Source organism: Methylobacterium sp. DB0501 (assembly GCF_011043735.1).
Classification (GTDB): domain Bacteria; phylum Pseudomonadota; class Alphaproteobacteria; order Rhizobiales; family Beijerinckiaceae; genus Methylobacterium; species Methylobacterium alsaeris.
On record NZ_JAAKGV010000001.1, the window covers coordinates 55,483 to 168,062 of the forward strand.

General features: G+C 71.6%; 99 protein-coding genes, 1 tRNA gene and 2 pseudogenes (2 of these 102 only partly in view). 40 read left to right on the plus strand and 62 right to left on the minus strand.

Annotated elements, in window-relative coordinates; all coding sequences use genetic code 11:
- Positions 1–2,065, plus strand: the 3' portion of a protein-coding gene (locus G4G93_RS00270; RefSeq protein ID WP_165080100.1) for a S8 family serine peptidase. Its footprint begins 35 nt before the window's first position; the window shows 2,065 of its 2,100 coding nt (coding positions 36–2,100); the start codon falls outside the window, past its left edge; the stop codon is at positions 2,063–2,065.
- 311 nt (positions 2,066–2,376) lie between these two features.
- A complete protein-coding gene (locus G4G93_RS00275; protein ID WP_165080102.1) occupies positions 2,377–3,309 on the plus strand; it encodes an AEC family transporter in 933 nt (310 codons plus the stop codon).
- A gap of 29 nt (positions 3,310–3,338) precedes the next feature.
- Here the strand turns inward: G4G93_RS00275 and rpoH are convergent, their stop codons facing one another.
- Positions 3,339–4,229 carry an RNA polymerase sigma factor RpoH gene (rpoH, locus tag G4G93_RS00280; protein WP_165080104.1) on the minus strand — a complete coding sequence of 297 codons (891 nt, stop codon included), beginning with the start codon at positions 4,227–4,229 and terminating at the stop codon, positions 3,339–3,341.
- A gap of 247 nt (positions 4,230–4,476) precedes the next feature.
- A complete protein-coding gene (locus G4G93_RS00285; protein ID WP_206289407.1) occupies positions 4,477–5,466 on the minus strand; it encodes an RluA family pseudouridine synthase in 990 nt (329 codons plus the stop codon).
- Between the two features lie 102 nt (positions 5,467–5,568).
- On the opposite strand from G4G93_RS00285, the gene G4G93_RS00290 reads away from it, so the two are divergent.
- Positions 5,569–5,644, plus strand: a tRNA-Glu gene (locus G4G93_RS00290).
- 73 nt (positions 5,645–5,717) lie between these two features.
- Here G4G93_RS00290 and G4G93_RS36660 read toward each other — a convergent pair.
- The 3 genes from G4G93_RS36660 to G4G93_RS00305 all read right to left on the minus strand — a co-directional run bounded on the left by G4G93_RS36660 (position 5,718) and on the right by G4G93_RS00305 (position 8,044).
- Positions 5,718–6,116 carry a DUF418 domain-containing protein gene (locus tag G4G93_RS36660; protein ID WP_395413602.1) on the minus strand — a complete coding sequence of 133 codons (399 nt, stop codon included), beginning with the start codon at positions 6,114–6,116 and terminating at the stop codon, positions 5,718–5,720.
- Positions 6,117–6,305: 189 nt separating this feature from the next.
- Complete coding sequence (locus G4G93_RS00300) at positions 6,306–6,977, minus strand: aldolase (RefSeq protein WP_165081274.1); 672 nt, start codon at positions 6,975–6,977, stop codon at positions 6,306–6,308.
- Between the two features lie 5 nt (positions 6,978–6,982).
- Positions 6,983–8,044, minus strand: coding sequence for a LacI family DNA-binding transcriptional regulator (locus tag G4G93_RS00305; protein WP_165080108.1), 1,062 nt, complete (start codon positions 8,042–8,044; stop codon positions 6,983–6,985).
- 195 nt (positions 8,045–8,239) lie between these two features.
- On the opposite strand from G4G93_RS00305, the gene ltnD reads away from it, so the two are divergent.
- The 3 genes from ltnD to otnK all read left to right on the plus strand — a co-directional run bounded on the left by ltnD (position 8,240) and on the right by otnK (position 11,361).
- Complete coding sequence (gene ltnD / locus G4G93_RS00310) at positions 8,240–9,151, plus strand: L-threonate dehydrogenase (RefSeq protein WP_165080110.1); 912 nt, start codon at positions 8,240–8,242, stop codon at positions 9,149–9,151.
- Positions 9,152–9,313: 162 nt separating this feature from the next.
- On the plus strand, positions 9,314–10,096 hold the full coding sequence (gene otnI, locus G4G93_RS00315; RefSeq protein WP_165080112.1) for a 2-oxo-tetronate isomerase: 783 nt from the start codon (positions 9,314–9,316) through the stop codon (positions 10,094–10,096).
- Positions 10,093–11,361, plus strand: coding sequence for a 3-oxo-tetronate kinase (gene otnK, locus G4G93_RS00320; RefSeq protein WP_165080114.1), 1,269 nt, complete (start codon positions 10,093–10,095; stop codon positions 11,359–11,361). The genes otnI and otnK overlap by 4 nt, the downstream gene beginning before the upstream one ends.
- Before the next feature lie 66 nt (positions 11,362–11,427).
- Here otnK and G4G93_RS00325 read toward each other — a convergent pair whose 3' ends face one another.
- Positions 11,428–13,710, minus strand: coding sequence for a ComEC/Rec2 family competence protein (locus tag G4G93_RS00325; RefSeq protein ID WP_165080116.1), 2,283 nt, complete (start codon positions 13,708–13,710; stop codon positions 11,428–11,430).
- A gap of 203 nt (positions 13,711–13,913) precedes the next feature.
- Between G4G93_RS00325 and gltX the strand changes: the two genes are divergently transcribed.
- Together gltX and gltA are read left to right on the plus strand one after the other, a co-directional pair.
- Positions 13,914–15,332: a glutamate--tRNA ligase gene (gltX, locus tag G4G93_RS00330; RefSeq protein WP_165080118.1), complete on the plus strand. Its 1,419-nt coding sequence runs from the start codon at positions 13,914–13,916 to the stop codon at positions 15,330–15,332.
- 286 nt (positions 15,333–15,618) lie between these two features.
- Entirely contained in the window at positions 15,619–16,911 is a 1,293-nt protein-coding gene (gene gltA / locus G4G93_RS00335; protein WP_165080120.1) for a citrate synthase, read from the plus strand.
- A gap of 129 nt (positions 16,912–17,040) precedes the next feature.
- Here gltA and denD read toward each other — a convergent pair whose 3' ends face one another.
- From denD to G4G93_RS00360, 5 genes are all read right to left on the minus strand, one after another.
- The gene (gene denD, locus G4G93_RS00340) at positions 17,041–18,024 is read right to left on the minus strand and encodes a D-erythronate dehydrogenase (RefSeq protein WP_165080122.1); all 984 of its coding nucleotides are present in this window, start codon (positions 18,022–18,024) and stop codon (positions 17,041–17,043) included.
- A 22-nt stretch (positions 18,025–18,046) separates the two neighbouring features.
- Positions 18,047–18,793 carry an SDR family oxidoreductase gene (locus G4G93_RS00345; protein ID WP_165080124.1) on the minus strand — a complete coding sequence of 249 codons (747 nt, stop codon included), beginning with the start codon at positions 18,791–18,793 and terminating at the stop codon, positions 18,047–18,049.
- Between the two features lie 63 nt (positions 18,794–18,856).
- On the minus strand, positions 18,857–20,017 hold the full coding sequence (locus G4G93_RS00350) for a GNAT family N-acetyltransferase (protein WP_165080126.1): 1,161 nt from the start codon (positions 20,015–20,017) through the stop codon (positions 18,857–18,859).
- The gene (locus G4G93_RS00355; RefSeq protein WP_165080128.1) at positions 20,014–20,880 is read right to left on the minus strand and encodes an oxaloacetate decarboxylase; all 867 of its coding nucleotides are present in this window, start codon (positions 20,878–20,880) and stop codon (positions 20,014–20,016) included. The genes G4G93_RS00350 and G4G93_RS00355 overlap by 4 nt, the downstream gene beginning before the upstream one ends.
- A gap of 127 nt (positions 20,881–21,007) precedes the next feature.
- Entirely contained in the window at positions 21,008–22,819 is a 1,812-nt protein-coding gene (locus tag G4G93_RS00360; RefSeq protein WP_165080130.1) for an IlvD/Edd family dehydratase, read from the minus strand.
- 224 nt (positions 22,820–23,043) lie between these two features.
- On the opposite strand from G4G93_RS00360, the gene G4G93_RS00365 reads away from it, so the two are divergent.
- Positions 23,044–23,256: a hypothetical protein gene (locus tag G4G93_RS00365; protein ID WP_165080132.1), complete on the plus strand. Its 213-nt coding sequence runs from the start codon at positions 23,044–23,046 to the stop codon at positions 23,254–23,256.
- A 93-nt stretch (positions 23,257–23,349) separates the two neighbouring features.
- A complete protein-coding gene (locus tag G4G93_RS00370; RefSeq protein WP_165080134.1) occupies positions 23,350–24,525 on the plus strand; it encodes a pyridoxal phosphate-dependent aminotransferase in 1,176 nt (391 codons plus the stop codon).
- A gap of 103 nt (positions 24,526–24,628) precedes the next feature.
- Here G4G93_RS00370 and G4G93_RS00375 read toward each other — a convergent pair whose 3' ends face one another.
- From G4G93_RS00375 to G4G93_RS00385, 3 genes are read right to left on the minus strand one after another with little or no spacing between them, the layout of a single operon-like run.
- Positions 24,629–25,099, minus strand: coding sequence for a DUF3237 domain-containing protein (locus tag G4G93_RS00375; protein ID WP_165080136.1), 471 nt, complete (start codon positions 25,097–25,099; stop codon positions 24,629–24,631).
- Positions 25,100–25,119: 20 nt separating this feature from the next.
- The gene (locus G4G93_RS00380; protein ID WP_165080138.1) at positions 25,120–25,962 is read right to left on the minus strand and encodes a DUF1206 domain-containing protein; all 843 of its coding nucleotides are present in this window, start codon (positions 25,960–25,962) and stop codon (positions 25,120–25,122) included.
- A gap of 16 nt (positions 25,963–25,978) precedes the next feature.
- Positions 25,979–26,560, minus strand: a complete 582-nt coding sequence (locus G4G93_RS00385; protein WP_165080140.1) for a tellurite resistance TerB family protein — start codon at positions 26,558–26,560, stop codon at positions 25,979–25,981.
- A 129-nt stretch (positions 26,561–26,689) separates the two neighbouring features.
- On the opposite strand from G4G93_RS00385, the gene G4G93_RS00390 reads away from it, so the two are divergent.
- Positions 26,690–27,487, plus strand: coding sequence for a DUF3750 domain-containing protein (locus G4G93_RS00390; protein WP_165081276.1), 798 nt, complete (start codon positions 26,690–26,692; stop codon positions 27,485–27,487).
- A gap of 213 nt (positions 27,488–27,700) precedes the next feature.
- Entirely contained in the window at positions 27,701–27,916 is a 216-nt protein-coding gene (locus tag G4G93_RS00395; protein ID WP_165080142.1) for a hypothetical protein, read from the plus strand.
- A gap of 5 nt (positions 27,917–27,921) precedes the next feature.
- Here G4G93_RS00395 and G4G93_RS00400 read toward each other — a convergent pair whose 3' ends face one another.
- Together G4G93_RS00400 and G4G93_RS00405 are read right to left on the minus strand one after the other, a co-directional pair.
- Positions 27,922–28,920: a LacI family DNA-binding transcriptional regulator gene (locus G4G93_RS00400; protein WP_165081278.1), complete on the minus strand. Its 999-nt coding sequence runs from the start codon at positions 28,918–28,920 to the stop codon at positions 27,922–27,924.
- A gap of 50 nt (positions 28,921–28,970) precedes the next feature.
- Positions 28,971–30,011, minus strand: a complete 1,041-nt coding sequence (locus tag G4G93_RS00405) for an L-idonate 5-dehydrogenase (protein ID WP_165080144.1) — start codon at positions 30,009–30,011, stop codon at positions 28,971–28,973.
- Positions 30,012–30,212: 201 nt separating this feature from the next.
- Here G4G93_RS00405 and G4G93_RS00410 point away from each other — a divergent pair, with 201 nt between their 5' ends.
- Positions 30,213–30,980 (plus strand): SDR family oxidoreductase, encoded by a 768-nt coding sequence (locus tag G4G93_RS00410; protein WP_312891586.1) that lies wholly within the window; start codon positions 30,213–30,215, stop codon positions 30,978–30,980.
- A 256-nt stretch (positions 30,981–31,236) separates the two neighbouring features.
- Here the strand turns inward: G4G93_RS00410 and G4G93_RS00415 are convergent, their stop codons facing one another.
- The gene (locus G4G93_RS00415; protein ID WP_165080148.1) at positions 31,237–31,944 is read right to left on the minus strand and encodes a DNA-binding protein; all 708 of its coding nucleotides are present in this window, start codon (positions 31,942–31,944) and stop codon (positions 31,237–31,239) included.
- Between the two features lie 149 nt (positions 31,945–32,093).
- Between G4G93_RS00415 and G4G93_RS00420 the strand changes: the two genes are divergently transcribed.
- Together G4G93_RS00420 and G4G93_RS00425 are read left to right on the plus strand one after the other, a co-directional pair.
- The gene (locus tag G4G93_RS00420; RefSeq protein WP_165080150.1) at positions 32,094–32,762 is read left to right on the plus strand and encodes a response regulator transcription factor; all 669 of its coding nucleotides are present in this window, start codon (positions 32,094–32,096) and stop codon (positions 32,760–32,762) included.
- Entirely contained in the window at positions 32,762–34,081 is a 1,320-nt protein-coding gene (locus G4G93_RS00425) for a sensor histidine kinase (protein ID WP_165080152.1), read from the plus strand. The genes G4G93_RS00420 and G4G93_RS00425 overlap by 1 nt, the downstream gene beginning before the upstream one ends.
- 252 nt (positions 34,082–34,333) lie before the next feature.
- Here the strand turns inward: G4G93_RS00425 and G4G93_RS00430 are convergent, their stop codons facing one another.
- From G4G93_RS00430 to argE, 14 genes are all read right to left on the minus strand, one after another.
- Positions 34,334–35,080, minus strand: a complete 747-nt coding sequence (locus tag G4G93_RS00430; protein ID WP_165080154.1) for a YebC/PmpR family DNA-binding transcriptional regulator — start codon at positions 35,078–35,080, stop codon at positions 34,334–34,336.
- 183 nt (positions 35,081–35,263) lie between these two features.
- Positions 35,264–36,133 carry a phosphonate ABC transporter, permease protein PhnE gene (gene phnE / locus G4G93_RS00435; protein WP_165080156.1) on the minus strand — a complete coding sequence of 290 codons (870 nt, stop codon included), beginning with the start codon at positions 36,131–36,133 and terminating at the stop codon, positions 35,264–35,266.
- Positions 36,130–37,014 (minus strand): phosphonate ABC transporter, permease protein PhnE, encoded by an 885-nt coding sequence (phnE, locus tag G4G93_RS00440; RefSeq protein ID WP_165080183.1) that lies wholly within the window; start codon positions 37,012–37,014, stop codon positions 36,130–36,132. The genes phnE (G4G93_RS00435) and phnE (G4G93_RS00440) overlap by 4 nt, the downstream gene beginning before the upstream one ends.
- Positions 37,015–37,193: 179 nt before the next feature.
- Positions 37,194–38,117, minus strand: coding sequence for a phosphonate ABC transporter substrate-binding protein (gene phnD / locus G4G93_RS00445; RefSeq protein WP_165080184.1), 924 nt, complete (start codon positions 38,115–38,117; stop codon positions 37,194–37,196).
- Positions 38,118–38,146: 29 nt separating this feature from the next.
- The gene (gene phnC / locus G4G93_RS00450; RefSeq protein ID WP_246736462.1) at positions 38,147–38,968 is read right to left on the minus strand and encodes a phosphonate ABC transporter ATP-binding protein; all 822 of its coding nucleotides are present in this window, start codon (positions 38,966–38,968) and stop codon (positions 38,147–38,149) included.
- A 75-nt stretch (positions 38,969–39,043) separates the two neighbouring features.
- Positions 39,044–39,661 (minus strand): chloramphenicol acetyltransferase, encoded by a 618-nt coding sequence (locus tag G4G93_RS00455; RefSeq protein ID WP_165080187.1) that lies wholly within the window; start codon positions 39,659–39,661, stop codon positions 39,044–39,046.
- Between the two features lie 4 nt (positions 39,662–39,665).
- Positions 39,666–40,334 (minus strand): DUF1045 domain-containing protein, encoded by a 669-nt coding sequence (locus G4G93_RS00460; protein WP_165081280.1) that lies wholly within the window; start codon positions 40,332–40,334, stop codon positions 39,666–39,668.
- Between the two features lie 297 nt (positions 40,335–40,631).
- A complete protein-coding gene (locus G4G93_RS00465) occupies positions 40,632–42,143 on the minus strand; it encodes a fumarate hydratase (protein WP_165080190.1) in 1,512 nt (503 codons plus the stop codon).
- A 129-nt stretch (positions 42,144–42,272) separates the two neighbouring features.
- Complete coding sequence (locus tag G4G93_RS00470; RefSeq protein ID WP_165080193.1) at positions 42,273–43,427, minus strand: CaiB/BaiF CoA-transferase family protein; 1,155 nt, start codon at positions 43,425–43,427, stop codon at positions 42,273–42,275.
- Between the two features lie 5 nt (positions 43,428–43,432).
- Positions 43,433–44,869 (minus strand): aldehyde dehydrogenase family protein, encoded by a 1,437-nt coding sequence (locus tag G4G93_RS00475; RefSeq protein ID WP_165080196.1) that lies wholly within the window; start codon positions 44,867–44,869, stop codon positions 43,433–43,435.
- A gap of 154 nt (positions 44,870–45,023) precedes the next feature.
- Complete coding sequence (locus tag G4G93_RS00480; protein ID WP_165080198.1) at positions 45,024–45,917, minus strand: hypothetical protein; 894 nt, start codon at positions 45,915–45,917, stop codon at positions 45,024–45,026.
- Between the two features lie 12 nt (positions 45,918–45,929).
- Positions 45,930–46,799: a hypothetical protein gene (locus G4G93_RS00485; protein ID WP_165080200.1), complete on the minus strand. Its 870-nt coding sequence runs from the start codon at positions 46,797–46,799 to the stop codon at positions 45,930–45,932.
- A gap of 178 nt (positions 46,800–46,977) precedes the next feature.
- Positions 46,978–47,265, minus strand: a complete 288-nt coding sequence (locus G4G93_RS00490) for a hypothetical protein (protein ID WP_165080202.1) — start codon at positions 47,263–47,265, stop codon at positions 46,978–46,980.
- A 95-nt stretch (positions 47,266–47,360) separates the two neighbouring features.
- Entirely contained in the window at positions 47,361–48,503 is a 1,143-nt protein-coding gene (gene argE, locus G4G93_RS00495; RefSeq protein WP_165080205.1) for an acetylornithine deacetylase, read from the minus strand.
- A 317-nt stretch (positions 48,504–48,820) separates the two neighbouring features.
- Between argE and G4G93_RS00500 the strand changes: the two genes are divergently transcribed.
- From G4G93_RS00500 to G4G93_RS00530, 7 genes are all read left to right on the plus strand, one after another.
- The gene (locus G4G93_RS00500) at positions 48,821–50,443 is read left to right on the plus strand and encodes an ABC transporter substrate-binding protein (RefSeq protein ID WP_165080209.1); all 1,623 of its coding nucleotides are present in this window, start codon (positions 48,821–48,823) and stop codon (positions 50,441–50,443) included.
- A 206-nt stretch (positions 50,444–50,649) separates the two neighbouring features.
- The gene (locus tag G4G93_RS00505; protein ID WP_165080211.1) at positions 50,650–51,606 is read left to right on the plus strand and encodes an ABC transporter permease; all 957 of its coding nucleotides are present in this window, start codon (positions 50,650–50,652) and stop codon (positions 51,604–51,606) included.
- A complete protein-coding gene (locus G4G93_RS00510; RefSeq protein WP_165080213.1) occupies positions 51,603–52,457 on the plus strand; it encodes an ABC transporter permease in 855 nt (284 codons plus the stop codon). Before G4G93_RS00505 ends, G4G93_RS00510 begins: the two co-directional genes overlap by 4 nt.
- 2 nt (positions 52,458–52,459) lie before the next feature.
- Positions 52,460–54,121 (plus strand): ABC transporter ATP-binding protein, encoded by a 1,662-nt coding sequence (locus G4G93_RS00515; RefSeq protein WP_165080215.1) that lies wholly within the window; start codon positions 52,460–52,462, stop codon positions 54,119–54,121.
- Between the two features lie 446 nt (positions 54,122–54,567).
- Positions 54,568–55,947, plus strand: a complete 1,380-nt coding sequence (locus G4G93_RS00520; protein ID WP_165080217.1) for an aspartate aminotransferase family protein — start codon at positions 54,568–54,570, stop codon at positions 55,945–55,947.
- Between the two features lie 14 nt (positions 55,948–55,961).
- The gene (locus G4G93_RS00525) at positions 55,962–57,047 is read left to right on the plus strand and encodes a tartrate dehydrogenase (RefSeq protein ID WP_165080219.1); all 1,086 of its coding nucleotides are present in this window, start codon (positions 55,962–55,964) and stop codon (positions 57,045–57,047) included.
- A gap of 108 nt (positions 57,048–57,155) precedes the next feature.
- Positions 57,156–57,431 carry a type II toxin-antitoxin system ParD family antitoxin gene (locus G4G93_RS00530; protein WP_165080222.1) on the plus strand — a complete coding sequence of 92 codons (276 nt, stop codon included), beginning with the start codon at positions 57,156–57,158 and terminating at the stop codon, positions 57,429–57,431.
- Between the two features lie 224 nt (positions 57,432–57,655).
- Here the strand turns inward: G4G93_RS00530 and G4G93_RS00535 are convergent, their stop codons facing one another.
- Positions 57,656–58,072, minus strand: coding sequence for a rhodanese-like domain-containing protein (locus G4G93_RS00535; protein ID WP_165080224.1), 417 nt, complete (start codon positions 58,070–58,072; stop codon positions 57,656–57,658).
- Positions 58,073–58,168: 96 nt separating this feature from the next.
- Between G4G93_RS00535 and ftrA the strand changes: the two genes are divergently transcribed.
- Both ftrA and G4G93_RS00545 read left to right on the plus strand, forming a co-directional pair.
- Entirely contained in the window at positions 58,169–59,185 is a 1,017-nt protein-coding gene (ftrA, locus tag G4G93_RS00540; protein ID WP_165081282.1) for a transcriptional regulator FtrA, read from the plus strand.
- A 692-nt stretch (positions 59,186–59,877) separates the two neighbouring features.
- Positions 59,878–61,908: a methyl-accepting chemotaxis protein gene (locus G4G93_RS00545; RefSeq protein WP_165080227.1), complete on the plus strand. Its 2,031-nt coding sequence runs from the start codon at positions 59,878–59,880 to the stop codon at positions 61,906–61,908.
- A 150-nt stretch (positions 61,909–62,058) separates the two neighbouring features.
- Here G4G93_RS00545 and G4G93_RS00550 read toward each other — a convergent pair whose 3' ends face one another.
- Complete coding sequence (locus G4G93_RS00550) at positions 62,059–64,533, minus strand: PAS domain-containing sensor histidine kinase (protein WP_165080229.1); 2,475 nt, start codon at positions 64,531–64,533, stop codon at positions 62,059–62,061.
- 209 nt (positions 64,534–64,742) lie between these two features.
- On the opposite strand from G4G93_RS00550, the gene G4G93_RS00555 reads away from it, so the two are divergent.
- The gene (locus tag G4G93_RS00555) at positions 64,743–65,225 is read left to right on the plus strand and encodes a MarR family winged helix-turn-helix transcriptional regulator (protein ID WP_312891589.1); all 483 of its coding nucleotides are present in this window, start codon (positions 64,743–64,745) and stop codon (positions 65,223–65,225) included.
- 209 nt (positions 65,226–65,434) lie between these two features.
- Here G4G93_RS00555 and G4G93_RS00560 read toward each other — a convergent pair whose 3' ends face one another.
- Complete coding sequence (locus G4G93_RS00560; RefSeq protein WP_165080234.1) at positions 65,435–66,370, minus strand: LysR family transcriptional regulator; 936 nt, start codon at positions 66,368–66,370, stop codon at positions 65,435–65,437.
- A gap of 109 nt (positions 66,371–66,479) precedes the next feature.
- Between G4G93_RS00560 and G4G93_RS00565 the strand changes: the two are divergent.
- The 3 genes and pseudogenes from G4G93_RS00565 to G4G93_RS00575 form a co-directional block, all read left to right on the plus strand.
- Positions 66,480–67,388, plus strand: a pseudogene (locus G4G93_RS00565) (NAD(P)-dependent oxidoreductase); the annotation flags it as partial.
- Between the two features lie 14 nt (positions 67,389–67,402).
- Entirely contained in the window at positions 67,403–68,932 is a 1,530-nt protein-coding gene (locus G4G93_RS00570; RefSeq protein ID WP_165080238.1) for an aldehyde dehydrogenase family protein, read from the plus strand.
- Positions 68,933–68,989: 57 nt separating this feature from the next.
- Positions 68,990–70,351: a DUF3100 domain-containing protein gene (locus G4G93_RS00575; RefSeq protein ID WP_165080241.1), complete on the plus strand. Its 1,362-nt coding sequence runs from the start codon at positions 68,990–68,992 to the stop codon at positions 70,349–70,351.
- A 161-nt stretch (positions 70,352–70,512) separates the two neighbouring features.
- On the opposite strand, the gene G4G93_RS00580 is transcribed toward G4G93_RS00575, so the two are convergent.
- From G4G93_RS00580 to G4G93_RS00590, 3 genes are all read right to left on the minus strand, one after another.
- A complete protein-coding gene (locus G4G93_RS00580) occupies positions 70,513–71,157 on the minus strand; it encodes a L,D-transpeptidase (protein ID WP_165080244.1) in 645 nt (214 codons plus the stop codon).
- A gap of 155 nt (positions 71,158–71,312) precedes the next feature.
- On the minus strand, positions 71,313–73,820 hold the full coding sequence (locus tag G4G93_RS00585) for a bifunctional diguanylate cyclase/phosphodiesterase (protein WP_206289408.1): 2,508 nt from the start codon (positions 73,818–73,820) through the stop codon (positions 71,313–71,315).
- A gap of 220 nt (positions 73,821–74,040) precedes the next feature.
- On the minus strand, positions 74,041–75,591 hold the full coding sequence (locus G4G93_RS00590) for an acetolactate synthase large subunit (RefSeq protein WP_165080247.1): 1,551 nt from the start codon (positions 75,589–75,591) through the stop codon (positions 74,041–74,043).
- 208 nt (positions 75,592–75,799) lie between these two features.
- Here G4G93_RS00590 and G4G93_RS00595 point away from each other — a divergent pair, with 208 nt between their 5' ends.
- The 5 genes from G4G93_RS00595 to G4G93_RS00615 all read left to right on the plus strand — a co-directional run bounded on the left by G4G93_RS00595 (position 75,800) and on the right by G4G93_RS00615 (position 80,290).
- Positions 75,800–76,033, plus strand: coding sequence for a hypothetical protein (locus G4G93_RS00595; protein WP_165080249.1), 234 nt, complete (start codon positions 75,800–75,802; stop codon positions 76,031–76,033).
- The gene (locus G4G93_RS00600) at positions 76,030–76,233 is read left to right on the plus strand and encodes a hypothetical protein (protein WP_312891590.1); all 204 of its coding nucleotides are present in this window, start codon (positions 76,030–76,032) and stop codon (positions 76,231–76,233) included. Before G4G93_RS00595 ends, G4G93_RS00600 begins: the two co-directional genes overlap by 4 nt.
- A gap of 396 nt (positions 76,234–76,629) precedes the next feature.
- A complete protein-coding gene (locus tag G4G93_RS00605) occupies positions 76,630–77,691 on the plus strand; it encodes a putative zinc-binding metallopeptidase (protein WP_165080255.1) in 1,062 nt (353 codons plus the stop codon).
- A 122-nt stretch (positions 77,692–77,813) separates the two neighbouring features.
- Positions 77,814–78,812 carry a fumarylacetoacetate hydrolase family protein gene (locus G4G93_RS00610; RefSeq protein ID WP_165080258.1) on the plus strand — a complete coding sequence of 333 codons (999 nt, stop codon included), beginning with the start codon at positions 77,814–77,816 and terminating at the stop codon, positions 78,810–78,812.
- Between the two features lie 227 nt (positions 78,813–79,039).
- Positions 79,040–80,290 (plus strand): pilus assembly protein TadG-related protein, encoded by a 1,251-nt coding sequence (locus G4G93_RS00615; RefSeq protein ID WP_165080260.1) that lies wholly within the window; start codon positions 79,040–79,042, stop codon positions 80,288–80,290.
- 13 nt (positions 80,291–80,303) lie between these two features.
- Here G4G93_RS00615 and G4G93_RS00620 read toward each other — a convergent pair whose 3' ends face one another.
- Positions 80,304–81,653: a PLP-dependent aminotransferase family protein gene (locus G4G93_RS00620; RefSeq protein ID WP_165080263.1), complete on the minus strand. Its 1,350-nt coding sequence runs from the start codon at positions 81,651–81,653 to the stop codon at positions 80,304–80,306.
- Positions 81,654–81,758: 105 nt separating this feature from the next.
- Here G4G93_RS00620 and G4G93_RS00625 point away from each other — a divergent pair, with 105 nt between their 5' ends.
- A complete protein-coding gene (locus G4G93_RS00625) occupies positions 81,759–81,956 on the plus strand; it encodes a translation initiation factor IF-2 (protein ID WP_165080265.1) in 198 nt (65 codons plus the stop codon).
- A gap of 76 nt (positions 81,957–82,032) precedes the next feature.
- Positions 82,033–82,476 (plus strand): VOC family protein, encoded by a 444-nt coding sequence (locus G4G93_RS00630; RefSeq protein WP_165080267.1) that lies wholly within the window; start codon positions 82,033–82,035, stop codon positions 82,474–82,476.
- Positions 82,477–82,645: 169 nt separating this feature from the next.
- Here the strand turns inward: G4G93_RS00630 and G4G93_RS00635 are convergent, their stop codons facing one another.
- The 5 genes from G4G93_RS00635 to G4G93_RS00655 form a co-directional block, all read right to left on the minus strand.
- Entirely contained in the window at positions 82,646–83,119 is a 474-nt protein-coding gene (locus G4G93_RS00635) for a VOC family protein (RefSeq protein ID WP_165080270.1), read from the minus strand.
- A gap of 126 nt (positions 83,120–83,245) precedes the next feature.
- Entirely contained in the window at positions 83,246–84,007 is a 762-nt protein-coding gene (locus tag G4G93_RS00640; RefSeq protein WP_165080273.1) for an SDR family NAD(P)-dependent oxidoreductase, read from the minus strand.
- A gap of 67 nt (positions 84,008–84,074) precedes the next feature.
- A complete protein-coding gene (locus tag G4G93_RS00645; protein ID WP_139035029.1) occupies positions 84,075–84,521 on the minus strand; it encodes a Crp/Fnr family transcriptional regulator in 447 nt (148 codons plus the stop codon).
- Complete coding sequence (locus tag G4G93_RS00650; RefSeq protein ID WP_165080276.1) at positions 84,518–87,565, minus strand: ABC transporter ATP-binding protein/permease; 3,048 nt, start codon at positions 87,563–87,565, stop codon at positions 84,518–84,520. The genes G4G93_RS00645 and G4G93_RS00650 overlap by 4 nt, the downstream gene beginning before the upstream one ends.
- A 92-nt stretch (positions 87,566–87,657) precedes the next feature.
- On the minus strand, positions 87,658–87,876 hold the full coding sequence (locus G4G93_RS00655) for a hypothetical protein (protein WP_165080279.1): 219 nt from the start codon (positions 87,874–87,876) through the stop codon (positions 87,658–87,660).
- Positions 87,877–88,267: 391 nt separating this feature from the next.
- Between G4G93_RS00655 and G4G93_RS00660 the strand changes: the two genes are divergently transcribed.
- Complete coding sequence (locus tag G4G93_RS00660) at positions 88,268–88,462, plus strand: general stress protein (RefSeq protein ID WP_048429096.1); 195 nt, start codon at positions 88,268–88,270, stop codon at positions 88,460–88,462.
- A 268-nt stretch (positions 88,463–88,730) separates the two neighbouring features.
- On the opposite strand, the gene G4G93_RS00665 is transcribed toward G4G93_RS00660, so the two are convergent.
- From G4G93_RS00665 to G4G93_RS00675, 3 genes are all read right to left on the minus strand, one after another.
- The gene (locus tag G4G93_RS00665; RefSeq protein WP_165080282.1) at positions 88,731–88,937 is read right to left on the minus strand and encodes a hypothetical protein; all 207 of its coding nucleotides are present in this window, start codon (positions 88,935–88,937) and stop codon (positions 88,731–88,733) included.
- A gap of 136 nt (positions 88,938–89,073) precedes the next feature.
- A complete protein-coding gene (locus tag G4G93_RS00670; RefSeq protein WP_165080285.1) occupies positions 89,074–89,595 on the minus strand; it encodes a hypothetical protein in 522 nt (173 codons plus the stop codon).
- Between the two features lie 810 nt (positions 89,596–90,405).
- Complete coding sequence (locus G4G93_RS00675; RefSeq protein ID WP_139035034.1) at positions 90,406–91,209, minus strand: response regulator; 804 nt, start codon at positions 91,207–91,209, stop codon at positions 90,406–90,408.
- Between the two features lie 191 nt (positions 91,210–91,400).
- Here G4G93_RS00675 and G4G93_RS00680 point away from each other — a divergent pair, with 191 nt between their 5' ends.
- Positions 91,401–91,655 carry a NepR family anti-sigma factor gene (locus G4G93_RS00680; RefSeq protein ID WP_246736463.1) on the plus strand — a complete coding sequence of 85 codons (255 nt, stop codon included), beginning with the start codon at positions 91,401–91,403 and terminating at the stop codon, positions 91,653–91,655.
- A 175-nt stretch (positions 91,656–91,830) separates the two neighbouring features.
- Here the strand turns inward: G4G93_RS00680 and G4G93_RS00685 are convergent, their stop codons facing one another.
- Complete coding sequence (locus tag G4G93_RS00685) at positions 91,831–92,007, minus strand: DUF1328 domain-containing protein (protein WP_165080287.1); 177 nt, start codon at positions 92,005–92,007, stop codon at positions 91,831–91,833.
- 203 nt (positions 92,008–92,210) lie between these two features.
- On the opposite strand from G4G93_RS00685, the gene G4G93_RS00690 reads away from it, so the two are divergent.
- Positions 92,211–92,408 carry a hypothetical protein gene (locus G4G93_RS00690; RefSeq protein WP_165080288.1) on the plus strand — a complete coding sequence of 66 codons (198 nt, stop codon included), beginning with the start codon at positions 92,211–92,213 and terminating at the stop codon, positions 92,406–92,408.
- 150 nt (positions 92,409–92,558) lie between these two features.
- Here the strand turns inward: G4G93_RS00690 and G4G93_RS00695 are convergent, their stop codons facing one another.
- From G4G93_RS00695 to G4G93_RS00760, 15 genes and pseudogenes are all read right to left on the minus strand, one after another.
- A complete protein-coding gene (locus G4G93_RS00695; RefSeq protein ID WP_246736537.1) occupies positions 92,559–92,750 on the minus strand; it encodes a hypothetical protein in 192 nt (63 codons plus the stop codon).
- A gap of 223 nt (positions 92,751–92,973) precedes the next feature.
- Positions 92,974–94,647: a DNA repair protein RecN gene (gene recN, locus G4G93_RS00700; protein WP_165080292.1), complete on the minus strand. Its 1,674-nt coding sequence runs from the start codon at positions 94,645–94,647 to the stop codon at positions 92,974–92,976.
- A gap of 111 nt (positions 94,648–94,758) precedes the next feature.
- Positions 94,759–95,661: an outer membrane protein assembly factor BamD gene (locus tag G4G93_RS00705; RefSeq protein WP_165080294.1), complete on the minus strand. Its 903-nt coding sequence runs from the start codon at positions 95,659–95,661 to the stop codon at positions 94,759–94,761.
- 252 nt (positions 95,662–95,913) lie between these two features.
- Positions 95,914–96,861 carry a UDP-3-O-acyl-N-acetylglucosamine deacetylase gene (gene lpxC, locus G4G93_RS00710; protein ID WP_165080296.1) on the minus strand — a complete coding sequence of 316 codons (948 nt, stop codon included), beginning with the start codon at positions 96,859–96,861 and terminating at the stop codon, positions 95,914–95,916.
- A gap of 385 nt (positions 96,862–97,246) precedes the next feature.
- Positions 97,247–99,103, minus strand: coding sequence for a cell division protein FtsZ (ftsZ, locus tag G4G93_RS00715; RefSeq protein ID WP_165080298.1), 1,857 nt, complete (start codon positions 99,101–99,103; stop codon positions 97,247–97,249).
- Between the two features lie 115 nt (positions 99,104–99,218).
- The gene (ftsA, locus tag G4G93_RS00720) at positions 99,219–100,544 is read right to left on the minus strand and encodes a cell division protein FtsA (RefSeq protein WP_165080301.1); all 1,326 of its coding nucleotides are present in this window, start codon (positions 100,542–100,544) and stop codon (positions 99,219–99,221) included.
- A gap of 85 nt (positions 100,545–100,629) precedes the next feature.
- Entirely contained in the window at positions 100,630–101,634 is a 1,005-nt protein-coding gene (locus G4G93_RS00725; RefSeq protein ID WP_165080303.1) for a cell division protein FtsQ/DivIB, read from the minus strand.
- A gap of 123 nt (positions 101,635–101,757) precedes the next feature.
- Positions 101,758–101,898, minus strand: a pseudogene (locus G4G93_RS36665) (D-alanine--D-alanine ligase); the annotation flags it as partial.
- A gap of 300 nt (positions 101,899–102,198) precedes the next feature.
- Positions 102,199–103,119, minus strand: a complete 921-nt coding sequence (gene murB / locus G4G93_RS00730; protein WP_165080305.1) for a UDP-N-acetylmuramate dehydrogenase — start codon at positions 103,117–103,119, stop codon at positions 102,199–102,201.
- Positions 103,116–103,700 carry an endonuclease domain-containing protein gene (locus tag G4G93_RS00735; RefSeq protein ID WP_165080307.1) on the minus strand — a complete coding sequence of 195 codons (585 nt, stop codon included), beginning with the start codon at positions 103,698–103,700 and terminating at the stop codon, positions 103,116–103,118. The genes murB and G4G93_RS00735 overlap by 4 nt, the downstream gene beginning before the upstream one ends.
- A 15-nt stretch (positions 103,701–103,715) precedes the next feature.
- Complete coding sequence (gene murC / locus G4G93_RS00740; protein WP_165080309.1) at positions 103,716–105,131, minus strand: UDP-N-acetylmuramate--L-alanine ligase; 1,416 nt, start codon at positions 105,129–105,131, stop codon at positions 103,716–103,718.
- A gap of 174 nt (positions 105,132–105,305) precedes the next feature.
- Positions 105,306–106,421, minus strand: coding sequence for a glycosyltransferase (locus G4G93_RS00745; RefSeq protein WP_165080311.1), 1,116 nt, complete (start codon positions 106,419–106,421; stop codon positions 105,306–105,308).
- A 138-nt stretch (positions 106,422–106,559) separates the two neighbouring features.
- Entirely contained in the window at positions 106,560–107,699 is a 1,140-nt protein-coding gene (locus G4G93_RS00750) for an FtsW/RodA/SpoVE family cell cycle protein (RefSeq protein WP_165081288.1), read from the minus strand.
- 127 nt (positions 107,700–107,826) lie between these two features.
- Complete coding sequence (locus G4G93_RS00755; protein WP_165080313.1) at positions 107,827–108,069, minus strand: hypothetical protein; 243 nt, start codon at positions 108,067–108,069, stop codon at positions 107,827–107,829.
- Between the two features lie 239 nt (positions 108,070–108,308).
- Complete coding sequence (locus G4G93_RS00760; protein WP_165081290.1) at positions 108,309–108,929, minus strand: ParB-like protein; 621 nt, start codon at positions 108,927–108,929, stop codon at positions 108,309–108,311.
- Between the two features lie 536 nt (positions 108,930–109,465).
- On the opposite strand from G4G93_RS00760, the gene G4G93_RS00765 reads away from it, so the two are divergent.
- A complete protein-coding gene (locus tag G4G93_RS00765; RefSeq protein ID WP_165080315.1) occupies positions 109,466–110,854 on the plus strand; it encodes an efflux RND transporter periplasmic adaptor subunit in 1,389 nt (462 codons plus the stop codon).
- Positions 110,855–110,881: 27 nt separating this feature from the next.
- Positions 110,882–112,580, plus strand: partial view of an efflux RND transporter permease subunit gene (locus G4G93_RS00770; RefSeq protein ID WP_165080317.1) — the 5' portion only. It continues 1,439 nt past the right edge of the window; 1,699 of the gene's 3,138 nt are visible here — the first part of the coding sequence; it begins with the start codon at positions 110,882–110,884; the stop codon falls past the right edge of the window.

Sequence of the window (112,580 nt, forward strand, 5' to 3'; positions counted from 1 at the left end):
CGGGGATCGCGCCGAGGATCGCGCGGCCGACGCCTCGCAACAGGCAGGGGCCGCCCCCCAACGCAAGCGGGCCGAGGCCGAGGCGAAGCCGGCAGCAAGCCTTGATGACCCTAAAGGCGAGGCCAAGGTCGATCCCAAGCCCGTCGAGCGGGACATCGCAGGTCTCCCCGGCGCAGGAGCGTCCACGCCGGCCGTCTCCGCCGGCAAGGCCCCCGTCGCCGAGTCCCCGACCGCGGAGCCCCAGGCCTCCGAGCCTCAGGCCTCAAAGCCCCTGATCGCGTCGCGGCACGACGAGTACCTGATCATCCAGGCGGCGAGTCCGCTCGGGCTCCCGGCCCTGTCCCCGCTGGTCGCTCTGGCGGCGTCGAATTTCAACGTCTTTGGAAACACCTCGAACGACCTGACGAACCGCCTGTCGGCCCTCGCCAACCTGCAACTGTCCGCGATGGCCGACCAGCTCGGCGACGACGTCCAGATCCTCGACAAGATCATCCCGACCGGCCTCTCCGCGATGGCGAACGCGTATGCGCCGCCGGTGCCGTCCGTGATCGTCGCCCGCATGCCGGACGAGAAGGCCCAGCAATTGCAAGACAGTTACGTGGGGCAACTCGTCGTCGCCAGGAACGCGCCGCTCCTGCCGGCCGACGCCTCGCCGTTCGTGGGGGCGATGTCGGTCGACCCGTCCGTCCTCCGGTCGGCCGGTGCGCGCTTCACGTTCACGATCGAGATCTCCGGCGACCAGGGGCCCCTGGCCAATGCCGAGGTGACCGTCTTCGGGACGTTCCAGACCACGCAGGCCGTGACCGACGACCATGGTCGGGCCTCGTTCGCCTTGAGCAGCGAGACCCAGGGCAGCATCAAGGGCATCCTGGCCCAGCCGGCCTCCGATTACTGGAACTTGCTGATCAGGGATCCTCAGCTCATCCCGGACGGCGTGAACGCCATGCGGGTTCGATCCCTCCTCTCGACCCTTCCCGGGCTCGCCACCTCCGACATGTTCGGCTGGGGGCAGACGCTCATGGGCCTCGACAAGATCGATGCGAGCTTCCGGGGCCAGGGCGTCAAGGTCGCGATCGTCGATTCGGGCGCCGACAACACGCATCCCGACCTGCGCACGATCAGCAGGGGCTACGATTTCCCGCAAAACGATCAGACGGGCTGGACCCGGGACTCGATCGGCCACGGGTCGCATTGCGCCGGGATCATCTGCGGCATCAGCAACAACGGGACCGGCATCCGCGGCTTCGCTCCCGACGCCGAGGTGCATGCCCTCAGGATCCTGCCCGAGGGCCGACCGGACGACCTGATCAAGGCGATCCAGTACTGTATCGACAAGCGCATCGACGTCGCCAATTTCAGCCTCGGCGGCATCGGCGGCGACCCCGACACGGTTCAGAAGCTCAGGACGTTGATCGACCCGTATCTCGCGAAGGCGAAGTCGGTGGGCGTGGCCTGCATCGTCGCGGCCGGCAACAGCGCGAGCCCGGTGATGTATCCGGCAAGCTCACCCCACGTGCTCGCGGTGTCGGCACTCGGAAAGCTCGGCGAGTTCCCGCCGGACAGCTATCACGCGTCGCTGCCGATCGCACGTCAGCCGGACGGATTGTTCTTTCCGCGCTTCAGCTGCTTCGGCCCGGAGGTCGGCCTCGCGGCCCCCGGCGTGGCGGTGGTCTCGTCCGTGCCGGGCGGAGGCTTCGTCGCCTGGGACGGAACGTCGATGGCCGCCCCCCACGTGACCGGGCTCGCCGCCCTGGTCCTCGCGCACAATTCGGATTTCCAAACCACCTTCAGCGTGCGCAACGCCGCCCGGGTCGACCACCTGTTCAAGATCCTCCAGCAGACGGCCCAACCGCTGAATTTGGGTGATCCGCAGCGGACCGGCGCCGGGCTGCCGACCGCGCCGGCCGCCCTGAAGCCGATGGTGACCGTGAACGGGGCGGCGGGCTCGGCCTTCCCGAACACGGTCATGCCGGGCGCCGCACCCACGGGCGGGCTGACGGCGGATCAGATCGCCGCCATCACGCGCGCCGTCAAGGCCGCGCTTCAGAATGCGATGCCGCATTGACCTGGCGGAGCCGGCGGGCGCGCCGGCTCCGGCCCTTGAGAGCGGCCCGTCGATCTCGCCTCATCGGAAATCCGACCGATTCTTCGCAAGGCGGATTTCGCCTTCGCTCGGGCGCCGCGCGGGCTCGTGACACCAAGGCCGGACGTCATGTCCGGGAGGCGGCATCAGTCGGCCCACACATGGCCGCCCTCCGCCGGGCCGGCTGGGACGGGGCGTCCGTGCACGCTACGCTCGCGGCGATTCGGCCGGGGCGAGGGCTTCGGCGGGCCGTCCATCCCACCCGAAGGCAGCTCCGCGTTGACACCCGCTCCATGACCAGCGCCGTCCTGCTGGCCCTCCTCCCCATCGTCCTCCTCACCGCCCTCGGCTTCGCCTTGCGCCGCCGTCGCTTCCTCGCCGAGCCGTTCTGGCCGCAGGCCGAGCGGCTGGGCTATTTCGTGCTGCTGCCGAGCCTGTTCTTCCACAGCCTCGCCACCGCGCATGTCGAGGCGGTACCGGTCGGCGCGCTGGCCCTGACCCTGATCCTCTCGACCCTCGCCGTCGCGAGCCTCGTCGTCGCGATCCGGCCGCTGGTCCGGGTCGACGGGCCGGCCTTCACCTCGGTGTTCCAGGGCAGCGTGCGGTTCAACAACTATGTCGGCGTCACGCTGGCCGCCGGGCTGTTCGGCGCGAAGGGCATCGCGCTCGCGGCGATCTGCAACGCGGCGATCGTGCCCACGGTCAACATCCTGTGCGTGCTGGTCTTCGCCCGTCACGGTGCGGCGCGGCTGACGCCCCGCGGGATCGCCCGGCAGCTCGCCACCAACCCGCTGATCGTGTCGTCGTTGGCCGGGATGGCGGTCCAGCTCCTCGGCTGGGGCCTGCCCCCGGGGCTGGAGCCGGCCCTGCGCACCCTCGGCGCCGCCTCGCTGCCGATCGGCCTGCTCTGCGTCGGCGCGGCCCTGGAATTCGCCGGCGCCCGGGCTTGGCTGCGCCCGGTCGCGTCGGCCTCGCTGATGAAGTTCGGGGCGATGCCGGCGGCGACCCTGCTGGTCGCGTCGCTCCTCGGGCTGCACGGGCCGGCGCTCACCACGGCCCTGCTGTTCCAGGTGCTGCCCACGGCCTCCTCGGCCTACATCCTGGCGCGCCAGCTCGGTGGCGACGCGGCCCTGATGGCCGGCATCACCGCGGTGCAGACCGTGCTCGCCCTGGTGGCGATGCCCCTGGTGCTGATCGGCCTGTCGGCCTTCGTGCCGATGGGATGAGGCCGATCGTCATCATCGGGTACCGGCCCTCAGGCCGGCACCCCCGCCCGCGGCGCCTCGCGGGTGGCGAGGTTGCGCTTGACCGCGTCCTGCACCTTCTCGAAGGCCCGCACCTCGATCTGCCGCACCCGCTCGCGGGAGACGCCGAACTCGCTGGAGAGATCCTCCAGCGTGATCGGGTCGTCGGCCAGCCGACGGGCCTCGAAGATCCGGCGCTCGCGCGGGTTGAGCACGCCGAGCGCGTCCTTGAGGGCGGCGAGGCGGTTCTGCCCCTCCTGCTCGCGGGCGAGCACGGTCTCCTGGGTCGGGCTGTCGTCGACGAGCCAGTCCTGCCACTCGCCCTCGCCCTCCTCGCGCAGCGGGGCGTTGAGCGACGCGTCGCCGCCGAGGCGGCGGTTCATGTCGATCACGTCCTGCTCGGGGACCCCGAGGCGGGTGGCGATCTGCTTGACCTGATCGGGGCGCAGGTCGCCCTCGTCGAGGGCGGAGATGCGGCCCTTGGCCTTGCGCAGGTTGAAGAACAGCTTCTTCTGGTTCGCGGTCGTACCCATCTTCACGAGCGACCACGAGCGCAGGATGTATTCTTGAATCGCCGCCTTGATCCACCACATCGCGTAGGTGGCGAGGCGGAAGCCCTTGTCGGGATCGAAGCGCTTGACGGCCTGCATCAGGCCGACATTGCCCTCGGACACCACCTCGCCGATCGGCAGGCCGTAGCCGCGATAGCCCATGGCGATCTTGGCCACGAGCCGCAGGTGGGAGGTCACGAGCTTATGGGCGGCGTCGCGGTCGCCGTGTTCACGCCAGCTCTTGGCCAGCATGTATTCCTCTGTCGGCTCCAGCATCGGGAACCGGCGGATCTCGTCGAGGTAGCGCGACAGGCCCCCTTCGTTGGCGAGCACGGGAAGTGCAGCAGCCATTCCAACCTCCTGAAAGCTCCCCGGAAGACTGGGCGAGCGCGAACGACCTCCCGTTGGCCGGCCGTTCGATCTGCGATCCTAGCAGAGAGCGGTCCGGCCGGGTAGCGACGGGTGTCGCGACCAACGCGTGAGGCGGCGTTTTGTGCTGCCGTGGCGGTTCGCCGCGTGCGGTGCCGCACTGACGCAGGGTGAGCCCGAGCCGCCCCTTTCGTCAATCGGACGTCGGGGCGGCGGGTTTCATCCCGGGTCAGGGTGTCAGGGCGGCGATCAGCCGGGCCATGTCGGCCGGCGGCGGGCTCTCGAAGCCCAGGGATTCGCCGCTGCGCGGATGGCGAAAGCCGAGAAGTGCCGCGTGCAGGGCCTGGCGGCCGAGCGCGTCGAGCGCCTGGCGCGCCTCCGGCTCGAGTCGATTCGCCTTGGTGCGGAACGCCGCGCCGTAGACCGCATCCCCCAGCAGCGGATGGCCGCGATGCGCCAGATGCACGCGGATCTGGTGCGTGCGCCCGGTCTCGAGCCGGCAGCGCACGAGGCCGACCGGCTCCCGGCGCCCGAGCACGCCCTCGGTGCGGTAATGGGTGATGGCGTGGCGGCCGCGGCCCTCGCGCACCACCGCGATCTTCTCGCGGTTGCGCTCCGAGCGGGCGAGCGCCGCGTCGATCGTGCCGGCGGCCGGGTCCGGCACGCCCCAGACCAGGGCGAGGTAGGCCCGCTCCAGCGGCCCGGTGCGGCCGTGATCGGCGAATTGCGCCGAGAGGTCCTGGTGGGCGAGGTCGGTCTTGGCCACCACCATCAGGCCGGTCGTGTCCTTGTCGAGGCGGTGGACGATGCCCGGCCGCGCGACGCCGCCGATCCCCGACAGGCTCGACCCGCAATGGGCGAGCAGCGCGTTGACCAGCGTGCCGCTGTCGTTGCCGGCGCCCGGATGCACCACCAGCCCGGCCGGCTTGTCGATCACGATCAGGTCGTCGTCCTCGTAGACGACCGCGAGGTCGCGGGCCTCCGGCTCCGGCTCGGCCGGGCGCGGCGCCGGCACCGTCACGGCGACGCGCTGGCCGCCCGCGACCTTGGCGGACGCATCGCCCGCGGGCGCTCCCTCCAGGGTCACCCGGCCCTCGCGGATCAGCGCCTGCAGGCGGCTGCGCGACAGGTCCGGCCACAGCCGCGCCAGCGCCCGGTCGAGCCGCTCGCTCCCCTCCCCCGGCGGGATCGTTCCCTCCCGCAACTCGGCCTCGCTCAAACCATCTCTCCTGACCCGTCGTCCGAAAACGGAGCCGGGATACGATTTCGGGCTTGTGCCCGTCCAGGCCCGTGGCTATACAGCCGCCATCCCGCCGGGCCAGCTCCCATCGTCTAGCGGTCTAGGACGTCGCCCTCTCACGGCGAAAACAGGGGTTCGAGTCCCCTTGGGAGCGCCACCGGCCGGAGATCTTTTCGAAGCGACGATTGTTAGCCCTGGTGTGCTTCGGGTACACGGCGCATCGCTTCGTTTCATCTTCTCCATCTGTATCGATCGGCGCTACGCCCGCGGGTGAGCGTGCGCCACGGCCATTCGAGCGGACCGACGCGGTTATGCCGCAGCCTCCACCGGCTCGCGACGACCTGCGCGCCAGCGGTCGACGGCCTCGACACGAATTGCCGGAAGACCGAAGCCTGGACCCCGGTTGATCGCGAGGACGCCGCGGAGCGCCAGGCCGCGCAGGGCGTCGATGATGCCCATGCGGGAGGCAGGCGCGGCCGGGGCGGCGAGTGTCCGGGAGGAGGATCGCGGTCGCTGACGAGCATGGGGCACCCGTGCGGGCCGATCCCCGCCGTGGTCTCGGTCGTCCGCTCCGACCGCCGTGATTCGACGGCCAACGGCCGCGCGCACTTCTCCCGCACCGACCCCATGGTCAAGACCGCCTCTTCGCTGCGGCAAGTGCCAGACGCGGCGCAGGGCGAGCCGACCGCCTTCGAGCCTCTCCCCTTTCCCGCACGACCGGAGCGTCAGCGGAAGGAGGTCCGGCAAAGGGGACGCCCTACGATCCATGCCCCATCTGCGACGATGGTCGTCTGCCGCCCTCATGCATCGTGCAGGACTCAATGCTCGTGCCCATGCTCCGGCAGCGTCAACCCGAAATGGCTCACCAGGTCCTGCACCTGGGCCGGGGTCAGGTGGCGCGGGTTGAGGTTGCGCAGGAGCAGGTAGAGCTTGGCGGTCTCCTCCAGCTCCTCGGTGGCGAAGACCGCCGCCTCCAGGGTGTCGCCGGCCACCACGGGTCCGTGATTGGCGAGCAGCACCGAGGAATATTGCCCGGCGAGCCCCCGGATCGCATCCGCCACCGCCGGGTCGCCGGGGCGGAAATACGGCACCAGGGCCACCGCGCCGGCGCGCATCAGGCTGTAGGGGGTCAGCGGCGGCAGCACGGCGCGGGGATCGATCTCGGGCAGCATCGAGACCGCGACGGCATGGGTGGAGTGGAGGTGGACGATCGCCCGGGCCGAGGCCCGGCTGTCGTAGAGGGCGCCGTGGAGCGGGATCTCCTTGGTCGGCTTGTCGCCCGAGAGGAGACGGCCGTCGCGGTCGAGGCGGGAGATCCGGGCCGGGTCGAGGAAGCCCAGGGAGGCGTTGGTCGGCGTCACCAGCCAGCCGCCGTCGTCGAGCCGCAGCGAGATGTTGCCCGACGAGCCGGGGGTCAGGCCGCGCTCGAACAGCGAGCGGCCGAAGCGGCAGATCGCCTCCCGCAAGGCGGTTTCGCTTGAACTCGACACATCCGTCACGCGGTCGCTCCCTCGATCAGCTCGAAGCCGAGATCCACCACCGTCCCCGGCGCTCCGGTGCACAGGAGCCGCGCCGCCGTCGCGCCCGCCTCGACCCGCGGGGTGCGGATGGTGGCGAGCGGCTGCGGCATCAGCCGGCCGACGTCGAGGCCGTTATAGCCGAACAGCGCGAGCCGTCCCGGCACCGGGAGACCGTGGGCGAGGCAGTGGAAATAGCCGCCGAGCGCCATGTCGTCGTTCGAGAAATAGGCCGCGTCGAGATCCGGGACACGGGCGAGCAACGCCTCCAGCCCGTGCCGGCCGGCCTCGACCGAGGACGGGCTCGCCACCCGCTCCTCGCCGGCGAGCGCCAGCCCGGCCTGGTTGAGGCCGTCGCGAAAGCCGGCGTAGCGCTTGGCGGCGCGCTTATCCTTGGAAAGGTCGTGGCCGATATAGCCGATGCGGCGGTAGCCGCGGCCGGCGAGGTGGCGGGCGCTCGCCTCGCCGGCGGCGCGGTTGGAATAGCCGACCACGATGTCGAGCCCCGGCCCGTCGGTGTCGAGGAGTTCGGCGACCCGCACGCCGCTCGCCACGAGCCGGCGCCGCGTGCCGGGATTGTGCTCGAGCCCCGTGACGATCAGCCCGGCCGGGCGCCAGCTGAGGAGCGAGCCGACCACCGCCTCCTCGCGGTCCTGGTCGTAATCCGTGACGGCGATGACCGACTGGAAGCCCTCCTGCTCGAGCGCCGCGGTGGCGCCGCGCAGGAGGTCGGGGAAGACGATGTTGGTCAGCGACGGGATGACGATGCCAATCAGCCGCGACCCGGTGGAGGCGAGCGTCCCGGCGATGCGGTTCGGCACGTAGCCGAGGCGCGACACCGCCGCCTCGACCCGGGCCCGGGTCTTCTCCGAGAACGAGCCGTGGCTGCGCAGCACCCGCGAGACCGTGCTCTCGCCGACCCGCGCCTCGCGGGCGACGTCCGCCAGGGTGATCGGGCGCCGGACGGCGCCATCGGAAAACGCCGCATCCCGCAGGGTCTCGTCCTGGGCCGCGAAGGCCTCGTTGCCGCCCTCGTCCATGCGTCCTCCCGGTCCCTCCCGGCACCTTGTCACGGACGCTCGGGACGGCCACGATGTCACGGTTCCCCGGCCGGCTCAACGCACCTGTGGTCCGGATTGGCAGCGCTGCCAAATCTTGCTAGAGCCGGGGACGACGGCGCGGCGTCAGATCGCGTGAGTATCGGGCCGCGCGAGCGGTCTGAAGGAGGAAACGGCATGAGCGACACACCTGCCCGCGTCGCGGTGATCGGCCTCGGCTCGATGGGTTACGGCATGGCGCAGGCCCTGCGCCGGGCCGGCCTCGACGTCGCCGGCAGCGACGTGGCCGCCGACAACGTGGCGCGCTTCTCCGCCGAGGGCGGGCGCGGGGCCGCGAGCCCGGCCGAGGCCGCGGCGGATGCGGCCATCGTGGTCTGCGTCGTCGTCAACGCGGCGCAAACCGAGGCGGTCCTGTTCGGGCCGGACGGCGTCGCCGCGGCGATGCCTTCGGGCGCGGTGTTCGTCTCCTGCGCCACGATGGATCCGGAGATCGCCCGTCGCCTCGCCGGCCGGCTGGAAGCCACCGGCCGGCACTACCTCGACGCGCCGATCAGCGGCGGCGCCCAGCGCGCCGCGCAGGGCGAGCTGACGATCCTGGCCTCGGGCAGCGCGGCCGCGTTCGCGCAGGCGAAGCCCGCCCTCGACGCCATGGCGGCCAAGCTCTACGAGCTCGGCGACGCCGCCGGCCAGGGCGCGGCGTTCAAGATGATCAACCAGCTGCTGGCCGGCGTGCACATCGCCGCGGCGAGCGAGGCGATGACCTTCGCGGCCCGCCAGGGCCTGGACCTGCGCAAGGTCTACGAGGTGATTACGGCCTCGGCCGGCAATTCCTGGATGTTCGAGAACCGGATGCCGCACGTGCTCGACGGCGATTACGCGCCGCGCAGCGCGGTCGACATCTTCGTCAAGGATCTGGGCATCGTCCAGGACATGGCGCGCTCCCAGAAATTCCCGGTGCCGGTGGCGGCCGCGGCGCTTCAGATGTTCCTGATGGCCGCCGGCGCCGGCATGGGCCGCGACGACGACGCCTCGGTGGCGCGGATCTACGCCCAGGTGACGGGCACCGCCCTGCCGGGCGGGGCGGGCTGAGGCCGGTCGGCCTCCATCGATAGGACCGACCCCTCCGCGTCGTTCCGGGGCCGCGCAGCGGAGCCCGGGATGACGACGCGGAGGGGGTCAAGCAACGTGGGCGCCCGGTCGACGGACCGAGTTCAGGGCCAGGCCGCCGGCGCCGAACAAGGGAGGATCCTCATGCCGCGCTTTGCCGCGAACCTGACCCTGATGTTCACCGAAGTCCCGTTCCTCGATCGCTTCGCGCAGGCCGCGGAGGCCGGGTTCGAGGCGGTCGAGTTCCTGTTCCCCTACGAGCACCCGCCGGAGGCGATCGGCGAGCGCCTGACGGCGCACGGCCTGACCCAGGCCCTGTTCAACCTGCCGCCCGGCGACTGGGCGGCGGGCGAGCGCGGCCTCGCGGCCCTGCCCGACCGGTTCGAGGAACTGAAGGGCGGCGTCGAGACGGCGCTGGCTTACGCCCGCGCCACCGGCGTCAAGCGCCTGCACCTGATGGCCGGCATGGCCGACCGGACCGACGCCCAGGCGCAGGACTCCTACCGCCGCGCCGTCGCCTGGACGGCGGAGCGCCTGGGACAGGAAGGGCTCGACCTCGTCCTCGAGCCGATCAACGCCCGCAACATGCCGGGGTACTTCCTCAACGATTTCGGTTACGCCGCCGACCTGATCGGCGCGCTGGCGCTGCCGAACCTGAAATTGCAGTTCGACCTCTACCACTGCCAGATCCTGCACGGCGACGTGACGATGCGGCTGCGCGCCCTGATGCCGATGATCGGCCATGTCCAGACCGCGAGCGTGCCGGAGCGGCACGAGCCCGGCAGCGGCGAGATGAACGACGCCTTCCTGTTCGCCGAGCTCGACCGGCTCGGCTATGACGGCTTCATCGGCTGCGAGTACAACCCGCGGGCCGGCACGCGCGACGGGCTCGGCTGGTTCGCTCCGTACAAGGGAGCACGGACATGACCCTCGCGCTGGGCTGCATCGCCGACGACTATACCGGCGCCTCCGACCTCGCCAACACCCTGACCAAGGCGGGCCTGCGCACGGTCCAGACCATCGGGGTGCCGGCGGACGACTTGACCCTCCCCGAGGTCGACGCCGTGGTGGTCTCGCTCAAGAGCCGGTCGATCCCGGCCGGCGAGGCGGTGGCGCGGTCGCGCGAGGCCGCCGCGTGGCTGAAGGCGAGGGGCGCCGGCCACCTGCTGTTCAAGGTCTGCTCGACCTTCGATTCGACCGATGCCGGCAATATCGGCCCGGTGACGGATGCGCTGCGCGACGATGCCGGCGAGGCGATCGCGCTGGTCACCCCGGCCTTCCCGGAGACCGGGCGCACGGTCTATCTCGGGCACCTCTTCGTCGGCGCGGTGCCGCTCGCCGAGAGCCCGCTGAAGGACCACCCGCTCAACCCGATGCGGGATTCGAACCTCGTGCGGGTGCTGGCGCGCCAGAGCCGGGGAGAGGTCGGGCTCATCGATCTGGCGACGGTGGCCCAAGGTGCGCAAGCCGTGAGCGCGCGGCTCGACGCGCTGGCGAAGGAGGGCAAGGGGGCGGCCATCGCCGACGCGGTGCTCGACCGCGACCTCGCGGTGCTCGGCGCCGCCGCGCTGACCCGCAAGGTCTCGACCGGCGCCTCGGGCCTCGGCCTCGGGCTCGCCCGCGCCCTGGTGGCGGCGGGCCGCGTCGCCCCGGCGGCGGCGGAGGCCGATCTCGGCCCCGCCATCGGCGGCCCGGCGGCCTGCCTCGCCGGCAGCTGCTCGCAGGCGACCCTCGGGCAGATCGCGAAGGCCGAGGCCGCCATGCCGGTGCGCCGCCTCGATCCGGCGCGGCTGCTCGCCGGCGAGGACGAGGCCGGCGCCGCGCTCGCCTGGGCGATGGAGCGGGTCGGCGACGGTCCGGTGCTGATCGCCAGCAGCGCCGGGCCCGAGGACGTCGCGGCCGTCCAGGCCCGCTACGGCCGCGACGCCGCCGGCCACGCCATCGAGGCCGCGATGGCGCGGATCGCCGAGGGGCTGGTGGCCCACGGGGTGCGCCGCCTGGTGGTGGCGGGCGGCGAGACCTCCGGCGCCGTGGTCGACCGCCTCGGCCTGCCGGCCTTCCGCGTCGGCCCCGAGATCGCCGCCGGCGTGCCGGTCCTGCGCACCACCGACCGCGACATGTGGCTGGCGCTCAAGTCGGGTAATTTCGGCGGGCCGGACTTCTTCGCCGATGCGCTCAAGCTGATGCCGTAGGATGGATCGGCCCGGCCGGGCGGCATCGTCCGGCTTGTCGACAGGCCGCCAAGGTGGATCGGGCCATCAAGGCTCGGCCTGAACCTCCGCCTCCTCGGCGTCCGGTGACGGTACAGGGGTCGCCGGCCCGGGCGCCACGTTCGGCCCCGGCGCGACCGGCTTCGGCGGAGCCGCCGCCGTCACGACCAGCGCCGGCCGCCACGGCCGCCCCTCGCCCGGCCGCTTGGCCGTCTCGATCACCGGACCGTCGGCCGTGAAGCGCAGGGTCGTGGAGCCGTGCGCCGCCAGGAACGTCCGGTCGAGGATCGTGGCCGCCGCGCAACCCGGCGGCGCCTCGAGCCGGGTGACCACCACGGTCGCGCGGGCGCAATCCTCCGGGAAGGCGCGCTTGTCGCGCACCAGGGCCACGCTGACGCCCTGCGGCCCGTGGCCGACGCAGCCGAGCTTGTCGCACCGCGCGCCCGCGCTCAGGCCGGGATCGTCGCGGGAGCGGCCGTCGCCGTCGGCCTTCAACCATTGCTCCAGCACGAAGGCGGGGGGCTTGCCCAGCACGACGAGGCGCCCGTCGGCCCCGCGCAGGGCCGCGCCGCCGCCCTCGCGGTCGACGTAGAGGTCGGGCCGCACCGGGCTTGCCGCCAGCGCGAGGCCGACGAGGCCGGGGGCGAGGCCGAGCCAGCGCAACCCCGAGACCGGCAGCACCAGCAGCAGCAACGCCACCGTCATCAGCCCGAGGGCGCCCGCGCCGAAGGCCGGCACCACCAATGTGGCGCGGTCGAAGCCCTCGATCCAGGCCGAGATGTCGATCATGCCGCGCACGGCCAGCCCCATCGTCCACCAGACCGGCCGGTCGAGGGCGAAGGGATGGGCCAGGATGCCGAGCACCGCCGCCGGCATCACCACCAGCGAGACGAGCGGCAGGGTCAGCGCGTTGCCGACGAGGCCGAAGGGCTGCACGGTCTGGAAGTGGTAGGTGGCGAAGGGCGCGGTGGCGACCTGCGCCACGAGCGTGGTGGCGAGCGTGCCGATCACCGTGGCGAGCAGCCAGGCGAGCCCCCGGGCGATCGGCCCACCGCCCTCCGGGTTCCACAGGCGCCCCTCGATCAGCCGCGCGCAGGCGATGAGCCCGGCGACCGCGCCGAACGACATCTGGAAGCTGGGCCCGAGCAGCCCCTCGGGCTCGCGGGCCAGCGAGATCAGGGCGGCGAGGGCGAGGTTGCGCAGGCTGAGCGCCGGCCGGTCGACCAGGATGGCGCCGAGCATCACCAGGGTCATCACCAGCGAGCGCTCGGCGGCGAGGTCCCATCCCGAGAAGGCGCAGTAGCCGGTGACCCCCAGCATGGCGAGGCCGGCGGCGATCTTCTTGATCGGCCAGGCGAGGGCCAGCCCCGGCACCAGGGCGAGGAGCGCCCGGGCGAGCCAGAACACCACGCCGGCGGCGAGCACCATGTGTAATCCGGAGATGGAAACGACGTGGTAAATTCCGGCCGCCCGCAGGGCGTCGTTGGTGTCCTGGTCGATGAGGCCGCGCTTGCCGGTGACGAGGGCCGCCGCCACCGCGCCCGCCTGGGTGATGCCGCCTTGGCCGCCGTTGGATTCGGCGATGCGGCGGGTCAGCGCGTTGCGGGCCTCGTCCAGGCCGGCGGCGAGCCTCAAGCCCAGCGGCGCCGGCTCGGGCGGGGGCTTGACCGCGGCGGAGCCGAGGAGCGAGCCGACGGCACCGATGCCGCGGAAATAGGCGTCCCGGGCGAAATCGTAGCCGCCCGGCCGGGCCGGCTCCGGCGGCGGGAGCAGGCGGGCCTTGGCCTCGATGTAGTCGCCGGGCTTGAGGCCGTCGGCGCGGCGATACGAGACCCGCACCCGGACCGGGCGCTCGGCCGCCGGCAACTCGCCGAGCCGCGCGACCCGCACCACCAGGCGCGCGCCCTCCTCGCGCTCCTCCAGGGCCTCGACGAAGCCGTGGAGCGGCGCGATCACCGTGCGGGTGAGCCTCGGCGCGGCGACGCTCGCCGTGCGGTACGCCGCGGCGGTAAAGCCGAGGAACAGGAAGGCGGCGGCGAGCAGCAGGGCCGGCGCCACCGCCCGGGCCCGCAGCGCGACCGCGGCACCCGCCAGCGCGAGGCCGGTGCCGAGGGGCGCGGGCAGGAACACGGCCCCGTCGGCCAGCGTGAGGAACGCGAGCGCCCCGGCCCCGAACGCCACGGCGAGCCAGGGAAACAACCGGCGCTGCGCGGCCTCCGCGGCAAGGCTGCCGGAGACCCAGCCGCCGAGCGCCGGCAGCAGCAGCACGGGCGCCGGCAGTGCGCGCAGGCCGCGCACCACGACTCCCGTTCCTGCTCCCGGCCCCGCCATCCCCGCGTCCCGATGCCACGATTCCGGTGACGATTCCGCGCGCGTCCCCGCGGTCGCGGCGAACGATCGACCCGGGAGACGGTTTCTTAACGGCTCGTCTCGCGCATGCTACAGGACCCGGCGCCGGTGGGTCGACTCAGCCGACCCTGCCCTAACGGCCCCGGCCACACCGTTTTTTCGCTCTCACCCGGTTCTCGTCGCGCATGTCCTCCGTCGTCACCCGCTTTGCGCCGTCGCCCACGGGCTTCCTCCACATCGGCGGGGGTCGCACGGCGTTGTTCAACTGGCTCTATGCCCGCCGCCACGGCGGGCGGATGCTGCTGCGCATCGAGGACACCGACCGCGAGCGCTCGACGCAAGGGGCCATCGACGCGATCCTCGACGGGCTGGCCTGGCTCGGCCTCGATTGGGACGGCGACGTGGTCTACCAGTTCGCCCGCGCCGCCCGTCACCGCGAGGTGGCGGAGGGGCTGCTCGCCGCCGGCCGGGCCTATTACTGCTACGCCACGCCCGAGGAGCTGACCGAGATGCGCGAGGCCGCCCGGCGCGAGGGCCGGCCGATCCGCTACGACGGCCGCTGGCGCGACCGCGATCCGTCCGAGGCCCCGGCCGGCGTCAAGCCGGTCATCCGGCTCCGTGCCCCCACCGAGGGTGAGACCGTGGTCGAGGACGCGGTGCAGGGCCGCGTCGTGTGGCAGAACAAGGACCTCGACGACCTCGTCCTGCTGCGCTCGGACGGCACGCCGACCTACATGCTGGCGGTGGTGGTGGACGACCACGACATGGGCGTGACCCACATCATCCGCGGCGACGACCACCTGACCAACGGTGCGCGCCAGACCCAGATCTACCAGGCGCTCGGCTGGCACGTGCCGAACATGTCGCACATCCCGCTGATCCACGGGCCGGACGGGGCGAAGCTCTCGAAGCGCCACGGCGCGCTCGGGGTCGATGCCTATCGCGACCTCGGCTACCTGCCGGCGGCGCTCCGCAACTACCTGGTGCGCCTCGGCTGGAGCCACGGCGACCAGGAGATCTTTTCGACCGAGGAGATGATCGCCGCCTTCGATCTCGCCCAGGTCGGCCGCTCGCCGGCCCGGTTCGACTTCGCCAAGCTCGAGAACCTGAACGGCCACTACATCCGCTCGTCGTCGGACGAGGCGCTGGTCCAGGCGATCGAGGCGGTCCTGCCGACGCAAGGAGCGCGCTGGGGCCTCTCGGCGCCGCTCGATCCCGCCTTGCGCGAGCGCTTCATCGCCGCGATGCCGGGCCTGAAGGAGCGCGCCAAGACCCTGATCGAGCTCGTCGGCAGCGCCTACTACCTCTATGCCAGCCCGCTCGCCCTCGACGAGAAGGCGACCGGCCTCCTCGGCAATGGCGGCCGCGAGCGGCTGGCCGGGGCGCTTCCCCATCTCGAGGCCCTCAACGAGTGGTCCGCCGCCTCGACCGAGGGTGCAGTGCGGCAATTCGCCGAGAGCGCCGGGGTCAAGCTCGGGCAGGTGGCCCAGCCCCTGCGGGCGGCTCTCACCGGCCGGACGACCTCGCCGCCGCTCTTCGACGTGATGGCGGTGCTCGGCCGCGAGGAGAGCCTGGAGCGGTTGCGGGTGCAGGCCTTCGCCTGAGGCAAGAAGAAAGCCGCCGCCTGAGGCAGGAAGGAAGCTTCCGCTCGCGGCACAACTCTTCCGTGCGGCCCCCGCGAATTCACCTTCGCGGGGGCCGCCCCGACGACCCCTGAACAGAATCTGAATTCTGTCATCCGGGCGGGGAGCCGTGGTTGATGCCGGTGCGTCGATCCGCTAACCCGGACGGCGAGTGAGCACCCGCAGCAAAGTCGCCGCCCTGCACCGGGGGCCGCGGTTGGAAAGGCGCCGACGCTCAGTCACGTTGATGGAAAGGGTCCGCAACCCCATGAGCCTCCCCCCCAGCACCCTCACGGTGAACGGCCGCGCGATCGAGATGCCCACCAAGGCCGGCACGATCGGTCCGAGCGTCATCGACATCAGCAAGCTCTACGCGCAGACCGGCCAGTTCACCTACGACCCGGGCTTCACCTCGACGGCGTCCTGCGAATCGAAGATCACCTACATCGACGGTGACGAGGGCGTGCTGCTGTATCGCGGCTACCCGATCGAGCAGCTGGCCGAGCACGGCGACTTCCTCGAGACCTGCTACCTGCTGCTGTACGGCGAGCTGCCGACCGCGGCCCAGAAGGCCGATTTCGACTACCGCGTCACGCGCCACACCATGGTGCATGACCAGATGAACCGGTTCTTCCAGGGCTTCCGCCGCGACGCCCACCCGATGGCCGTCATGGTCGCCTCGGTCGGCGCGCTCTCGGCCTTCTACCACGACTCGACCGACATTACGGACGAGAAGCAACGCATGGTCGCCTCCATGCGCATGATCGCCAAGATGCCGACGCTGGCGGCCATGGCGTACAAGTACACGATTGGCCAGCCTTTCATCTATCCGAAGAACGACCTCGATTACACCTCGAACTTTCTGCGGATGTGTTTCGCGGTGCCGTGCGAGGAGTACCAGCCCAACCCGGTCCTGTCGCGGGCGCTCGACCGGATCTTCATCCTGCACGCCGACCACGAGCAGAACGCCTCGACCTCGACGGTGCGTCTGGCCGGCTCCTCGGGCGCCAACCCCTTCGCCTGCATCGCCGCCGGCATCGCCTGCCTGTGGGGCCCCGCCCATGGCGGCGCCAACGAGGCGGCGCTGAAGATGCTGGCCGAGATCGGCACGCCTGAGCGCGTCGGCGAGTACGTCGCCAAGGCGAAGGACAAGAACGATCCCTTCCGCCTGATGGGCTTCGGTCACCGGGTCTACAAGAACTACGACCCGCGCGCCCGCATCATGCAGAAGACCACCCACGAGGTCCTGAGCGAGCTCGGCATCAAGGACGATCCGCTGCTCGACGTTGCGATGGAGCTGGAGCAGATCGCCCTCAAGGACGAGTACTTCATCGAGAAGAAGCTCTATCCGAACATCGACTTCTATTCGGGCATCACCCTGAAGGCGATGGGCTTCCCGACCTCGATGTTCACGGTGCTGTTCGCGCTCGCCCGCACCGTCGGCTGGATCAGCCAGTGGGCCGAGATGATCGAGGATCCGTCCCAGAAGATCGGCCGCCCGCGCCAGCTCTATACCGGCGAGCCGAAGCGCGATTACGTGACGGTGGCCCAGCGCGGCTGAGCTTCCTTCATCGGGAATTGAGAACGGGCGGCACGCGAGTGCCGCCCGCTTCTTTTTGTGCGTGGGAAAGGTTTTAAATGCCGATCGTCGAACCGCTTCCCCTCCCCACAGGGGGGGAGGGGAAGCGGTCTACGCGGGCACCTTGCCGCCCAGCTCGTCCTCGATATGCGCCCGCACGATGGCGTCGAAGTCGGGCTCGGCCTTGAAGCCGAGGTCCAGCGCCCGCCGCGTGTCGAAGGTGCGGGGCCAGCCGGCGACGATGCGCTCGATGGTGGGATCGGGCTCGCGGCGGATGCGGGCCACCGCCGCGTCGCCGGCGGCGCGGCGCAGGGCCTCGATCTGCTCGGCCACGGTGGCGCCGACGCCCGGCATGGTCAGGTTGCGGCGGTCGCCGAGCCGCTTGGTGTCGATCGTCGCGGCGTGGATCAGGAAGCCGACCGCCGAGCGCGGCGAGGCGTGCCAGTGGCGGACCTGGTCGGAGACCGGCAGGATCGCCTCCTGGCCGGCCAGGGGCTCGCGGATGATGCCGGAGAAGAAGCCCGACGCCGCCTTGTTGGGCTTGCCCGGCCGCACGCAGATGGTGGGCAACCGGATGCCGACCCCGTCGAAGATGCCGCGGCGCGAATAGTCGGAGAGCAGCAATTCGCCGATCGCCTTCTGGGTGCCGTAGCTGGTGAGCGGCGCCGTCAGGTACTCGTCGGGGATCGGCTCCGGCATCGGCGCGCCGAACACCGCCACCGAGGAGGTGAAGACGAAGCGGGGCTTGTAGCCCTCGCCGATCGCCCGCACGGCGTCGTAGAGGCGCCGCGTGCCGTCGAGGTTGATGCGGTAGCCCTTGTCGAAATCGGCCTCGGCCTCGCCCGACACGATGGCGGCGAGGTGGAAGATCACGTCCGGCCGCTCGGCGACCAGGCGTTCGGCCTCGCCGGGGTCGGAGAAGTCGGAGGCCGAGGCGGCGACCGGAATCGTCGTCCCGGCGGGTGCCTCGGGCGGCACTACGTCGTGCAGGGTCAGGCGCGAGATGGTCTCGCCACCGAGGGAGCCGTCCTTGACCAGCCGGTCGAGGAGCTTGCGGCCGACCATGCCGGCGGCGCCGAGGATGAGGATATGCATGGGAGTGCCCCTTTCGCCGTCGTCAGAGCGTGAAGCCGCCATCGGCGACGTGGGTCTGGCCGGTGGTGAAGCGGGATTCGTCGGAGGCGAGGTAGACGGCGAGCAAGGCCATCTCCTCCGGGGTGCCGAGCCGGCCCATCGGCTGGCGGTCGATGAAGGCCTGGCGGGCGGCCTCGACCGAGGTCTTGTTCATCTCCGCGAGCGCCGCGATGCGCTCGTCGAGGGACGGCGACTGGATCGTGCCGGGGCAGATCGCGTTCGCCCGCACGCCGCTGCGGATGAAGTCCCGCGCCACCGCCTTGGTCAGGCCGACCACCGCCGCCTTCGAGGCGCCGTAGACGTAGCGGTTCGGCGCGGTGGCGTCGGCGCCGACCGCCGAGGCGATGTTGACGATCGAGCCATTGCCGCGCTCCAGCATGCCGGGCAGGAAGGCCCGGATGGTGCGGTGCATCGAGCGCACGTTGAGGTCGAAGGCCAGCTCCCACTCGGCGTCGGTGCAGTCGAGGATGGTGCCGTGATGGACGAAGCCGGCGGCGTTCACCAGCACGTCCACCGGCCCGGCCTGCCCGGCGAAGTCCGCGATCGCCGCCTCCGAGCGCACGTCGAGGGAGAAGGCCTCGGCGCCGTTCAGCCCGTCGAGCTTGCCCGCGTCGAGATCGGTCGCCAGCACCTCGGCCCCCTCGGCCAGGAATGCCGCCGCGATGGCGCGGCCGATTCCCTGCCCCGCCGCCGTCACGACCGCGCGCTTGCCCGTCAGCCGTCCCGCCATTGTCTGTCCTCCCGTGATGTTGTCCTGCCCGCTCGTTGGCGGGGCTTGTCGTGTCCCGCCGTCTCAGGCGAGGCGCTTGTGCATATGCACCAGGCGCCGGTCCGGCAGATCCTCGACCCGCGCGGTGGCGTAGCCCCGCCGCGCGTACCAGTCGATGTTCCGCGCGAGCTTGTCCCCGGTGTAGAGCCGGAGCTCTGACAGGTCGAGGTCCCGCGACCGCGCCTCGGCCGCCGCCAGCAGCGCGTTGCCGAGGCCGCCGCCCTGGCGCGCCGGATCGACCGACACGCTCCAGACCATCAGGTGATCGGGCTCCGGATCGAGCACCAGGGCGCCGGCGGGTGTCCCGTCATGGTCGGCGAGCCAGACCTCGTAGCGCGCCAGCACCTCGGCGGCCGGCGTGAGGAGCGGCACCGGCTCGACCCCGAGGAGCGGGCGGTTCGGCGCGTAGGCCGCCTCCTGGAGCGCCGCGAGGGCGGCTTCGTCGGCGGCGGTCGCCCGGCGCAAGGCCGCTCCGGGAATCGTCGTCCGGTTGAGCGCGCCGAGGCGCAAGCGCTGGCCGCCGTCGAGGTTGGCCGGAGCGAGCCAGCGGTCGAAGGCTTGTCGGATTTGCGGCCACTCGCCGTCGAGCATCGAGAACCACGTGGTGTCGCGGTTGCGGCCCTTGACGATCATGCCCTGGCGGAACAGCCCCTCGTAGGAGAAGCCGTAACGCTCGGCCGCCCGGCGCGAGGGCGCGTTGAGGGCGTTGCACTTCCACTCGTAGCGGCGATAGCCGAGGTCGAAGACATAGCCGGCGAGCAGCCGCATCGCCTCGGTGGCGCCGGGCGTGCGCTGCAAGGCCGGGGTGTACAGGATGTTGCCGACCTCGATCACCCGGTTGGTCCGGTCGATCCGCATCAGCGAGGCGTGGCCGATCGCCTTGCCGGTCCGCGCGTCGAGGATAGCGTAGAACAGGGGATCGGCGGAGGCTTCACAGGCCGCGAGATAGGCCCGGAAGCTCTCGCGGTCGTCGAACGGCCCGGTCGCCATGTACTGCCACAGGGCTTCCCTGCCGGGGCCGACCGCGCCCTCGGCGAGATCCGCCCCGTGCGCCTCGGCGTCGAGCGGGACGATCGTGACTTGGCGCCCGTCGAGGCGCACCCGCTCCGGACCGGGCGCCGGTCCGGTGAGCGCGACGGGGTGGCCGATCGGCAGGCCGGTGACGGGATCGCGATCGGGGCTCATGCGGGATCCCGTTCCTTCAGGTCTCGGCTCTTGAGATCTTGGCGGAAGAAATTGTTGATCTCGGAGAAGCTGACCGAGCCGTCGAAGCCGCCGAAGCTGCCCTCGTCGTGGATGCGCCGTGCCGCCCGGATGAAGCCGGTCCAGGCCGCCCGCGCCAGCGACGAGCCGACGCTGATCCGGCGCACGCCGAGGCCTTCGAGGTCGGCGACCTTGAGGCCCGGATTGGTGCTCATCAGGATGTTGACCGGCACCGGCGCCAGCGCCTCGACGAGCGTCCGGATCTCCTCCCGGCGCTTCGGCCCGGGGGCGTAGACGACGTCGGCCCCGGCCTCGGCATAGGCCTGGAGCCGGCGGATCGCCTCGGGCAGCGGGTCGGCATGGCCGGTGAGGTAGCATTCGGCCCGGCCGGTCAGCATCACGTCGGCGCCGGACGCGTCGATCGCCGCCCGGGCGGCGCGGATGCGCTCCGCGCCCTCCTGGATGTCGTAGAGCGGCCGGGCGGGATCGCCGGTGGCGTCCTCGATCGACAGGCCGGCGACGCCGGTGGCGACGCAAGACGCGACGTTGCGGGCGACGCCCTCGGGGTCGTGGGCGTAACCCGATTCGAAATCGGCGTTCACCGGCAGGTCGGTGGCAGCGACGATCTCGGCGATGTGGGCGAGCATCGCGTCGAGGGGCACCGCCCAGTCGGTATCGGGAAGGGCGCGGGTGAAGGCGAAGCCGGAACTGGTGGTGGCGAGCGCCGGAAACCCCATCGCCGCGAGGTAGCGACTGGTGCCGATGTCCCACGGGTTCGGCATCACGAAGCAGCCGGATTCATGCAGGCGCCGGAAGGCGGCGCGGCGTGCGGCGAGATCGGTCATCGGGGCTCCCCTCCCTTGTGTCCGGATCCTTCCTCACACGCCGCGAGCGCGGCTGTAAACCGGGCTCCGCGAGGAGCCCGGCCAAGAGTCGCGCCGAGGGGTCACCGCGCGGGGTGACCCAGGGGCATCAGTGGTTGTCGCGCGGCACGCCGTGGACTTGCGCGATGCGCTGGAAGGCTTCCGAGCCCTTGAGGATCATGCCCTCGGAGAGCTGGTCGACCATCGCGCGCTGGATCGCCTGCCACGGGGTCTGACTCGCCGGGTAGGGGTAGCCGCCCCGGGCGGTCAGGTCCTCGCGGCGGCGGCGGATCTCCTCCTCGGGGAGCAGGATGTCGGCGGTGCGCTTGTTGAGGTCGATCCGGACCCGGTCGCCGTTCTGGAGGAGCGCCAGGCCGCCGCCGGCCGCCGCCTCCGGCGAGGCGTTGAGGATCGAGGGGGTTCCCGAGGTGCCGGACTGGCGCCCGTCGCCGATGCAGGGCAGCGACAGCACACCGCGGCGGATCAGCTCGCCCGGGGGCTGCATGTTTACGACCTCGGCCGCGCCCGGATAGCCGATCGGCCCGGCGCCGCGCATGATCAGCACCGTGTGCTCGTCGATCTCGAGCGCCGGATCGTCGATGCGGTGGTGGTAGTCCTCCGGCCCGTCGAACACCACGACCTTACCCTCGAAGGCGTAGGGGTCCTCGGGGTTGGCAAGGTAGCGGTCGTAGAACTCGCGGCTGATCACGCTGGTCTTCATGATCGCCGAATCGAACAGCGAGCCCTTGAGGTTGAGGAACCCGGCGCGCTCGCGCATCGGCTCGCCGTAGGGCTTGATGACGTCGCGGTCCCATGTATGGGCGCCGGTGCAGTTCTCCGCCACGGTCTTGCCGTTGCAGGTGAGCGCGTCCGCGTGAAGCTTGCCGGCCTCGAGCAGCTCCGACATCACCGCCGGCAGGCCGCCGGCGCGATAATATTCCTCGCCGAGATACTGGCCGGCGGGCTGCATGTTGACGAGGAGCGGGATGTCGTAGCCGACGCGCTCCCAGTCGTCGCAGGAGAGCGGCACGCCGATCAGCTTGGCGATGGCGTTGATGTGGATCGGCGCGTTGGTCGAGCCGCCGATGGCGGTGTTGGCGACGATCGCGTTCTCGAACGCCTCGCGGGTCAGGATGTCGGAGGGCTTCAGATCCTCCCACACCATGTCGACGATGCGCTGGCCGGTGGCGTAGGCGGCCTGTCCGCGCTCGCGGTAGGGGGCGGGGATCGCCGCCGAGCCCGGCAGCGCCATGCCGAGCGCTTCGGCCAGCGCGTTCATGGTCGAGGCGGTGCCCATCGTGTTGCAGTGGCCGTCCGAGGGCGCCGAGGAGGCCACGATGTCGAGGAACTGCTGGTAGTCGATGTCGCCGGCGGCGTGGCGCTCGCGGGCCTTCCACACCACGGTGCCCGAGCCGGTGCGTTCGCCGCGGCTCCAGCCGTTCAGCATCGGGCCGACATTGAGCGAGATCGTCGGGATGTTCACGGTGGCCGCCGCCATCAGGCAGGCCGGCATGGTCTTGTCGCAGCCGGTGAGCAGCACGACGCCGTCGAGGGGATAGCCGTACAGCACCTCGACCAGGGACAGGTAGGCGAGGTTGCGGTCGAGCGAGGCGGTCGGCCGCTTGCCGGTTTCCTGGATCGGGTGGCACGGGAACTCGAAGGCCACGCCGCCCGCCGCCGTGATGCCCTCGCGCACGCGCTTGGCGAGCTCGAGGTGGTGGCGGTTGCAGGGCGACAGGTCCGAGCCGGTCTGGGCGATGCCGATCAAGGGCTTGCCGCCGCGCAGCTCGCCGACGGTGAGGCCGAAATTGAGGTAGCGCTCGAGGTAGAGCGCGGTCATGCCCGGGTTGTCCGGGTTGTCGAACCAGAGGCGCGAACGCAGGCGGCTGGCGTCGATGCGGGGGCGCGGCGTCGGGGCCATGGCAGGGTCGTCCTTCCCGAGATCGTTCTTGTCGAGAACCGTTCCGGGGAAGCTATGGACCCGGCCGGTGCAGGAAGGCAACACCGCGCCGCGCATGCCCGGGCCCCCGCGGCCTGCGACCCCGACGGGCCCAAAGTTTATCATGCGGGCGCTGTCGCAACGCGGGGGAGCGGTGCTATGAGGCCGGCTGAACCATACCGCTCGATCGTTCGGGGGAGCCGCCTGTGAGCCAAGAGAAGACGTCCAACCCGCTGGTGCCGATCGCCATCGTGGTGTCGATCCCGGTCATCGTCTGCCTGATCATCATGCTCACCGACGAGGGCATCGAGCGCTCGCTGCTCTGGGCGGCGATCAAGACCGGCATCATCCTGATCGTCATCGGCGGCGCGCTCTCGTTCGGCGTCAGCCGGCTCGCCGAGCGCAACACGCCGCGCTGATCGATCCGTCCCGACGGCACCGGAACGCCGCGGGATCGAAAGGCGGGGCCTCGACGCCCCGCCCCGGACTGTCCGAGGAAACGAGAGACCGCCATGCCCATCGTCCCCGCCTTCTCGCGCATCGGGGAGGAGAACGCCTTCGCGGTGCTCGCCCGCGCCACGGCGCTCGCCCAGGCCGGCCGCGACGTGATCAATCTCGGCATCGGCCAGCCCGACATGCCGACCCCGCCCCACGTGGTCGAGGCGGCGGTGAAGGCCCTCCACGACGGGCACCACGGCTATACCCCGGCGACCGGCATCCTGCCCTTGCGCGAGGCGGTGTCGCGCGACCTCGACCGGCGCCTCGGCGTCCAGGTCTCGCCCGACAGCGTGATGATCGTGCCGGGCGGCAAGGTCACCATGTTTATGGCGATCCTGATGTTCGGCGAGCCGGGGGCCGAGATCCTGTATCCGGATCCGGGTTTCCCGATCTACCGCTCGATGATCGAGTTCACCGGCGCGACGCCGGTGCCGGTGCCGATCCGCGAGGCGAACGGCTTCGCCTTCTCGGCCGAGGAGACGCTGGGCCTCATCACCCCGCGCACCCGCCTGCTGATCCTGAACTCCCCCGCCAACCCGACCGGCGGCGTGACGCCGAAGGCCGAGATCGACAAGCTGGTGGCGGGTCTGGCCGCCCATCCCGACGTGACGATCCTATCGGACGAGATCTACGGCACGATGACCTATGACGGCGAGCGCCACCACACGCTGCTCGCCTATCCGGAGATCCGCGACCGGCTGATCTACCTCGACGGCGCCTCCAAGACCTACGCGATGACCGGCTGGCGCCTCGGCTGGTCGGTCTGGCCGGCACCGCTCTACGACGCGGCCCGCAAGCTCGCGGTGAACTCGTTCTCCTGCGTCAACGCCGCGACGCAATGGGCCGGGATCGCTGCCCTCGACGGGCCGCAGGATTGCGTCGCCGCGATGATGGCCGAGTTCGACCGCCGCCGCCTCCTGGTGGTCGAGGGCCTGAACCGGCTGCCGGGCGTGTCCTGCATCACCCCGAAGGGCGCCTTCTACGCCTTCCCGAACATCGCCGAGACCGGCTGGAAGGCCAAGGCGCTCGCCTCGGCCCTCCTGGAGGAGGCCGGCGTCGCCACGATCGGCGGTCCGGATTTCGGCGTCCACGGCGAGGGCTACCTGCGCCTGTCCTATGCCAACTCGGCGGAGAACATCTCGCGGGCGCTGGAGCGGATCGGGGCGTTCCTGGACGGGAACCGGCGCTGAACGGCGGCCCGTCCGTTTTCACCAGCCCCTCTACAGTCTCCGTTGCCGTCCCGGGGCCGCGAAAGCGGAACCCGGGATGGACACCATGCATCTCGGCGCCGCCTCACCTCACCCCGTACACATCGTAGACCGGGCCCTCCGGCAGTCTCTGCCCCACGCCCACGGCGACGATCCGGTTGAGCCAGGCGAGATCCGCCGCCCCGGTCTCGAAGCGAAGCGCGGTGCGGAAGTAATACGCATCCGGGGGCACCCTCTCGCCGCGGCCGAGGCGGGCCAGCACCTCCGGCGGGCCGGCGCGCAAGCCCGTATACCGGCAGTAGACGAGGGCGCCGCCCGACGCCCGCAACGTCAGGCGCACGTCGAGATGCGTGGTGCCGTCGGGCTCGACCCGCAGCCAGTCCCCGGCCGGGCCGGGCAGCACCTCGGCCGTGAGACGCGGGCCGGAGACGGTGCCGCCGGTGACCGGCACGACCCGCAGGTCGGTGCCGCGGGAGGCGCCGATCGCTTGCGGCGCGCCGACCGTCAGGGCGATGCGGAACAGGAACTCGGTGTCGAGCGGCAGCGGCGCGTCCATGGCGTCTCCTCCGGGGCGGTCTATCCGGCGATATCCTTCACGGCGCGGCGCGCCGCGTCGAGGTCCGGCGGGTCGATGCGGCGGTAGCGGGCCTGGACGAGGCCGAACACCCCGAAGGCCGCGAGGCCCGCGGCGGTGAGGCCGAGCAGGATCCAGCCATAGGGTTCGCCGCGCAGGGCCTGGAGCGCGCCGCCGAGGCCCTTGACCTCGCTCGACCGGCTGGCGAGGGCCGCCGCGATCAGGAAGCCGCCGATCAGCCCGAAGGTCAGCGCCCGGGCGGCGTAGCCGAAGCGGCCGACATGGCGCACCCAGTCGCGGGCATCGTGCGGCACCGACAGGCGCTTGCACACGTCGCCCTTCCAGGACTTCCACGCGAAGGCGAGGCCGGCGCCGATGACGATCAGCCCGACCGCGCCGACGAGCCACTGTCCGAAGGGCTGCTGCAGCAGCCAGGCGGTCCAGTCGCGGGCGCCCTGGTCCTCGGCCCGGCGGGCGGTGCCGCGCCCGAGGGCCGCCAGCATCATCGAGAATCCGAGGCCGCCATAGGTGATGCCGCTGACGAGGTGCCCGGCCCGGGTCGCCAGGCCCTTGGCCGAGCGGCCGTAGCCGTCGGCATCGGTGAGCGCCTCGACCACCCGCCAGAGCGCGAAGGCGCCGAGGCCGAACGCGACGATCCCGAGCAGGACCCAGCCGAAGGGCCGCTCCAGCAGGATCAGGAGCGCGCTGCGGCTGCCCCCGGTCTGGCCGCCGACGCCGATCGCCGCCAGGATCGCGAGGCCGCCGACGAGGCAGTAGGTGACGCCGCGGGCGCCGTAGCCGAGGCGGGCGAGCAGTTCGAGGGCCTGCCGGCCGTCGGAAAGCATGGCGACATGTCCCCGATCAGGCCGCGAGTCCGGTCTCGACCCGGGCGACCGCATCCTCGTCGAGATCGAGGGCCTCGGCCAGCATCCGCAGGAAGGTGCGTTCCTGCATCGTGTCGGGATCGATGGCGAGACGGGCCGCCGCGTAGACGTGAGCACCGGTCTCGGGGTTCTGCACCCGGTCGGCGATCTCGTCGATCGTCGCCGGGTCCTCGAGCTCGCGGGCGAGCCATTGACGACCGGCGAGGTCGAGGCCGGATTCGGCCACCGCCGCGTCGAGGCGCCCGCGCTCGCGGGCATCGATCACCCCGTCGGCCGCCGAGGCCGAGACCATGATGCGCAGGCAGAGCGTCGCGTCGTCGTCGCTGAGCGACCCGGCCACGAACGGCATTCCCACCGGATCGGCCGCCGGTACCCCACCGGCAGGTGCCTTGCCAGCAGGTGCCTCGCCAGCAGGTGCCTCGCCAGTGGATGCCTCACCTTGGGTCGCCCGCAGGGCGAGCCCGGTGATCAGCGCCAGCCCGCCGAGAGCGGCGGAAGCCGCGAGCCCACCGCGGCGGCTGCGCACCAGGGCGTCCAGCACCCGTTTCACCTCGGCCATCACGCCCTCCCATACCGGTCCACAGTACACTTGCCCGCCGATAACGGTCTCGTGCGGCTCCGGTTCGTACAAGAACGGCGGATGGCTCCGCCGGTTGCGCCGCCACGCTCGGAGGACCATCTTGCGGCGATGCTCCTCGCCCTGGCCTGGGTCGCGCGCATGCTCGTGCTCGCGCTCATCCTCCTGTTCCTTCTGCCGCTCGCCACCCACGCCCTGTGGTGGTGGAGCCGCGACGACCTCGCCCCCGACTGGGCCACCGCCGACTGGTCGAGCGCCCGGCTCCTGCCCGCCGCCGCCGCGGCCCCGGACGCCAGCGTACGGATCTACGCCGCCCGCGTCGGGCGCTGGCGGGGCATCTTCGCCCACCACACCTGGATCGTCGTCAAGGAGGCGGGCGCCCCGCGCTACACCCGCTACGACGTGGTCGGCTGGGGCCTGCCGGTGCGCACCGACGCCTACGCGGCCGATGCGCGCTGGTTCGGCAACCCGCCGCAGGTCGTGCTCGCCCTCGACGGCGAGGCGGCGTCCCGCGCCGTGCCGCGGATCCGCGAGGCGGTCGCGACCTATCCGTACCGGACGGCCGGCAGCTACAGCGCCTGGCCGGGGCCGAACTCCAACACCTTCGTGGCCCACGTGCTGCGGGCGGTGCCGGAACTCGCGGTGGCGCTGCCGCCGACGGCCTTGGGCAAGGATTTTTCGGAAACCCTCATCGCCTGGACGCCGAGCCGCACCGGCGTGCAGCTCTCAGGCAGGGGCTATCTCGGCCTCACCCTGGGCTGGGTCGAGGGGATCGAGGTCAACATCCTCGGGACGGTGGCCGGCCTCGACCTGCGCCGTCCGGCCCTGAAGCTGCCCGGCTGGGGCCGCATCGGCATGGACCCGGCGGGGGCGACCGAGACGCTGATCGCGCCGACGGCGCGCAGCTGACACCGGCATCTCGGGCCGCCGGCATGAGCCGGCACGGCCCGGTCGACGACGAGAGAAATCCCCAGGCTTCCCCAAGGGAGGGGAGCCGCGTGTCAGGACACCCTCTGTCGCCCGATCCCCTCATCGCGCGGGTTTGAGAATTCTCTCCGGGTGGGTCGTGAACCAAATCATGGTGCAGTGCGTTAACGCACGTCCCGAGGCTCGCACCGTTCCATGTCCAGATCCCGATTCGTCAAGGCCGACGCTCCCCCCTCCTCCCTCGTCGGCCCCTATGCCGCCGTCCTCACAGGCGTCTCGCGCGGCTTGCAGGATCTGTTCCCGCCGGTCGAGCCGACCTGTGCGACGCACAACGCCACGCGCGAGGACGAGCGGGACGCCGTCGCCCCGGTGCTGCGGGCCCGCATGCCGGCGGAGCCGCGGTTGAGCTGACCGGTTCACCCGGTCGTCGTTTCCCGCAGGAGCAGCCGGATCCCGAGATCGACCACCGTCGGCTCCCCCGTCTCGCCGTCGAGGAGCCGGATCAGCATCTCTCCCGTGCGCCGGCCGATCTCCACGGGATCGACCGCGATGGTCGAGAGCCGCGGCACGCATTGGCGTCCGATCTCGAAATCGCCGAAGCCGAGGAGCTGCACGTCCTGCGGCACCCGGATGCCGCGGCGCCGGCACTCCATCAGCGCGCCGAAGGTCGAGATGTCGGAGACGAGGAACACCGCGTCGGCCCCGCCGCGACCGAGGAGCGCCGTCATCGCCTCGGCCCCGTGCGCGAAGGCGCCCGCCACCCGCCCGTGATGCAGGATCAGGTCGTCGGCGAGCCCCGCCGCCAGCAGACCGTCGCGAAAGCCGCGCAGGCGCTCCTCGCCGCGAAAGTCCCGGGCCTCGCCGGTGCGCTCCGGCCCAAGGCCGGCGATGCGAGTCGCCCCCCGGTCGATCAGCGCCGTCGCGGCGAGCCGGCCGACCTCGTAGTTCGAGAACCCGACCGCCCGGTCGATCGGCGTCTCGGGCCGGTCCCAGATCTCCACCACCGGCACCCCGGCGCGGGCGAGGAGGTCGCGGGCCATTTGCGAGCGGTGCATGCCTGAGACCACGATCGCGTCCGGGCGGCGCGAGAGCATCGCGCGCAGCACCACCTCCTCCTCCGCCACCGAGTAGCCGGTGAAGCCGATGAGCGGCTGGTAGCCGCGCGGGCGCATCGCCGCGGTGAGGCCGGCGGCGGTGTCGGCGAAGTTCGGGTTGATCAGCGTCGGGACGATCAGGGCGACGAAGCCGGTGCGCCGCGACGACAGGCCCCCCGCTCCGCGATCCGGCACGTAGCCGAGTTCATCGATCGCTGCCATCACCCGCGCCCGCGTCTCCTCCGAGACGAGGCCGGGATCGGCGAGCGTGCGCGAGACCGTCATCGGCGAGACGCCGGCAAGGCGCGACACGTCGCGCATCGTCGGCGCCCGCCGGGCCGGGGGGCGCGGGTCGGACACGAGGCCCGTGCCTAGAAGGCGAGGTGGACCTTGATCGCCCGGGCACGGTCGCCGGCGAGCGCGAAGGCCTCGTCGGCCCGGGACATCGGCAGCTCGGCCGAGAGGATCGGCGCGACGTCGATGCGGCCGGCCGCGAGCAGCGCCACCGCCGTGCGGTACTCCTCGTGGAAGCGGAAGGCGCCGACGAAATCGATCTCGCGGGCCATCAGGAGGTTGGCCGGCACCGGCACGTCGCCGGGCGGCATCATGCCGAGCTGCACCACCCGGCCGCCCGGCCGCACCACCCGGAACAGCGAGGCCAAGGCCGCCGGCGCGCCGGTGGCTTCGAGCGCGACGTCGAAGGTGCCCTTGTCGGCCTCGTAGGCGGCTAGCCGGTCCGGCTCGTCGGCGACGTTGATGGTCTCGGCGGCACCGATCTCGCGGGCGATGGCGAGCGGCGCGTCCGACAGGTCGGTGCAGACGATCCGGCGGGCGCCCGCGAGCTTCGCCGCCATCAGGCACAGGAGCCCGATCGGCCCGGCCCCGGCGATGAGGACGTGGCGGCCGAGCAGCTCGCCGGCCCGGCGGATTCCGTGGAGCGCCACCGCCAGCGGCTCGCCGCAGGCGGCGACCCGCATCGGCATCGCGTCGGGGATCGGCACGCACTGGTCGGCGCGGGCGAGGAAGTGCTCGCTGAAGCCGCCCTGGACGTGCGGGAAGATCGCCGCCGACCCGAAGAAGCGCATGTTGCGGCACAGGTTCGCGCGGCCGGCGCGGCAATAGTCGCACGCGAGGCAGGGCCGGCTCGGATCGACCGCGACCCGGTCGCCGGGCTTGACGCTCGTGACGCTGCGGCCGACCCGGGTCACCGTGCCGGCGACCTCGTGGCCGAGCACCATCGGCTCGCGGAGCGAGAAGTCGCCGACCCGGCCCTTGCCGTAATAGGACAGATCCGAGCCGCAGATGCCGCCGGCGCCGAGCGCCACCACGACCTCGTCCGCCTCCGGCTCGCGCAGGGTGATCGCCTCGATCCGCAGGTCCTTGGCGGCGTGAATGCGCGCGGCGAGCGTCATGGGCGTCGTCTCCTTCCCTAGGGCTCCCTGCCCTCGGGCTCCCGTCCTGGGGCTCCCTTGGGGCTCCCTTGGGGCTCCCTTGCCGCGGGGCGCCGGGATGCCGCTTGCCTTGGTACCGGCACCATGCTTCCTTCGCGGCACGAGCGCAACCGCGGGAGCGGCCCTCACGGCCCCCGACGCGCCGAGGGAGAGGAAGCGCCTGTGTCGACCGCCTTGTTCGATCTGTCGGGCCGTCGCGCCCTGGTGACCGGCTCCAGCCAGGGCATCGGCCTGTCGCTGGCGCTCGGCCTCGGCCGTGCCGGGGCGTCGATCGTGCTCAACGGCCGCGATCCGGTCAAGCTCGATGCGGCCGCGGCCGGCTTGAGGGAAGAGGGCCTCACCGTCGAGGCCGCGGCCTTCGACGTGTCGGATGCGGCTGCCGTGAAGGCGGGGGTGGACCGGATCGAGGCCGAGATCGGCGCCGTCGACATCCTGGTCAACAATGCCGGCATCCAGCGCCGCGCACCGCTCGAGGACTATCCCGTCGAGACCTGGCACGAGCTGATGCGGATCAACCTCGACAGCGTGTTCTATGTCGGCCAGGCGGTGGCCCGGCACATGATCGCGCGCAAGCGCGGCAAGATCATCAACATCGCCAGCCTCCAGAGCGAGGCGGCGCGCTACTCGATCGCCCCCTACACCGCCTCGAAGGGCGCGGTGAAGAACCTGACCAAGGGCATGTGCACCGACTGGGCCCGCCACGGCCTCCAGGTGAACGGCATCGGTCCGGGCTACTTCGCGACGCCGCTGAACCAGGCGCTGATCGAGAACCCGGAATTCGACGCCTGGCTGAAGAACCGCACCCCCGCCGGGCGCTGGGGCCGGGTGGAGGAGTTGCAGGGCGCGGCGATCTTCCTCGCCTCGGCGGCATCGGACTTCGTCAACGGGCAGATCCTGTACGTGGATGGGGGTGTGCTGGCGACTTTGTGAGGGGGGGTGCAGCGCCCGCTCGATCGGCAAGAACCATCGGGCACTCACCGCGCCTATGAAGCTCCATCTCATCCCGGGGCTCGCCGCGGGCGAGAGGCCGGGATCCATGATCGCCGGCAATATGGAATTCGGCGGAATGCGTGCCGCTCCATCCTGGAATCTCGGCGTTCACGGATCCCGGAATCCGCCGCGCGGCCCCGGGATGACGCGGAGGGTGTCGGACCCGACCCTGCCGGTCCGACCCCTTCTCCCTTCCTCAGAACACCCGCTTCTCCCGGACCTGCCCGTCGAAGCCGACATGCAGCATCCGCTCCTTGCCGTCCTGCCCCTTGGCGGCGACCTCCAGGTGCCGCGGCCCGCGGCCGGCGACGCGGACATCCGTGTAGCCGGCATCCGTGACCGCCTTGGTGAGGGCCGGGACGTCGACGCTCGGCCCGAGACCGGCCTTGTCCCTGGCCCAGTCGAGGCCGCCGGGGGGCGGGCCGACCGGGCGGAGGGAGTCGGTCCTGCCGTCGGCGCGGGTGAGCGCGCCGGCATGCAGGAAGCCGTTCTCGAACCGCCCCTGTACCGTCACGCTCTCGCCCTTGGCGACGAGGGTGCCGCCCTCCCCGGCCCGCCCGGTCTCGACCAGCGCCCGGCCGGTGCCGTCCTGGAGGATGAACTTGTTGCCGAAGATCTCGGCGACCTCGCCCTTGGCGGCAATGGCGCCGGAGGGCGCGAGGGCGCTCACGGCGACCGGGGCGACGGGGGTCAGCGCGGTCTGGGCCGGCTGGGCGAGGGAGAAGCCGACGGCGCCGAGCGCCAGCGGCACCGCGACGGCGCCCACGAGGAGGCCGCGGCGGGGCCGGGCGCGCGGGGCGGCGGAGGCCGCGGTCCCGGCCGCGCCGGTCTCGACCTTGGTGGCCTCGACCTTGGAGGCCTCGATCTCGGTGGCCTTGCCCTCGATGGTGGTGTGGTCGGTCATCTGCTGGATCCTTCGTCGTTGAGGCCCGTTGCGGGTTGGCGCTCTTCTACGTCAGGCCCGGGAACCGGGTCTGAACCGGGCCGTTCAGGTTCGGTTAAACCGCCGGGACTACGGCGGAATCCGCTCCACTCACCCGACATCGATCACCCATGAAGCTCCTGCTCGTCGAGGACGATGCCGCCCTCGCCGCCGAGATCCTGAGGGTCCTGCGCGCCGAGAACTGCGCCGTCGACCACGCCCGCAACGGCGAGGACGGCGCCCATCTCGGCGACACCGAGACCTACGACGCGGCGGTGCTCGATCTCGGCCTGCCGAAGCGCGACGGCCTTTCGGTGCTGCAGGGCTGGCGCGCCGCCGGACGCACCCTGCCGGTGCTGATCCTGACCGCGCGCGACGCCTGGAGCGACAAGGTGGCGGGCTTCAAGGCCGGGGCCGACGACTACCTGGTGAAGCCGTTCCGGGTCGAGGAGCTGGTGATCCGCCTGCGTGCCCTGGTGCGCCGCGCCGCGGCCCACGGCGCCACGTCGGTCACCTGCGGGCCGGTCAGCTTCGATCCCGGCCTCGGCGCCTTCACCCGCGACGGGCTGCCCTTGAAGCTCACCGGGCTCGAATGGCGGGTCCTGGCCTGCCTGATCCTGCGCCGCGACGGCGTGGTGCCCCGGGGCGAGCTGCTGGAGCGGGTCTACGAGGGCGACGCCGAGGTCGATTCGAACTCGGTCGAGGTCATCATCACCCGGCTGCGCCGCAAGATCGCCCCGGCCCGGATCGAGACCGTCCGCGGCCACGGCTACCGGCTCACCGCCGGGGAGGCGTCGTGATGGGGCTGGGCCAGATCGGCTCCCTGCGCCGGCGCCTGCTCCTCGGGGCGCTGGCTCTGATCGCGGTGGCCCTGGTGGTGGCCGGCCTCGCCATCGGGCTGATCCTCGCCCGCTTCGTGCGCGGGCAGATCGATTCCCGGCTCGACGCCCAGATCGTGTCCCTGGCCTCGGGGCTGGAGCCGGGCCCGTCCTTGCGCCTGTCCCGCGATTTCGACGCGCCGCCCTTCGACCGGCCGGGCTCGGGCTGGACCTGGCAGATCCGGCGGGGCGCGGCCGTCCTCGGCTCCGCCTCGCTCGTCGGCCGGCCCCTCGATGTGGCGGCGGCTCCGGATGGGGACGACCGGCCGCACCCGGCGGAGGGCAGCGGCCCGCGCGGCGAGGCGCTGATCCTGCGCGTCCTCTCGCTCCCGGACGGGACCGTGGTGACGGCGAGCGCACCGCGCGAGGCCCTCTACGGCCCGTTGCGCGAGGCCGGGCTGGCGCTCGCCGCGAGCCTCGGCGTGCTGGGCGTGTGCCTCGCGGCCGGCGCGGTGGCGCAGGTGCGCCTCGGTCTCAAGCCCCTGGACCGGCTGCGCCGGGAGCTGGAAGCGGTGCGGGCGGGCCGGCGCGAGCGGGTGCCCGAGCCGCAGCCCGCCGAGATCCGGCCGCTCGCCGCCGAGATCAACGCCCTCCTCGACCAGAACGCGGCGCAGCTCGCCCAGGCCCGCACCCATGTGGCGAACCTCGCCCACGGCCTGAAGACGCCGCTCGCCACGCTGTCGCTCGCCCTGTCCGAGCCCGGCCGCGATCCGGACGGGCGCCTGGCCCACCTCGTCGGCAGCCTCGACCGCGGGGTGCGCCACCATCTGCGCCGCGCCCGCAGCGCCGCTCTCACCGGGGCGACGCGGATCCGCACCGGGCTGGCCGGGCCGGTCGCCGACCTCGCCGGCACGCTCGAGCGGCTCCACGCCGAGAAGGGGGTGCGGGTGACCCACGAGATCCCCCCCGGCCTCGCGGTGGCTTGCGACCCGCAGGATCTCGACGAGATGCTCGGCAACCTGATCGACAATGCCTGTACGTGGTGCACCGGCATGGTGCGGGTGTCGGCGGAAGGCGCACGGAGCGACGTGGTGGTGACGATCGAGGATGACGGCCCCGGCCTCGGGCCGGAGGCGCTGGCGGCGGTGGCGCAGCGCGGCCGGCGCCTCGACGAGACCGTGCCGGGCCACGGCTTCGGCCTGGCGATCACCACGGAACTGGCGGAGCTCTACGGCGGCGGGCTGGAGCTCGACCGGTCGGGGATGGGGGGGTTGCGGGCGCGGCTGCGGTTGCCGGGGTGAGCGGGTGCCGGCGACGGCCGGAACTCGTTCTCCTCAGCGGGAAGACCACCCGCCGGGTCATCCCGGGGGCCGCGCAACGGAACCCGGGATCCATGAACACCGACGCTTCAGGATGACGCGGAACGAGTTCCGCACGGTTCTTCCCCGTCGACGGCCACGGATCCCGGGTTCTCGGCTGCGCCGAGCCCCAGGATGACGCAGCAAATGTCAAAATCGGGCTTCATTCGTTCGCGTTCGGAAGCGAATGGAACCTCACCCCTGCATCTTCGCCATCATGGCGTCCGACACCGCGAAGTTGACGAACACGTTCTGCACGTCGTCCTGGTCCTCGATCGTCTCGACGAGGCGGATCAGCTTCTCGGCGGTCTCGTCGTCGACGTCGACGGTGTTCTGGGCGCGCCAGATCAGGGCGGTGCGGCGCGGCTCGCCGAAGCGGGCCTCGAGGGTCTTGGAGACCTCGCCCAGCGCCCCCTGCTCGCAGATGACCTCGTGGCCGCCCTCGTCGGACTTCACGTCGTCGGCGCCGGCCTCGATGGCGGCTTCCAGCATCGTGTCGCCGTCGGCCACCTTGGCGTCGAAGGCGACGAGCCCGACATGGTCGAACATGAACGAGACGGCGCCGGTCTCGGCGAGGCTGCCGCCGGACTTGGTGAACGCCGAGCGCACGTCGGAGGCGGTGCGGTTGCGGTTGTCGGTCTGCGCCTCGACGATCAGGGCGGCGCCGCCGGGGCCGTAGCCCTCGTAGCGGACCTCCTCGTAGTTCTCCGCGTCGCCGCCGGCGGCCTTCTTGATGGCGCGCTCGATGTTGTCCTTGGGCATGTTCTCGGCCCGGGCCGCCAGGATGGCGGCGCGCAGGCGCGGGTTCATCGACGGGTCGGGCGTGCCGAGCTTGGCCGCCACGGTGATCTCCCGGGCGAGCTTGGAGAAGACCTTCGAGCGGACCGCGTCGACGCGGCCCTTGCGGTGCATGATGTTCTTGAACTGTGAATGCCCGGCCATGCTGCTCCCCGGCGGCTGGTGAACCTCGCGCGCGGAGAGCGCCCGGCGGGGCTCTCGACGCCGCGAGGCACGCGTGAGACAGCCGGCTTATAGGCGCCCGCCGCGGGGGAAGACAATCGCGCCGCCGCGGAATTCGCACCCCTTCGCGGGCGCGAAAACGCGGTGGAATCAGGCCCCTAGCCGTTAGTGCGCGGCGCCCCCGATGATCGCCCGGCGCAGGCGGCCCGAGACGAGGTCGATCAGCGCCACGGCGGCGAGGATCATCAGCACCAGGAAGGCGACCTGCTGCATCTCCAGCACCCGGATCAGCTCGGTGAGGTACTGGCCGATGCCGCCGGCGCCGACGATGCCGATGATGGTGGCCGAGCGGGTGTTCGATTCGAAGAAGTACAGCACCTGGCTCGCCAGCACCGGCAGCACCGCCGGCACCAGGCCGAAGCGGACCCGGTGCAGCCGGCCGCCGCCGGACGCGATCACGCCCTCCTGCGCCTTGCGGTCGGCGGTCTCGATCGCCTCGGAGAAGAGCTTGCCGAGGGCGCCGAAATCCGAGCAGGCGATGGCGAGCGCCCCGGCGAAGGGCCCGAGGCCGACGACGTTGATCCAGATCAGCGCCCAGATCAGCACGTCGACGGAGCGGATCACGTCGAAGCCGCGGCGCACCCCGAAGCGCAGGAAGGGGTTCGGCACCACGTTGCGGGCGGCCAGGAACGCGGCCGGGAAGGCGAGGCAGGCCGCCGTGAGGGTGCCCAGGAAGGCGATCGCCAGGGTCTCGCCGAGCGCGGTCGCGAACAGGCCGAGCCGCCCGCCGGCCGACGGCGGCAGCATCATGCCGGCGAACTCGCCCAGCCGATACAGGCCGTGCAGGATGCGCAGGAGCGAGAAATCGAGCCGCACCATCGCGAAGGCCGCGAGTCCGACGAAGACCGCGAGGGTGCCGACGACGGCGGCGCGGCGCGGCCACGAGGGCCGGAAGACCTGGGGGTGACGCTGGCGCAACCCGTCGAGGTCGGCGAGCGCGGCCCGACGCAGGGCGGAGGGGGGACGGCGGCTCACGCGTGCGCCTCCCGGCCGAGGAGGTGGTGGCGCAGGCGCTCCGTGCCGAGATCGATCGCCACCACGGTGAGGATGATGAGGAGCAGGATCGCGCTCACGTCCGAATAGTAGAAGTTGCGGATCGCAACCAAGAACTCCTGGCCGATGCCGCCGGCCCCGACGAAGCCCATCACCCCGGCTCCCCGCACGTTGATCTCGAAGCGCAGGAGCGCGTAGGAGGCGAAATTCGAGAGCACCTGCGGCACCACCGCGAAGCGCACGGTCTGGACGAAGTCGGCGCCGGTGCCGGTCAGCCCCTCGACCGGCTTCATGTCGATGTTCTCGACCACCTCGGAGAACAGCTTGCCGAGCGCGCCGGCGGTGTGGATGGCGATGGCGAGCACGCCGACCATCGGCCCGAGCCCGAAGGCGATGACGAAGATCAGCGCGAACACCACCTCCGGCACCGTGCGGCACACTTCCAGGAAGCGCCGGGCGCAGAAGCGGAGGGCCGCCGAGCGCACCAGGTTGGCGGAGGCGAGGAAGCACAGGAGGAAGGCCGCGATGCCGCCGAACAGCGTGCCGAGATAGGCCATCAGCAGCGTCTCGGCGAGGAGACCGAGCCATTTCGGCAGGCCCCAGTACCAGGCCGCCACGTCCGCCGGCAGGTTCGCCAGGGTCAGGACCGGCAGGATCTGGCCGAGATAGGCGGTGAAATTCTGGATGTTGTCGAGGAAGGTCAGCGGCCGCACCTCGGCCATCCAGCCGGCGAGCAGGTAGAGCGCCACGATCGCGACGAACACCGCCAGGGTGCGCCGGCGCGTCGACGCGACGGCGCCGGCGTAGGCCGCGAGCAGCCTCCTCTCGCGGTCGGGCGGGAGTTTCTCGATGCGGACGGTCACGGAAATGGCTCCTCCCCTCCCCCTTGTGGGGAGGGGTTGGGGGTGGGGTGGTGCCGCGTAGAGCTGGGCGGTGCCTTCTGCACCACCCCACCCCTGGCCCCTCCCCACCGCTTGCAGCGATGCCGGGCAAGCCCGGGATCGCCGGGGGGAGGTGAAAGCGTCATGATCTCAAGGCGTTACTAAGACCGCTTGCGCTGCTCGTCGTTGTGGCGGAGCATCTCGATGATCGGCTGGTAGTCCTTCAGCGTCACCGGGTTGAGACCGAGGTCCTTGCCGTCCGACAGCTTGTCGAAGGTGGCCTTGTCCTTGGTCGGCAGGTCGACGAAGGCCTGGCGGATCGTCTGCTTCAGGTCGTCGGGCAGGCTGGAGAGCACCGCGAAGGGGCCCTCGGGCAGGAAGTCGGACTTGAACACGACGCGGAAATCCGACTGCTTCAGCGGCGTGCCGTCGGGCTTCTTCATGCCCTTGGCGGCCATGCGGGTGACGGTGGTGTCGGTGTCGGAATTGTAGAGGTTGGCGGCGGCGTCGGCGGTGCCCTGCACCAGCGCCAGCACGGCGTTCTCGTGGCTGCCGGCGTAGAAGGTCTTGCCGAAGAACTTCTCGACGTCGTGGCCGGCCTTCTGCAGGAAGAAGCGCGGGGCCTGGTTGCCGGAGGTCGAGTTCGGATCGACGAAGGCGAGGCTCTTGCCTTTCAGGTCGTCGATCGACTTGTACGGGCTGTCGGCCCGGACGTAGATCACCGAGTAGTAGCCCGAGGCGCCGGTCTCGTGCTTCTGGTTGACCAGCGGCTCGAGCTTCACGCCGGTCATCACCGCGCGGGCGAAGGAGGCCGGGCCGTAGAAGGCGATCTGGATGTTGCCGGCGCGCTGCCCCTCGATCACCGCCGCGTAGTCGTTGGCGACCCGCAGCTTCACCGGGACGCCGAGCTCCTTGGTGAGGTAGGCAGTGATCGGGGTCCAGCGGTCGACGGTGCCCGAGGCGTTCTCGGTCGGGATGACGCCGAGGGTCAGTTCCGGGTACTTCGCCTTCCAGTCCTGGGCCAGGGCGGGGCCGGCGGCGAGCATCAGGGCGGCGGCGCCCACGAGGGTGCGACGGTTCAGCATCGATCAAGTCCTTCTCGGAACCAAAGAATTCAGGCGCTCAGCGCCTCGGCGTGGCGAACCGGAGCCCGCACCGGCGGCGGCGGGATCTCGGGCTCGCCCCGGTCCATCACCTCGCCGGCCTCGAGCCCGTAGAGGGTGCGGGCGACGTCCTCGGTGAGGTCGAAGCCGCTTCCGTCGAACACCACCCGGCCGGCCGAGAGGCCGATCAGCCGGTCGCAATAGGCGCGGGCGAGGTCGAGGGAGTGCAGGTTGCAGAGCACCGTGATGCCGTAGCGCTTGTTGGCGTCGGCGAGCGCGTCCATCACCAGGCGGGTGTTGCGCGGGTCGAGGGAGGCCACCGGCTCGTCGGCCAGGATGATCTCGGGCTCCTGCACCAGCGCGCGGGCGATGGCGACCCGCTGCTGCTGGCCGCCCGAGAGCTGGTCGGCCCGGTTGGCGGCGAACGCCCCCATGTCGAAATTCTCGAGGGCGGCCAGCGCCAGCGCCCGGTCCTCCTCGCTCCACAGCTTCAGGAGCGAGCGGTGGGTCGGCACCTGGTCGAGCCGGCCCATCAGCACGTTCGTCATCACGTCGAGGCGGCCGACGAGGTTGAACTGCTGGAAGATCATCGCGCAGCGCGCGCGCCAGGCCCGCAACGCCCGGCCGCGCAGGGCCGTCACGTCGGTGCCGTCGTGGAGGATGCGACCGCCCGTCGGGTCGGCGAGGCGGTTGAGCATCCGCAGCAGGGTCGACTTGCCGGCGCCCGAGCGCCCGATCACGCCGACGAAGCTGCCGCGCGCGATGGAGAGGCTGACGCCGTCCACGGCGCGGCGCGCCCCGTACTGTCGCGTGAGATTCTCGACAACCAGCATCCGCTCGCCCGTTTCCACTGTTCGGGCGAACGTAAACGCCGGTTGAACGACAACAGGATGACAGCTCGTCAGTGCTTAGCCGGCGTATTTATTCAGGAAGGCCTCGATCGGCAGGGCGCGGAAGTCCGGGAGCGCCCGTCGCAGGCGTTCGTGGTCCCAGTCCCACCAGGCGAGGGCCAGCAAGCGCTCGACGCTCGCCCCGTCGAAGCGGCGGCGGACCGGCCGGGCCGGATTGCCGACAACGATGGTGTAGGGGTCGACGTCCCGGGTGACGATGGCGCCCGCCCCGACCACCGCACCGGTGCCGATGGTGCGGCCGGGCAGCACCACGACCCCGTGGCCGATCCAGACGTCGTGACCGATCGTGACGGGAGACGCCCGGCGCCGGTCGAAGAAGGCCGGCTCGTCCGCTTCCTCCGGCCAGTACGAGGCCGCGCGGTAGGTGAAGTGGTTCTGCGAGGCCCGCTCCATCGGGTGGTTGCCCGGGTTGATCCGCACCATCGCGGCGATCGAGCAGAACTTGCCGACCGTGGTGTAGATCACCTCGCCGTCGTTGCCGATGTAGGAGTAGTCGTCGAGCACCGTCTCGGTGAGCTGGGTGCGGGGACCGACCTCGGTGTAGCGGCCGAGGCGGCACTCCCTCACCCGGGCGGTCGGGTCGATGACGGGCTCCGGGCCCAGTTGTCCGGCCATGGCGTCAACTTCCGAACGGGATGCGCCGCACCACCCGGAACGGGCCGGTGCCGTCCTGGCGCAGGACCGACAGGGCGTCGAGGGTGAGGGGCACGCCCTCGCCGTAGGCCTCCGCCAGGCGCTCGCGCCAGGGGGCACGGGCCGCCTCCGGCAGGGCGTCGGTCAGGGTCATGTGGAAGCGGAATTCCTCGAAGACGTGCGGGTAGCCCCAGGCCGCCAGCAGGGCGCGGCCGCGGGGGCTCAGGCGCTCCGGCTTGCGGCGGGCGGTCTCGGACTCGGTCAGCCGCGCGCGGAACGGCTCGAAGGCGGCGACGCATTCGGCGGCGAACAGGCCGAGTTCCGGGGGAGCGGCTTGCGGGATCAGCGCCGTGAAGGCGCCGAGGGTCGCGACTTGCAGGGGGCCGACCGGAACCGGCGGGTGATCCGCGGCCAGCGTCCCGGCCGCCGCGAGCAGGTCGGCCTCGGCGATGCCGGGCGCGAGCCGCATCGGTGCCTTCAGGGTGGCGTGGAAGCCGTAGAGGCGGGGCGAGCCGGTCACGCCCGCGAGGTCGGCCATCCCGTCGGGGCGGGGGAGTTCCGCGCCGGTGTGGTTGTCATACCCGAGGACGGCGTTGCCGAAGCGGGCGAGGTCCGAGCCGGGCGTCGGCGTGAAGTAGAGGGCGTAGCGCGTCATGCCGGTCACGCGTGTCTCCTTGTGCCGTCCGATTCAGCACGCGGGCGTGACTGAACGGTGACGGCGGGACGCATGCGCGCGGCGGCGCCGAGCATGACCCTCCATCTCCGCGGGGGAGGATGGCCTACGGAGCAGGCCGGGAGAGGGGCCGCGCGACGCTGATCCAGGGGGCGCCCTTGATCAAAGTCGCGACCTTTCCGGACACGTCGTCCCCTCTCCCGCCCGGCTTCGCCGGGCACCCTCCCCCGCGGAGGGGGGAGGGAGAAGCCAGCGCTCGACTGGAGACCGGCCGCACCTCTACGCCGGCGCCATCTCCCGCACCGGCCGGCGCCAGCGGGCCGGGCCGTCGCGGTGGACCGAGGTGCCGGCGGCATCCACCGCCACGGTGACCGGCATGTCCTCGACGATGAACTCGTGGATCGCCTCCATGCCGAGATCGGCGAAGGCCAGCACCCGCGCCGACTTGATCGCCTTCGAGACGAGGTAGGCCGCGCCGCCCACCGCGATCAGGTAGGCCGCCCCGTGGCGGGCGATGGTCTCGACGGCGGCGGGACCGCGCTCGGCCTTGCCGACCATGACGAGGAGGCCGGTCCGCGACAGGATCGGCTCCAGGAACTTGTCCATCCGGGTCGCGGTGGTGGGACCGGCCGGGCCCACCGCCTCGTCGCCAACCGCGTCGACCGGGCCGACATAGTAGATCGCCCGGTCGCGCAGATCGACCGGCAGGGGCTCGCCGGCTTCCAGCATCCGGGTCAGGCGCAGGTGCGCCGCGTCCCGCCCGGTGAGCAGGCGGCCCGAGAGCAGCAGGGTCTCGCCGGCGCGCCAGGTCGCCACCTCCTCGCGGGTCAGCCGGTCGAGATCGACCCGCCGCCCGGCCGCCGTCGCGACGCTGATGTCCTGCGGCCAGAGATCGAGGGAGGGCGGGGTGAAGACGGCCGGGCCGCTGCCGTCGAGGGTGAAATGGGCGTGCCGGTCGGCGGCGCATTGCGGAATCAGGCCGACGGGCAGCGAGGCGGCGTGGACCGGGAAGGTCTTCAGCTTCACGTCGAGCACGGTGGTGAGCCCGCCGAGGCCCTGCGCGCCGATGCCGAGCGCGTTGACCCGCTCGAAGATCTCCAGCCGCAACTCCTCTTCCTTCGACGACGGCCCGCGGGCGCGGATCTGCGGCAGGTCGATCGGATCGAGGAGGGAGAGCTTGGCCAGCGTCATCGCCTTCTCGGGCGAGCCGCCGACGCCGATGCCGAGCATGCCGGGCGGGCACCAGCCGGCGCCGAGCGTCTCGACGGTGCGCACCACCCAGTCGGCGACGGAGTCGCTCGGGTTGAGGGCGGCGAACTTCGCCTTGTTCTCCGATCCGCCGCCCTTGGCCGCGACGTGGACCTCGACGGCGTCACCGGCCACCATCTCGACGTGGAGCATGGCGGGGGCGTTGTCGCCGGTGTTGCGGCGGCCGAAGAGCGGCTCGGAGACCACGGAGGCGCGCAGCGGGTTGCGCTCCTCGCGCCAGGCGCGGCGCACGCCCTCGTCGACGATCTCCTGGAGCGAGCGGTTCGACACGATGCGGGCGCCGAGCCCGACCTTCATGAAGATTTGCGCCGTGCCGGTATCCTGGCAGATCGGCCGCCGGCCGAAGGCGGCCATGCGGGAATTGACCAGGATCTGCGCCATCGCGTCCCGGGCCGCCGGGCTCTCCTCGCGCCGCCAGGCCTCGGCGAGGTTCTGGATGTAGTCCGCCGGGTGGTAGTACGAGATGAATTGCAGGGCGTCGGCGATGGAGGCGACCAGGTCCTCTTCGCGGATGGTGGCCATGGTGGTCCTCCTGAATTCGCCATGCAATGTGCAGCGTCTACATTGCTTGAACAAGCACTGCGTCATCCCGGGGCCGCGCAGCGGAGCCCGGGATGACCCTGGGAAGCGGAAAGGACTGCGCCCCGGCCCTTACGCCGCGAATTCCCGCCGGATCGCCTCGCTGTGCTCGCCGATCCCCGGCACGCGTCCCAGCACCGGCGCCTGGCCGTTGCGGAGCGCGGGCGGCGCGACGATCGAGGCCGGGCCGGCCTGGGTCTCGACGGTGACCCGCCGCAGGGCCGGATGCGAGACGAGGTCGGCGAGCCCGTTGACGAAGCCGTATGCGGTGCCGGCCGTGCGCAGCCGCGCCGCCGCCTCGTCGCGGCTCAAACCCGCGAAGACTTGCGCCACCACCGCATCGACCTCGGGGCGGTTGGCCACCCGGGCGTTGTTGCTCTCGAAGCCTCCCTGCGACGGCAGGTCGGGACGGCGCAGGAACTCGGCGCAGAACCTGGCCCATTCGCGCTCGTTCTGGATCGAGATCAGCACCAGGGCCCCATCCCGGGTCGGGAAGGCGCCGTAGGGGCAGATCGAGGGGTGCGCCAAGCCCACCCGCTGCGGCGCCCGGCCGGTACCCTCGAAGTAGAGCAAGGGTACGTTCATCCAGTCGGCCATGCCGTCGAACAGGCTGACCTCGAGCTTCGCGCCCTCGCCGGTGATGCCGCGGGCGATCAGCGCCTCCAGCACCGCCGCATGGGCCGCCATGCCGCAGGCGATGTCGCAGACCGAGACGCCGACCCGGCCCGGGCCGGCCGGATGGCCGGTGATCTCGGCCAGCCCGCTCTCGGCCTGGACCAGCAGGTCGTAGGCCTTCATGTCCGAGTAGGAGTGCCCGCTCCCGTAGCCGGTCACGTCCACGGTGATGAGCCGCGGATAGCGGGCGCGCAATTCCTCCGAGCCGAACCCGGCCCGGGCGGCGGCGCCCGGCGCGAGGTTCTGGATGAACACGTCGGCCTTGGCGAGGACGGCGTGGAGGAGCCTTGCGTCGCCCGGGTCCTTGATGTCGGCGACCAGGCTCTCCTTGCCGCGGTTGAGCCAGACGAAGTAGCTCGCCAGCCCGTTCACCGCCGCATCGTAGCCGCGGGCGAAATCGCCCTCCGGCCGCTCGATCTTGATGACGCGGGCGCCCGCATCGGCCAGGCGCGAGGAGCAGTAGGGGGCTGCCACCGCCTGCTCGAGCGCCACCACGGTCAGACCGCCGAGCGGCCTGACCCCACTCCTCGCCGCCAAACTCCCCGCCACCATGATCGTCAGACCCCGTGCTTGATCGCGATCATCTTCATGGCGCCGAAGCCGTAGAGCGCCTCGAAGCCCTTCTCGCGGCCGTGGCCCGAGCCCTTCACGCCGCCGAAGGGCAGCTCGACGCCGCCGCCCGCGCCGTAATTGTTGACGAAGACCTGGCCCGACTTGATGCCCTTCGACAGGCGGAGCGCCTTGCCGAGATCCGAGGTCCAGATGCCGGCGGCCAGCCCGTACTCGGTGCCGTTCGCGACCGCGAGGGCCTCGGCCTCGTCGCGCACCCGGATCGCCACCAGGACCGGCCCGAAGATCTCTTCCTGGGCGAGGCGGTGGTCCGGCGGCACGTCGCCGATCAGGGTCGGGCGGACATAGTAGCCGTCGCCCGGCACGTTGGTGCCGAGCTCCCCTTCGGCCAGGATGGTGAGGCCGTCGCGGCGGGCGAGGTCGATGTAGCTCTGCACCCGCTCGCACTGCTTGGCGTTGACCACCGGACCGAGGTCGAGATCCTGCTCGCCCGAGCCGACCCGCAGGTCCTTGAAGCGCCGGGCGAGGTCGGCGGTGAAGCTGTCGTAGATCGCGTCCTCGATCACCACGCGGGAGCCGGCCGAGCAGGTCTGGCCGGCATTCTGGGTGATCGCCTTGACGATGACGTTGCCGGCCTCCGACAGGTCGGCATCCGCGAAGACGACCTGAGGCGACTTGCCGCCGAGTTCCAGCGTCACCGGAATCGTGTTCTTGGCCGCGGCGGTCTGGATCAGCACCCCGACCTCGCGCGAGCCGGTGAAGCTGATGTGGTGGATGCCCTTGTGCGAGGCGAGCGCCGCGCCCGCCTCCTCACCGAGGCCGGTCACCACGTTGAGGCTGCCGGCCGGGAAGCCGGCCTCGGCCGCGAGCTTGGCCAGATGCAGGGCCGAGAGCGACGTGTCCTCGGCGGGCTTGAGCACCACGGCGTTGCCCATGGCGAGCGCCGGGGCGACCGAGCGGCCGGTCATCTGGAGGGGATAGTTCCAGGGCACGATCACGCCGACGACGCCGTGCGGCTCGTAGACGGTCATGACGGTGAAGCCGTTCTGGAACGGGATCGTGTCGCCGTGCACCTTGTCGGCGGCGCCGCCGTAATACTCGAAATAGCGGGCGCAGACCTGGGCGTCGTTGCGGGCGAGCGTCATCGGCTTGCCGACGTCCTCGCTCTCCATCTTCGCCAGGATCTCGGCGTCGCGGCGGATCAGCTCGGCGAGCTTGAGCATCAGCCGGCCGCGGGAGGCGGCGTCGAGGCGGCCCCACTCGCCGTCCATGGCGGCGTGGCCGGCCTTGACGGCGTCGTCGATCTCCTTGGCGCCGCCGCGGGCGATGCGGGCCATCTCCTGGCCGTGCGACGGATTGAGGACCGGCAGGGTAGCCTCGCCGCCGACCCAGGTGCCACCGATGAAATGCTGATGGGCGTTCATGCGTGTCCCTCCCGTGGCGACCGGCCGCCCTGACGGCGGCCGGCCTGCTGTTGGGCGCGGTGTTACCGCGCCGGGAGGGGCAATTCCAATACGATCGACGGGCGGGCGCGATAGAATCGGGATATGGCGCAGAGGCGGGTCACGGTGCCCGCCGTCACCGGTGCCGGTTCGCCGCGATGGTCTGCCGGGCGATCCCGGCGGCCAGCGGAATGTCCTCGATGGGCGTCCCGTCCAGGAAGGCGCGGGCGACGAGGGCGAGGTCGATCCAGGCGTCGGGGGCGTGCGCCCTGCGCCGGCCGCGTCCGGCTCCGGCCGGTGCGGCCTCGCCGGCCTTCGCCTCGGCCGTCGCGGCCTCGATGCCCCGTGCCGCCTTGGCGATCCAGGCCAGCCGCTCGCCCCAGATGGCCCGCCGCGGCTCGACCATCCGCGCGAGCACCGCGCCCTGCCGCTTCTTGCCGGAAATCCGCACGGCCGCGAGGCCCGCCTCGAACCAGCTCGCCGGGAAGTGATAGACCTTCGCCCAGGTCGCCGAGGCGGCGAGCGCCGCCGTCGTGGCCGCCTCCGAGCGGCGCTCCTCCGGCAGCCCGTCGAGGAGCTGGCCGACGATCGTGCCGGGCTCCAGGCGCGTGGGCGCGATCGGCGGCAGGCCGACGATGTCGAGAAAGTTCAGCAAGGCGAAGGGCGACGGCTCGCCGGCCGCGAGACCGGTGGCGAGGCCGTGGGCGATCAGGTCGCGAACGAAGTCGGGCGACGCGTCGAAGAGATCGATGGTGCGGGCGATCCCGGCGAGGAACTCGGCGGAGCCCGCGGGGCCGAGATCGTCCTGCAGAATGGCCTCGCGCAGGCCGTGGCCGTGCTTCATCAAGAGGGCGGCGAAGACGTGCCGGTCGGCCTCGTCGACCAGCACGAAGACGCTCTGCGCCCCGCCGCCGTCGCAGCCGGTGGCCATGAAACGGACCGCGCGCGCCGGTGCGAGCCCTTCCGCGAGCCGCAGGTGCCCGCCTTGCCCGCGGCTCGCCGCGATCGCGGCCCCGACGGGCTCCTGCACCTCGTCCGGCAGCTAGGGCCGCATCGCGGCCAGCCGGTCGGCGCCGACCGCCGAGACCCGCCCCTTCCGCGCCGCAGCTGCAAGGCGCTCCGCCGTCGCCCGGACGACCTGAGGGTTCGAATCGGTGAGCCAGCCCAGGGCCGCCTCGCGCATCGCCGGCACGTCCGACTCGATCATCAGGCCGATCGCCGTGACGAGGACTTCGTCGGGGAAGACCGCGAATTGCTCGGCCATCTGCTCGTGGATCAGGAACGGGTCGTGATCCATGGCCTCGGCGGCCTGCGCGAAATCGGCCGCCATCTCCTCCGGGCTCGGCAGCCGCACGCCCTCCATCGGCGCCAGAGCCGCCCCGGCGATCAGGTCGCGCATCGGTTCCGGCAGCGGCAGCCGTGCGCCGACGAATTGCTGGGCGATCCCGACCAGCAGGTCGGGCGGCAACGCGCCGGTCTCGGCCGCCCTTCCCAGGCGCTCGAACAACACCAGAAGGGCGACGGCGGCCGCTCCTCCCGGCTCCGCCTCGACGGCCATGCGGAGTTCGCCGAGGGCGCTGCCGATCAGCATCAGCGCGGCCGTGCAGCGATCCTCGTCGCGCCGCGTCTTGCGGCCCTCCTCCGCCAGGAGGTCGAACAGGGCCTCGGGGGCGCCGTCGAGGGTGACGATGTCGAGCATCGGCTCGGGCAGGGTGGAGAGGACGGCGCCGGCTCGGATCGCCTCGGCGAGCTGGTCGGCGAGGATGACGGGCAGCATCCGGGACATCTCGTCCCCGTTCGCGGCGGTCGCCGCGGTGGGTCGCCCGACCGGAGCTTTCCCGGCGCTCGCCTTGTGTGCGATCTTCTTGCCCGTCGCCTTCTTGCCGGCTGACTTGCTGACGGTTCTGGCCATGGAAAAACCTCGGCAGCAGAAGGGGCCGCCCCGGAACGTTCCAGGGATCTCCGCCTTCAAACTGCCGAGGCTGGGGTGGGTTGCCGAGGCGGGGGCCCAGGGGCGGCACGCTCCGTCCCCAACCCTCGCCCCAACCCTCGCCCCGATCCTCTCTCCAACGCCCGTCGGCCGTCCGACCTTACCGGCCGCTGCCGCTGCTGCCGCTGCCCTGCGGCACCGCCCGCTCCGGCTGGCCGGCATTGCCGCCCGCCGCCGAGTTGCCGGTGATGGTCGAGGCACCGTTGGGCCCGGGCGCCACGACGGTGCCGGCGGAGCCGCCGGTATTGTTCGGCATCGGCGCGACGGTGCCGGTCGTCGCTGGTCCCGTGCCCATGGTGCCGGGCGCGGTGGACGGGGCGGCGGTCTGGGCCGAGGCCGCGCCCGCGACGAGAAGGCCGGCGGCGAGTCCTGCGAGAATCGAACGCATGCTGCTCTCCTGTCGGATCCCGAGATTGTCAGATCCTGACCCCGACAACGCACTCTCGCTGGCCCGGTTCGTCTGTCCTTTACTTTGTTTTACGGTCAAGCCTGATCGGCGATCACCCGGCGCAGCATGGCGCAGCATGCCTCGAGGTCGGCCAGCCCGATCGATTCGTCGGGCCGGTGCGCCTCGGCGATGCGACCCGGGCCGCAGATGATCGACGGGATGCCGGCGGCCTGGAACAATCCCGCCTCGGTGCCGTAGCTCACCGCCCCGAGGGCGGCATGGCCGGACCAGGATTCGGCCAGGCCGCGCAAGGGGGCGTCGTCGGCGAGGTCGAGGGCGGGGTAGAGCGACAGGATCTCGCTCTCGACCGCGACCTCGCGCCCGGCCGCCCGCAGGGGGGCGACGAGGCCGGCGACGCCGGCAAGGAGCGCATCGTGGATCGTCATCGGGTCGGTGCCCGGCACGGCGCGCGCCTCCCACTCGACCCGGCAGGTATCGGGCACGACGTTGACCCCGGTGCCGCCGGCGATCACCCCGACCTGCAGCGTCGAGGAGGCGGGCTCGAACAGCGGGTGGAACGGCCCCTCGCGGGTGAGGCGCTCGTGCGTTCCCCGCACCAGCCCGACGAGGTCGGCGGCCAGGTGCACGGCGTTGTCGGCAAGGTCGGGCCGCGAGGAATGGCCGGCCCGGCCGCGCACCGTGAGGCGCCCCGCCACCTTGCCCTTGTGGCGCAGGACCGGCCGCATCTCCGAGGGCTCGCCGACGAGGCAGCCGATCGGGGGCGCGCACAGCTCGGGCAGCCGCGCGATCATGTGGCGGACGCCGACACAGCCGACCTCCTCGTCGTAGGACAGGGCGAGGTGGATCGGCCGGCGCAGGGGGGCCGCCGCCATCTCGGGCACCAGGGCGAGCAGGCAGGCGACGAAGCCCTTCATGTCGACGGCGCCGCGCCCGACCAGGCGGTCGCCCATCCGGCGCAGGGAGAAGGGATCGCCGGTCCAGCCCTCGCCGGCCGGCACCACGTCGAGATGGCCCGACAGCACGATCCCCGGCACGTCGCGCGGGCCGATCGTGGCGAACAGGTTGGCCCGGTCGCCCTCCGGCCCCGGCAGCACCGCGGCCTCGACGCCGTGGCGGGCGAGGCGGTCGCGCACCAGCGCCACGATCGCACCGTTCGGGGTGCGGCACACCGAGGGGATCGCGACGAGGTCGGACAGGTGGGCGGCGGCGTCGGTCATCGGGGGGTCTCGCGGTGGCTCGGGTCTTCGTCGAATCATAGCCCGTCCCGGCACCCTCACCCCCGCGATGCCGGATGCCGGGACGGCAGAACCTGCCGCAGAAGGCCGGCCGCACGGCATGAAGACCCGCCCCCGGACGGGGCGGAGACCAAGCTCCGGCCAAGTTCCCGGCGATGGATTCTGATTGTTGACAATCCTACGAAGATGGTGATGATTGTTTGTGCCGGACGGAACATGCCTAAAAATTCGGCGGTGCAACATCGAACGTTCGCACCGCACCAGGGACGGCACCACCAGGCCTGCCGAAGGGGAAGACGATGTCGCAGCGGGATGCAGACGCCTTTGAGACCATGAGCCCGGCCGAGCGCGGCCGCGTCCTCGACGGCGTGCGCCGGGGTGCGTCGCGGCGCGACATCCTCGGCCTGCTCGGCTCGGCCGGCATGGGCCTGATGGCCGGCGGCGCGGTGTTCGGCAGCGCCACGGCGGCGCTGGCACAGACCCCGAAGCGCGGCGGCAACATCCGCGTCTGCACCTATACCAGCTCGACCTCCGACACGCTCGACCCGGCCAAGCAGTCCACGGCGAGCGACTACATCCGCTGCAACTTCTTCTACAACAAGCTCGTCCACATCAACGAGAGCGGCGCCCCGACCCCGGAACTGGCCGAGAGCTTCGACAGCCAGGACGCCAAGACCTGGACCTTCAAGATCCGCAAGGGCGTGGCCTTCCACGACGGCAAGTCGCTGACGGCCGACGACGTGGTCTACTCGCTCAAGCGCCACCTCGACCCGGCCGTCGGCTCCAAGGCCAACACGCTGGCCAAGCAGATGACGTCGATCGAGGCATCCGGCCCGAACGAGGTCACGATCGTGCTCTCGGGCGCCAATGCCGACTGGCCGGTCATCCTCGGCACCGCGCATTTCCACATCGTCCAGTCCGGGACGACGGACTTCTCCAAGGGCATCGGCACCGGGCCGTTCACCTGCAAGGAGTTCACCCCGGGCGTCCGCACGATGGCGGTCCGCAACGCGAATTACTGGCGCCAGCCCGGCCCCTTCCTCGACAGCATCGAGTTCTTCGGCCTGCCCGACGAGCAGGCGCGGCTGAACGCCCTCCTGTCCGGCGACGTGCAGATCGCCGCGGTGATCAACCCGCGCTCGCTGCGGGTGATCGAGAGCGCCGGCGGCTTCAGCGTGCTCGAGACCAAGGCCGGCCTCTACACCAACCTGATCTCCCGCCTCGACGAGGGCCCGGGCACCCACCCGGACTTCGTGCTGGGCATGAAGTACCTGCTCAACCGCAACCAGATGCGGACCGCGATCTTCCGCGGCTACGCCGAAGTCGCCAACGACCACCCGATCCCGCCCTCGAACCGCTACTACGCCGCCGACATCCCGCAGCGGCCCTTCGACCCCGAGAAGGCGAAGTTCCACTTCAACAAGGCCGGCGTGCTCGGCTCGACCATCCCGCTCGTTGCCTCGCCGGCGGCCGACGCCTCGGTCGAGATGGCTGTGCTGCTGCAGCAGGACGCCAAGAAGCTCGGCCTCAACATCGACGTCCAGCGGGTCCCGTCCGACGGCTACTGGTCGAACTACTGGATGAAGTCTCCGTTCTGCTTCGGCAACATCAACCCGCGGCCGACCGCCGACCTGCTGTTCAGCCTGTTCTTCAAGTCGGATGCGAACTGGAACGAGTCGCGCTGGAAGAACCCGACCTTCGACCAGCTGATCGTCGCCGCCCGGGCCGAGCGCGACGAGGCCAAGCGCAAGCAGATGTACCACGACGCGCAGGTGCTGGTGCATGACCAGGCCGGCATCGGCATCCCGGCCTTCATCAGCAACCTCGACTGCTACACCAGCAAGCTGAAGGGTCTGCGCCCGATGCCGACCGGCAGCCTGATGGGCTACGCCTTCGGCGAGTACGTCTGGCTCGACGCGTAACGGGCCGTCGAACGGCCTGGGAAGGCAGCCTCTCCCACTCACCACGTCGTCCCGGGTTCTCGCCTCCGGAGAACCCGGGGACGACACGGCGGCTCCTCACGCCGTCGGGTTCCTCGCACAGATCGACCGGCCTCACCCAGAGGCATCACATTTGCACCAGCACGCCCGCCCATGGGGGCCGGCCAACCAAGGACCAGGGAGGGCGCATGAGCCGCCGCATGGTGAAGCTGATCGCGGGCCGGGTGCTCGTCGCCGCCGCGACGCTGCTCTTCGTCTCGGCGGTGGTGTTCGGGGCGACCCAGCTCCTGCCGGGCGACGTCGCCCAGGCGATCCTCGGCCAGAGCGCGACGCCGGAGGCCGTGGCGGGCCTGCGCCACGCGCTCGGCCTCGACGTGCCGGCGCTCCAGCGCTTCGTGTCCTGGCTCGGCGGGCTCCTCACGGGCGATGCCGGCATCTCGCTGGTCAGCCGCCAGCCGGTCGGCGACCTGATCTGGGCCCGGCTGTCGAGCTCGCTGATCCTCGCCGGCATCGTGGCGGCGATCTCGGTCCCGCTGGCGCTGACCCTCGGCATCACCGCGGCGGTCTGGCGCGGCTCGCTCTACGACCGGGCGGTCGGCGTGGTGACGATCTCGGCGGTGTCGATCCCGGAATTCCTGGTCGCCACCCTGGCGGTGCTGATCTTCGCCGTGCACCTGCAATGGCTGCCGGCCCTCTCCTTCATGCCGCGCTCGGCGACGCCGCTGCAATTCCTGCGCGCCGTGGCGATGCCGGTGATGAGCCTGTCCTTCGTCGTCATCACCCAGATGGTGCGGATGACCCGCGCCGCGGTGATCGAGGCATTGAAGTCCCCCTATGTCGAGATGGCGGCCCTCAAGGGCGCGAGCCCGGCGCGGGTGGTCCTGCGCCACGTCCTGCCCAACACCGTGGGCGCCATCGCCAACGCGGTCGCGCTGAGCCTGTCCTACCTGCTCGGCGGCGTCATCATCGTCGAGACGATCTTCAACTACCCGGGCATCGCCAAGCTGATGGTCGACAGCGTGTCGATGCGCGACATGCCGGTCGTGCAGGCCTGCGCCATCGTGTTCTGCGCCGTCTACCTGCTCCTGGTGACGACCGCCGACATCGTCGCGATCCTGTCCAACCCGAGGCTGCGCCACTCATGAGCGAGACCGTGACCGACATCGCCCCGGCAGCCTCGCGCCTGCGCCTGCGCCTCAACCCCGTCGCCGGACTCGGCGCCGCCATCGTGCTCACCGGCATCGTGCTGGCGGTGTTCGGCCAGGCGCTCAGCCCCTACGATGCCGGCGCGATCGTCGACGTCGACGTGTTCGGGCCGATCAGCCGGGCCTATCCGCTGGGCACCGACTATCTCGGCCGCGACATGCTGAGCCGCATCCTGCTCGGCGCCCGTTACACGGTCGGCATCGCGGCACTCTCGACGGCGCTCGCCTGCACCGCCGGCATCGGGCTCGGGCTGTTCGCGGCGGTCGTCGGCGGCTGGACCGACAGCGTGCTGAGCCGCCTCCTCGACGCCCTGACCTCGATCCCCTCGAAGATGCTGGCCCTGGTGCTGATCGCCGGCCTCGGCTCGTCGCTGCCGATCCTGATCCTCACCATGGCGTTCATCTACGTGCCGGGCTGCTACCGCATCACCCGGGCGCTCGCCGTCAACATCGCGGCCGAGGATTTCGTGCTCGCGGCGCGTGCCCGCGGCGAGGGCCGCGGCTACATCATGCTGCGCGAGGTGATGCCCAACATGGTCGGGCCGCTCGCCACCGATTTCGGCCTGCGCTTCGTCTTCGTGGTGCTGCTGCTCTCGAGCCTGTCGTTCCTCGGCCTCGGCGTGCAGCCGCCTTATGCCGATTGGGGCTCGCTGGTGCGCGAGAACATCGCGGGCCTCAGCTACGGCGCCCCGGCGGTGGTGATGCCGGCCGTCGCCATCGCGATCCTGACCATCGGGGTGAACCTCCTGGTCGACAACCTGCCCGGCCGGGCGAGAGCGGGAGGGCACTGACCATGGCGCACGCGCACAAGAGCGGCACCGTCCGCGTCGAGGCCCTCAAGGTCGCGGCCAAGGCCGAGGACGGGGCCGAGACGACGATCGTGCACGAGGTCGGCTTCACGATCGCCCGCGGCGAGGTGCTGGCGCTGATCGGCGAATCGGGATCGGGCAAGACCACCATCGCGCTCGCCATGATGGGCTATGCCCGCCGGGGCTGCGCCATCCGCGGCGGCTCGGTCGACGTGTTCGGCACGCAGGTGCTGGCCTGTTCGCCCTCCGAGCTGCGGCATCTGCGCGGCAACCGCATCGCCTACATCGCCCAGAGCGCCGCGGCCTCGTTCAATCCCGCCCGCACCATCATGGCGCAGGTGATCGAGAGCGCGCTGATCCACGGCTCGCTGACAGCCGAGGCCGCGACGACCAAGGCGAAGGCCCTGTTCCGCGAACTCGCCCTGCCGAACCCCGACACGATCGGCGACCGCTACCCGCACCAGGTCTCGGGCGGGCAGCTCCAGCGGCTGCTGGCCGCCATGGCGCTCCTCAACGATCCCGACCTCGTGATCTTCGACGAGCCGACCACGGCCCTCGACGTGACGACCCAGATCGAGGTGCTGGTCTCGTTCAAGGCGGCGATCCGCGAGCGCGGCATCACCGGCATCTATGTCAGCCACGACCTCGCGGTGGTGGCCCAGATCGCCGACCGCATCGCGGTCCTGCGCCACGGGCGGCTGGCCGAGATCGGCGCCGTCGAGCAGATGGTGAGCGCGCCCGCCCACCCCTATACCCGCCAGCTCCTCGCGGCCGCCGCCCCGGTCAAGCGCAAGGGCGCGGAGCCTGCGCCCGATACCGGCGAGACCCCGGTCCTCACCGCCACCGGCATCACGGCCGGCTACGGCCCGGCCGGGCCCGACGGCGTGCCGCGGATCAAGATCCTGCACGATGTCGGCTTCAGCTTGCGCCGGGGCGAGACCCTGGGGATCATCGGCGAATCGGGCTCGGGCAAGAGCACGCTCGCCCGCGTCGTCGCCGGCATCGTGCCGGCCGCCCGCGGCGAGGTGCGGCTCGACGGCAAGGTCCTGGCCCCGTCGCTCGACCGGCGCGACCGCGAGACCCTGCGGCGGATCCAGATCGTGTTCCAGAACGCCGACACGGTGCTGAACCCGGCCCAGAGCATCGCCCAGATCCTGGAGCGGCCGCTGGCCTTCTACCACCGCCTCGGCGCGAGCGCCCGGCGCCAGCGGCTGATGCAGCTCCTCGACCAGGTCCGCCTGCCCCGCAGCGTCGCCGAGCGGCGCCCGGGCGAGCTCTCCGGCGGCCAGAAGCAGCGCATCAACCTCGCCCGGGCGCTGGCCGCCGAGCCCGACGTGATCCTGTGCGACGAGGTCACCTCGGCCCTCGACACGGTGGTGGGCGAGGCGGTGCTCGACCTGCTGGTCGAGATCCAGCGCGAGCTGAACGTCGCCTACGTCTTCATCAGCCACGACCTCGGGGTGGTCCGCTCGATCAGCGACGCCGTGATGGTGCTCCAGCACGGCCGCGTGGTCGAAGCCGGCCCGACCGAGGCGCTGCTGGCCGATCCGAAGCAGCCCTATACGCGGCTGCTCCTGTCCTCGGTGCCGGAATTGCGGACCGGGTGGCTGGACGACGTGTGCAAGGGTCGGGCAGTGGCGGCGTAGCGTCTCCCGACCGCTCCACACCACGATCTCGCAGCTCGGTCGTGCCTTGCGGATGATGGCTCGTCGTGAGGCTCGCCCTTTCCCGGACGACCGAAGCGCCCGCGGAAGGGGCTCCGGGGCCCGGCATAGGACTACGCGAAGCGTCCGCTTGCTTGCAACATTGCAACGTACAGGGTCGCTTCGCGGCACGTCCCGTGCTGGATCCCGGATCTCCTTCCACGTCGTTTCAGTCGTTCGGGAAAGGCGGTGGCTTACGAGAAACCGTCGGCCCGTGATGCGCGATCGCGCCCCACTGTCGTGGACCGCGCCCGGCTTCCGCCGCCCCACCGATTCTGCCGCCCCGCCCCCTCCAAACCGCACCCCACGCGGCGTCAGCCCCCCATCTCGGCAAAAAATCCCGCCCGTCCCCGGGCATCCTGCACTCCCGCCGCCCGGAGCCTTACGCCATGCGCCCCAATTCCCTGATCGAGCTCGACCGCGACCACCTCATCCACCCGGTGATCTCGTGGAAGGGACACGAGGCGCGCGGCGCCACGGTGCTGCAATCGGCGAAGGGCGCGACGCTCACCGACGCCGAAGGCCACACCCTGCTCGACGGGTTCTCGGGCCTGTGGTGCGTCAATGTCGGCTACGGCCACGAGTCGATCGTCGAGGCGGCGGCCGAGCAGATGCGGCGGCTGCCCTACGCCACCGGCTATTTCCACTTCTCGAGCGAGCCGGCGATCCGGCTCGCCGCCCGCCTCGCCGAACTGGCGCCGGGCGACCTCAATCACGTCTACTTCACGCTGGGCGGCTCGGACGCGGTCGATTCGGCGGTGCGGTTCATCCGCTACTACTACAACGTCACCGGACGGCCGGCGAAGAAGCACATGATCGCCCTGGAGCGGGGCTATCACGGCTCCTCGACCATCGGCGCCGGGCTGACCGCGATCCCCGCCTTCCACGACGGCTTCGACGCGCCGACCCAGCTCCAGCACCACATCCCCTCGCCCTATCCCTACCGCAACCCGGCCGGCGACGACGACGCGGCGGTGATCGCCGCCTCGGTGGCGGCACTGAAGGCCAAGGTCGAGGAACTGGGACAGGACAACGTCGCGGCGTTCTTCGCCGAGCCGATCCAGGGCTCGGGCGGCGTGATCGTGCCGCCGGACGGCTGGCTCAAGGCGATGCGGGAGGCGGCGCGCGACCTCGACATCCTGTTCGTCGCCGACGAGGTCATCACCGGCTTCGGCCGCACCGGCCCGCTCTTCGGCTGCGAGCATGACGGCGTGGTGCCGGACCTGATGACCACCGCCAAGGGCCTGACCTCGGGCTACAGCCCGATGGGCGCGGTGCTGATGTCGGACCGGATCTACCGTGCCATCGCCGACGGGGCGCCGGCCGGCAAGCCGATCGGCCACGGTTTCACCTACTCGGCCCATCCGGTCAGCGCCGCGGTCGGCCTCGAAGTGCTGCGGCTCTACACCGAGGGCGGCATCCTGGAGAACGGCCGCCGCGCCGGCGAGCGCTTCACCGCAGGCCTGAAGCGCCTCTCCGACCATCCCCTCGTCGGCGACGTGCGGGTGCGCGGCCTGCTCGCCGGCGTGGAACTCGTCACCGACAAGGCGAAGCGGACCAAGCTCTCGCCCGATCTCGGCATCTCCGGCCACCTCGCCCGGCTCGGCTACAGGAACGGCGTGATCTTCCGCGCCTTCGCCGACGACATCGTCGGCTTCGCGCCGCCGCTCTGCTGCACCGACGAGGACATCGACACCTTGCTCGCCCGCTTCGAGCAGACGCTGAACGACGTCCTCGACGTCGCCGACGTGCGCGCCGCGCTGGCGTGAGAGGACTTTCGACCATGAGCGACAAGACCCGCCACTACCGCATCGCGGTCATCCCCGGCGACGGCATCGGCAAGGAAGTGGTGCCGGAGGGCGTCCGCATCCTCGAAGCCGCTGCGGACAAGTTCGGCTTCCGCCTCGACCTGCAGCACCACGCCTTCGGCTCCTGCGACTACTACGCCGAGCACGGCACGATGCTGCCGGCGAACTGGAAGGAGCTCTTGACCCCGAACGACGCGATCTTCTTCGGCGCCGTCGGCTGGCCGGCCACCGTGCCGGACCACGTCTCGCTCTGGGGCTCGCTGCTCCAGTTCCGGCGCGAGTTCGACCAGTACGTCAACCTGCGCCCCGTCCGGCTGATGCCGGGGGTGCCGTGCCCGCTCGCCGGCCGCGAGCCCGGCGACATCGACTTCTACGTCGTGCGCGAGAACACCGAGGGCGAGTATTCCTCGGTCGGCGGCACGATGTATCCGGGCACCGAGCGGGAGATCGTGATCCAGGAGACGGTGATGAGCCGTCACGGCGTCGACCGGATCCTGAAATTCGCCTTCGACCTCGCCCAGTCCCGGCCGAAGAAGCACCTGACCTCGGCCACCAAGTCGAACGGCATCGCCATCACGATGCCGTACTGGGACCAGCGGGTCGAGGCGATGGGCGAGCATTATCCCGATGTGCGCCGCGACAAGTACCACATCGACATCCTGACCGCGCATTTCGTGCTGAACCCGGACCGGTTCGACGTGGTGGTGGGGTCCAACCTCTTCGGCGACATCCTGTCGGATCTCGGCCCCGCCTGCACCGGCACGATCGGCATCGCACCCTCGGCCAACATCAACCCGGAGGGGCGCTTCCCCTCGCTGTTCGAGCCCGTCCACGGCTCGGCGCCGGACATCGCCGGCAAGGGCATCGCCAACCCGGTCGGCCAGATCTGGACCGCCGCGATGATGCTGGAGCATCTCGGCGAGGTGGAAGCGGCCAACGCCATCGTGGCGGCGATCGAGGCGGCCTTGCGCGAGCCGGCCTCCCGCACCCGCGACCTCAAGGGTACGGCCACGACCCGCGAGGCGGCGGAGGCGGTGCTGCGGGCTTTCGCGGCGGTGTGACGGATAGGATGGGCCGGATGCGCTGGCGTCCGGCCCACGCCGTCCAGCGGATCTGTATGACATCGTCATACAGCATGATACGATGAGGCGTGGAACGGAGGCGCCTCGATGAGAAGCAGCAAGCCAGTCACCGTCACCTTGGGCGAGATGCAGGAGAAGGTGGAGGCGCGCGTCCGATCGGGGGCCTACGCATCGGTCAGCGAGGTCGTCCGGGCGGGTTTACGCGCCCTCGATCGGGAAGAAGCAGCGCTCGACGCCGTGCTCCGCCAGAAGGTGCAAGAGGCTCTGAGCGATCCGAGCCCTCCCATTCCCGCCGACCGGGTGTTCGAGGAGTTGCACGCGTATCATGCCGAACGCCTTGAGACCGCCGGCCGTGATGCGTGAGGTCGTCTTCCACCGGCTCGCTCGTGCGGACCTGTTCGACATCTACGACTACATTGAACGACAGAGCGGCCCAGTGCGCGCGGGCAACTATCTCGGCCGTATCTGCCACAAGGACAGGTCGAGAGTCTGCGCATCCTCTATGCCGGCCGTGATGTCAAAGCCAGCCAAGTCCCACACTGATCCAACGGCCCGAGACGCTGACGCATCTTGGGCCGTTGGTATTATTAGTCCGCGGCTTGCGAGAGGCTGAAACCCTCGTCCACCCACCCGGTGATCCCCCCGATCATCACCTTCACCGGCAAGCCGAGTTCGGCCAGATGCAGGGCGGCCTTGTCGGCGCCGTTGCAATGCGGGCCGGCGCAATAGACCACGAACAGGGTGCCTTGGGGCCACTCGGCCATGCGCCGGGGCGTCATCTTGCCCCGCGGCAGGGTGAGGGCGCCGGGGACGTGGCCCCGCGCGTAGAGGGCCGGCCCGCGCACGTCGAGGAGCACGAAGCCAGGTTCTCCCGTCGTCCCATCCGCCTGCGCGAAGGCGGCGTGCACGTCGGCGCAATCGGTCTCGAAGGCGAGGCGCCGCGCGTAATGGGCCGCGACCTCGGCGGCGGGGGCGGGCGGGACGGCGGTGACGGGGTTCGGCATGACGGCTTGGCTCTCCTTGCGTCGGCCCCGCCCTTTGAGCGGTGCGCCGAGCCGGCCTATCCTGCGCCCTCCCCCCTCCGCCCGAGACCGGGCCGCCTGCCGTTCCGCGTCGAGATCGTGCCAAAAGCCTCCGCCTTCCCGAGCACCCCGTCCGGTCCCCGCGTCGCGGTGCTGGCCTATGACGGCCTGTGCACCTTCGAGTTCGGTGTCGCCTACGAGGTGTTCGGGCTGCCGCGGCCGGAGGCCGGCCCGCTCTGGTACCGCTACGCGGTCTGCGCGGCGGAGCCCGGGCCGTTGCGGGCCGGCGGCGGCCTCACGGTGGCGGTCGAGGGCGGGCTGGAGGTCCTGGAGGAGGCCGACCTGATCGTCGTGCCGGGCTGGCGGGCGATCGACGCGCCGGTCCCGCCGGACCTCGTCCGGGCCCTGCGCGATGCCCATGCCGGCGGCGCCCGGCTGATGTCGCTGTGCTCAGGCCTCGCGGTCCTGGCGGCGACCGGGCTCCTCGACGGACGGACGGCCACGACCCACTGGCGCTACGCGGCGGCGATCGCGGCGCGCCACCCGGCCATCGTCCTCGATCCGGGCGTGCTCTACGTCGACGAGGGCCGGATCCTGACCGCCGCCGGCAGCGCCGCCGGCATCGACCTGTGCCTCCACGTGGTGCGCGGCGATTTCGGGCCGGACCTCGCCAACCGGGTCGCGCGCCGCCTCGTCGTGCCGCCGCACCGGGAGGGCGGCCAGGCCCAGTTCATCGAGGCGCCGGTCCTGCGCGAGCGCGAGGCGGCCCGCCTCGGGCCGGCGATCGATGCGATGCGGGCGGGCCTGCACGAAGACCGACCGCTCGCCACGATGGCCCGACTCGCCGGGATGAGCCTGCGCACCTTCCAGCGCCGCTTCATCGCCGCGACCGGCCTGCCGCCGGGCGAGTGGATCATCGCCGAGCGGCTGCGCCTCGCCCGGGAGATGCTGGAACGTCCGGGACGGGCGTCGCTCGCCGAGATCGCCGCGGCGAGCGGCTTCCGCAATCCGGCCGGCCTGCGCCACCACTTCCGCAGCCGCCTCGGCACCAGCCCGGCCGCCTACCGGCGCAGCTTCGCCGGGCGCCGGCCCTGACCGGCGCCGATCCACCCCTGCGTCATCCGCTTCGATCCTGGTTGTGCCGCAGGAACTCATACGAAATTCGACCGACTGCTTCGCAATGCGGATGTCGGCTCCGCTCAGGCGCCGCGCGGGCCGGTGATACCATTTCCGATCGATCGCTTGGCGATGGCCGCGCCATCGCTTTCGCGATGCGGAATGCGCATGACGCACACCGGTCGGATGCCGTGCCCGACGCCGGCCGCCTCGGCAACACGTCCCCTGCCCTTGCGCGACGCGACACAGGGCATGCGGATGCAGGGGCAACATCGTTCGAAGGCGGTGTGGCTGCCTGGCGCAGAATGACGACCGGGCGGATCTGCTTGCCGTAAAGGAATATGATTTTCATTCAACAATATTAAAATATATAGATATATTTAATTTTATATATAAAATATACAGTGATATTTATCAGATGATAAAAATATCATTCAGGATATATTTTTAATCCTCCTCTCGAATTTCGATCAACTCCAAAATCCCGGATCTCTGGGCTGGGCATCGAAAATTCGCGATGGGTCAACGACCTCATCGATCGCAGGACTGCCCGAGATCGAAATCGATGCATCGGCATCCCGGGCCGTGGGTACCAGACATATATATCAAGGAGTTATGATATATTAATGAAAATATGCTAACCAAATTACGTAGAGTTAAACGACATAGGAATGCTTCTGGTGCTCGATGCCCTCAAAGGTCGGATCATTGCGGTCGCTCTGTTACCTTGCATCGCCCTGGCGACCATGTCCGGAATCGTGGTGTCCGGACTGATCACGCAGCGTGGCGAGATGGCGCGCGTCGAGGAATTGGCGGGCCTCGCGACCCGTATCGGCGCCTTCGTGCACGAGGCGCAACGCGAACGTGCAGCCTCCGTCGTCTTCCTCGGTCAGAAGGAGGGGCAGTTCGCGGACCAGCTCAAGGCGCAACGCCTGCGCACGGACCAGCAGCTCCGCCGGCTCACCGACTCCCTCGACGATCCCGTGCTCGCCCCCCACAGGAAGGGCATCGCGGAGGGACTGAACCAGATCGCCACTCGGCGCCGCGCCATCGATGCACTGGATGCGGACGCCGCACAGACCGCCGCGTTCTACACCGCGCTCATCGCCCAGAACCTCGACGCCATGCCGGAGATGTCCCGCATGGTCGGCGAGGCGGATATCCGCGGTCGTATCCAGGCCCTCTCCACATTCATCACTTTCAAGGAACTGGCCGGGCAGGAGCGGGCGCTCGGCGCGATCGCCTTCTCGGACGGACGGCTCACCCAAGCCAAGTTCGGCCAGTTCCTGATCGGCTGGGGCAAGCAGCAAAGCCAGGAAGAGCGGCTCCGGTCGATGGCGACGCCCGAACAGGTGGCGCTACTCGGCGCGGTGGAGGGCAGTGCGGCCGCCCGTGAAGTCGACAAGCTCCGCACGCTCGTCTTCGAGACGGCTCCCGACAAGCCGATCGCCTTCCGGGATGCACCGCTCTGGTTCCAGGTCACGACCCAGCGGATCGATGGTCTCAAGACCGTCGAGGACCGCATGAATGCCGATCTCATCGGTGCGGCGTCCCGCCTGCGGGCCGATGCCGAACGGTCCTACGTTCTCTGGCTCGGCGCCGGGCTCGCGACGCTTCTGCTCTCCATCGGATTCGCCGTGGCACTCGGCAGCGCCATCGCCCGGCCGCTGACCCGGATCGCCGACATCCTGGGAGCGATCGGCCGCGGCGAGGAGGGGGTCGTGATTCCCCGGGACGGTCCCCGCGAGGTGCGCCTGCTGTCGCAAGCGGCGGAGGTCTTCCGCGACAGCGTCGCCGAAGGGCGGCAGAACCGCATCCGGCAGGAACGGCAGGCTGCCGAGGTCCAGGCGGCACAGCGAGAGGCCATGCTGAGCTTGGCCGACAGGTTCGAGGCGGCGGTCGGCGGCATCGTCGGCATGGTGTCGTCCTCGGCGACCGAGTTGCAGGCCACCGCCCAGCAGCTCACGTCCACGGCCACCGAGACCGCCTCGCAATCGGCCACGGTGGCCGATGCCGCCGAGGAGGCCGCCGCCAACGTCGACACCGCCGCGGCCGCCGCCGAGGAACTCGGGGCCTCCGTGCAGGAGATCGGCCGGCAGGTCGCCGGCTCGGCGGACCTCGCCCGGATGGCGGTCGGCGAGGCCGACCAGACCTCTACCCTGGTGCAGGCGCTGAGCCAGAATGCGACGCGCATCGGCGACATGGTCGGCATGATCTCCTCGATCGCCAGCCAGACCAACCTGCTGGCGCTCAACGCCACCATCGAGGCGGCCCGGGCCGGGGCGGCGGGGCGCGGCTTCGCCGTGGTGGCCAGCGAGGTGAAGGCGCTCGCCGAGCAGACCGCGCGAACGACCGAGGAGATCGGGCGTCAGGTCGGCGAGGTTCAGGGCGTGACGGATCAGGCCGTCGCGGCGATCGGCGGCATCACCGACCGGATCCGCCAGATCGACGGCGTGGCCACCTCGATCGCTGCGGCGGTCGAGCAGCAGGGCGCGGCGACGCAGGAGATCGTGCGCAACGTGGCCCAGGCCTCGGCCGGCACCACGGAGGTGACCGGCACCATCACCGGCTTGGCGCAGGCCTCGGCGGAAACGGGGAGCGCAGCCAGCCAGGTCCTGTCGGCCGCCTCGGAGCTGTCGCGCCAGTCCGAGCATCTCGGTGCGGAGGTCGCCCGCTTCCTGGCGACCGTGCGCGCCGCCTGACGGGATGAGGGAGGGCGCGCTCCCGGGCTCTCGCGCGCCCTCCGGCGCGGCGTCGGCTTCGCCCGCGCGATCGACACTTCCTGCGAAAGCGGTTGCGCCGGCTACCACCGCGAGAGGTCCCCGGCATCGACAGCCCGGCCGATGTCGCCCCTATCCCACCGGCGCGGTCCCCGTCCGCCGCTGCCCGATCGCGGTGGCGAGCATGCGCGAGAGCTGCTCGGCCGAGTACGGCTTATGCAGCAGCGGAAAGCCGTGCGACCCCTCCTGCGCCAGGACGTGGCTGTAGCCGGAGGTGAGCAGCACCGGCAGGTCGGGATGGCGCCGGCGCAGGGCCTTGGCGAGTTCGATGCCGCCCATGCCGGGCATCACCACGTCGGAGAACACCGCGTCGTAAGCGGCATCCTGCCCGAGCTCGTCGAGGGCCGCCTCGGCATTCGTGACCCAGGTGGTGACGTAGCCCAGGTCGTTGAGGATCTGCGCCGCGAAGCGGCCGACGCCGACATTGTCTTCGACGAGCAGCACCCGCTGGCCGGCCCGGGCCGGGGCCATGCCCTCGTCGGCCGGCGCCGCCCGGCCTTCGTCGGCGGGCGCCGCCGCCTCGGGCAGGTAGAGGATGAAGGTCGAGCCCTCCCCCGGCCGGCTCGTCACGTCGACGTCGCCGCCGGACTGCTTGGCGAAGCCGAAGACCTGACTCAAGCCCAGCCCCGTGCCCTTGCCGACCTCCTTGGTGGTGAAGAACGGCTCGAAGATCTTGTCGATCACCGCCGGCGTCATGCCGGTGCCGGTATCGGTGAGCGAGATCGCCGCGAAGGGGCCCCTGGCGGCGGCGTGGCCGCGGATCTCGGGCTTGGGTGCGCCGCAGGCGACCGAGAGCGTCAGCATCCCCTCGCCCTCCATCGCGTCGCGGGCATTGACCGCCATGTTGATGAGCGCGGTCTCGAACTGGCTCAGGTCCGCCCGCACGAAGCACGGCCGGTCGGGCGCCTGGGTCACCATGCGGATGCGGGCGCCCGTCACGGTGTCGAGCATATCGGCCACGCCCTGGAGGCGGGCGACGACGTCGAACACCTCCGGCGCCAGGGCCTGGCGGCGGGCGAAGGCGAGGAGCTGGCCGGTGAGCTTGGCGGCGCGGTCCACCGTGTCGGAGACGGCGTCGAGGTAGCGCGCCTTGCGCGCCTCCGGCAGTTCCGGCCGGCGCAGGAAGTCGACCGAGGAGCGGATGATGGTGAGCAGGTTGTTGAAGTCGTGGGCGACGCCGCCGGTCAGCTGGCCCACCGCCTCCATCTTCTGCGACTGGCGCAAGGCCTCCTCGGCCTGGACCAGGCGCTGCGCCCGCTCGCGCTGCTCGGTCACGTCGCGGGCGACGCAGTACAGGTTGCCCTCGAACGGCACCGCCCGCCACGACAGGGTGCGGTAGCCGCCGTCCCGGGTGCGGAACCGGTTCTCGAACGACAGGGTCGGCTCGCCGGAGCCGAGCCGCCGGATCTCCTCCCGGGTCCGGTCCTGGTCGTCCGGGTGCTCGAGCCAGGCGGAGCTGCGCCCGACCACCTCGTCGGGCTGCCAGCCGAGCGTCGCGGTCCAGGCCGGGTTGACGCTGCGCCAGACGCCGTCGGCATCGGCGACGCCGAGCATGTCGCGGCTCACCTGCCAGATCCGGTCGCGCTCGGCGGTGCGGGCGGCGACCTGGCGCTCGAGGGTCTCGTTGAGGCCGCGCAGGGCCTCCTCGAGCCGGCGCTGGGCGGTGATGTCGTTGAACAGCACTGCGACGTGGCGCGCCTCCGGCACACCGACCCGGAAGGCGTGGACCTCGTACCAGCGCTCGGCCAGCGACCGGGCCGGCTGGATGAAGCGCGCCGACTCGCCGGTCAGCGCCACCCGGCCGTAGATGTCGAACCAGTGCTGCTCGTGGTCGGGGGCGAGGTCGCGCATCCAGCGCCCCGCCGCCGCGTCGAGGCCGGTATGGCGCGCGAAGGCCGGGTTCACCTCCAGGAAGCGGTAATCCTCCGCCCGGCCGTCGTCGGAGAACGCCATGCCGATGACGCAGAAGCCGGCATCGATCGCCTCGAACAGCGTGCGGTAGCGCGCCTCGCTGGACCGCAGGGCCTCCTCGGCCCGGCGCCGGGCGGTGATGTCGATGATGAACTCGAAGCCGGTGCCGTCGTCGAGGCGGGTCGCCGCGCACAGGCCCCAGAACCGCGAGCCGTCCTTGCGCAGGTACTCGCGCTCGGTCGATTCCGAGCGCCCCCGCGCCTGCAGCTCGGCCATGACGTGGTGCGAGGTGGCCTGCCATTCCGGCGGCACCAGGCTGGCGCCGGTGAGGCGGCCGCGCTCCAGGTCGTCGCGGTCGTAGCCGCTCATCGCCAGGAAGGCGTCGTTGGCCTCGCGCACCCGGCCGGCCATGTCGAAGACGATCGCCCCGACGGTCTCGATGCCGAGCACGGTGCGCAGGCGCGGATCGACGAAGAGGCCGCCTGCCGGGGCGGAGAGTCCGGTCCGGGACGCGGCCGCCGCGCTCCGCGCCGCCGCGGCCTCGGCCGCCGCCCGCGCGGCTTCCGCGGCCGCCAGGGCGGCCCGCAGCCTTTCGTTCTCGGCGACGAGGTCCGGCGCCGGCCCGCGATCCGTCATTCCTCTCCCATCCCCAGGCACCGCTCCCGCGCCTCCCCCGAGGCGACGGGGGGCGCCGCCCGGGTCATATAGGGGAGGCGGCGCCGTCTCCACCCACCGGCGCCGCGGCCGTCGGCCGAGGACCCCGCTCGAGGCCGCGTTGCGGCGCGCCCGGGATGGTCGCATACCGGGATCGTGAACCCCGCCGCGGCGGGGCGCGGAGGCGAGCCGTGACGATCCATCCGACCCGTTGCAGCAATGCGGCCCTGCGCCGGGCGACGCGCAGCGTCGGGCAGCTCTACGACGAGGCCCTGGCGCCGAGCGGCCTGCGCACGACGCAGTACGGCCTGCTCGCGACGATCCGCGGCCTCGGCAGCCCGACCATGGGCGAGCTCGCCGAGGCGATGGTGATGGACCTCTCCGGGCTCGCCCACACCCTCAAGCCCCTGACCCGCGACGGCTATGTCAGCGTGGTGCCCGATCCCCGGGACCGCCGGGCGCGGCGCATCGCGCTCACGGAGTCGGGCACCGCCAAGCTGAAGGCGGCGACGCCGCTGTGGCGCGCCGCGCAGGAGCGCTTCGAGGCGGCGTTCGGGCCGGAGCGGGCGGGCCGGCTGCGGGAGCTGCTGCATGAACTGGCGCTGCCGGATTTCCGGGCGGCGTTCGATGCGGGGGCGGGCGGCCAGGATATCTCGGAGCCATCCGCGACCTGACGCCCTCCCGACCATCCCGGGTCCCACCGACGGTGAGGACCCGGGATCCATGACCGCCGGCGGTGCCGGCAAGGGCCGTCGGCGTTCCGCTTCGTCTTGAAGCGCCGGCGGTCGTGGATCCCGGGCTCCGCTGTCGCGGCCTCCGGATGACAGGAGGATGGTCGGCCGGCCGCGGGCAAAGGCTCCTCGCGACGGCTCCGCCCGGCTCATCACGTCCGGGCAACGTCACCCCGCCCCCGTCCCTCCCCCGCCATCCCCCGCGCCAGGTGCTGCAAGAGCTTGCCCGCCGCCGGCGGGAGCTGGCGGCCCAGCCGGGTGACGATCCGGGCCTCGACGCCGTCGAGGCCCGGATCGGCGAGCGGCAGGGCCGCCAGGATTCCCTCCCGCACCTCCTGCGCGGCGCAGAAGGCCGGGAGCAGGGTGACGCCGGTGCCGGAGGCGACGAACTGCTTGAGCACGCCGATCGAGCCGGTGATCACGGCCGGGTCGAGCCGCACGCCCTCGGCCCGCTCCGCCGCCGCGATGATCTGCCGGATGCCGTAGGCCGGGTGCATCGTGCCGAGGCGGTGGCCGGCGAGGTCGGCGAGGCGGACCGGGCCGGCATGATGCGCGAGCGGGTGGTCGGTCCGCACCAGGAGCCGGATCGGCTGCGGCATCGCCAGGTGGGTGCGCAGGCGCGGCTCCGGCGGCGGGTTGTAGACGAGGCCGAGATGCGCCTCGTCCTCGACGACCCGGCGCACCACGTCGTTGGTCGCCGCCAGGTCGAGGGTCATGGTCAGGTCGGGGTGGCGGGCCCAGAAATCCTGGAGCAGGCCCGACATCAGGTCGCCGACGAAGCCCTCGCCGAGCACCACGTCGATATGGCCGCGGCGCAGGCCCTTCAGGTCGGTGAGCTTGGCCAGGATGTCCTCGCGGTCGGAGGTCTGGCGCCGGTAATAGTCGAGGAGCAGGGAGCCGGCCGGGGTCGCCCGCACGCCGCGGCGATGGCGCTCGATCAGCGGCGTGGCGAGTTGCCCCTCCATCTGGACGATCTGGCGGCTCACCACCGAGGCGTTGACGTTGAGCTTGTCGGCCGCCGCGCGGACCGAGCCGCAGCCGACCGCCTCCGCCAGGTAGCGCAGGCAGCGCTCGTCGAGGCTGTGCATCGGGTCGTCCCTCCCACCCGCCGGGTACGTTGCCGGCAAGTCAACGCAAAATACCGGCCAGTGACGTTCCGCTCAACGGCGGCGTGACCCACTCTCCCGATCCCAGAAGGCGCCGCGACCACGATCCCGGCGCCGTCGGGAGACACCAGACATGCGCACGATCGGCGTGATCGGCCTCGGCCATATGGGCCGGGGCATGGCCCTGTCCCTGCACCGGCGCGGCTTTGCCGTGATCGGCTACGACCCTGCGCCCGCCGCCCGCGAGGCCTCGGCGGCGGACGGCATCGCGGTGGCGGAGGGGCCGCGGGCCCTGTGGCGGGACTGCGAGGCCGTCGTGCTGTCGCTGCCGACCCCCGACGTGGTCGAGGCGGTGCTGCTCGGAGCCGACGGGCCGCTCGACGGCGCCCGAGCCGGCCTTCTCGTCATCGACACCTCGACCTCGCACCCGGACGTGACCCGGCGCGTCGCGGCGGCGCTGGAGCCGGCGGGCATCGCCCTCGTCGATGCGCCGGTGAGCGGCGGGCCGAAGGGCGCGCATGCCGCAACCCTGACCATGGTGATCGGCGGCGGCGACGACGCCGTGGCCCGGGCCGAGCCGGTTCTCGCGGCCATGAGCGCGACGCGGGTCCATGTCGGCGGCGTCGGCGCCGGCCACGTCACCAAGCTCGCCAACAACCTGCTCTGCGCCGCCCACCTGATCACTGCGGCCGAGGCCGTGCGGATGGCGCGAGATGCCGGCGTCGATCCCGGGCGCCTGCTCGCCGGGATCAATGCCGGCTCGGGACGCAGCGGCGTCACGCAAGTCAACTTCCCGACCTGGGTGCTCAACGGCGCTTTCGATTCCGGCTTCACCATGAAGCTGATGCGCAAGGACGTGCGCCTCGCGGAAGAGCTGATCGGCGCCCTCGCCCTCGACCTGCCGCTCTCCGCAGAGGTCGCCCGGCTGTGGCGCGACAGCGCCGAGGCCGTCCCGGACGACGCCGACTTCAACGCCATCGTCAAGCTCCAGCTCGCCTGACCGGAGGACCCCTGATGACCGAGACACGACCCCGGGCGCTCGCCGCCTCCTTGCGCCCGTTCTTCCCCGAGATGTCCGTGATCGGATCCTGGGTTGACGGCCGCATCGTCCCCGGCACCGGCGAGCCGGTGCGCCTCGTCGATCCCTCGACCGGGATGCCGCTCGCCGAGTATCCGGATGCGGGCCCCGCCGTGGTGGCCGAGGCCGCCCGGGCGGCGCGTGCCGGACAGGCGCGCTGGGCGGCGCTGACGGGGGCCGCCCGCGGCCGGGTGATGCAGGAGATCGCGCGCGGCATCCGGGCCGAGATCGAGCCGCTCGCGCGCCTCGAGGCGCTCAATGCCGGCAAGCCGATCCGCGATTGCCGCGTCGAGGCGACCAAGGTCGCGGAGATGTTCGAGTATTACGCCGGCTGGGCCGACAAGCTGCACGGTGAGGTGATCCCGGTCCCGACCGGCCACCTCAACTACACGCGCCGCGAGCCCGTCGGCGTGGTGCTGCAGATCACGCCCTGGAACGCCCCGGTCTTCACCTGCGGCTGGCAGCTCGCCCCGGCGTTGGCAGCTGGCAACTCCGTGCTGCTCAAGCCCTCGGAGCTGACCCCCCTGACCTCGCTCGCCGTGGCGGCGCTCGCCGAGAGGGCCGGCCTGCCCGCGGGCGTCGTCAACGTGCTGTCCGGCTACGGCCACACCACCGGCCAGGCGGCGCTCGCCGAGGAGGCGGTCGCGAAGGTGGTCTTTGTCGGCTCGCCGGCCACCGGCGCGCGCATCGCGGAGGCCGCGGCACGCCACCTCAAGCCCTGCCTGCTCGAACTCGGCGGCAAGTCGGCCAACATCGTCTTCGCCGATGCCGACCTGGAGCGGGCCTGCCTCGGCGCGCAAGCCGCGATCTTCGCCGGCGCCGGCCAGTCCTGCGTCGCCGGCTCGCGGCTCCTCGTCGAGCGCCCGGTTTACGACCGCCTCCTTGCCATGCTGGCGGCGGGCGCCGCACGCATCCGCGTCGGCGATCCCCTCGACCCGCAGACCGAGGTCGGGCCGATCAACAACGCCGCCCAGTACCGGCACGTGCTGGCGATGATCCGCGGCGGCCTCGACCAGGGCGCGCGCCTCGCCGCCGGCAGCGACGGCACGCCGGCCGAGGGCGGCTACTACGTGCGCCCGACGATCCTGGCGGAGGCCGACAACACCATGGATTGCGCCCGGACCGAGATCTTCGGCCCGGTGGTGACGGTGATCCCGTTCGACACGGAGGAGGAGGCGGTCGGCATCGCCAACGATTCCGCCTTCGGGCTCGCCGGCGCGGTCTGGACCCGGGACGTGGGCCGCGCCCACCGGGTGGCGGCTGCGGTGCGGGCCGGCACGTTCTGGATCAACGCCTACAAGACCATCCACGTCGCCTCGCCCTTCGGCGGCTCGGGGACGAGTGGCTACGGCCGCTCCAGCGGGATCGAGGCCCTGCACGAATACACGCAGGTCAAGAGCGTGTGGGTCGAGACCGCCGCCGCCCCCGCCGCCTCCTTCGGCTACGCCCCCGGCATCGGCGCCTGACACCCCTCCCGGTCCGGGGGCGGCCCCCGGACCGTCCCCCGCACCGGAGATTTCGACATGACGAGCGCCACCCTGGCGACCGGCCGTCCGGCCGTCGCGCCTCCCTCCGCCGCCGGCCGCGCCGGCATCCTGGTCCTGTTCCTCCTCGCCCTCGTGGTGGTGACGCTCGCGGAGGCGATCGGCAACGTCGCGATCCCGCTCGGCCACGGCAAGATCATCCTGCTGCCGCTGCTCTGGGCGCTGCTGATGGGCGGCGGCCTCGGGCTCGCCGCGCCGCGCCTGCCGCGCGCCTTGCGGCTGCCGGTGTCGCTGCAAGTCGCCGCCGGGGCGATCCTGCAGCCGGCGCTCCTCCTCTTCGTCGCCAAGCTCGGCCTCCTCGTCGGCGGCTCGCTGCCGAAGATCCTCGGCGCCGGCTGGGCCCTCGCCTTCCAGGAATTCGGGCACTTCTTCGGCACGATGGTGTTCGGCCTGCCGGTGGCGCTGCTGCTCGGCCTCAAGCGCGAGGCGATCGGCGCCACCTTCTCGGTCGGGCGCGAGCCGAGCCTCGCCATCATCGGCGAGCGCTACGGCATGGATTCCCCCGAGGGCCGCGGCGTGCTGGCCGAGTACCTGACCGGCACGGTGTTCGGGGCGGTGTTCATCGCGGTCCTGGCCGGGCTGATCGCGAGCCTCGGGATCTTCAACCCGCTCGCGCTCGCCATGGGGGCCGGCGTCGGCTCGGGCAGCATGATGGCGGCGGCCGCCGGCGCGATCGCGGCGCAGCAGACCCCCGAGATGGCCAAGGAGGTCGCCACCTTCGCGGCGGCGAGCAACCTCATCACCACCACCATCGGCACCTACTTCACCCTGTTCCTGTCGCTGCCGTTCACGGTCTGGGCCTACGGCGTGCTGGAGCCGATCCTCGGCCGCGGCCGCGGCCGGCCCGAGGTCGCGCCCGAGCCGGCGGCCGCCATGGCCGCGCACGCCGCCCCGGCCTTCGGCCTGCCCGCCCTGGTGCTGATCTGGCTCGCCACCGCGGCCTTCGGCCTCGTCGGCAACTGGCTCACCTACGGCACGAAGCCGGACGCTCAGGTGCTCCTGGGCGCCGCGATCATCGTCGGCGCGGTGGCGGTCGGCGAGGTGCTGTACCGCCTGGCCGGACGCCGGCTGCCGGCGGTGGTCTGGGTGTCCCTGATCGGCATGGCGCTCACCTATCCGGGGACGCCGTTCTCGGCCGAGATCGCGGCGGCGACGGGCCGGATCAACTTCCTGGCGCTCGCCACCCCGATCCTCGCCTTCGCGGGCCTCTCGCTCGCCAAGGATTTTCCGGCCTTCCGCCGCCTCGGCTGGCGCATCGTGGTGGTGTCGTTCATGGCCAATGCCGGCACGTTCCTCGGCGCGGCGCTGATCGCCCAGTTCTGGATGCACCCGCCGCTCTGACACGAAGTCCGCGCGGCGTCTGCGCGAAGCCGACTTCCGCATGGCGAACGCGATTGCGCAGCAATCGCCGGGCGATCAATCGGAAGTCGCATGACGGAGCGCTTCCGCTCACCCTCCTCCCTCCGCGGGGGAGGGTTCGGGGCGCGAGCCTTCGCAGCCCCCTATACCCGGTACTTCCCGTTGCGCTTCACCATCACGGTCGTGCCCACCGGCACCCGGTTGTACAGATCGACCACGTCCTCGTTCAGCATCCGCACGCAGCCCGAGGACATCTGCTCGCCGATGCTCCAGGGCTCGTTGGTGCCGTGGATGCGGAACAGGATGTCGCGGCCGCCCTGGTAGAGGTAGAGGGCGCGGGCGCCGAGCGGGTTGTCGACGCCGCCCTTGCGGGTGCGCGGCAGGTCGGGATTGAGGCTGACCATCTTGGCGGTCGGGCCCCAATCGGGCCAGACGCCCTTGCGGCCGACCGTGGCGGTGCCCTTCCAGGAGAAGCCGAGCTTGCCGACGCCGACGCCGTAGCGCAGAGCCTGGCTGCCCTCCTGGACGAGGTAGAGGAAGCGCTCGTCGATATCGACGACGACGGTCCCGGGCTTCTCGAGGCCCGTATAGGCCACGGTCTGGCGCCGGTATTTCGGATCCATCCGGCTGCGGTCGACCAGCGGCACGTCGTAGGGCTGGTCGGGCATGCTGCCGATGTACCAGGCCGCGTCCGGATCCACGGCCGCGACGGTGGCGGGCCCGCGGGCGTTGCAGGCCGCGAGCGGCAGCCCGGCGAGGAGGGCGAGGACGAGGCGGCGCGGGGGCATGCGGCGGTCACCTTTCGGCAAGAGAGGGTTTCGGCAGAGTTGCCTCATGCCTAGCCGCTCCCGCCGCCGCAGGTTGTGTCCTCCTGGACGCAAGGCCGGGAAAAGGATGGCGTGGTCCGGTCGGGCGCCGCCATCCGGGGCGCGGTCGTCAGGGACTAGGCCGCCTTGGACTCGGTTGCCTTGGACTCGGCCGCCTTGGGCTCGGCCGCCTTGGGCTCGACCATCCTGGACTCGGCGGTCTTGCGGTGCATCCAGGGCGCCGCACCGGCCGCCAGCAGGCGGTGCAGCTCGGCCGCCGGGACCGGGCGGCTGAACAGGAAGCCCTGGACCTCGGCGCAGCCGCTGCGCCGCAGGAAGGCGAGCTGGTCCTCGGTCTCGACGCCCTCCGCCAGGGTGGTGATGCCGAGGCCGGCGCCGAGCCCGATCACCGCCTGCACGATCGCCACCGCCGTGGCCTCGCGGCCGAGCGCCGCGGTGAACGACCGGTCGATCTTGATCTTGTCGAACGGGAAGGCCTGGAGGTAGCTCAGCGAGGCGTAGCCGGTGCCGAAATCGTCAATGGCGATGCGCAATCCGAGGCTGCGCAGCCGGTGCAGCACCGCCACGTTGGAGACGGTCTCCTCCAGCATCACCTGCTCGGTGATCTCGAGCTCGAGCCGGGCCGGGTCGAGGCCCGATTCGGCCAGCGCCCGCGCCACGGTGCCGACGAGGTCGGGGGTGCGGAACTGCGCCGGCGAGAGGTTGACGGCGACCCGCAATCCGGCCGGCCAGCCGGCGGCCTCGCGGCAGGCCCGGGCCAGCACCCACTCGCCCAGGGCCGCGATCATCCCGGTCTCCTCGGCGACCGGGATGAACTCCGCCGGCGAGACGAAGCCGCGCTCGGGGTGGCGCCAGCGCAAGAGCGCCTCGCAGCCGGTGACCGCGAGGCTGTCGGCCGCGACGAGGGGCTGGTAATGGACCTCGAGCGCCTCCGCGGCGATCGCCGCGCGCAGGTCGCGCTCCAGGGCTCGGCGGCTCTGGAGCGCCGCATCCATGGCGGGCTCGAACACCCGCCGCGTGCGCCGCCCGTCGGCCTTGGCGGCGTAGAGGGCGGTGTCGGCCTTGCGCAGCAGCCCGTCCGGGTCGTCGCCGTGCTCGGGCGCCAGCGCGATGCCGATGCTGACCCCCACGGTGACGTCCTGGCCCGCCAGCGCGAAGGCGCGGCAGAGGGCGGTGATGATCCGGTCGGCGAGGGCGACGAGTTCGCGATCCTCTGCCCGCCCGGCCGGGCAGAGGATCGCGAACTCGTCGCCGCCGAGCCGCGCCACCAACCCCTCGGCCGGCAGGCAGGCGCGCAGGCGCTCGGCGACCTGGCGCAGCAGCGCGTCGCCGGCCGGGTGGCCGAGGGTGTCGTTGACGAGCTTGAAATGGTCGAGGTCGAGGCAGAGCAGGCCGACGGGCGCGCCGGCCGCCGTCGCCTCGGCGAGGCGGCGATGGAACAGGACGCGGTTCGGCAGCCCGGTCAGGGCGTCGTGATGGGCCATGTGGGCGATGCGCCGTTCGGCCCGGCGCTGCTCGGTGACGTCGACGCAGGCGGACAGGGTGGCGCTCCGGCCCTCGAACGCCATCGGGCCGGAGAACACCTCGACGTCGATCACGCTGCCGTCGCGGCGGCGATGGCGCTGGGACGGGCCGGGCCCGCCCGGAGCCGGGAGACCGCCGGCCACGGATTCGCCGGTCGAGAGGTCGCCGAGCGAGAGCCGCAGGAAATCCTCGCGGGGGAAGCCGTAATGGCCGGTGGCGGCGTCGTTGACCGCCAGCACCGCGCCGTCCTCCCCCGAGAGCCACATCGGCACCGGGTTGTGCTCGAACAGCAGGCGGGCCGAGGCCTCCCGCGCCTTCAGGTCGCCGATATCCGTCAGGGTGACGCCGATCAATTCGCCGAACGCCGCGATCTCGATGCGCAGGTGCAGCATGCTCCCGTCGGGACGCGAATACGAATCCTCGAAGCTGCCCGCCGCCCCGTCGAGGGCGGCCGCCAGCCGGTCGAAGACGAGCGAGTTCCTGAGGCTCGGCATCAGCACGGTCAGGCGCTGCCACTGCGCCGTCTCGACGGTGGCGCGCAGCATCGCGGCGGCGGCGGCGTTGAGGGCGAGGATGCGGAAATCCTGCACCGTCCCGTCCGCCCCCCGCAGCGCCGCGCCCGCCACCATGCCCTGGCGGGTGGAGCGGAACAGCGTCTTGAGAAGGTTCGTCCGCACGGTCCCGCCCGAGAGGCCGAGCAGCACCAGGGAACCGCCGGCCCGCGCCGCCAGCGGCAGGGCGACCATCCCGGTGGTGTAGGCGACGCCGCCCGCCACCCGGGTGCAGGACGCCCGCATCGGGGCGCCGCCGGCGCTGGCGGTGCCGACGATGTCGCGCAGGCCCTGGGCGAGGCCGCCCGGCAGGTCGTCGAGGGCGAGGTCGGCCGCAGGCCGGCCGAGCCAGTCCTCGAACGCCTCGCCGGTCCAGAGCAGGCGGAGGCGGTCCGGGAGGCCGCCCACCAGGGCGGCGTGGCCCGCCATGCGGCCGAGATTGCCGAGGACCACCTCCTCGTAGGCAGGCAGCCCGCGGGCGGCGGCCTGCGCGGCGTGCCAGCGGTGCAGCAGCCTCTCGGTGCCGTCGCTCGTCGCGTTTCCGCCCATCCCGTCCGATCCGAAGCCGATCCGTCGTCGTGGTAGGGTGTCGGAGTCTTCCGGAACGTTAAGATGAGCCGGCTAGGATGCGAATACGCATGCCTCGGCAACGCCCGAGGCTCCGGGTTGTCGAGCGGCACCCGATCGCGTTGCCATCGGGCGCCACTCCAGATCTCTGATTTTACTGCATTTTCGTCGCGAGACCGGTGACCGCCTCTGCGAAGCCTGCCTAGGCCAACGCCACCTCGATCAGGAACGGGCCGCGCCGCGCCAGCGCCCCGGTCAGGGTGTCGACGAGCTGGGCCAGGGTCTCGACCCGGCGCGCCTCGACGCCGTAGCCCCGCGACAGGCTCACCCAGTCGATCGGCGGGTCGTCGAGGGTCAGCATGTCGATGGCCTTGCGGCCCGGATTCGCGCCGACATTGGTCAGTTCGTGGCGCAGGATCGCGTAGGAGCGGTTCGACCAGATCAGCGTCACCACGTCGAGGCGCTCGCGCGCCTGGGTCCAGAGCGCCTGGGCGGTGTAGAGGGCGCTGCCGTCGGCCTGGAGCGAGATCACCTTGCGATCGGGGCAGGCCACCGCGGCGCCGGTCGCCATCGGGATGCCGAGCCCGATCGAGCCGCCGGTGAGCTGGAGCCAGGTATGGGGCGCCGCGGCGTGCGTCGCGGGGAAGAAGTTGCGGCCGGTGGTGACCGACTCGTCGCAGACGATCGCGCCCTCGGGGATCAGCGCGCCGAGCACCCGGGCGATCGAATCCTGGTCGAGGCGGCCGTCCCCCGGCAGCTCCGGCCGGGGACCGGCGGGAGCGGGCACCTCCGCGGAAGCGCCGACGGCCTCGGCGAGGCGCGCCAGCGCGTCGATCTGATCCTGCTCCGGCGTCGCGAGGGCGAAGACGTCGCAGGTGGGCGCGGCGAGCGCGCTCGGCTTGCCCGGATAGGCGAAGAACGCCACCGGCAGGGTCGCGCCGACCAGGATGACGTGCTTGTAGGGCGCCAGCACCTCGCGGGCCGGATCGACCGGATAGGGCAGGCGCTCGATCGGCACCGTCCCGGCGCCGCGGTCGATCCGGGCGTTCGAGGTCATGGCCAGCAGCTTGGCGCCGGTCTTGTGCGCGATGCGGGCGGCGAGGCGCCGCCCCTCGTCGCGCACCGCCCGGTCGCCGAGATGCAGCAGCACCGGCTCGCCGCTGCGCAAAGCCGCGACCGCGTGGGCGATCGCCTCGTCGCTCGCCTGCGGCCGCTCCGGAATCGCCGGCAGGGGCGCGATGCCGCTCCCCTCCTCCCAGGCGGTGTCGGCGGGCAGGATCAGGGTGGCGACGCCCCCCGGCGCGGTGCGGGCGGCGACGATCGCATCGGCTCCGTCCGCCGCCACCGCCTTGGCGCTCATGCCCGTGCGGACCCAGGCCGAGACCGGGCCGGCCAGCCCCTCGATGTCGGAGGTCAGCGGCGCGTCGAAGGCACGGTGATAGGTGGCGTGCTCGCCCACGATGTTGACGAGGGGCGAGCGGGCGCGGCGCGCATTGTGCAGGTTGGCGATGCCGTTGCCGAGGCCCGGCCCGAGATGCAGCAGCGTCGAGGCCGGCTTGTCGGCCATGCGGGCATAACCGTCGGCGGCCCCCGTCGCCCCGCCCTCGAACAGGCAGAGCACCGCCCGCATCCCCTCGACCCGGTCGAGGGCGGCGACGAAGTGCATCTCCGAGGTGCCCGGATTGGTGAAGCACACCTCCACGCCCCCCGCCACCAGGGTGCGCACCAGGCTCTCGGCCCCGTTCATCGCCATCGGCGTCTCCTCTCGCGCGGGCATCTGTCGGCCCGGTTCGGGTTTGCGGTATGGTGATAGGGGATTTCGGGGGCGGGGTGTGAGGGCGTGGGCGGCATGGGTGGGCGGCGGGCGGACGCTCGGCATCCCGATGACCGGCCATGCCCGCGATGGTACGCGGGGACGGGCGTCGCCACGCCCGACCGCTCGAGCGCGAGCCGATCGCCGGATGGATGACGACGTCGCCGTACCCTCCCCGCTGGAATTCGTCATCCGGGCGACGCCGCGCTCGCTGCAATCGTCCGCAAAGGCGGGGGAGGCCTGGAAGATCACGGTCGGCGAGGCGGCAAGGTGCCGGATCTCGCAGAGCCGGGAGTTCACCCTCCTGGATCGTCGACCGTTATCGGTCGCCATCGTCTACGTCCCGCCGGCCCCATGCAGGGCGACGTCGACGACATCGTGAAGCCCATCCTCGACGGCATGCGGAGCATCGTCTATCCGGACGATCAAGTCGTCGAAAAAGTGGTCGTGCAGAAAGTCGAACCGGGCGTGTACGTCGAGTTCACCTCTCTCACGACGACGGTGCAGCAGGCCGTGGCCGCGGACCCGCCGGTCCTGTACGTGATGGTCGATGACAGCATCGGCCGGAGGCGAGTGACATGACAGTCCGATCCCCGCCCGACGAAGACCTTGCGGATCAGACACGGCGCCTGCCGGACTCCCTGAGGACGGACGCGCAGCGGCGCGGCTGGACCTTCTACGCGCGCCCCGAAGGCGGCGATTCCCGACTTCGCGGGGGTTTACGAGCCGGAAGGCTACCTCGACGATGACGACGCCCGTCGCCTGCGGTCCCTGGCGCAGGTCCGCAACGCGATCGTGCATGGCGGATTGGGTACCGCGATCTCGCGCGAGGACGTGACGGACCTGATCAGGGATCCGGAAGCCATGGCCGGCACCCTTCGGCAAGCCGCATAACCGCGTGATCCGGGGCGCAACCCCGCCGGCCCTAGCACGTTCGTTGCACCGTGCGGCGGGTGGTTGCGCCCGGTGGAGATCCCGATGAAGCTGTTCCAGTGCCAATCCTGCGGCAACATCCTGTATTTCGAGAACCGGACCTGCCAGCGCTGCGGCCACCGCCTCGCCTACCTGCCGGAGGCCCGCACGCTCTCGGCGCTCACGCCGGCCGGGGGCGAGGACTGGACGCCGCTGGCGGTGCCGGACCGGCCGAGCCGGTTCTGCGCCAATGCGGTGCACGATGCCTGCAACTGGCTGGTGCCGCCGGGCTCGGGCGATGCGTTCTGCCTCGCCTGCCGCCACAACGGCACGATTCCCGACGTCTCGAACCCGGACTTCCTCGCCAAGTGGCGCGAGATGGAATTCGCCAAGCACCGGCTGGTCTACAGCCTCCTGCGCTGGAACCTGCCGCTCAAGACACGGGCCGAGGATCCCGAGCACGGGCTGATCTTCCACTTCCTGGCCGACCCGCCGGAGAACCAGGGCCCGAAGGTGATGACGGGCCACGACAACGGCGTCGTCACCATCGCGCTGGTGGAAGCCGACGATGCCGAGCGCGAGAAGCGCCGGCGCGAGATGGGCGAGCCCTACCGCACGCTGCTCGGGCATTTCCGCCACGAGGTCGGGCACCATTACTGGGACCTCCTGGTCCGCGACGCCGGCCGGCTGGAGGCCTGCCGGGCGGTGTTCGGGGATGATTCGCAGGATTACAACGCGGCGCTCCAGCGCCACTACGAGCAGGGCACGCCGGCCAACTGGCAGGAGAACTACGTCTCGGCCTACGCCACCACCCATCCGTGGGAGGATTTCGCCGAGACCTGGGCGCATTACCTGCACATCGTCGACACGCTCGAGATGGCGAGCGCCTTCGGCATGCAGATCCACCCGCTGCTCGATGCCGGCGGCGAGCTCGCCGCGCGGATCGACTTCGACCCCTACGAGGCGCAGGGCATCGAGCAGATCGTGGCGGCCTGGCTGCCCTTCGTCTTCGCCCTCAACAGCGTCAACCGGGCGATGGGACAGGGCGACCTCTACCCCTTCGTGCTGGCCCCGCCGGTGATCGCCAAGCTCGGCTTCATCCACGGCCTGGTGCACGGCACGATCTGACGCAAGGACCGCGTTCCGCCGTCTCGGCCGTAGCCTCCGCGGCCGGGGCGGTCCATGATGAGGCAACGCCCGAAGAATCGGGCCGCCCGCCTGCCGGACGGCAGGCACAGGAGGGATGCCGAATGAAGCTCGCCAGCCTCAAGCACGGCCGCGACGGCCGCCTCGTCGTGGTCTCGCGCGACCTCACCCGCGCGACCGACGCCTTCATCGTGGTGCCGACGCTGCAGCAGGCCCTCGACGACTGGGAGCGCTACGCTCCGGCGCTCGAGGCCCTGGCCGAGCAGCTCGAGCACGGCTCGGTGCCCTCGTTCCGCTTCCACGAGCACGAGTGCGCCTCCCCCCTGCCCCGGGCCTATGCCCGCCGCCACGCCGCCGCCTGGCCGGGCTACCCGGCGCTGCTGCGCCAGGCGGCAGGCGCCGAGGCGCCGTCCGGCACGGCGGGGGGCCTGCGCCACGCCGCGTCCGACGCGTTCCTCGGGCCCCGCGACCCGCTCGGACCCGGTGATCCGGCGGGCTCCCTCGACCTCTCGGCCGGCCTCGCGGCGATCACCGGGGACGTGCCGCAGGGCGCCGACGCGGCCGCGGCCGCGGGCGCGATCCGGCTGGTGACGCTGGTGGCCGAGGTGATCCGCCACGACCGGCTGCGGCCGGACGGGCTCGACCTCGACGGCGCCGACGCGCCGGCGCTCGCCGCGAGCCTCGCCCCCGTGGCGGTCACGCCCGACGAGCTCGGGGAGGCCTGGCGCGACGGGGCGCTGCACCGCAAGCTGCAGGTGCACCGCAACGACAAGCCGCTCGGCTGCCCCGAGGCCGGGGCCGATCTCGGCAGCGGCCTCGTCGCCCTGGTGGCGGAGGCGGCGCGGCACCGGTCCCTCGGCGCCGGGACGATCGTCAGCGCCGGGCCGGTCTCGAATCGCGGCATCGACGGCGGCCCCGGCCGCCCCGCCGCCGAGGGCGGGGCCGGCTATGCCTGCCTCGCCGAGGCCCGTGCCGCCGAGGTCCTGACCGGCGGCTGGGTCCGCACGCCCTATCTCGCGGCGGGCGACCGCCTGCGGATCGAGATGAAGGACGGCGGCGGGCACTCGATCTTCGGCGCGATCGAGCACGACGTCACGGGCTGACCCAGAGAGATCCGGCGTGGATCGTGCAAACCACGCCGGGCACGGCGACGATCGAGGCAACCCCTGAGAGTAATCATCGTCATGTAGTCGGCGTTTGATGGTTCCGTTAGTCCTTTGTTGGGGGTTCGACGAGCAGACAGGCGCGACGCTGGGAACGGCCGTCTCGATAAGACAACCTTCGATGGCGTCCGATCCCGTCGCAACCCGGATCGCTGCCCGTCCCGACGATGAATCTCCGTGCGGACCTCGCCCCGTCCCTCGCCCGCTTCCGGCACTGCCGGCGCGGCACGGTCACGGTCCTGCTCGCCCTGCTGCTGCCGGTCCTGGCGATGGGATCGGTCGGCGTCGCCGAGGTCACCGAGGTGATGCTGGCGAAATCGAAGCTGCAGGAGATCGTCGACGCCGCGGCGCTTCAGGGCGCGGGCGAGTTCGGCGTCGACCAGTCCGCCGCCACGGCGGAGCGCACCCGCCTCTACGCCGACGGCATGGCCGCCGGCCTGCGCCTGCGCTGGACGGTCGCCTCGACCACCTCGATCGATGCACCGACCCGCGCCGTCACGGTGCAGCAGACCGCCCACCGGGCCTCGTTCTTCGGAAGCCTGCTGCCGCCGGGCGGCTGGAACCTCCAGGCCTCCGCGACGGCGATCCGCACCGCGAGGAAGCCCCTCTGCGTGCTCGGGGCGCAAGGGATCGAGCCTTCCGGGAGCCAGGACAGCATCGCCGTCCAGGGTCGCTCCCAGATCACGGCGAGCAATTGCCTGGTTCAGAGCAACGCCAACCTGACGGCGGCGGGCTCCGCCCTGGTCTCCGCCGGCGAGGCTCGCGCCGCCGGCAGCGCCTCGGGGCCGATCCGCCCGGAAGCCGTGACCGACGCCCCGCCGGTGCAGGATCCCTTCGCCGGGATGGCGATCGGCGCGCCGGTCCTGTGCGACTCGTTCGCGCTCAGCCTCGGGAGCGGGACGTTCTACCTCCAGCCCGGCGTCCATTGCGGCGCGGTCTCGGTGCTCGGGAGCGCGAGCCTCGTCCTCGCGCCCGGGGAGCATTACTTCGTCGGCTCGAGCCTCACCATCGGCGGGCGTTCGACGATCACCGGCAGCGACGTCGTGGTCATCCTGCGCAACCTCGTATCGGCGCGCATCACCGAGCAGGCCGTGCTCCAGCTCGAGGGCCGCAAGACCGGGCCCTATGCCGGCTTCGTGCTGATCACCGACCGCAGCGTCGTCGGCGACGTCGAGATCGCGACCAGCAACGCCCGCAAGCTCCTCGGCACGGTCTACCTGCCGAATGCGAGCCTGACCGTGAACGGCACCGACAACAAGATCGCCGACCAGTCGCCCTGGACGGTGGTGGTGGCCCGAAAGATCCGAACGCAGGGCAGCGCCAACCTCGTCATCAACGCGAATTACGGCGCCTCGTCCGTGCCGGTGCCGGCCGGCGTCGGCCCGGCGAAGGACCAGCCGGTCCGCCTGGCGCAGTGAGGGGCGGCCACGCCTACTCGACCGTCGGGTCGTCCCCCGCCAGGTCGTCCCCCGCCAGGGCGAGGTGGCGCAAGGCATCGAGCGCCCGCACGAGGTCGTCGCGGGCGGGCGTCGCGAGGGCGAGGCGGACGGCGTTCGGGGCATGGCCGGGGCTCACCGCGAAGGCGGCGGCGGGGATGAGGGCGATGCCGCGCCGCAGGGCCGCCGCGGCATAGGCGTCGGCGCGCCAGGTCTCGGGCAAGGCGAGCCAGAGGTGGTAGGCGGCGTCGTCTCCCGTCACCGTCAGGCCGGCGAGCCGCTCCCGCGCCAGCGCCTGGCGCTCGGCGGCGTCGCGCCGCTTCGTGAGGGCGAGCCGGGCGGCGGAGCCGTCGCCCATCCAGCGCGTGGCGGCGGCGAGCGCCAGGCCTTGCGCGCTCCAGCCGCCCTGGCGCACCGAGGCCGCGAGGCGGTCGACGAGGGCGGGCGGGCTGACGACCATCCCGACGGTGAGGCCCGGCATCACCCGCTTCGACAGGCTGTCGACCACGATCGCGTGCTCCGGCGCCCGGGCGGCGATCGGGTCGGTGTCGCGCAGGAAGCCGTAGACCGCATCCTCCACGGCGACGAGCCCGGTCCCGGCGAGCAGGGCGGCGATCTCCGCCCGGCGCTGGGGCCCCATGGTCAGGCCGAGGGGATTCTGCAGCGTCGGCTGCAGGTAGAGGCCGCGCAGCGGCATGGCCCGGTGGGCCTGGAGGATGGCCTCGGGCCGGACGCCCTCGCCGTCGACGGCGAGCGGCACCAGGGCGATGCCGAGCCGCGCCGCGATGCCCTTGATCACCGGATAGGTCAGCGGCTCGCAGCCGATGCGCTCCCCCGGCGGGGCGAGCGCCGCCAGCGCGGCGGCAAGCCCCTGGCGGCCGTTGCCGGTGAACAGGATCCTGTCCGGATCGGGCGAGAACCCGCCGCAGGCGAGGAAGCGGGCAGCGATGGCCCGCGCCTGCGGCGTGCCGGCCGGGCCGTAGAGGGTCAGCGCCGCCTCGACGGCGGGACGCCCGAGCCCCGCCAGGGTCTCGGCCAGCAGCGTCTCCTGCTCGGGCAGGCGGGACATGGTGCGCTGGAGATCGAGGGCGCCCGACGGCGGCTCCGGCCGGATCGGATCGGGGGCGCCGAGATCGGAGCGGATATAGGTGCCGCGACCGACCTCGCCGAGGACGAGGCCGCGCCGGGCGAGCTCGGCATAGACGCGGCTCGCCGTCGAGACCGCGATGCCGCGGCGATAGGCGAAGTCGCGCTGCGGCGGTAGCCTCTCGCCCGGATGCAGGGTTCCGGCGGCGATCTCGGCCGCGACCGCGTCGGCGATGCTGCGGTAATCCGTGGCCGCCATTATTGCTCCGAGAACAATGTTCCGATTGTTCCGAGAACGATATCGGAGCAATCCTGGCGGTGCAATCCCGGCCGGATCGCCCCTCCCCGCCTCGGATCGAGAGCCATGCCTGCCATCCCGCTGCCCCTGACCCGTCCCGTCGCCACGCCGGTCCCGCCCCGCCCGCTGCTCCTGCGCCTGTGGTGGCGGCGCCTCCGCGACCGCCGCGTCCTCGCCGAGCTGACGCGCGCCCAGATGCGCGATACCGGCCTCGACCCGGACGTGGTGCGGCGCGAGAGCCGCAAGCCGTTCTGGCGCGCCTGACTGGACCTGCGCGACCGGGCTGTTCACCGGCGGCACATCGGCCTTACCTTGGGGGGAGAAAACCCGGAGGCTGTCGATGCCGGATACCGAGACCCTTGCCGAACGTGCGCCCGAGGCGGCGGTGACCGCCGTGCGCCCGGCGATCCACCTCGACCACTGCGTCATCCACGTCTCGGACTGGGAGCGCTCCACCGCCTTCTACCGGGACGTGCTCGACGCGGAGGTCATCCCGGTCGGCCGCGGCTACGCCTACCGCTTCGGCGGCGTGCAGCTGAACTGCCACGGCCCGGGCCAGATCGGCGAGCCCCGCGCCCGCATCCCGGTGGCGCCCGGCAACAGCGACCTCTGCTTCCGCTGGCACGGCCCGATCGAGGAGGCGATCGCCCATCTGGAGCGGCACGGGGTGCCGGTGGAGCTGGGGCCGGTGCCGCGGCATGGGGCGGTGGGCGAGGGGATCAGCGTCTACTTCCGGGATCCGGATGGATCGCTCATGGAGTTCATTACGTATCCAACAGGATGACGGGCCTGCGCGCTGGCTCGACGCTGGCCGTCAGCGAGCACTGCGTGCTCGCTGACGCAATGCGGAGAACGGTCTCGCCCACGCGTTACGTAGGCGACGACCCGAACCCGATCAGACCGACACTGCCAATGTCTGTTGCGGGTGGGGAGCGGACACCCGCCCGGCGGGATCAGTGATCCTTGGCCGGAGCTGGCGGCTGCATGAACTCGATCGTCGCGCCGTCAGGACCAACAACGTAGATCACCCGCGTTCCAGCCCGCGCACCGCTCGCGATCGGTTGCGGCGTGCCTTGCGCCTTCCAGCCGTAGGCGGCGATCCGCACCAGGAGCGCGTCGATGTCATCGACCACAAGGGCCAGATGCGCGAAGCCTGGGTCGAACGGCTTGGCTGGCACGCTTGGTCGGTCCGGACCCTGATACTCCAGGAGTTCGATCGTCTGATCCGCCAGCGAAACGATCGCCAGGCGCACCGTCGCCCCATGCGCTCCGGTGACCTGACCGAGGAACTCGCCCCCCATCTCGCCCGTCCGCACGAGGCGTGCGCCGAGCCCATCGATCCAGAACCGAAGTGCCTCGTCGAGGGAGCCGACCGCGAAGCCGACATGATCGGCGCGCTGCACATGGATGCTCGTGTGTTCCATCATGCAGGACGTTCTACCGGCAAAGGGGCTGCTCGTCTGCAATCGGTCGAGAGCAGACCCCAGCAAAGCCGAGCCGCCCGAGCCTCGACGCGTGATGTCCCCCCGGGAGCGGTCTTCCGGGGGCCTTCCTCACAACCCCGAAACCAGATGCCCCCCATCCACCGGCACCGTCGCCCCGGTCATCCACCCCGACGCATCGCCGGCCAGCAGCAGGAAAGCCCCGTCGAGATCCTCCGGCCGGCCCAGCCGGCGCATCGGGATGCGCTTGAGCATCGCCTGGCCGGGCGGCGTCTCGAAGAAGTCGCGGTTGATGTCGGTGCCGATATAGCCGGGCGCCAGCGCATTGACGCGAATGCCGTAGCGGGCCCATTCGAGGCCGAGCGCCTGGGTCATCTGCACCACGCCGGCCTTCGACACCGTGTAGGGCCCCACGCCCCCCGTCACCCGCAGGCCGAGGATCGATGCGACGTTGACGATGACGCCGCCGCGCCCGGCCTCGCGCCAGGCGCGGGCGGCGCTGGTCGAGACCGCCCAGACGCCGCGGAGATTGGTGTCGATCACCCGGTCGAAGGCGGCGAGGTCGAGGTCGATCGCCGCCCCGCCCTCGGCGATGCCGGCATTGTTGACCACCACGTCCGGCAGGGCGTGCAGGGCCGCGAAGGCGGCCGCGATCGACTCCGCGTCGGCGACGTCGAGGGAGACGGCGTGGGCCTGCGGAGCGCCGGCGGCGCGCAGGTCCTGCACCAGGGCGTCGAGCTTCTCCTTGCGCCGCGCCGCCACCGTGACGGCGGCACCGCACGACGCGCAGAGCCGGGCGAAATGGTCGCCGAGCCCGCCCGAGGCCCCGGTGACGAGGACGTGGCGGCCCCTCAAACTGGCTCCGAGATCCATGGCGTCTTCCCCCTTCGTCGCGGGCGCGCCTCTTGGATCGGACGCGCCTCATCATCCCGGTGCGTGGTCAGCCCGTCCGCATCTGCGCGAGCTGCTGGTTCGTCATCTCGAGGCGGTGGGCGAGCTCGCGCATCACCGCGATGGCGATCTGCGGGAACTGGCTCAGGAGCTCCAGGAAGACCCGGCGGTCGATGCGGAGCGCCGTCGTCGGCGTGACGGCCGTCACGGTGGCGGAGCGGGGCTGGTCGGCCAGGATGCCCATCTCGCCGACGAGGGCGTTGGCGCCCAGCAGCGCCAGGCGGATCGGCCCCTGCGGCCCGTCCAGGGTGACGGCGGCCTCCCCCTCCAGGATCAGGTAGGCGGCGTCCGCCGCGTCGCCCCGGTCGAAGAAGCGCTGGCCGTCGGCGAAATGCACCCGCTCGCTGGTGAAGGCGAGCAGCTTCAGGCGGGCCGGATCCACCTCGCGGAACATCGGCACTTGGCGCAGCGACTGCACCTCGGTCTCAAGCGTCATGCCTTCACATCCTGCTCGACGCGCGCCGGCTCCGGCCCCGTCTCACCCCCGGCGTGCCCGGAGACTGCCGCAGCCGGGCCCGCAACGCCAGCCCCCGGCCCCGCCTCTCCGGGGGACGCCGCCTGCCCTCGAGGCCGCTCGGGCCCCTGGATCGCGGTGCCGGAGGCCCGCAGCACCAGCTCGAACCGGTCGGCGACGCGGTCGTTCGGCAGCACCACCACGAGGCTGTTCTCGCGGCCGAACCGCTCCAGCAGCAGGCCCAGCACCGTGCGGGCGCGGGCCTCGCCGAGCGGCGACAGGGCTCCGTCGAGGACGAGGAGGTCCGGCCGGCGGATCAGGGCGCGGACCAGGCTCACCACCGCCCGCTGGGTGCTCGACAGGAATCGCCCCTCCGGGCCGACCTGATGGTCGAGCCCGACCCGGGTGATGGCGGGGGCGAGCTGCATCTCCTGGACGAGGGCGGTGCCGGTCGCCGTCACGGTCTCGACGGCGTCGGCGACCGACTGGTTGATGCGGCCGAACAGCAGGTTGTCGCGCAGCGGCGCGGCGGCGCAGACCTTGTCGGGAACGTAGAAGTCGACGCCGCCCATCCCGGCCTCGTCGAGGGCGGCGCGCAGCTGCCCCCGTGCCTCGACCACCCGCTCGCGGAAGGCGTCGTCGATCAGGCCGAGGCGGTGGCGCGGCTCGATATAGGCGAGCGGCAGGGCGATGAGCCGGGTCGCGTCGGCCGAGCCGTAGCGGCCGAGGCCGATCCAGCGCCGCCGGAGCCGCTCGAAGGCCGAGGTGCCGTGGCGCTCGGCCGAGGCCTCGGTGGCGGTGCGGCGGGCGAGGATCGCCTCGTATTCCGGCAATTCGTCGGCGGAGAGGAACGAGAACTGCTCGAACAGCGGATGCCCGCTCGGCAGGCCGCGGAAGATCTCCAGCATGGTGGCGGCGATGCGCTCGCCCATGGTGACGAGGTCGTCGGCGAGCCCGGTGCGGTCGAGGACGAGGCGCACCACCGGATGCTCGGCCAGCGCCCGGCCGGTCAGCGCCGTGGTGGTCGGCACGCCGAACAGCAGGTTCTCGGCCACCGTCGCCTGGCGGTTGTAGCGGGCGGGATCGAACGGCTCGACGAGGTGGGCGTGCCCCTCGGCCGCGAGGCGCTCGCGGAAGGCGGTCCGGGCCTCGATCAGCCGGGCGGCGAGGTCGGCGTGGCGCTCGGGATCGACCTGGCCGAGGAGGCCGAAGCGGTAGACCTCCTCGCCCATGCCGATGCGGGTGAGCCAGTCGAGGACCAGGGCGTCGAGGGCGGCGGCATCCGTGACGCCGGCCTGGGCGTAGTCGGTCCAGTCGGCCGGGAACGGCTCGACCGGGTTGCCGGTGCGCCGGGCCTCGGCGAGGACCTTGGCGTCGGTCTCGGCCGTCTCGGGGGGCCGGCGGTTGAGGCCGTACACGATGTTCTCGCGCAACGAGCCCGGAAACAGGATCGGGTCGACCCCCGCATAGGCGATGCGCCGGGTGAGCGCGGCGCCCGACCATTCGGCGAGGTCGTGGTCCTCGAGGGTGACCCGGCCGGAGGTCGGGGTCGCCCGCCGCGCCAGCACCCGGGCGAAGGTCGAGGCGGCGGGACCGCCGTCGCTGACGATGCCGATGACGGACGGGAGCGGCAGCGCGAGGGAGACATTGGTCAGCACCGGCCCGTGCGGCTCCTGCACGCCGACGCCCTCGACGGCGAGGCGCCCGCAGAGCGACTCGTCGCGCCCGGGCGCGTCGAGCCCGAGCAGGCGCTCGGGCAGGAATTGCTGCAGCACCTGCTCGTACTTCACCTGCACGTCGAGGCGCTGCTGATCCCAGTCGATCAGCTCCTTCAAGGGCGGCGGCAGGTCGCGATAGGCCGCGATCACCGCGACGAGCTGGCCGATGCTGAGCTGGCCCTTCAGCGCGAAATAGCCGCCGATGCAGTAGAACAGGAACGGCGTCATCTGCGCGAGCAGGTTGTTCAGGAACTTGACCATGAACTTGCGCCGGTAGATGCGCAGGCGCAGGTCGAACAGCGAGCCGAGGCGGTGGCCGATCTCGGCCCGCTCCCAGGCCTCGGCCCCGTTGGAATGCACCGCCGCGATGCCGTCCACCACCTCGCCGACCCGGCCGGCGAGGCGGCGCGAGGCGAGCTGGCGCTGGCGCCCGAGGCGCAGCAATTCGCGCCGCAAGCGAGGGATCACCACGAACTGCACCCCCACCACCCCGGCGGCGAGCAACCCGAGCCAGACGTTCTGGAGCAGGATGAACGTCATCGCGGTGGCGGCCTGGGTGCCCAGGAAGGCCGGCAGGATGTAGGCGTCGCCGATGAAGCCGCCGATCGGCTCGACCTCGTCGCGGATGATGGTGGCGACCTCGGAGGCCTTGGTGTGGCGCAGGGCATCCGGCGAGAAGCGCATGATCAGCGAGAACAGCTGGTAGCGCAGGCGCCGCAGCATGCGCTCGCCGAGCGCCCCCTTGGCCACGTTGATCCAGTACTTGAAGGCGCCGTTGATCAGCACCAGCAGCAGGAACATCGAGGAGAGGCCGAACAGAAGCTCGAACCGGTCGACGTCGAAGCCGGGGAACAGCAGGCGCTCGCCGCCGAACCAGTCCGGCACCTGCAGCCGCAGGATCAGGAACTTGGCAGTCTCGTTGCCCTTCTCGAAGGCGTGTCCCTGGATCGCCTCGTTGACGATGCGGCGCGGCAGGTCGAGGGAGGCGAAATAGAGCGGCAGCGAGGCCAGCACGACGGCGCAGATCAGGATCTGGTCGCGCTTCGAGTGGCGCCAGATGTAGCGGAACAGGCTGCGATCGAGGCCGCCGGAGGAGTCGGCCGCCTCCGGGTCGTTGCCGCCCTCGGGTCTGTTGCCGGTCTTGGCCGTCGCCAGCTCCCGGCCCGCCGGCTCGTGGCCGATCCGTTCCTGGCCGGTCCGTTCTTGGCCGGTCGGATTCCCCCCTGCGCGGCTGGCGCGCCCGACGGTCGGCGCCTCGCCGGCCACGCCGCCGCCCGTCCGTTCCGCCGCTCCCGCTCCGCCGCTCATGGTCCGCCGCCCCAGATCCCGCCTGCCTGTGTAGAGGGCCGGAGCGGGACTGAAAACCGCCGCAGCGTCAGGGTTTGCCGGTCGCGACCGGCTTAATCCCGGCGGGGATGATCCTTGCGGGTGGTCAGCCCGCCGATCGGCTCGTCGCCGAACTGGCGGTTCGGCTGGGGCGAGTCGCCCGGCTCCTCGGTGGTAGTCGGGCGCGGGCTGCCCTCCTCGGCCGGCATCGGCGGCATCGGGCCGCGGTTCGGCGCCGGCGCGGCCTCCGGATGGGCGGCGGCCTCGCGGCTCACCATGGACTTGTTGGTCATTCGGCAGCTCCGCGAAGATCGGGGGCGACGGACGGAGGGTGCCACGGCCCTCCCGGCCCGCAAGCAGGCCTCCGCCGTGCAACCAGGGGCGAACGCCGGCGTCCCGGCCGGGTTCCGCGCAGGGTGTTCCACGCGGAATGCCGCCGCGCGACGGGTCCGGTCTCACGGCCAAGCTTTGCACGGTGAGGAAGCCGGGCCTCACGCAGGGAGGAACAAGCTTCGCACGGCGGAGAGGGTGTTAGGCCAAGTCGCCGCGCCGGCGGAGTGTCGCAGGGGTTCGCCTGTACTGCCCCGATTCGGGAATATCGGCACGGCGACCCGCATGCGTGGCAGGAACCATCATTTCCGCTGAAGGTTGTCCGGACTGAGAACACCGGCCAAGGAGGCAATCATGGCTACCGGAAATTCGACTTCGAAGCGCGGCTTCGCGTCCATGGACCTGGAGCGCCAGCGCGAGATCGCCAGCAAGGGCGGTCGCAGCGTGCCGGCCGAGAAGCGGTCCTTCTCGCAGGATCGCGAACTGGCTTCGTCGGCCGGCCGCAAGGGCGGACAGGCGTCGGGCAGCGGGCGCGCCACCGACGAGTGAGAGGCCGATCCGGCCGGGCCCGCACGCCTGCCGGGATCCCGCTCCGCGTGACCGGGCCTCCGCCCGGCCCGTAGGGCGCCCGCCCGACACGGACCACTCGAGACTTACTCTCATGCGCCGGAGGGAGCTCAGCCCACCTCCGGCGCATCAGCGTGAGCCGTCGTCATCGCCATCGGACGCAACGAGACACCCCGGGCGCCTTGACGCTCGGGGTGTCTCGTTGCGCTGCGCCGGTACCGGGGCGCGGGTCCCTGGGATGTGATCCGCGTCAGGCTGCGAGCGGCCGCGCGGTGACCACGAGGTTGCGCCGGGCCAGCGCCGCGCAGATCACGTCGTCGACCGGGCGCACGGCGGTGACGCCGGCGAGCAGGCTCGCGAGCCGGTCGACATCCGGCTCGATGTGGCTGTCGCGGTGGGCCCGCTCGGGCGGCAGCGGCTGGGGCGACGGCGCCTCGTAGTCACGCAGGTCGATCATGGTGCGTTTCCTGTGAAAGGGGTCCGCGTGGCGCCCCAAGACGATTTCGCAAATGCGGTTGCCCGCCCTGCGACAAAAATCTGCGACGAAACAAAAATCTAAGCGGACGACGCGTTAGCCTGCCACGCGGGTCTGCTCAGAGCGTCGCGAGGCGGGACGGGAGAACGTCGCCGGCATCGGCCAGGCAACGGCTCGGCAGCAGGCGGCGGGCCTCGTGGCCGGCGAGCCCGCTGATCGCGCCCTCGCAGCCTTCCAGCATCCGCCGCCCGGTCTGGCCGGCAGGGGCGGGCTCGCGCTGCGCCACCGGGCTGCCGGCGCGCTCGCGCACCGTGACGTGGGGCAGCGCCGTGTCACGGGCGACCAGGGTCGTGTTGCGGGTGGTATCGGCCTGGTAGACGATGTCGCCCGCGGCGTTGCGCAGGGTGACCTTGGCGGCACCGAGGCCGGTGATCTCCACCGCCACCGGGACCTGCGCCTTCACGGCCGGGCGGACCGGCGTCAAGAGGTCGCCCTTCCGATGATCGCCCTTGATCGCCGCCTGCTCGACGCCGGCCGGACCGGCGAACGCCTCGACGGAGTGCTCGATCAGCGGCTGACCGACCAGGGCAAGGAGGGCGGCCGGAACCGTAATGCCGAAGAAGAAGTGCGGGCGGAGCATACGCGTGGCCCTCGCGGCGAAGCTTGAGAATGCTTCCTTAACGCATATCCGGGCCAAGTCGTTCCCACGATCGTGCCTTGGCGGGACAGTTCATGCGGCAAATGCCGCACCCTCCGTCAACCTCCCGTTAACCGGGGCGAAGCCGGGCAGCGGCCCGCGCAATCGGTGCATTTTCGCAACAGGCAACAAAATAGGATCGCGCCGACCCCCGAGCGGAACCAATCCGGCGGGATTCCCGTTGATATGGCAACCCGGCCACCTGGTCCTCCCCGCATTCCCCTTGTGCATTGGCCGGAAACTCTTTCAACGGGCCGGATCCCGATCCGGCCCGTTCTTTTGTATTTCGGCCTGATTTTTCAGTCGGGGCAAGTCTAGTCGAGGGTGTCTTGGGTCGCTTGTCCGCCCGGCCACCCGGCCGGGTCCCACTTCTGGAATTCCGGTGCAAACGCCGACCCGGTGGCGGATGGCTGGGCGCTGCCCTGGCCGGGTGCGGCGGTCGTGCCTGCGATGCCTGTCACCCGGGATCCGCAACGGGCCACCCCACGGCGCGCGGAAAGGGGCAGCCCCCTCCGCCAGCGGCCGGGAGGCCCCATCCAGGGAAAAGCCCGGTCCATAGTGATCGCCGGACATTCCCCGCTCTCGCAGGGAGGAGAGGCTTCCCCGCCCTCCTCTTGCACCGACCCGTCTTCGCGTGACGCCGCCCGGCCTGAGACAGAATCCCGACCCCAGAACGACGAAGTCCCGGCACCCACCTCGTCGGCGGGCCCGGGACTTCGCGTCAACCTTCACGCAAGGTCGTCAAGGACGACCTCAAGCGGTAGCGCGGGCCTCGCGGCGGCGGGCGCTCTGCTGGAAGAACAGCGCCTGGCTGATCACCGCCGAGACGTTGGCGGGCTGGAACGGCTTGGCGATCAGGAAGGCCGGCTCGGGCCGCTCGCCGGTGAGGAAGCGTTCCGGATAGGCGGTGATGAAGATCACCGGCACCTCGAACGACTTCAGCAGGTCGTTGACCGCATCGAGGCCCGAGGAGCCGTCGGCGAGCTGGATGTCGGCGAGGATCAGGCCAGGGCGCTTGGTCGAGGCGAGCTTGACCGCCTCGGTGCGGGTGCGGGCGACGCCCGTGACGTTGTGGCCTAGCCCTTCGACCAGGGCCTCGAGGTCCATGGCGATCAGCGGCTCGTCCTCGATGATGAGGATCTCGGTCGCCATGTCGGCGGCGAGCTCGCGGCCGGCCTCGTCGACGAGATCGCGGACCTCCGAGACGTCGACGCCCAGGATGGTCGCGGCGTCCTCCTCGGAGAAGCCTTCGAGGCAGGAGAGCAGGAAGGCCTGGCGCGGCAACGGCGTGATCTGGCCCAGGCGCACCTCGGCCGGCAGGTCGTGCTGCGCCTGCTCGGTCTGGCCGTTGACCGAGAGCGAATTCCAGATCCGGGTGAAGACGCGGAACAGATCGGCCTTGACGTTGGTGCTGCGCCCGAGGGTCTCGGGCTCGTTCACGAGCGTCTCGAGCGTCGCGGCCACGTAGGCGTCGCCCGCCACCTGGCTACCCGTGAGGGCGCGCGCGTAGCGACGCAGGTACGGCAGGTGCTGCACTACGAGTTGTGCTGTCGACATTCAGGTCCCCTTGGTGTTGTCGTTGCGCGCGGCGGCCCTCGAGTGCTCAACGCCTTGCCGGCGCATTCGTTCCGGTGCGCTGCGGAACTGACTCCGCCGCTACGCGTTGTCGCCGCAAGCGCGCGACCCGGCATACCGGGCGCCATGGCATCGCCCTGTCCGCATGTCCAGGACGGGCGAAGGGGAATGGCATGATCGATGGCAAGGGGATGCGGGGTCCGGGCGGACAGGGGCCGCAGGCGTCCGGAGACGAGGACGACCCCGCCGGGCCCGGGCAACCCGCGCTCGACCGCGACGTCCAGGGGCGGATCGGCTCGCACCTGCGCGCCATGTACGACGAACTGATGCAGCAGCCCATTCCCGACCGGTTCGTCGACCTGCTCGCCGAGCTGGAGCGCAGCGCGGCCGGACCACCGCTGGCGACTGACTCGGCGGCGGACGAGTGACGGTCACGCCCAGGACCGTCACACTCAGGACGAGTCCGCTTGAACACGGGTTTTCAGGACGACGATGACGCCGCCCCTCACGGGAGGAGCGGCGCCGGATCGCGTGACGAAACCTCCGAGCGAGATCTATCTGTGAGAACGCTCGTACAGTTTCATCGTTCTTGCAGCCTCGTCGTCAGAGCGTCGGCGAGCGGCCCCGCATCAGGCCGACCACGGCCGAGATCGCGAACAGCACGACGGCGACGAAGAAGACGAGCTTGGCCGCCTCGACGGCTGTACCGGCGATGCCGCCGAACCCGAACAGCGCGGCCACCAGGGCCACGACGAGGAAAGTGACAGCCCAACCCAGCATGGCGCGACCCCTCAGTCTGATCTCTCGGCCCGCGGCCGATCGTGGTCAGACAACGTCAAGCCTGACTTTGGGTTCCGGTTTGTCGCAGGTGGCGCAACCGGGTCGGACACCCCACATTCATGTGACGGCCGGTGACGGGGGCCGCGCGGAACTCCGGTTTCGCGCCGTACGTTCTCACCGGCGTCTGGATGGAGGGTTAAGAGATGATCCGTTCCAATGCCCCGCGTGCCGGCCTCGCGCTGCTCGCCCTGCTGGTGGCGGGTCTTCTCACGGCCTCGCCGATGGTCGTCGCCGGGATCGTCGCAGCGCTCGGTCTCGCCGGTGCTCTCGCCCTGGCGGGCTCGCGGGCGCAGGCCCCGGCCCTCGTTCCGGTGCGGGTGCGCGACCGTCGGCGGCGCTGAGCACCGCCCTCCCCTGCCGGCTTCCCTCGTCGAAGTCCGGCAGGGCGCGGGATCGCCGATCTCGCGTCCGGTCAGGCTCGCTCCGCCGCTGCGGCGGGGCGTCAGAAATCCTACATGAATCTCACATGACGCGTGCGCTTCGCTGGACGATCAGCGCTGACGCTGCAGCTCACGCTCGCGGTGGCGCAGCCGCAGCAGCAGATCGACCTGATCGAGGGGGATGGGTTGCCCGTCCACCGTGCGCTCGTAGAGCGAGCGCAGCGTCCGTCCCAGCCGATGCTGCGCCTCGACGCAGATTGCCGGCATGGTCGGATCCTGGAGGGAATCCCGGGACGCACTCACTTCCTGTTTCATCGGACCGCTGGCCCCGTGACATCGCGCGGATCCGAGGGAAGGCCGATCCGCGCCTTAGACGAACAGTCTCACGGGATATGGTAAAGAAAGAGTTAAAATTTTCTGTTTGTTCACCATGCCGGGATCGGGCACGACCGTCCCGCGAATCGTCTTTATAACTTAACCATACAGAAACGCCTGTCGAGAGGCGTGCCGCCTTGGCGCACGGCGCTCAGACCTCGGCCGCCTGCAGCAGCCGGGCCGCGGCGGCGCGGGCCTCCTCGGTCACCGTGGCGCCGGCGAGCATGCGGGCGATCTCCTCCTGGCGCGGCACCGCGGCGAGCGGCTTGACCCGGGTGGCGACCCGGTCCGAGCCCTTCACCGCCTCCTTGGCGATCAGGAAATGGGTCGTGGCGCGGGCCGCGACCTGCGGGGCGTGGGTGACGGCGACGGTCTGGACCCGGGCCGAGAGCCGGGCGAGGCGGGCGCCGATCGCGTCCGCCACCGCGCCGCCGACGCCGGTATCGATCTCGTCGAAGATCAGCGTCGGGGCCGAACCCTTGTCGGCCAGCACCACCTTGAGGGCGAGCATGAAGCGCGACAGTTCGCCGCCCGATGCCACTTTCATCATCGGACCCGGCCGCGTGCCCGGGTTGGTCTGGGCCCAGAACTCGACCCGGTCGAGGCCTGCCGGGTCGCGGGCCTCCGGATCGGTGGCGATCTCGGTGATGAAGCGGGCGCGCTCCAGCTTCAGCGGCGGCAGCTCGGCCTGCACCGCCTTGTCGAGGGCGGCCGCCGCCTTGCGCCGGCCCTTGCTCAGCGCTTCCGCCTTCTCGAGATAGGCCGCGTCGGCGGTGGCGAGGGCGGCCTCGAGCCGGCCGAGCGCTTCCTCGCCGGCATCGATCACCGCGACGTCGCCCTCGTAGCGCTGGCGGAGCGCCGCGAGGTCGTCGACCGCGACGTTGTACTTGCGGGCGGCGGCGCGCAGGCCGAACAGGCGCTCCTCGACCCGCTCCAGTTCGCGCGGATCGAATTCCGCCGCCTGGAGCGCGTCCTCCAGGCTGGTGCGGGCCTCGTCGAGGGCGACGAGGGCGTTGTCCAGGGCGTTGATGCTCGGCTCGACCAGGCTCGGTGCCTGGGCGGCGCGGCGCTCCAGCTTGCGCAGGGCCGCCGAGAGATGCGCGGTCGGCGAGCCCTGGCCGGCGACGGCATCGAGGGCCTCGTTGAGCTCGCGGGCGACCTTCTCGCCCTGCTGCATCGCAGTGCGGCGCTCGGCGAGCTCGGTCTCCTCGCCGGGCTTCGGGTCGAGGGCGGCGAGCTCCTCGACGGCGTGGCGCAGGAAATCGACCTCCTTGCGCGCCGCCTCGACCCGGGCGCGGTGCTCGGACAGCGCGGTACGGGCCTGGCGCACCCGGCGCGCCGCCTCGGCGACCGCGACCTGGCGCGATCCGAGCCCGCCGAAGGCATCGAGGATCGCCCGGTGGGTCGTCGAATCCGACAGGGCCCGGTCGTCGTGCTGGCCGTGGATCTCGACGAGCGCCGCCCCGATGGCGCGCAGCACCTGCACGCCGACCGCCTGGTCGTTGACGAAGGCGCGGGTGCGCCCGTCCGCGACCTGGATGCGCCGCAGGATCAGGTCGCCCTCGGTGTCGATGTCGGAGGCCGCAGCGATGCTCCGGGCCGGATGGTCGGCCGGCACCTCGAACACCGCCGTCACCTGCCCCTGCGCCTCGCCCTGGCGGACCAGCCGCCCGTCGCCGCGCCCGCCGAGCGCCAGCGTGAAGGCATCGAGGAGGATCGACTTGCCGGCGCCGGTTTCCCCGGTCAGGACGCTCAGGCCTTCGCGAAAGTTCAGCTCGAGCTTATCGATCAGGACGATGTCGCGGATCGCGAGCTGAACCAGCATGCCACCCTTGCCGGGACGTGAAGAAGGAAATCGGGCGGGTATCTACAGCCGATCGGGCCGCGGCGCGAGTGCGCGCCACGGCCGCATGTCCGGCTCTCGGCCGTGAGGCCCTTACTGCGCCTCGGCGGTGCGGGTGTCCATCCCGATCACGCCGCGGAACGCCTTGCTGATCCACGACGTCCTCTCCTCGCGCGGCTGCAGGCCGCCGCCCTGGAGCAGGTTGAACGCGTCCTTGTACCAGGGCGAGTCGGGGAAGTTGTGGCCGAGCACCGCCGCGGCGGTCTGGGCCTCGCCGGTGATGCCGAGCGCCATGTAGGCCTCGGCGAGGCGCTCCAGCGCCTCCTCGACGTGGCGGGTGGTCTGGTACTTGCTCACCACGTCGCGAAAACGGTTGATCGCCGCCGGGAAGTTGCGCCGCTCGAGGTAGTAGCGGCCGATCTCCATCTCCTTGCCGGCGAGCTGGTCGCGGGTGATCTGGATCTTGGCCTTGGCGTCGGCGGCGTATTCCGAGGTCGGGTACTTCTGCACCAGCTCGGTGAGCGCCACGAGGGCCTTCTCGGAGCGGTCCTGGTCGCGGGTCACGTCCGGGATCTGCTTGTAGTGCGACATCGCCAGCAGGTACTGGGCGTAGGCCGCATCCTTCGAGCCCGGATGGCGCTGGAGGTAGCGCTTCGAGGCGGTGATCGCATCCTCGTAGCGGCCGCCCTCGTAGTTCGAATAGGCGGTCATCAGCACCGCCTTCCGCGACCAGTCGGAATAGGCGTACTGCTTGTCGAGATCCTCGAACCGCTTCGTCGCGCCCTCGTAGTCGCGGTCCTCGAGCTTCGCGAGGCCCTGGCTGTAGAGCTTGTCGGCCGGGGTGTCGGCGACGACCTCCGGCTTGTACTTCTCGGAGGCGAACGGGTTGATGGAATCGATCGCGTCGCAGCCGGCGAGCCCGAGGCCGCACGCCGCCAGCAGCGCGGTCCGCAGGACGGTCACCTTCGCGTCGCGAAGCGGGTGGGCGAACGGCATTCGGGTTCTTCCCCAAGCAGGCGGCCCTGTGCACGGCCGCTGATCCACGAGCCCCTTAGCGCAGGCCGGCGCGGCGCGCCAAGCCCGTGACGGCCACAGCTCGGGTCGGAGCGGGGGCCGTCGGTCAGGAACCTCTTAACCCTGCGGGGCGAATAGGGCGCCAAAGCGGCGCGAAGAGGCAGAAGGTCCACCGCGAGGCGGCGAAAGCGGCCGGCCGTTGCTCGTTCGCAACAGCCCGCGGCAAGGCATTCTTCAGAGTTCGGGCGCGTAGACCGCCGCACCGAGGCCGACGCCGAACTCGGCGAAGACCGGCTCGCGCCGCGCGGAAGCCCCCTCGACGATGGCGTAGTTCGACCGGTCGGCGAAGAGGGCGGTCAGCACCGCGACGTTGAGACCGTGCCCGCCGCAGAAGGACTGGTAGGCGCCGAGGATCGGCAGGCCGGCCAGCGCCAGGTCGCCGACCGCATCGAGGAGCTTGTGGCGGACGAACTCGTCCGGGTAGCGCAGGCCTTCGGGGTTGACGACGCCGCCGTCGCCGACCGCGACGGTGTTCTCGAGCGAGGCGCCGAGCGCGAAGCCGGCCTTCCAGTAGCGCTCGACGTCGCGCATCATCCCGAAGGTGCGGGCGCGGGCGATCTCGCGGCGATAGGCGGCGGGGGTGAGGGTCAGCGCCTTGCGGCTGCGGCCGATCACCGGGCTCTCGAAGTCGATCTCGACGTCGAGGTGGAAGCCGCGCTCGAACGGGCGCAGCTCGGAATAGGCGCGTCCCTTCTCGGTCCGGACGGTCTTCAGCACCTTGATGAAGCGGCGGGGGGTGCCGCAGGAGATGGCGCCGGCCGCCTCGATCGCCGTCACGAAGGGAGCGGCGCTACCGTCGAGGATCGGCATTTCGGGCCCGTCGATCTCGACGAGGCAGTTGTCGATGCCGAGCCCGTAGAGGGCGGACATCAGGTGCTCGATGGTGGCGACGGCGCCGGTCTCGCGGCTGCCGATGACGGTGCAGAGCTCGGTGGCGCTGACCTGGGCGTGATGGGCCTGGATGAGGCGGTCGCGGCCGCCGGGGAGGCCGGTGCGCAGGAAGGCGATGCCGTGATTCGCCTCCGCGGGATGAAGAGTGATCGAGACGGGGTTGCCGGAATGGACGCCGATGCCTGAAAGGCCCGCGGCGGAGCGTAGGGTCGTCTGCTGACTTGTTCTCATTACCTCAGCCCTCGGCCGCGACTCACCATCGGGTCCCGTTGCCGGGCCCACGTTCGAGGCGATCCGTCCGTTGCTTGAAGCCCCTGTGGGTGTCGGTGCCGGCGGGTGGCGCGGCCTTCGCCCTTGTGCTTAGGACAGCTATAGTCGCGCTCTCAAGCACGGCCAAATCACGGATTCTTACGGTCTGTAACAGCCCGGCGGCCCCTCTCCGGCCGCGGAAAACCGTTCTGAATCAAAAGCTTGAAGAACGCGTAAACCCCGAGGCCGGGTGGCCTCGGGGTGTGTCTTTTGGGCTGCACCGGGCGGCCTCATGGCAGGATCGTGGCGGGGCGCAAGCCCCCGGGGCTCCGCCTTTCGGGCGGGCCCCGCGGGACCGGCGGCGTCCTCAGTTCGCCTGGCGACGCAGGAAGGCCGGGATCTCGAGCTGATCGTCGTCCATCATGCGGTTGCCGGCCGGGACCGCGCGGCCCTGCGCGTCGAGGTTGCCCTGTGCCGGGCGGTAGCCCTGCGGCTGCGGCGCGTAGCCCTGCGGGGCATAGGCCTGCGGGGCGGCCTGGCGCGGGGCCGGGGCGGCGTGGTGCTGCATCGGCGCCTGGGGCATCGGAGCCTGGGGCATCGGCCGCGGCGCCGGCTGCGGGGCATGGGCCGTCGGAGCGTGGGCCGGAGCCGGAGCCTGGGCCGGATGGCCGGCCTCGTCCTCGCGCCGGCCGCCGAAGCCGACGGTGGCGAGGCGGCGCAGCAGCGAGGTGCGCTTGGCGTCGGGGGTCACCTGCTGCACCGGCTCCTCGCCGCGGCTGGCCCGGATCTGGTTCTGGGCCGGCATCGGCAGGTCCTGGACCCGGGGCATGCGCGGCGCGCGCACCACCGCCGGGGACGGCGGGATGAACGGGCCGGAGCTCATCGGCATCTGCGCCTCGGAATGCGGGGCCGGGGCCGGCTCGTAGACCGGGGCCTGGCGCGGCTGGGTCGGGGTGATCTGCACCTCGTCGCGCATCAGGCTGGCGGCCTGGTGGGCGCCGGGCAGCTCCATCCGGGCGGGCTCGGGCGCGGAGGTCTGGGCATGCAGCGGGGCGTGCATCGGGGCATGCGCCACCGGCTCCGGCGCCGGGGCGCGCGCTACCGCGGCCTCGGCGGGACGAAAGGAGGCGGTGGAGGACGGCGCCGACGGCGCGGCGGCCCGGGCCCGGGCCTCGGCGCGCAGGCGCTCGGCGACCTCGGCGATGCGCTGCTCGGTCTGGGCGATCTCCGGCGAGCCGATGGCGTTGGCGTTGATCAGGGCCGGCTCGATGCCGGTGGCGACGACCGAGACCCGGATGATGCCGTCGAGGCTCTCGTCGAAGGTGGCGCCCAGGATGATGTTGGCGTCGGAATCGACCTCCTCGCGGATGCGGGTGGCGGCCTCGTCGAGCTCGTAGAGGGTGAGGTCGTTGCCGCCGGTGATCGAGATCAGCAGGCCGCGGGCGCCCTTCATCGAGACGTCGTCGAGGAGCGGGTTGGCGATCGCGGCTTCCGCGGCGCGGTTGGCGCGCTTCTCGCCCGACGCCTCGCCGGTGCCCATCATCGCCTTGCCCATGCCGCGCATGATCGCCCGCACGTCGGCGAAATCGAGGTTGATGAGACCCTCCTTCACCATCAGGTCGGTGATGCAGGCGACGCCCGAATAGAGCACCTGGTCGGCCATCGCGAAGGCGTCCGCGAAGGTGGTCTTCTCGTTGGCGACCCGGAACAGGTTCTGGTTCGGGATCACGATCAGGGTATCGACGGCCTGCTGCAGCTCGTTGATGCCCGACTCGGCGGTGCGCATGCGGCGCACGCCCTCGAACTGGAACGGCTTGGTGACGACGCCGACCGTCAGGATGCCCATGTCGCGGGCGGTGCGGGCGATGACCGGGGCCGCGCCGGTGCCGGTGCCGCCGCCCATGCCGGCGGTGATGAAGCACATATGGGCGCCCGAGAGCTGATCGCGGATCTCGTCGATCACCTCCTCGGCGGCGGCGCGGCCGACATCGGGCTGCGAGCCGGCGCCGAGCCCTTGCGTGACCCCGATGCCCATCTGGATCACGCGCTCGGCCTTCGAGGAGGTCAGCGCCTGGGCGTCGGTGTTGGCGACCACGAACTCGCAGCCGAGGAGACCCGACTCGATCATGTTGTTGACGGCGTTGCCGCCGGCGCCGCCGACGCCGAACACGGTGATGCGGGGCTTCAGTTCGCGGATGTCCGGAGCTTGCAGGGAGATGGCCATGATGCGCGAGCCTCTGATGATCGTTACGTTTCTGGTGGCGCCTTGGTGACGCCGTTTGCCGTCCCGCCCCTCCGGTGCGGCCCGTTTCCGGGGCCCGCGCCGGGAGGCGATCCCGTTAGAAGCTCTCCCGGATCCAGCGTCCGACCTTGGAGAGGTAGGTGTCCGATCCGAGACCCGCGTGGCCGGTCTGGCCGCGGGGCTCGAAATGCTCGACATGCGAGACCTGGGGGTAGACCAGGAGGCCGACCGCGGCCGAGAAGGCCGGGCCCTTGGCGGCCTCGGGCAGCCCCTTGATGCCGAGCGGCCGGCCGATCCGGACCTGGCCCTGCAGGATGCGCCGGGCGACCTCCGGCAGGCCGACGAGCTGGCTCGCGCCGCCCGTCAGCACCACCCGGCGCCCGGCCTGGGCGGCGAAGCCGGCGTTGCGCAGGCGGTCGCGCACCAGTTCCAGCACCTCCTCGACCCGCGGGCGGATGATCCGCACGAGGTGCGATTTCGGGATGTGGTGCGGCAGGTCGCGCTCGTCCTCGTCGACGCCGTGGACCGCGATCATGTCGCGCTCGTCCGACGCCGTCGCCATGGCGGCGCCGTAGAGGGTCTTCAGCCGCTCCGCCGCCGCCACCCGGGTCGAGAGCCCGCGGGCGATGTCCATGGTGACGTGGTGGCCGCCGACCGCGAGCGCGTCGCAATGGACGAGGTGGCCGCCGGAGAACACCCCGACGCTCGTCGTGCCGCCGCCCATGTCGACGACCGCGACGCCCATCTCGGCCTCGTCGTCGACCAGCGCCGACAGGCCCGAGGCGTAGGGGGTGGCGATCACCGCCTCGACCCGCAGGTGGGTGTTCTCGACCGCCAGCATCAGGTTGCGGGCGGCGGCGATCTCGGCCGTCACGACGTGCAGGTCGACGCCGAGGCGCTCGCCGAGCATGCCCGACGGATCGACCACCGCGCTCTGCTGGTCGAGGGAGTAGCCGGTCGGCAGGGCGTGCAGCACCGCGCGCCCCGGGCTGATGCTGTGGGTGCTCGCCGCCTCCAGCACCCGCTGCACGTCCGAGCCGGTCACGGCACCGGTGCGCACCGGGACCTTGGCGTCGAAATGCTGCGAGCCGAGCCGCCCGCCCGACAGGCTGACGATGACGGACTGCACCTCGACCCGGGCCATGCGCTCGGCGGCGTGGACCGCCTGGCGGATCGCGGTCTCGGCCGCCTCGAGATCGACCACGCCGCCGCCCTTGAGGCCGAGCGAGCGCTGGTGGCCGATGCCGATGATGCGGGCGAGGTGGGTGCGGCCGCGCAAGGTCGCCAGCGTCTCGACCGGCTGCAGCTCGGCCACGAGGCAGACGATCTTGCTGGTGCCGATGTCGAGCACCGACAGGGTCGCGCTGCGGCGCGCCGAGAGCGGCTTTAAGCGCGGCGTGAGACCGTGCTGGAGGAGACTCATGACGCGACGCTCACCGGGGATGACAGGGAATGGAGGGGAATGGAGGCACCGGGAAGACCGGCGGGCGTCACGTCTCGCGCGCGGGTCATGTCTCGGTACCCTTCGGTTTCTTGGACTTCTTCTGGGCCTCCAGGCGCGCCGCCGCGCCCTCCTCGGTCAGCCGCACCACCACCCGGTCGGGCAGCCGCAGGTCGACCGCGATGATGTCCTTCTCGAGCAGGCTCGACTCGGCCTCGAGCTTGACCAGGCGGGCCACCGCCTCGCGGGCGCCGGCCTCGGGCAGGCGCACGTCGATGCCGTCGAGCTTCAGGGTCCAGCGCCGTCCCGAGACCAGGGTGCCGGCCCGGATCCGGTCGCGGAGCGGCCCCGCCGCCTCGAGGAGCGCGAGGTAGTCCTTGGTGCGCAGGTTCGCCTCCTCGCCCACCACCAGCGGCAGGTCGGAGAAGCGGCCGTCGCGCATCTGGTCGATCACCGTGCCGTCGGCGGCGATCACGGCGATCTCGCCGTTGCGCTGCCACAGCGCGCTCGGCTCGCGCTCGGTGAGGGTGATGAGCAGCTCGCGGGGATAGATCTTGCGCACCGAGACCGCGCCGATCAGCGGCACGGTGGACAGCCGGTCGCGCACGTCGACCACGCTGAGGAACGGCAGCGAGTTGCGCTGGTCGAGGCCGGCGGCCTTCAGGATCTCGGCCGAGCGCAGCTGCACGAGCCCGGTGATCGTGACCTTGTCGAGGCCGAAGCCGAGGCGGCGGGCGGCCATGTCGAAGGGCGTGCCGTAGCGGGCCGAGATCTCGGCGTAGCCGCCGCCGGACACGAAGCCGGCCACCGCGACGAGGCCGAAGAACCCGAAGGCCAGGCCCATCCCGAGATGCCGCGGCATCCGCCGCTCGATCGGCACCGCCACCGAGGCGCGGCGCGGGCGCAGGAACCGCGGCAGGACGCGGGCGAGGATCGCGCCGCTCAGGCGCGGATCGCGCGAGGGAGCGCCCCAGGCCGGCGCCGTCCCCGTCTGGGGAGCGGGCGTGCCGGCCTCTCCGCCGGCATAGCCGGCGTCGGTCAGGGGCTCAGGGAAGCGTCCACCACCATCCATCGGACGAATTCACCGAAAACGATACCCGGCACGGGCTGCGATCTCCGGCGCATCGGCTTCCCTCGATCGTCCGGGAGCGCTGTCCGTGTCGGCCCTCGCTCGCCCGGCGACCGGTCGAAGGACCGGAGCGTCGTCGTCGCGAGGGGTCGGCACGGCTCACGCCCGGCATCCAAGTGCTTGATGCGCCGTTAACGCCAACTCTCGAACTCGCTGGTAAATATCCGGTAAAGTTTTCGCCGGGCGCACAGGGATCGCGCCCCCGCCGGGGCCCGGTGCTGCAACGCTGCATCCCCCCGGCGGGGGCGCCGGGACCAGGCGATCCGGAGGGCCCGGGCCGGCCGGCGCGGGGTCCGGATCGCGGTGGGAAGCCCTTGGTCTCACAAGATCTTTTCCGCGGTGCGCTCGTCCGGCTCCGGGACGGCGACGCCCTCCCGCACCGCGCGGGTCGTCCGGCTTTCGGGAGCCGCGCGGCGTTCCTCGTTCGGTTAAGACCCGGTCATCCCGTCGCAGGGTCTGCGGGCCCGCAGGCCCGGCCGGGTGGTTAACGCCCGGGCGATTCGCGAATCAGCGGGCGGCCACGCCGACCCGCTTGATCTCCCAGTGCAGCTCGATCCCCGAGGTCTCGCGCACCCGCCTGCGCACCTCCTCGCCCAGGCCCTCGATGTCGGCGGCCGAGGCGCCGCCGCGGTTGATCAGGAAGTTGCAGTGCATCTCCGAGACCTGGGCGCCGCCGCGGGTCAGCCCTCGGCAGCCGGCCGCGTCGACGAGCTGCCAGGCCTTGCCCCCGGGGGGATTCTTGAAGGTCGAGCCGCCGGTGCGCTCGCGGATCGGCTGCGCCGCCTCGCGGGCCGCGGTGACGCGGTCCATCTCGGCCTCGATCGAAGCCCGGTCGCCGGGCCGTCCGCGATAGGTCGCCTGGGTGAAGATCAGGTCGGCGGGCGCCGAGCAGTGGCGGTAGGCGAAGCCCATGTCGGCCTGCGAGAGGACATGCAGAATCCCCGAGCGGTCGACGGCGCGGGCCTCGACCAGCACGTCGGTGGTCTCGCCGCCATGCGCCCCGGCATTCATCCTGAGAGCCCCCCCGACCGAGCCGGGGATGCCGCGATAGAAGGCGAGGCCGTCGAGCCCGGCCTCGGCGGCCGCGCGGGCGAGCTTCATGTCGGGAACCGCGGTCCCGGCCCGGATCGTCTCGCCGTCGATCGCAATCGACCCGAAGGCCTTGCCGCCGAGGCGGATCACCAGCCCCGGCACGCCGCCGTCGCGCACGATCAGGTTCGAGCCGAGCCCGATCACCGTCACGGGCACGTCCGGCGGGAGGGCGGCCAGCGCCGCGGCGAGGTCGTCCTCGTCGGCGGGGGTGAACAGCAGGTCGGCCGGCCCCCCGACCCGGAACCAGGTCAGGTCGGCGAGCGGGTGGTCGGGCAGGAGGCGGCCGCGCAGGGCGGCGGGCTCCAGGGCGGCGAGGATGGCGGCGGAGGTGGTCATGGATCCGTTCGGGATGATGCAGGTCGCCCCTCCCCTCTCCCCGCGGGCGGGGAGAGGGCTCCGGCGACCTTGTCGTCGACGGAGCTAGCGGGGGCGAAGCCGGAGCGAGGGTGAGGGGGTGGTGCCGAATGAGATTCTTCCGGAGACACCCCCTCACCCCCGCCCTGCGGGCTTGCCGTGTCCCCGACAAGGGAGACACGGCCCTCTCCCCGCCCGCGGGGAGAGGAGGAGGGGCGGCGCTCTACAATGGCGGCCATGATGGTGTCGAGGACGCCCGTCACATTGCGCGCGACCTCGCCGTTCCAGAACCGGAATACGCGCCAACCCTGCGACGCCAGCCAGGCGTCGCGCTCGCGGTCGTCGCCGCTCTCGGCGTGCTGGCTGCCGTCGAGTTCGACGATCAGCTTCCCCTCACGGCAGGCGAAGCCCGCGTAGTAGCGGCCGATCGCCATTTGGCGCGCGCACTCGGCCTCTGCCAGGCGCCGGTCGCGTAAGTGCGCCCAGAGCGCCCGTTCGGCATCGGTCTGGGTCCGCCTCAGCGTGCGGGCCGGCGCCGTACCGGGATCGTCGGGGCCGCGCATCGGAATGTCAGCGCCTCACGCCGCCTTCTCGCCGATCGAGGCAAGCTCGCCCGGGAGCGCGTAGGCCCATTGCGTGATGTTGCCGGCGCCCAGGCACACCACGTAGTCGCCCGGCCCCGCGAGCCCGCCGACGATGCCGGCCAGGTCCTCGGTGCGCTCCAGCGCCACGGCGTTGCGGTGGCCGCGGGAGGTCAGGCCCGCCACCAGGGTGTCGCGGTCGATGCCCTCGATCGGCGCCTCGCCGGCCGCGTAGACGGGAGCGACGATCACCGTGTCGGCGTCGTTGAAGCAGGTGCAGAAATCGTCGAACAGCGAGGCGAGGCGGCTGTAGCGGTGAGGCTGCACCACCGCGACGACGCGGCCGTCGGTGGAGGCGCGGGCGGCCTTCAGCACCGCCCGGATCTCGACCGGGTGGTGGCCGTAATCGTCGAAGATCTGGACGCCGTTCCACTCGCCGGTGCGGGTGAACCGGCGCTTGACGCCGCCGAAATTCGCCAGCGCCTTGCGGATCGCGTCGGGCGAGACGCCGAGCTCGTGGGCCACCGCCAGCGCCGCCGTGGCGTTGAGGGCGTTGTGCTTGCCCGGCATCGGCAGGACGAGGTCCTCCATCTCCATCCGGAAGCCGGGGCGGCGGTCGCGGATCATCACCCGGAACCGGCTCTGGCCGCCCTTCAGGTCGACGTCGATCAGGCGCACGTCGGCCTGCGGGTTCTCGCCGTAGGTGATGATGCGCCGGTCCTCGATGCGCCCGACGAGATCCTGCACCGTCGGGTGGTCGATGCACATCACCGCGAAGCCGTAGAACGGGATGTTGTCGATGAAGGCGCGGAAGGCGTCCTTGATCGCGTCGAACGAGCCGAAATGGTCGAGGTGCTCGGGGTCGATATTGGTGACGATGGCGATGTCGGCCGGCAGCTTCAGGAAGGTCCCGTCGGATTCGTCGGCCTCGACCACCATCCAGTCGCCCTCGCCCATCCGGGCGTTGGTGCCGTAGGCGTTGATGATGCCGCCGTTGATGACGGTGGGATCGAGCTCGCCGGCATCGAGCAGGGTGGCGACGAGCGAGGTGGTGGTGGTCTTGCCGTGGGTGCCCGCCACCGCGACGCAGGACTTGAAGCGCATCAGCTCGGCCAGCATCTCGGCCCGGCGCACCACCGGCAGGCGGCGCTCGCGGGCGGAGATCAGCTCCGGGTTGTCGCGGCGGATCGCGGTCGAGACCACCACCAGGGCGGCGTCGGCGAGATTCTCGGCCCGGTGGCCGACGAAGGTGCGGATGCCCTTCTCGGCGAGGCGGCGCACGTTGGCGTTGTCGGACGCGTCCGAGCCCTGCACCGTGTAGCCGAGATTGTGCATCACCTCGGCGATGCCGGACATGCCGATGCCGCCGATGCCGATGAAGTGGATGGGTCCGAGCTGGTTCGGCAGCTTCATGGAAGTCGGGGTCCTTTGTCTTCTTGTTCGATGGACGGCGCCTCGCGGGCCGGCATGGTCGATGAAGGGCCGCGAGAGCATTTTCCGACGACGTGGAAACCCGTTCGCCTCAGAAAATGCGGCAAAATCAAACACCTAGAGCACCGCCCGATCGCCTTGCGATCGGGCGGTGCTCTAGCGGGCCGTGACGGCGGTCTCGACCACCAGGGCGGCGAGGCGCTCGGCGGCGTCGGGCAGGCCGGCGCCCTTGGCGGCCGCGGCCGCCTTTGCGAGCCGGTCGGGATCGCCGAGCAGCGTACCGAGATCGGCGGCCAGCCGCTCAGGGGTGAAGTCCGTTTGTGGTCTGGGAAAGGCGGCGCCGATCCGCTCCAGCACCGCGGCGTTCGCCGCCTGGTCCTGGTCGAGGGCGCCGGGGAGCGGCACCAGGATCGACGGCCGGCCGATCACCGCGAGTTCCGCCACCGTCGAGGCACCCGAGCGCGCGACGACGAGGTGGGAGGTCGCCATCTTGGCCGGCAGGTCCTTGAAGAACGGCGCCACCGTGAAGGCGGAAAGCCCCGCGCCCTCGTAGAGCGCCTGCACCCGGGCGAGATCCTCGGCCCTCGCCTGCTGGATCACGGTGAGGCGGGCGCGCAACGCCGCCGGCAACCGCACGACGGCGTCGGGCACCACGTCGCTCATCACCCGGGCGCCCTGGCTGCCGCCGAAGGCGAGGAGCTGGAGCGGGGCGTCGGGTCCTACGCCCGGATAGGGCATCCCGGCCGCCGCCAGGACCGCCGGACGGACCGGGTTGCCGGTATGGACCCGGCGCGCCGTGGCCTTGGCGGGCACGCCCCGCACCTCGGGAAAGCCGGTGGCGATCACGGAGGCGCCGCGGGCCAGGAACCCGTTCGCCCGGCCCATCACGGCGTTCTGCTCGTGCAGGAGCGTCGGCACCCGCAGCATCTGGGCGGCGAGCAGGGGCGGCACGGTGGGGTAGCCGCCGAATCCGACGACCACCGCCGGGTTGAGGCGGCGCACCTCCCGGATCGCCGCCGCGAAACCGCGCCCGAGGGTCGCGAAGGCGGCGACACGGCGTAGGGGAGAGCGCCCGCTCGAGGGGGTGGCGGAGGGCACCGCCACGATCTCCGAGGCCGGGAACTCGCCGGACAGCGCCGCGACCCGGCTGTCGGTGGCGAGCACGACCCGGATGCCGCGCTCGCGCAGCCGCAGGGCCAGGGCCTCGGCCGGAAACAGGTGGCCGCCGGTGCCGCCCGCGGCGAGGAGCACGAGGGGTTGGGCGACGGTCATCGGGCGGCCGGGGCGGGGCGGGGCATGGAAAGGCGGTCTCCGGACATGCGGTCTCCGGTCGGTCGGTCGACCCCGTTTGTCACGACGGGGCCGCCAGGTCACCCCTTGGAGGGAAGCACCACTCGGGGTTGCGCCGACTCAGTGCGCCAGCCCCTCGTCGCGGTTGAGCAGCGTCGTGCGCGGCCGGCGCCGGGTGAGGGCGATGAGGAAGCCCATCCCGAGGGCGAGCGAGATCAGCGACGAGCCGCCGTAGGAGATGAACGGCAGGGTCATGCCCTTGGCCGGCATCAGCCGGGTGTTCACCGCCATGTTGATGCAGGCCTGGAGGCCGAACAGGGCGGTGAGCCCAGTGATGGCGAGCCGGCAGAAGATGTCGTCGCTGCGCCGGGCCAGGACCAGTCCGCGCATCACGATGAAGGCGAAGAGCAGGACGATGCCGACGCAGATGATGACGCCGAACTCCTCGCCCGCCACCGAGAAGATGAAGTCGGTATGGGCGTCGGGCAGGTGGCGCTTGGCGACGCCCTCGCCCGGGCCGGTGCCGAACCAGCCGCCGGAATTGAACGATTCCTGCGACCAGAAGGTCTGGAAGTTGTCGCCCGAATCCTTGTCCATGAAGCGCTGGATGCGGGCCCGCACGTGGGGCAGGAACTCGTAGGCCGCCGCCACGCCGACGAGGCCGGCCCCGCCGAGGCCGCCGACCCAGAACCAGTGCAGGCCGGCGACGAACACCATCGCGCACCACACCATGGTCACCAGCATGGTCTGGCCGAAATCCGGCTGCAGGATCAGCGGCACGATGGTCATCGGCAGGAGCAGCACGGCGAGCGTGCCGCCCGGCATGTCGCGCCGGCGCGCGCCCTCGGCGAAGGCCCAGGCGGCCAGGATCACGAAGGCGGGCTTCACGAACTCGGAGGGCTGCACGCCGATCGAGCCGAACTGGATCCAGCGATGCGCGCCCTTGATCTCGGGCCCGTACTTGGTCGCCGCGATGCACAGCACGATGCCGAGGCCGTAGGTGACCAGCGCCATGCGCCGGATGTGGCGCAGGGAGAGAAACGACACCGCCAGGATCAGGGCGATGGTCGGCAGCAGGTACATCACCTGCCGGTTGAGGAAGTGGAAGGTCGGCAGGCCGAGGCGCTCGGCCACCGGCGGGCCGCCGGCCATCAGGAAGACCAGCCCGGCCGTCATCAGGACGCCGAGGCCGGCGAGCAGCGCCCGGTCGACCGTCCACCACCAGTCGCCGAGATGCGAGCGTTCCGCGCGGGACATCATGGCTTGCGTAGGACCCTCGTTCACCAGCCGCGACCATCGGACGGAATGGTAAACCGAGTGTTGCCGCGCCGCCGCAGCGATGCGGATCCTGCCCGTGCCGCCAGGCCTTGCCGTCGGCCCCGATCGGTCAGCCCTGGAACATGCCGTGCGGCGCCAGCTCGAAATGCCGGGCGTAGGAGTCTTCCAGGGTCTCCCACGGCATCAGCATCACGCCGTGCAGCGGCGCCGCGCCCGCCGTCAGGGCGCCGAAGCGCCGCAGGATCAGGGCGAGCTCGTAGGCGGTGATGTCGGGCTTGGGATCGAACCGGTAGAAATGGGTCTCGTTGTCAACCGGCTCGGCGCCGATGCCCTTCAGGAGCGACTCGAACATCAGGAGGTCCCCCGTCCGGCACGAATCCCGTCGCGCCGCGTCGCGGAAGACTAGGCCGAACGGACGGCCTGCGGCAAATAAACTTGATGGGAGGAATATACCTTATCGGCACAGGGCAGGCGGCGCGGGAGCGGAAACGCCGACAGGCGTCCTCGTTTCCACGTCTCGGCGTCGTCCGGAGGCCGCGCGGCGGAATTCGGACGGCGCGCAGGGAACCGGCGCTATCGGGCCTCGAACCCTTAATCCTCGTGCGGCCCGCACCAGCCCGGCAGGTACACGGCAGCCTTGGAGCGGGCGAGGGCCATGGCCTCCTCCATGGCCTCGGAGAAATCGTCCTTGATGATCTTGCGCTTGATGTTCCGGCGCAGGAAATCGGCCCACAGGAACTCGCTGAACGGCGTCGTGTCCTTGGCGAACCCCCCGGAGCGGCGCAATTCGCCGGCGAGGCTGCGGAAGGGGTCGTCCGCCAGATCCTCGATCCGCTTCGGCAGGTCGCCGACGTCCCGGCGCACGCCGTCCGCGTCGTAGGGATGGACCCAGGCGCGGTGGTCGGCCACGACCCAGAACGCGTCCTTCTCGAGGTGGTGCAGGTCGGCCACCACGGTGGTGAGCACGCTCTCCACTCCCTCCTCCTGGAGGGCGCGGGCGAGGTGGTGGTGGTCGACGACGTAGCGGCGCTTCTTCGGCCCGAGCAGCACCGGAATCATGTGCGAGGCGAGGAACGCCTCGCGGTCCTTGTCGTCCTGGGTCTCGCGCCAGCGCTTGCGCTTCGCCGCCACCTCCCGGTAGCCGACCGTCATCTGGGTCGGGCGCAGCTCGGCGATCGGCGTGCTGTGGAGAATCGGGTCGCGGACGGACATTCGGCTCATCGACGCTCTTGCGCGCGGAAGGCCCGCGCCTGTCCGGGAAAACTCGGCCACACCCTCCCTTCGGTCAAGGCGGCGGACCGATGCCACATGATCTAACAATCCGGCTCGGCCTCGCCCGAACGGCCTAATCCCGTTGCGGCGAGAGAGTGTTCCGGCCCGGGCAAGCGCCGACGACGACACGCTTTTCCCCCGCGGATCGGCCGCCGCCGTCCGGCCCGGCGCCGCGCCGCCGGCACGGGCGGATGCGCAGCCGGGCATCCTTGACTTGCTTTCGGTTTGCTCGCCAAGAGACGGTCACGGGGCGCCCTCCGCGAGGTGCGGCGCCGCGGCCCGGATCCTGCCTCGTCATCCGTCCCCGTCATGGAACTGACGCAGGGACACGGCAGGACACCCGGCGGGTTCGGACTTGAGGCACAGACAGGGGCCGATCGGCCGGCCCGGGACCGAAGCGGATGCCCCGTCGCCGGGGCCGGCCGCGAGCGGGCGTCCCGGGATCCGACCGCACCCCGGCGGATGATCGGCGCGCGATGGACACCAACAATCCCCTGACCCAGGAATCCCGGGCCCGGGAATCCCTGGCCAAGGAGACCCTGGCCCAGGAATCCCTGGCCCAAGAGACCCTGGCCCAGGTGACTCTGGCCAAGGACGCCCCGGCGCGCCGCCGCCGCGGCCTCGGCTGGATCGTCACCGTCCTGCTCCTCGCGGGCGCCGGCCTGGCGATCTGGTTCGTGCCCGCCCTCGCGCCCGTGCGCGAGCGCCTCGCCACGCTGCTCGTGCAGCGCGAGGGCGTCGAGGGCCAGGCACCGGAACCCGGCGAGACCGCCGCGGCGCCGGTCTTCCGGCCGACCAAGCAGCAGCTCGCGAGCTTCGGCATCGAGACCGTGCAGGCCCGGGAGTTCCGGCCCGAGGGCTTCGCGGAAGGGCGGATCGGCGTCAACGAGGACGACAACGTCCCGGTCTACTCGCCCTATGCCGGCCGGGTGACCAAGGTGATGGTCCGGGCCGGCGACCGGGTGACGGCCAACCAGGTGCTGTTCACCCTGGAGGCCGCCGACATGGTCTCCGCCCTCAACGACTATCAGGCGGCACAGAACACGCTCGCCAAGAACTCCGCCCTGCTCAAGCTCAACCAGACCGTGGCGGCCCGGCTCCAGGAACTCTACCAGGCCAAGGCCGTGGCATTGAAGGACTGGCAGCAGGCCCAGAACGACGTGATCGCGGCGCAGAGCGACCAGCGCTCGGCCGAGGCCGCGCTCCAGGCGGTGCGCAACCGCCTCCTGCTCCTCGGCAAGTCGAACGCGGAGATCGAGGCCTTCGCCAAGAGCGGGGTGATCAGCTCGGCGACCGAGATCCGCGCGCCGATCGCCGGCACCATCGTGCAGCGCAAGATCGGCCTGGGCCAGTATCTCGCCGCGGGCAGCGACCCGGCCTTCGTCATCGGCGATCTCTCGACCGTGTGGCTCGTGGCCAACGTGCGCGAGACCGAGGTGCCGCGGATCAAGCTCGGCCAGGAGCTGGAGGCCAGCGTGATCGGCTTCCCCGACCGGGTGTTCAAGGCCCGCATCAACTACATGGCGGCCTCCCTCGATCCCGCGACGCGGCGCCTGCCGGTGCGGGCCGAGATCGACAATGCCGAGGGCCTGCTGCGGCCCGAGATGTTCGCGACCTTCACGATCCTGACCGGCCGCGACGAGAGCGCCCCGGCGATCCCGGCTTCCGCGATCGTCTACGAGGGTGCCCGCGCCCGGATCTGGGTCGAGCAGCCGGACGGCACCATCGTGTCGCGCAAGGTCGCCCTCGGGCTGACCGGCGGCGGCCTCGTCCAGGTCGTGGACGGGCTCAAGGTCGGCGAGCGCGTGGTCACCCGCGGCAGCCTGTTCATCGACCGCGCCGCCTCCGGCGACAAAGCGTCCTGATCGTCGGCGTCCTGAGGATCGCGCCCCATGAACCGCCTGATCGACTTCGCCCTGCGCCAGCGGGTGCTGGTGCTGCTGCTGTTCCTGGCGATGCTCGGGATCAGCTATGCCAGCTTCCAGCAGCTCAACATCGAGGCCTATCCGGACCCGGTGCCGCCGCTCGTCGACGTCATCACCCAGAATCCGGGCCAGTCGGCCGAGGAGATCGAGCGCTACATCACCATCCCGCTCGAGGTGCAGCTCGCCGGCATCCCCAACGCCACGGTGACGCGGACGATCTCGCTGTTCGGCCTGTCGGACGTGAAGATCCAGTTCACCTACGACTTCACCTACCAGGAGGCGCTGCAGCGGGTGCTGAACCGGCTGTCGCAGCTTCCGCCGCTGCCGAACAACGCCCAGCCGCAGATCTCGCCGACGAGCCCGATCGGCGAGATCATGCGCTATCAGGTGGTGGGCCCGCCGGGCTTCTCCTCGACCGACCTGAAGACCCTGCAGGACTGGGTGCTGCAGCGCCGCTTCAAGGCGATTCCCGGCGTCGTCGACGTCTCGGCCTTCGGCGGCAAGACCAAGGAGTTCGAGGTCGCGGTCGACCTGCACAAGCTCCAGGCGCAGGGACTGACCCTGGTCCAGGTCGTCTCGGCACTGAACAATTCCAGCACCAATGTCGGCGGCCAGACGCTCAATGTCGGCGAGCAATCGGCGGTGGTGCGCGGCGTCGGCCTGATCCGCGACATGGACGACATCCGCAACACCATGATCACGCAGGTGGGCGGCGTGCCGGTGCTGGTGAAGGACGTCGCGGAGGTCCAGGTCAGCAACGCGCCGCGCCTCGGTATCGTCGGCCACGAGAATAACGGCGACATCGTCGAGGGCATCGTGCTCCTGAGCCGCGGCGGCAAGAGCCTGCCGACGATCCAGCGGGTCGAGGCCGAGATCGAGAAGATCAACGCGTCGGGCATCCTGCCGCCGGGGGTCCAGGTGGTGCCGCTCTACGACCGCAGCGCGCTCATCCACACCACCACCCACACGGTGATGCACAACCTGATCTTCGGCGTGGTGCTGGTGTTCCTGGTGCAGTGGCTGTTCCTCGGCAGCCTCAAGAGCGCGATCATCGTCGCCGCCACGATCCCATTCGCGCTGGGATTCGCCATCACCATCATGGTGGCGCGGGGCGAATCGGCCAACCTCCTGTCGCTGGGCGCGATCGATTTCGGCCTCATCGTCGATGCGACGGTGATCATGGTGGAGAACATCTTCCGCCACCTCGCCGAGCACAAGGGCCCGCCCCAGCGCGGCAGCGGGCTCAAGATCGGCCTGATCGCGTCCGCCGCGCGCGAGGTGAACCGGGCGATCTTCTTCTCCGCCTCGATCATCATCGTGGGCTTCCTGCCGCTCTTCACCCTGACCGGCGTCGAGGGCCACATCTTCGGGCCGATGGCGAAAACCTATGCCTACGCGCTCGTCGGCGGATTGCTCGCCACCTACACGGTGTCGCCGGCGCTCTCGGCCCTGATCCTGCCGAACCACGTCGAGGAGCGCGACACCATCGTGGTGAAGGTCCTGCGCGCGCTGTTCCGGCCGCTCCAGGGCTTCACCCTGAACAACCGGCTCCTGACGATCCTGATGACGGTGGCGATGCTCGGCTGCACCGGCATCGCGATGCGCACGCTCGGCCTCGAGTTCCTGCCTACGCTGGAGGAGGGCAATCTCTACATCCGCGGCACGA

Coding starts and splice junctions, on each gene's coding strand:
- G4G93_RS00275 (WP_165080102.1), top strand. CDS start 2,377: ATGACCAGCGCCGTCCTGCTGGCCCTCCTCCCCATCGTCCTCCTCACC.
- rpoH (WP_165080104.1), bottom strand. CDS start 4,229: ATGGCTGCTGCACTTCCCGTGCTCGCCAACGAAGGGGGCCTGTCGCGC.
- G4G93_RS36660 (WP_395413602.1), bottom strand. CDS start 6,116: ATGGGGTCGGTGCGGGAGAAGTGCGCGCGGCCGTTGGCCGTCGAATCA.
- G4G93_RS00305 (WP_165080108.1), bottom strand. CDS start 8,044: ATGGACGAGGGCGGCAACGAGGCCTTCGCGGCCCAGGACGAGACCCTG.
- ltnD (WP_165080110.1), top strand. CDS start 8,240: ATGAGCGACACACCTGCCCGCGTCGCGGTGATCGGCCTCGGCTCGATG.
- otnI (WP_165080112.1), top strand. CDS start 9,314: ATGCCGCGCTTTGCCGCGAACCTGACCCTGATGTTCACCGAAGTCCCG.
- otnK (WP_165080114.1), top strand. CDS start 10,093: ATGACCCTCGCGCTGGGCTGCATCGCCGACGACTATACCGGCGCCTCC.
- G4G93_RS00325 (WP_165080116.1), bottom strand. CDS start 13,710: ATGGCGGGGCCGGGAGCAGGAACGGGAGTCGTGGTGCGCGGCCTGCGC.
- gltX (WP_165080118.1), top strand. CDS start 13,914: ATGTCCTCCGTCGTCACCCGCTTTGCGCCGTCGCCCACGGGCTTCCTC.
- gltA (WP_165080120.1), top strand. CDS start 15,619: ATGAGCCTCCCCCCCAGCACCCTCACGGTGAACGGCCGCGCGATCGAG.
- denD (WP_165080122.1), bottom strand. CDS start 18,024: ATGCATATCCTCATCCTCGGCGCCGCCGGCATGGTCGGCCGCAAGCTC.
- G4G93_RS00345 (WP_165080124.1), bottom strand. CDS start 18,793: ATGGCGGGACGGCTGACGGGCAAGCGCGCGGTCGTGACGGCGGCGGGG.
- G4G93_RS00350 (WP_165080126.1), bottom strand. CDS start 20,017: ATGAGCCCCGATCGCGATCCCGTCACCGGCCTGCCGATCGGCCACCCC.
- G4G93_RS00355 (WP_165080128.1), bottom strand. CDS start 20,880: ATGACCGATCTCGCCGCACGCCGCGCCGCCTTCCGGCGCCTGCATGAA.
- G4G93_RS00360 (WP_165080130.1), bottom strand. CDS start 22,819: ATGGCCCCGACGCCGCGCCCCCGCATCGACGCCAGCCGCCTGCGTTCG.
- G4G93_RS00370 (WP_165080134.1), top strand. CDS start 23,350: ATGCCCATCGTCCCCGCCTTCTCGCGCATCGGGGAGGAGAACGCCTTC.
- G4G93_RS00375 (WP_165080136.1), bottom strand. CDS start 25,099: ATGGACGCGCCGCTGCCGCTCGACACCGAGTTCCTGTTCCGCATCGCC.
- G4G93_RS00380 (WP_165080138.1), bottom strand. CDS start 25,962: ATGCTTTCCGACGGCCGGCAGGCCCTCGAACTGCTCGCCCGCCTCGGC.
- G4G93_RS00385 (WP_165080140.1), bottom strand. CDS start 26,560: ATGGCCGAGGTGAAACGGGTGCTGGACGCCCTGGTGCGCAGCCGCCGC.
- G4G93_RS00390 (WP_165081276.1), top strand. CDS start 26,690: ATGCTCCTCGCCCTGGCCTGGGTCGCGCGCATGCTCGTGCTCGCGCTC.
- G4G93_RS00395 (WP_165080142.1), top strand. CDS start 27,701: ATGTCCAGATCCCGATTCGTCAAGGCCGACGCTCCCCCCTCCTCCCTC.
- G4G93_RS00400 (WP_165081278.1), bottom strand. CDS start 28,920: ATGCGCGACGTGTCGCGCCTTGCCGGCGTCTCGCCGATGACGGTCTCG.
- G4G93_RS00405 (WP_165080144.1), bottom strand. CDS start 30,011: ATGACGCTCGCCGCGCGCATTCACGCCGCCAAGGACCTGCGGATCGAG.
- G4G93_RS00415 (WP_165080148.1), bottom strand. CDS start 31,944: ATGACCGACCACACCACCATCGAGGGCAAGGCCACCGAGATCGAGGCC.
- G4G93_RS00420 (WP_165080150.1), top strand. CDS start 32,094: ATGAAGCTCCTGCTCGTCGAGGACGATGCCGCCCTCGCCGCCGAGATC.
- G4G93_RS00425 (WP_165080152.1), top strand. CDS start 32,762: ATGGGGCTGGGCCAGATCGGCTCCCTGCGCCGGCGCCTGCTCCTCGGG.
- G4G93_RS00430 (WP_165080154.1), bottom strand. CDS start 35,080: ATGGCCGGGCATTCACAGTTCAAGAACATCATGCACCGCAAGGGCCGC.
- phnD (WP_165080184.1), bottom strand. CDS start 38,117: ATGCTGAACCGTCGCACCCTCGTGGGCGCCGCCGCCCTGATGCTCGCC.
- phnC (WP_246736462.1), bottom strand. CDS start 38,968: ATGCTGGTTGTCGAGAATCTCACGCGACAGTACGGGGCGCGCCGCGCC.
- G4G93_RS00455 (WP_165080187.1), bottom strand. CDS start 39,661: ATGGCCGGACAACTGGGCCCGGAGCCCGTCATCGACCCGACCGCCCGG.
- G4G93_RS00460 (WP_165081280.1), bottom strand. CDS start 40,334: ATGACGCGCTACGCCCTCTACTTCACGCCGACGCCCGGCTCGGACCTC.
- G4G93_RS00465 (WP_165080190.1), bottom strand. CDS start 42,143: ATGGCCACCATCCGCGAAGAGGACCTGGTCGCCTCCATCGCCGACGCC.
- G4G93_RS00470 (WP_165080193.1), bottom strand. CDS start 43,427: ATGGTGGCGGGGAGTTTGGCGGCGAGGAGTGGGGTCAGGCCGCTCGGC.
- G4G93_RS00475 (WP_165080196.1), bottom strand. CDS start 44,869: ATGAACGCCCATCAGCATTTCATCGGTGGCACCTGGGTCGGCGGCGAG.
- G4G93_RS00485 (WP_165080200.1), bottom strand. CDS start 46,799: ATGGCCAGAACCGTCAGCAAGTCAGCCGGCAAGAAGGCGACGGGCAAG.
- G4G93_RS00490 (WP_165080202.1), bottom strand. CDS start 47,265: ATGCGTTCGATTCTCGCAGGACTCGCCGCCGGCCTTCTCGTCGCGGGC.
- argE (WP_165080205.1), bottom strand. CDS start 48,503: ATGACCGACGCCGCCGCCCACCTGTCCGACCTCGTCGCGATCCCCTCG.
- G4G93_RS00500 (WP_165080209.1), top strand. CDS start 48,821: ATGTCGCAGCGGGATGCAGACGCCTTTGAGACCATGAGCCCGGCCGAG.
- G4G93_RS00505 (WP_165080211.1), top strand. CDS start 50,650: ATGAGCCGCCGCATGGTGAAGCTGATCGCGGGCCGGGTGCTCGTCGCC.
- G4G93_RS00510 (WP_165080213.1), top strand. CDS start 51,603: ATGAGCGAGACCGTGACCGACATCGCCCCGGCAGCCTCGCGCCTGCGC.
- G4G93_RS00515 (WP_165080215.1), top strand. CDS start 52,460: ATGGCGCACGCGCACAAGAGCGGCACCGTCCGCGTCGAGGCCCTCAAG.
- G4G93_RS00520 (WP_165080217.1), top strand. CDS start 54,568: ATGCGCCCCAATTCCCTGATCGAGCTCGACCGCGACCACCTCATCCAC.
- G4G93_RS00525 (WP_165080219.1), top strand. CDS start 55,962: ATGAGCGACAAGACCCGCCACTACCGCATCGCGGTCATCCCCGGCGAC.
- G4G93_RS00530 (WP_165080222.1), top strand. CDS start 57,156: ATGAGAAGCAGCAAGCCAGTCACCGTCACCTTGGGCGAGATGCAGGAG.
- G4G93_RS00535 (WP_165080224.1), bottom strand. CDS start 58,072: ATGCCGAACCCCGTCACCGCCGTCCCGCCCGCCCCCGCCGCCGAGGTC.
- G4G93_RS00545 (WP_165080227.1), top strand. CDS start 59,878: ATGCTTCTGGTGCTCGATGCCCTCAAAGGTCGGATCATTGCGGTCGCT.
- G4G93_RS00550 (WP_165080229.1), bottom strand. CDS start 64,533: ATGACGGATCGCGGGCCGGCGCCGGACCTCGTCGCCGAGAACGAAAGG.
- G4G93_RS00560 (WP_165080234.1), bottom strand. CDS start 66,370: ATGCACAGCCTCGACGAGCGCTGCCTGCGCTACCTGGCGGAGGCGGTC.
- G4G93_RS00570 (WP_165080238.1), top strand. CDS start 67,403: ATGACCGAGACACGACCCCGGGCGCTCGCCGCCTCCTTGCGCCCGTTC.
- G4G93_RS00575 (WP_165080241.1), top strand. CDS start 68,990: ATGACGAGCGCCACCCTGGCGACCGGCCGTCCGGCCGTCGCGCCTCCC.
- G4G93_RS00580 (WP_165080244.1), bottom strand. CDS start 71,157: ATGCCCCCGCGCCGCCTCGTCCTCGCCCTCCTCGCCGGGCTGCCGCTC.
- G4G93_RS00585 (WP_206289408.1), bottom strand. CDS start 73,820: ATGGGCGGAAACGCGACGAGCGACGGCACCGAGAGGCTGCTGCACCGC.
- G4G93_RS00590 (WP_165080247.1), bottom strand. CDS start 75,591: ATGGCGATGAACGGGGCCGAGAGCCTGGTGCGCACCCTGGTGGCGGGG.
- G4G93_RS00595 (WP_165080249.1), top strand. CDS start 75,800: ATGGATGACGACGTCGCCGTACCCTCCCCGCTGGAATTCGTCATCCGG.
- G4G93_RS00605 (WP_165080255.1), top strand. CDS start 76,630: ATGAAGCTGTTCCAGTGCCAATCCTGCGGCAACATCCTGTATTTCGAG.
- G4G93_RS00610 (WP_165080258.1), top strand. CDS start 77,814: ATGAAGCTCGCCAGCCTCAAGCACGGCCGCGACGGCCGCCTCGTCGTG.
- G4G93_RS00615 (WP_165080260.1), top strand. CDS start 79,040: ATGAATCTCCGTGCGGACCTCGCCCCGTCCCTCGCCCGCTTCCGGCAC.
- G4G93_RS00620 (WP_165080263.1), bottom strand. CDS start 81,653: ATGGCGGCCACGGATTACCGCAGCATCGCCGACGCGGTCGCGGCCGAG.
- G4G93_RS00625 (WP_165080265.1), top strand. CDS start 81,759: ATGCCTGCCATCCCGCTGCCCCTGACCCGTCCCGTCGCCACGCCGGTC.
- G4G93_RS00630 (WP_165080267.1), top strand. CDS start 82,033: ATGCCGGATACCGAGACCCTTGCCGAACGTGCGCCCGAGGCGGCGGTG.
- G4G93_RS00635 (WP_165080270.1), bottom strand. CDS start 83,119: ATGATGGAACACACGAGCATCCATGTGCAGCGCGCCGATCATGTCGGC.
- G4G93_RS00640 (WP_165080273.1), bottom strand. CDS start 84,007: ATGGATCTCGGAGCCAGTTTGAGGGGCCGCCACGTCCTCGTCACCGGG.
- G4G93_RS00645 (WP_139035029.1), bottom strand. CDS start 84,521: ATGACGCTTGAGACCGAGGTGCAGTCGCTGCGCCAAGTGCCGATGTTC.
- G4G93_RS00650 (WP_165080276.1), bottom strand. CDS start 87,565: ATGAGCGGCGGAGCGGGAGCGGCGGAACGGACGGGCGGCGGCGTGGCC.
- G4G93_RS00655 (WP_165080279.1), bottom strand. CDS start 87,876: ATGACCAACAAGTCCATGGTGAGCCGCGAGGCCGCCGCCCATCCGGAG.
- G4G93_RS00660 (WP_048429096.1), top strand. CDS start 88,268: ATGGCTACCGGAAATTCGACTTCGAAGCGCGGCTTCGCGTCCATGGAC.
- G4G93_RS00665 (WP_165080282.1), bottom strand. CDS start 88,937: ATGATCGACCTGCGTGACTACGAGGCGCCGTCGCCCCAGCCGCTGCCG.
- G4G93_RS00670 (WP_165080285.1), bottom strand. CDS start 89,595: ATGCTCCGCCCGCACTTCTTCTTCGGCATTACGGTTCCGGCCGCCCTC.
- G4G93_RS00675 (WP_139035034.1), bottom strand. CDS start 91,209: ATGTCGACAGCACAACTCGTAGTGCAGCACCTGCCGTACCTGCGTCGC.
- G4G93_RS00680 (WP_246736463.1), top strand. CDS start 91,401: ATGATCGATGGCAAGGGGATGCGGGGTCCGGGCGGACAGGGGCCGCAG.
- G4G93_RS00685 (WP_165080287.1), bottom strand. CDS start 92,007: ATGCTGGGTTGGGCTGTCACTTTCCTCGTCGTGGCCCTGGTGGCCGCG.
- G4G93_RS00690 (WP_165080288.1), top strand. CDS start 92,211: ATGATCCGTTCCAATGCCCCGCGTGCCGGCCTCGCGCTGCTCGCCCTG.
- recN (WP_165080292.1), bottom strand. CDS start 94,647: ATGCTGGTTCAGCTCGCGATCCGCGACATCGTCCTGATCGATAAGCTC.
- G4G93_RS00705 (WP_165080294.1), bottom strand. CDS start 95,661: ATGCCGTTCGCCCACCCGCTTCGCGACGCGAAGGTGACCGTCCTGCGG.
- lpxC (WP_165080296.1), bottom strand. CDS start 96,861: ATGAGAACAAGTCAGCAGACGACCCTACGCTCCGCCGCGGGCCTTTCA.
- ftsZ (WP_165080298.1), bottom strand. CDS start 99,103: ATGGCCATCTCCCTGCAAGCTCCGGACATCCGCGAACTGAAGCCCCGC.
- ftsA (WP_165080301.1), bottom strand. CDS start 100,544: ATGAGTCTCCTCCAGCACGGTCTCACGCCGCGCTTAAAGCCGCTCTCG.
- G4G93_RS00725 (WP_165080303.1), bottom strand. CDS start 101,634: ATGGATGGTGGTGGACGCTTCCCTGAGCCCCTGACCGACGCCGGCTAT.
- murB (WP_165080305.1), bottom strand. CDS start 103,119: ATGACCACCTCCGCCGCCATCCTCGCCGCCCTGGAGCCCGCCGCCCTG.
- G4G93_RS00735 (WP_165080307.1), bottom strand. CDS start 103,700: ATGCGCGGCCCCGACGATCCCGGTACGGCGCCGGCCCGCACGCTGAGG.
- murC (WP_165080309.1), bottom strand. CDS start 105,131: ATGAAGCTGCCGAACCAGCTCGGACCCATCCACTTCATCGGCATCGGC.
- G4G93_RS00745 (WP_165080311.1), bottom strand. CDS start 106,421: ATGACCGTCGCCCAACCCCTCGTGCTCCTCGCCGCGGGCGGCACCGGC.
- G4G93_RS00750 (WP_165081288.1), bottom strand. CDS start 107,699: ATGATGTCCCGCGCGGAACGCTCGCATCTCGGCGACTGGTGGTGGACG.
- G4G93_RS00755 (WP_165080313.1), bottom strand. CDS start 108,069: ATGTTCGAGTCGCTCCTGAAGGGCATCGGCGCCGAGCCGGTTGACAAC.
- G4G93_RS00760 (WP_165081290.1), bottom strand. CDS start 108,929: ATGTCCGTCCGCGACCCGATTCTCCACAGCACGCCGATCGCCGAGCTG.
- G4G93_RS00765 (WP_165080315.1), top strand. CDS start 109,466: ATGGACACCAACAATCCCCTGACCCAGGAATCCCGGGCCCGGGAATCC.